Origin of the sequence: Buchnera aphidicola (Aphis craccivora), assembly GCF_005082145.1 — a bacterium.
Taxonomy (GTDB): domain Bacteria; phylum Pseudomonadota; class Gammaproteobacteria; order Enterobacterales; family Enterobacteriaceae; genus Buchnera; species Buchnera aphidicola_U.
In genome coordinates this window covers 346,029-461,371 of sequence record NZ_CP034897.1, presented here as the reverse complement: position 1 = coordinate 461,371, position 115,343 = coordinate 346,029, and the positions used below count along the sequence as shown (strand labels likewise).

Annotated in this window: 105 protein-coding genes, 9 tRNA genes and 3 pseudogenes (1 of these 117 only partly in view); 55 read left to right on the top strand and 62 right to left on the bottom strand. The window is 24.2% G+C overall.

What is annotated here, in order from left to right:
• Nucleotides 1–343 precede the first annotated feature (343 nt).
• From D9V60_RS02180 to queD, 12 genes are all read left to right on the top strand, one after another.
• Entirely contained in the window at nucleotides 344–2,158 is a 1,815-nt protein-coding gene (locus D9V60_RS02180; protein ID WP_158360709.1) for an assimilatory sulfite reductase (NADPH) flavoprotein subunit, read from the top strand.
• Nucleotides 2,158–3,861 (top strand): assimilatory sulfite reductase (NADPH) hemoprotein subunit, encoded by a 1,704-nt coding sequence (gene cysI, locus D9V60_RS02175; protein ID WP_158360708.1) that lies wholly within the window; start codon nucleotides 2,158–2,160, stop codon nucleotides 3,859–3,861. Before D9V60_RS02180 ends, cysI begins: the two co-directional genes overlap by 1 nt.
• A 12-nt stretch (nucleotides 3,862–3,873) precedes the next feature.
• Nucleotides 3,874–4,614, top strand: a complete 741-nt coding sequence (locus D9V60_RS02170) for a phosphoadenylyl-sulfate reductase (protein ID WP_158360707.1) — start codon at nucleotides 3,874–3,876, stop codon at nucleotides 4,612–4,614.
• A gap of 149 nt (nucleotides 4,615–4,763) precedes the next feature.
• Nucleotides 4,764–6,182 (top strand): siroheme synthase CysG, encoded by a 1,419-nt coding sequence (gene cysG, locus D9V60_RS02165; RefSeq protein ID WP_158360706.1) that lies wholly within the window; start codon nucleotides 4,764–4,766, stop codon nucleotides 6,180–6,182.
• A gap of 9 nt (nucleotides 6,183–6,191) precedes the next feature.
• Nucleotides 6,192–7,100: a sulfate adenylyltransferase subunit CysD gene (cysD, locus tag D9V60_RS02160; protein WP_158360705.1), complete on the top strand. Its 909-nt coding sequence runs from the start codon at nucleotides 6,192–6,194 to the stop codon at nucleotides 7,098–7,100.
• A 32-nt stretch (nucleotides 7,101–7,132) separates the two neighbouring features.
• Nucleotides 7,133–8,551, top strand: a complete 1,419-nt coding sequence (gene cysN, locus D9V60_RS02155; RefSeq protein ID WP_158360704.1) for a sulfate adenylyltransferase subunit CysN — start codon at nucleotides 7,133–7,135, stop codon at nucleotides 8,549–8,551.
• A gap of 19 nt (nucleotides 8,552–8,570) precedes the next feature.
• Nucleotides 8,571–9,191, top strand: a complete 621-nt coding sequence (gene cysC, locus D9V60_RS02150) for an adenylyl-sulfate kinase (RefSeq protein ID WP_158360703.1) — start codon at nucleotides 8,571–8,573, stop codon at nucleotides 9,189–9,191.
• Between the two features lie 40 nt (nucleotides 9,192–9,231).
• Nucleotides 9,232–9,432, top strand: coding sequence for a septum formation initiator family protein (locus tag D9V60_RS02145; protein WP_158360702.1), 201 nt, complete (start codon nucleotides 9,232–9,234; stop codon nucleotides 9,430–9,432).
• Between the two features lie 34 nt (nucleotides 9,433–9,466).
• Nucleotides 9,467–10,177, top strand: a complete 711-nt coding sequence (gene ispD / locus D9V60_RS02140) for a 2-C-methyl-D-erythritol 4-phosphate cytidylyltransferase (RefSeq protein ID WP_158360701.1) — start codon at nucleotides 9,467–9,469, stop codon at nucleotides 10,175–10,177.
• A gap of 19 nt (nucleotides 10,178–10,196) precedes the next feature.
• Complete coding sequence (gene ispF / locus D9V60_RS02135; protein WP_158360700.1) at nucleotides 10,197–10,691, top strand: 2-C-methyl-D-erythritol 2,4-cyclodiphosphate synthase; 495 nt, start codon at nucleotides 10,197–10,199, stop codon at nucleotides 10,689–10,691.
• A 696-nt stretch (nucleotides 10,692–11,387) separates the two neighbouring features.
• Nucleotides 11,388–11,738, top strand: a complete 351-nt coding sequence (locus tag D9V60_RS02125) for a murein hydrolase activator EnvC family protein (protein WP_158360699.1) — start codon at nucleotides 11,388–11,390, stop codon at nucleotides 11,736–11,738.
• A 36-nt stretch (nucleotides 11,739–11,774) separates the two neighbouring features.
• Complete coding sequence (queD, locus tag D9V60_RS02120; RefSeq protein ID WP_158360878.1) at nucleotides 11,775–12,137, top strand: 6-carboxytetrahydropterin synthase QueD; 363 nt, start codon at nucleotides 11,775–11,777, stop codon at nucleotides 12,135–12,137.
• Between the two features lie 14 nt (nucleotides 12,138–12,151).
• Here queD and queE read toward each other — a convergent pair whose 3' ends face one another.
• The 4 genes from queE to glnS form a co-directional block, all read right to left on the bottom strand.
• Entirely contained in the window at nucleotides 12,152–12,805 is a 654-nt protein-coding gene (queE, locus tag D9V60_RS02115; RefSeq protein WP_158360698.1) for a 7-carboxy-7-deazaguanine synthase QueE, read from the bottom strand.
• Nucleotides 12,806–12,895: 90 nt separating this feature from the next.
• Nucleotides 12,896–14,209, bottom strand: a complete 1,314-nt coding sequence (eno, locus tag D9V60_RS02110) for a phosphopyruvate hydratase (protein ID WP_158360697.1) — start codon at nucleotides 14,207–14,209, stop codon at nucleotides 12,896–12,898.
• Nucleotides 14,202–15,866 carry a CTP synthase gene (locus tag D9V60_RS02105; RefSeq protein ID WP_158360696.1) on the bottom strand — a complete coding sequence of 555 codons (1,665 nt, stop codon included), beginning with the start codon at nucleotides 15,864–15,866 and terminating at the stop codon, nucleotides 14,202–14,204. The genes eno and D9V60_RS02105 overlap by 8 nt, the downstream gene beginning before the upstream one ends.
• Nucleotides 15,867–15,989: 123 nt before the next feature.
• Nucleotides 15,990–17,690, bottom strand: coding sequence for a glutamine--tRNA ligase (glnS, locus tag D9V60_RS02100; protein WP_158360695.1), 1,701 nt, complete (start codon nucleotides 17,688–17,690; stop codon nucleotides 15,990–15,992).
• Between the two features lie 172 nt (nucleotides 17,691–17,862).
• Here glnS and D9V60_RS02095 point away from each other — a divergent pair.
• From D9V60_RS02095 to rpiA, 4 genes are all read left to right on the top strand, one after another.
• A tRNA-Met gene (locus D9V60_RS02095) sits at nucleotides 17,863–17,939 on the top strand.
• A 15-nt stretch (nucleotides 17,940–17,954) separates the two neighbouring features.
• Nucleotides 17,955–18,036 (top strand) — tRNA-Leu (locus tag D9V60_RS02090).
• 24 nt (nucleotides 18,037–18,060) lie between these two features.
• Nucleotides 18,061–18,135: transfer RNA gene (locus D9V60_RS02085), tRNA-Gln, on the top strand.
• A gap of 162 nt (nucleotides 18,136–18,297) precedes the next feature.
• The gene (rpiA, locus tag D9V60_RS02080) at nucleotides 18,298–18,960 is read left to right on the top strand and encodes a ribose-5-phosphate isomerase RpiA (protein WP_158360694.1); all 663 of its coding nucleotides are present in this window, start codon (nucleotides 18,298–18,300) and stop codon (nucleotides 18,958–18,960) included.
• 54 nt (nucleotides 18,961–19,014) lie between these two features.
• On the opposite strand, the gene D9V60_RS02075 is transcribed toward rpiA, so the two are convergent.
• The gene (locus D9V60_RS02075) at nucleotides 19,015–19,752 is read right to left on the bottom strand and encodes a 16S rRNA (uracil(1498)-N(3))-methyltransferase (protein ID WP_158360693.1); all 738 of its coding nucleotides are present in this window, start codon (nucleotides 19,750–19,752) and stop codon (nucleotides 19,015–19,017) included.
• The gene (locus D9V60_RS02070; RefSeq protein WP_158360692.1) at nucleotides 19,749–20,444 is read right to left on the bottom strand and encodes an endonuclease; all 696 of its coding nucleotides are present in this window, start codon (nucleotides 20,442–20,444) and stop codon (nucleotides 19,749–19,751) included. Before D9V60_RS02070 ends, D9V60_RS02075 begins: the two co-directional genes overlap by 4 nt.
• Nucleotides 20,445–20,674: 230 nt before the next feature.
• Here D9V60_RS02070 and metK point away from each other — a divergent pair, with 230 nt between their 5' ends.
• Complete coding sequence (metK, locus tag D9V60_RS02065; protein ID WP_158360691.1) at nucleotides 20,675–21,811, top strand: methionine adenosyltransferase; 1,137 nt, start codon at nucleotides 20,675–20,677, stop codon at nucleotides 21,809–21,811.
• Nucleotides 21,812–21,939: 128 nt separating this feature from the next.
• On the opposite strand, the gene gshA is transcribed toward metK, so the two are convergent.
• From gshA to D9V60_RS02035, 6 genes are all read right to left on the bottom strand, one after another.
• Complete coding sequence (gene gshA, locus D9V60_RS02060; RefSeq protein ID WP_158360690.1) at nucleotides 21,940–23,463, bottom strand: glutamate--cysteine ligase; 1,524 nt, start codon at nucleotides 23,461–23,463, stop codon at nucleotides 21,940–21,942.
• Nucleotides 23,464–23,547: 84 nt separating this feature from the next.
• Nucleotides 23,548–23,621 (bottom strand) — tRNA-Arg (locus D9V60_RS02055).
• 10 nt (nucleotides 23,622–23,631) lie between these two features.
• Nucleotides 23,632–23,721, bottom strand: a tRNA-Ser gene (locus D9V60_RS02050).
• A gap of 137 nt (nucleotides 23,722–23,858) precedes the next feature.
• Complete coding sequence (csrA, locus tag D9V60_RS02045; protein ID WP_158360689.1) at nucleotides 23,859–24,044, bottom strand: carbon storage regulator CsrA; 186 nt, start codon at nucleotides 24,042–24,044, stop codon at nucleotides 23,859–23,861.
• A 184-nt stretch (nucleotides 24,045–24,228) separates the two neighbouring features.
• Entirely contained in the window at nucleotides 24,229–26,880 is a 2,652-nt protein-coding gene (alaS, locus tag D9V60_RS02040) for an alanine--tRNA ligase (RefSeq protein ID WP_158360688.1), read from the bottom strand.
• Between the two features lie 103 nt (nucleotides 26,881–26,983).
• Nucleotides 26,984–27,715 (bottom strand): outer membrane protein assembly factor BamD, encoded by a 732-nt coding sequence (locus D9V60_RS02035; RefSeq protein ID WP_158360687.1) that lies wholly within the window; start codon nucleotides 27,713–27,715, stop codon nucleotides 26,984–26,986.
• A gap of 134 nt (nucleotides 27,716–27,849) precedes the next feature.
• Here D9V60_RS02035 and rluD point away from each other — a divergent pair, with 134 nt between their 5' ends.
• On the top strand, nucleotides 27,850–28,800 hold the full coding sequence (rluD, locus tag D9V60_RS02030) for a 23S rRNA pseudouridine(1911/1915/1917) synthase RluD (protein WP_158360686.1): 951 nt from the start codon (nucleotides 27,850–27,852) through the stop codon (nucleotides 28,798–28,800).
• Nucleotides 28,801–28,884: 84 nt separating this feature from the next.
• Nucleotides 28,885–29,184, top strand: a complete 300-nt coding sequence (gene fis, locus D9V60_RS02025) for a DNA-binding transcriptional regulator Fis (RefSeq protein WP_158360685.1) — start codon at nucleotides 28,885–28,887, stop codon at nucleotides 29,182–29,184.
• Between the two features lie 84 nt (nucleotides 29,185–29,268).
• Here fis and aroQ read toward each other — a convergent pair whose 3' ends face one another.
• Complete coding sequence (gene aroQ / locus D9V60_RS02020) at nucleotides 29,269–29,724, bottom strand: type II 3-dehydroquinate dehydratase (RefSeq protein WP_158360684.1); 456 nt, start codon at nucleotides 29,722–29,724, stop codon at nucleotides 29,269–29,271.
• 165 nt (nucleotides 29,725–29,889) lie between these two features.
• Here aroQ and tldD point away from each other — a divergent pair, with 165 nt between their 5' ends.
• A complete protein-coding gene (tldD, locus tag D9V60_RS02015) occupies nucleotides 29,890–31,344 on the top strand; it encodes a metalloprotease TldD (protein ID WP_158360683.1) in 1,455 nt (484 codons plus the stop codon).
• An 85-nt stretch (nucleotides 31,345–31,429) separates the two neighbouring features.
• Here tldD and rplS read toward each other — a convergent pair whose 3' ends face one another.
• The 6 genes from rplS to D9V60_RS01985 all read right to left on the bottom strand — a co-directional run bounded on the left by rplS (nucleotide 31,430) and on the right by D9V60_RS01985 (nucleotide 36,051).
• Nucleotides 31,430–31,777 carry a 50S ribosomal protein L19 gene (rplS, locus tag D9V60_RS02010; protein ID WP_158360682.1) on the bottom strand — a complete coding sequence of 116 codons (348 nt, stop codon included), beginning with the start codon at nucleotides 31,775–31,777 and terminating at the stop codon, nucleotides 31,430–31,432.
• A 43-nt stretch (nucleotides 31,778–31,820) separates the two neighbouring features.
• The gene (trmD, locus tag D9V60_RS02005; protein ID WP_158360877.1) at nucleotides 31,821–32,582 is read right to left on the bottom strand and encodes a tRNA (guanosine(37)-N1)-methyltransferase TrmD; all 762 of its coding nucleotides are present in this window, start codon (nucleotides 32,580–32,582) and stop codon (nucleotides 31,821–31,823) included.
• Nucleotides 32,583–32,596: 14 nt separating this feature from the next.
• Nucleotides 32,597–33,079 (bottom strand): ribosome maturation factor RimM, encoded by a 483-nt coding sequence (gene rimM / locus D9V60_RS02000; RefSeq protein ID WP_258013343.1) that lies wholly within the window; start codon nucleotides 33,077–33,079, stop codon nucleotides 32,597–32,599.
• 44 nt (nucleotides 33,080–33,123) lie between these two features.
• A complete protein-coding gene (rpsP, locus tag D9V60_RS01995) occupies nucleotides 33,124–33,381 on the bottom strand; it encodes a 30S ribosomal protein S16 (protein WP_158360681.1) in 258 nt (85 codons plus the stop codon).
• Nucleotides 33,382–33,426: 45 nt separating this feature from the next.
• Nucleotides 33,427–34,779 carry a signal recognition particle protein gene (gene ffh / locus D9V60_RS01990; protein WP_158360680.1) on the bottom strand — a complete coding sequence of 451 codons (1,353 nt, stop codon included), beginning with the start codon at nucleotides 34,777–34,779 and terminating at the stop codon, nucleotides 33,427–33,429.
• 111 nt (nucleotides 34,780–34,890) lie between these two features.
• A complete protein-coding gene (locus tag D9V60_RS01985) occupies nucleotides 34,891–36,051 on the bottom strand; it encodes a chorismate mutase (protein ID WP_258013292.1) in 1,161 nt (386 codons plus the stop codon).
• A gap of 306 nt (nucleotides 36,052–36,357) precedes the next feature.
• On the opposite strand from D9V60_RS01985, the gene rplM reads away from it, so the two are divergent.
• Both rplM and rpsI read left to right on the top strand, forming a co-directional pair.
• Nucleotides 36,358–36,786 (top strand): 50S ribosomal protein L13, encoded by a 429-nt coding sequence (rplM, locus tag D9V60_RS01980; RefSeq protein ID WP_158360679.1) that lies wholly within the window; start codon nucleotides 36,358–36,360, stop codon nucleotides 36,784–36,786.
• Nucleotides 36,787–36,809: 23 nt separating this feature from the next.
• Nucleotides 36,810–37,199, top strand: coding sequence for a 30S ribosomal protein S9 (gene rpsI / locus D9V60_RS01975; protein ID WP_374705008.1), 390 nt, complete (start codon nucleotides 36,810–36,812; stop codon nucleotides 37,197–37,199).
• A 125-nt stretch (nucleotides 37,200–37,324) separates the two neighbouring features.
• Here rpsI and cgtA read toward each other — a convergent pair whose 3' ends face one another.
• The 5 genes from cgtA to D9V60_RS01950 form a co-directional block, all read right to left on the bottom strand.
• Nucleotides 37,325–38,326 carry an Obg family GTPase CgtA gene (gene cgtA, locus D9V60_RS01970; RefSeq protein WP_158360677.1) on the bottom strand — a complete coding sequence of 334 codons (1,002 nt, stop codon included), beginning with the start codon at nucleotides 38,324–38,326 and terminating at the stop codon, nucleotides 37,325–37,327.
• A gap of 112 nt (nucleotides 38,327–38,438) precedes the next feature.
• A complete protein-coding gene (gene rpmA / locus D9V60_RS01965) occupies nucleotides 38,439–38,693 on the bottom strand; it encodes a 50S ribosomal protein L27 (protein ID WP_158360676.1) in 255 nt (84 codons plus the stop codon).
• Nucleotide 38,694: 1 nt separating this feature from the next.
• Nucleotides 38,695–39,015, bottom strand: a complete 321-nt coding sequence (gene rplU / locus D9V60_RS01960; protein ID WP_158360675.1) for a 50S ribosomal protein L21 — start codon at nucleotides 39,013–39,015, stop codon at nucleotides 38,695–38,697.
• 83 nt (nucleotides 39,016–39,098) lie between these two features.
• A complete protein-coding gene (gene murA, locus D9V60_RS01955) occupies nucleotides 39,099–40,352 on the bottom strand; it encodes a UDP-N-acetylglucosamine 1-carboxyvinyltransferase (protein WP_158360674.1) in 1,254 nt (417 codons plus the stop codon).
• 33 nt (nucleotides 40,353–40,385) lie between these two features.
• Nucleotides 40,386–40,640 (bottom strand): BolA family protein, encoded by a 255-nt coding sequence (locus D9V60_RS01950; protein ID WP_158360673.1) that lies wholly within the window; start codon nucleotides 40,638–40,640, stop codon nucleotides 40,386–40,388.
• A gap of 515 nt (nucleotides 40,641–41,155) precedes the next feature.
• Here D9V60_RS01950 and greA point away from each other — a divergent pair.
• From greA to D9V60_RS01885, 14 genes and pseudogenes are all read left to right on the top strand, one after another.
• On the top strand, nucleotides 41,156–41,635 hold the full coding sequence (gene greA, locus D9V60_RS01945) for a transcription elongation factor GreA (RefSeq protein WP_158360672.1): 480 nt from the start codon (nucleotides 41,156–41,158) through the stop codon (nucleotides 41,633–41,635).
• Between the two features lie 66 nt (nucleotides 41,636–41,701).
• Nucleotides 41,702–42,322 carry a 23S rRNA (uridine(2552)-2'-O)-methyltransferase RlmE gene (rlmE, locus tag D9V60_RS01940; RefSeq protein ID WP_158360671.1) on the top strand — a complete coding sequence of 207 codons (621 nt, stop codon included), beginning with the start codon at nucleotides 41,702–41,704 and terminating at the stop codon, nucleotides 42,320–42,322.
• Between the two features lie 80 nt (nucleotides 42,323–42,402).
• Nucleotides 42,403–44,235 (top strand): ATP-dependent zinc metalloprotease FtsH, encoded by a 1,833-nt coding sequence (ftsH, locus tag D9V60_RS01935; protein WP_158360670.1) that lies wholly within the window; start codon nucleotides 42,403–42,405, stop codon nucleotides 44,233–44,235.
• 238 nt (nucleotides 44,236–44,473) lie between these two features.
• Nucleotides 44,474–45,807, top strand: a pseudogene (gene glmM / locus D9V60_RS01930) (phosphoglucosamine mutase).
• Between the two features lie 121 nt (nucleotides 45,808–45,928).
• Nucleotides 45,929–46,249 carry a preprotein translocase subunit SecG gene (gene secG / locus D9V60_RS01925; protein ID WP_158360669.1) on the top strand — a complete coding sequence of 107 codons (321 nt, stop codon included), beginning with the start codon at nucleotides 45,929–45,931 and terminating at the stop codon, nucleotides 46,247–46,249.
• Nucleotides 46,250–46,305: 56 nt separating this feature from the next.
• Nucleotides 46,306–46,387: transfer RNA gene (locus tag D9V60_RS01920), tRNA-Leu, on the top strand.
• A gap of 151 nt (nucleotides 46,388–46,538) precedes the next feature.
• The gene (gene nusA / locus D9V60_RS01915; RefSeq protein WP_158360668.1) at nucleotides 46,539–48,026 is read left to right on the top strand and encodes a transcription termination factor NusA; all 1,488 of its coding nucleotides are present in this window, start codon (nucleotides 46,539–46,541) and stop codon (nucleotides 48,024–48,026) included.
• A gap of 15 nt (nucleotides 48,027–48,041) precedes the next feature.
• Nucleotides 48,042–48,324: pseudogene (locus tag D9V60_RS03170) on the top strand (IF-2-associated domain-containing protein); the annotation flags it as partial.
• 131 nt (nucleotides 48,325–48,455) lie between these two features.
• Nucleotides 48,456–50,651 (top strand): annotated as a pseudogene (gene infB / locus D9V60_RS01910) (translation initiation factor IF-2); the annotation flags it as partial.
• A 53-nt stretch (nucleotides 50,652–50,704) separates the two neighbouring features.
• On the top strand, nucleotides 50,705–51,067 hold the full coding sequence (gene rbfA, locus D9V60_RS01905) for a 30S ribosome-binding factor RbfA (protein WP_158360666.1): 363 nt from the start codon (nucleotides 50,705–50,707) through the stop codon (nucleotides 51,065–51,067).
• Nucleotides 51,068–51,086: 19 nt separating this feature from the next.
• Nucleotides 51,087–52,007 carry a tRNA pseudouridine(55) synthase TruB gene (gene truB, locus D9V60_RS01900; RefSeq protein WP_158360665.1) on the top strand — a complete coding sequence of 307 codons (921 nt, stop codon included), beginning with the start codon at nucleotides 51,087–51,089 and terminating at the stop codon, nucleotides 52,005–52,007.
• A 97-nt stretch (nucleotides 52,008–52,104) separates the two neighbouring features.
• Nucleotides 52,105–52,374: a 30S ribosomal protein S15 gene (gene rpsO, locus D9V60_RS01895; protein WP_158360664.1), complete on the top strand. Its 270-nt coding sequence runs from the start codon at nucleotides 52,105–52,107 to the stop codon at nucleotides 52,372–52,374.
• A gap of 268 nt (nucleotides 52,375–52,642) precedes the next feature.
• Nucleotides 52,643–54,766, top strand: a complete 2,124-nt coding sequence (gene pnp, locus D9V60_RS01890) for a polyribonucleotide nucleotidyltransferase (protein ID WP_158360663.1) — start codon at nucleotides 52,643–52,645, stop codon at nucleotides 54,764–54,766.
• A 352-nt stretch (nucleotides 54,767–55,118) separates the two neighbouring features.
• Entirely contained in the window at nucleotides 55,119–56,918 is a 1,800-nt protein-coding gene (locus D9V60_RS01885; RefSeq protein ID WP_158360662.1) for a DEAD/DEAH family ATP-dependent RNA helicase, read from the top strand.
• 49 nt (nucleotides 56,919–56,967) lie between these two features.
• Here the strand turns inward: D9V60_RS01885 and D9V60_RS01880 are convergent, their stop codons facing one another.
• The 4 genes from D9V60_RS01880 to argF all read right to left on the bottom strand — a co-directional run bounded on the left by D9V60_RS01880 (nucleotide 56,968) and on the right by argF (nucleotide 59,924).
• Nucleotides 56,968–57,360 carry a Rid family detoxifying hydrolase gene (locus tag D9V60_RS01880; RefSeq protein ID WP_158360661.1) on the bottom strand — a complete coding sequence of 131 codons (393 nt, stop codon included), beginning with the start codon at nucleotides 57,358–57,360 and terminating at the stop codon, nucleotides 56,968–56,970.
• 39 nt (nucleotides 57,361–57,399) lie between these two features.
• Nucleotides 57,400–57,858: an aspartate carbamoyltransferase regulatory subunit gene (gene pyrI / locus D9V60_RS01875; protein WP_158360660.1), complete on the bottom strand. Its 459-nt coding sequence runs from the start codon at nucleotides 57,856–57,858 to the stop codon at nucleotides 57,400–57,402.
• Nucleotides 57,859–57,868: 10 nt separating this feature from the next.
• Entirely contained in the window at nucleotides 57,869–58,801 is a 933-nt protein-coding gene (gene pyrB / locus D9V60_RS01870) for an aspartate carbamoyltransferase (protein WP_158360659.1), read from the bottom strand.
• 106 nt (nucleotides 58,802–58,907) lie between these two features.
• Nucleotides 58,908–59,924: an ornithine carbamoyltransferase gene (argF, locus tag D9V60_RS01865; protein WP_158360658.1), complete on the bottom strand. Its 1,017-nt coding sequence runs from the start codon at nucleotides 59,922–59,924 to the stop codon at nucleotides 58,908–58,910.
• 198 nt (nucleotides 59,925–60,122) lie between these two features.
• Between argF and D9V60_RS01860 the strand changes: the two genes are divergently transcribed.
• From D9V60_RS01860 to D9V60_RS01850, 3 genes are all read left to right on the top strand, one after another.
• Entirely contained in the window at nucleotides 60,123–61,616 is a 1,494-nt protein-coding gene (locus tag D9V60_RS01860; RefSeq protein ID WP_158360657.1) for a leucyl aminopeptidase, read from the top strand.
• Nucleotides 61,617–61,681: 65 nt separating this feature from the next.
• Complete coding sequence (locus D9V60_RS01855; protein ID WP_158360656.1) at nucleotides 61,682–64,555, top strand: valine--tRNA ligase; 2,874 nt, start codon at nucleotides 61,682–61,684, stop codon at nucleotides 64,553–64,555.
• Nucleotides 64,556–64,609: 54 nt separating this feature from the next.
• Entirely contained in the window at nucleotides 64,610–65,548 is a 939-nt protein-coding gene (locus tag D9V60_RS01850) for a rhodanese-related sulfurtransferase (protein ID WP_158360655.1), read from the top strand.
• Between the two features lie 33 nt (nucleotides 65,549–65,581).
• Here D9V60_RS01850 and D9V60_RS01845 read toward each other — a convergent pair whose 3' ends face one another.
• Genes D9V60_RS01845 through pyrD form a run of 3 tightly spaced genes read right to left on the bottom strand, consistent with a single transcriptional unit; the run spans nucleotide 65,582 to nucleotide 70,539 of the window.
• Entirely contained in the window at nucleotides 65,582–67,357 is a 1,776-nt protein-coding gene (locus D9V60_RS01845) for an ATP-binding cassette domain-containing protein (protein ID WP_158360654.1), read from the bottom strand.
• 21 nt (nucleotides 67,358–67,378) lie between these two features.
• Nucleotides 67,379–69,469 carry a bifunctional 23S rRNA (guanine(2069)-N(7))-methyltransferase RlmK/23S rRNA (guanine(2445)-N(2))-methyltransferase RlmL gene (rlmKL, locus tag D9V60_RS01840; protein WP_158360653.1) on the bottom strand — a complete coding sequence of 697 codons (2,091 nt, stop codon included), beginning with the start codon at nucleotides 69,467–69,469 and terminating at the stop codon, nucleotides 67,379–67,381.
• Between the two features lie 59 nt (nucleotides 69,470–69,528).
• Entirely contained in the window at nucleotides 69,529–70,539 is a 1,011-nt protein-coding gene (pyrD, locus tag D9V60_RS01835) for a quinone-dependent dihydroorotate dehydrogenase (RefSeq protein WP_158360652.1), read from the bottom strand.
• Nucleotides 70,540–70,808: 269 nt separating this feature from the next.
• Between pyrD and pncB the strand changes: the two genes are divergently transcribed.
• From pncB to D9V60_RS01820, 3 genes are all read left to right on the top strand, one after another.
• A complete protein-coding gene (gene pncB, locus D9V60_RS01830) occupies nucleotides 70,809–72,011 on the top strand; it encodes a nicotinate phosphoribosyltransferase (protein WP_158360651.1) in 1,203 nt (400 codons plus the stop codon).
• A 70-nt stretch (nucleotides 72,012–72,081) separates the two neighbouring features.
• A complete protein-coding gene (asnS, locus tag D9V60_RS01825) occupies nucleotides 72,082–73,482 on the top strand; it encodes an asparagine--tRNA ligase (RefSeq protein ID WP_158360650.1) in 1,401 nt (466 codons plus the stop codon).
• A gap of 75 nt (nucleotides 73,483–73,557) precedes the next feature.
• Complete coding sequence (locus D9V60_RS01820; protein WP_158360649.1) at nucleotides 73,558–74,664, top strand: porin; 1,107 nt, start codon at nucleotides 73,558–73,560, stop codon at nucleotides 74,662–74,664.
• A gap of 200 nt (nucleotides 74,665–74,864) precedes the next feature.
• On the opposite strand, the gene D9V60_RS01815 is transcribed toward D9V60_RS01820, so the two are convergent.
• From D9V60_RS01815 to rluC, 11 genes are all read right to left on the bottom strand, one after another.
• On the bottom strand, nucleotides 74,865–75,410 hold the full coding sequence (locus D9V60_RS01815; RefSeq protein WP_158360648.1) for a hypothetical protein: 546 nt from the start codon (nucleotides 75,408–75,410) through the stop codon (nucleotides 74,865–74,867).
• A gap of 28 nt (nucleotides 75,411–75,438) precedes the next feature.
• Complete coding sequence (locus D9V60_RS01810; protein WP_158360647.1) at nucleotides 75,439–75,783, bottom strand: histidine triad nucleotide-binding protein; 345 nt, start codon at nucleotides 75,781–75,783, stop codon at nucleotides 75,439–75,441.
• Nucleotides 75,784–75,862: 79 nt separating this feature from the next.
• Nucleotides 75,863–77,296 carry a PTS glucose transporter subunit IIBC gene (gene ptsG / locus D9V60_RS01805; protein ID WP_158360646.1) on the bottom strand — a complete coding sequence of 478 codons (1,434 nt, stop codon included), beginning with the start codon at nucleotides 77,294–77,296 and terminating at the stop codon, nucleotides 75,863–75,865.
• Between the two features lie 57 nt (nucleotides 77,297–77,353).
• Nucleotides 77,354–78,130: a TatD family hydrolase gene (locus tag D9V60_RS01800; protein ID WP_158360645.1), complete on the bottom strand. Its 777-nt coding sequence runs from the start codon at nucleotides 78,128–78,130 to the stop codon at nucleotides 77,354–77,356.
• 42 nt (nucleotides 78,131–78,172) lie between these two features.
• The gene (locus D9V60_RS01795) at nucleotides 78,173–79,156 is read right to left on the bottom strand and encodes a DNA polymerase III subunit delta' C-terminal domain-containing protein (protein ID WP_158360644.1); all 984 of its coding nucleotides are present in this window, start codon (nucleotides 79,154–79,156) and stop codon (nucleotides 78,173–78,175) included.
• On the bottom strand, nucleotides 79,153–79,788 hold the full coding sequence (gene tmk, locus D9V60_RS01790; RefSeq protein WP_158360643.1) for a dTMP kinase: 636 nt from the start codon (nucleotides 79,786–79,788) through the stop codon (nucleotides 79,153–79,155). The genes D9V60_RS01795 and tmk overlap by 4 nt, the downstream gene beginning before the upstream one ends.
• Before the next feature lie 49 nt (nucleotides 79,789–79,837).
• Entirely contained in the window at nucleotides 79,838–80,077 is a 240-nt protein-coding gene (gene acpP, locus D9V60_RS01785; RefSeq protein ID WP_158360642.1) for an acyl carrier protein, read from the bottom strand.
• Between the two features lie 66 nt (nucleotides 80,078–80,143).
• The gene (gene fabG / locus D9V60_RS01780; RefSeq protein WP_158360641.1) at nucleotides 80,144–80,875 is read right to left on the bottom strand and encodes a 3-oxoacyl-[acyl-carrier-protein] reductase; all 732 of its coding nucleotides are present in this window, start codon (nucleotides 80,873–80,875) and stop codon (nucleotides 80,144–80,146) included.
• 5 nt (nucleotides 80,876–80,880) lie between these two features.
• Nucleotides 80,881–81,810, bottom strand: a complete 930-nt coding sequence (fabD, locus tag D9V60_RS01775; protein WP_158360640.1) for an ACP S-malonyltransferase — start codon at nucleotides 81,808–81,810, stop codon at nucleotides 80,881–80,883.
• Nucleotides 81,811–81,901: 91 nt separating this feature from the next.
• Nucleotides 81,902–82,066: a 50S ribosomal protein L32 gene (gene rpmF / locus D9V60_RS01770; RefSeq protein WP_158347707.1), complete on the bottom strand. Its 165-nt coding sequence runs from the start codon at nucleotides 82,064–82,066 to the stop codon at nucleotides 81,902–81,904.
• Nucleotides 82,067–82,123: 57 nt separating this feature from the next.
• Entirely contained in the window at nucleotides 82,124–83,068 is a 945-nt protein-coding gene (gene rluC, locus D9V60_RS01765) for a 23S rRNA pseudouridine(955/2504/2580) synthase RluC (RefSeq protein ID WP_158360639.1), read from the bottom strand.
• Nucleotides 83,069–83,354: 286 nt separating this feature from the next.
• Between rluC and rne the strand changes: the two genes are divergently transcribed.
• On the top strand, nucleotides 83,355–86,093 hold the full coding sequence (gene rne / locus D9V60_RS01760; protein ID WP_158360638.1) for a ribonuclease E: 2,739 nt from the start codon (nucleotides 83,355–83,357) through the stop codon (nucleotides 86,091–86,093).
• 128 nt (nucleotides 86,094–86,221) lie between these two features.
• Here the strand turns inward: rne and D9V60_RS01755 are convergent, their stop codons facing one another.
• The 10 genes from D9V60_RS01755 to flgB all read right to left on the bottom strand — a co-directional run bounded on the left by D9V60_RS01755 (nucleotide 86,222) and on the right by flgB (nucleotide 94,617).
• Nucleotides 86,222–87,853 (bottom strand): FlgK family flagellar hook-associated protein, encoded by a 1,632-nt coding sequence (locus tag D9V60_RS01755; protein WP_158360637.1) that lies wholly within the window; start codon nucleotides 87,851–87,853, stop codon nucleotides 86,222–86,224.
• 21 nt (nucleotides 87,854–87,874) lie between these two features.
• Complete coding sequence (locus tag D9V60_RS01750; protein WP_158360636.1) at nucleotides 87,875–88,189, bottom strand: rod-binding protein; 315 nt, start codon at nucleotides 88,187–88,189, stop codon at nucleotides 87,875–87,877.
• Nucleotides 88,189–89,298 (bottom strand): flagellar basal body P-ring protein FlgI, encoded by a 1,110-nt coding sequence (locus tag D9V60_RS01745; RefSeq protein WP_158360635.1) that lies wholly within the window; start codon nucleotides 89,296–89,298, stop codon nucleotides 88,189–88,191. Before D9V60_RS01745 ends, D9V60_RS01750 begins: the two co-directional genes overlap by 1 nt.
• 169 nt (nucleotides 89,299–89,467) lie before the next feature.
• Nucleotides 89,468–90,184 carry a flagellar basal body L-ring protein FlgH gene (locus D9V60_RS01740; protein ID WP_158360634.1) on the bottom strand — a complete coding sequence of 239 codons (717 nt, stop codon included), beginning with the start codon at nucleotides 90,182–90,184 and terminating at the stop codon, nucleotides 89,468–89,470.
• A 72-nt stretch (nucleotides 90,185–90,256) separates the two neighbouring features.
• Nucleotides 90,257–91,039: a flagellar basal-body rod protein FlgG gene (flgG, locus tag D9V60_RS01735; RefSeq protein ID WP_158360633.1), complete on the bottom strand. Its 783-nt coding sequence runs from the start codon at nucleotides 91,037–91,039 to the stop codon at nucleotides 90,257–90,259.
• A gap of 12 nt (nucleotides 91,040–91,051) precedes the next feature.
• Nucleotides 91,052–91,792: a flagellar basal-body rod protein FlgF gene (gene flgF, locus D9V60_RS01730; protein WP_158360632.1), complete on the bottom strand. Its 741-nt coding sequence runs from the start codon at nucleotides 91,790–91,792 to the stop codon at nucleotides 91,052–91,054.
• Nucleotides 91,793–91,813: 21 nt separating this feature from the next.
• The gene (locus tag D9V60_RS01725) at nucleotides 91,814–93,025 is read right to left on the bottom strand and encodes a flagellar hook protein FlgE (RefSeq protein ID WP_158360631.1); all 1,212 of its coding nucleotides are present in this window, start codon (nucleotides 93,023–93,025) and stop codon (nucleotides 91,814–91,816) included.
• A gap of 51 nt (nucleotides 93,026–93,076) precedes the next feature.
• On the bottom strand, nucleotides 93,077–93,775 hold the full coding sequence (locus tag D9V60_RS01720; RefSeq protein ID WP_158360630.1) for a flagellar hook assembly protein FlgD: 699 nt from the start codon (nucleotides 93,773–93,775) through the stop codon (nucleotides 93,077–93,079).
• 9 nt (nucleotides 93,776–93,784) lie between these two features.
• Nucleotides 93,785–94,195 carry a flagellar basal body rod protein FlgC gene (gene flgC, locus D9V60_RS01715; RefSeq protein WP_158360629.1) on the bottom strand — a complete coding sequence of 137 codons (411 nt, stop codon included), beginning with the start codon at nucleotides 94,193–94,195 and terminating at the stop codon, nucleotides 93,785–93,787.
• Between the two features lie 5 nt (nucleotides 94,196–94,200).
• Nucleotides 94,201–94,617 (bottom strand): flagellar basal body rod protein FlgB, encoded by a 417-nt coding sequence (gene flgB, locus D9V60_RS01710; protein ID WP_158360628.1) that lies wholly within the window; start codon nucleotides 94,615–94,617, stop codon nucleotides 94,201–94,203.
• 259 nt (nucleotides 94,618–94,876) lie between these two features.
• Here flgB and flgA point away from each other — a divergent pair, with 259 nt between their 5' ends.
• Nucleotides 94,877–95,533 carry a flagellar basal body P-ring formation chaperone FlgA gene (gene flgA / locus D9V60_RS01705; protein ID WP_158360627.1) on the top strand — a complete coding sequence of 219 codons (657 nt, stop codon included), beginning with the start codon at nucleotides 94,877–94,879 and terminating at the stop codon, nucleotides 95,531–95,533.
• Nucleotides 95,534–95,586: 53 nt separating this feature from the next.
• Nucleotides 95,587–95,994 carry a flagellar biosynthesis protein FlgN gene (locus tag D9V60_RS01700; protein ID WP_158360626.1) on the top strand — a complete coding sequence of 136 codons (408 nt, stop codon included), beginning with the start codon at nucleotides 95,587–95,589 and terminating at the stop codon, nucleotides 95,992–95,994.
• Between the two features lie 35 nt (nucleotides 95,995–96,029).
• On the opposite strand, the gene pyrC is transcribed toward D9V60_RS01700, so the two are convergent.
• Nucleotides 96,030–97,076 (bottom strand): dihydroorotase, encoded by a 1,047-nt coding sequence (gene pyrC, locus D9V60_RS01695; protein ID WP_158360625.1) that lies wholly within the window; start codon nucleotides 97,074–97,076, stop codon nucleotides 96,030–96,032.
• Nucleotides 97,077–97,231: 155 nt separating this feature from the next.
• Between pyrC and murJ the strand changes: the two genes are divergently transcribed.
• Entirely contained in the window at nucleotides 97,232–98,749 is a 1,518-nt protein-coding gene (gene murJ, locus D9V60_RS01690; RefSeq protein WP_158360624.1) for a murein biosynthesis integral membrane protein MurJ, read from the top strand.
• A gap of 201 nt (nucleotides 98,750–98,950) precedes the next feature.
• A complete protein-coding gene (locus D9V60_RS01685; RefSeq protein WP_158360623.1) occupies nucleotides 98,951–99,976 on the top strand; it encodes an OmpA family protein in 1,026 nt (341 codons plus the stop codon).
• A 60-nt stretch (nucleotides 99,977–100,036) separates the two neighbouring features.
• Here the strand turns inward: D9V60_RS01685 and D9V60_RS01680 are convergent.
• A tRNA-Ser gene (locus D9V60_RS01680) sits at nucleotides 100,037–100,121 on the bottom strand.
• 158 nt (nucleotides 100,122–100,279) lie between these two features.
• Between D9V60_RS01680 and D9V60_RS01675 the strand changes: the two genes are divergently transcribed.
• A tRNA-Cys gene (locus D9V60_RS01675) sits at nucleotides 100,280–100,350 on the top strand.
• Nucleotides 100,351–100,362: 12 nt separating this feature from the next.
• Nucleotides 100,363–100,447: transfer RNA gene (locus D9V60_RS01670), tRNA-Leu, on the top strand.
• An 11-nt stretch (nucleotides 100,448–100,458) separates the two neighbouring features.
• Here the strand turns inward: D9V60_RS01670 and rsmC are convergent.
• On the bottom strand, nucleotides 100,459–101,475 hold the full coding sequence (gene rsmC / locus D9V60_RS01665; protein WP_158360622.1) for a 16S rRNA (guanine(1207)-N(2))-methyltransferase RsmC: 1,017 nt from the start codon (nucleotides 101,473–101,475) through the stop codon (nucleotides 100,459–100,461).
• Nucleotides 101,476–101,725: 250 nt separating this feature from the next.
• Here rsmC and minC point away from each other — a divergent pair, with 250 nt between their 5' ends.
• From minC to minE, 3 genes are read left to right on the top strand one after another with little or no spacing between them, the layout of a single operon-like run.
• Nucleotides 101,726–102,475, top strand: a complete 750-nt coding sequence (minC, locus tag D9V60_RS01660) for a septum site-determining protein MinC (protein WP_158360621.1) — start codon at nucleotides 101,726–101,728, stop codon at nucleotides 102,473–102,475.
• Nucleotides 102,476–102,498: 23 nt separating this feature from the next.
• Nucleotides 102,499–103,311: a septum site-determining protein MinD gene (gene minD / locus D9V60_RS01655; protein ID WP_158360620.1), complete on the top strand. Its 813-nt coding sequence runs from the start codon at nucleotides 102,499–102,501 to the stop codon at nucleotides 103,309–103,311.
• Nucleotides 103,312–103,313: 2 nt separating this feature from the next.
• Nucleotides 103,314–103,565 (top strand): cell division topological specificity factor MinE, encoded by a 252-nt coding sequence (gene minE / locus D9V60_RS01650; RefSeq protein WP_158360619.1) that lies wholly within the window; start codon nucleotides 103,314–103,316, stop codon nucleotides 103,563–103,565.
• A gap of 129 nt (nucleotides 103,566–103,694) precedes the next feature.
• On the opposite strand, the gene tsaB is transcribed toward minE, so the two are convergent.
• From tsaB to zwf, 5 genes are all read right to left on the bottom strand, one after another.
• Entirely contained in the window at nucleotides 103,695–104,234 is a 540-nt protein-coding gene (tsaB, locus tag D9V60_RS01645) for a tRNA (adenosine(37)-N6)-threonylcarbamoyltransferase complex dimerization subunit type 1 TsaB (protein WP_258013291.1), read from the bottom strand.
• A 194-nt stretch (nucleotides 104,235–104,428) separates the two neighbouring features.
• Complete coding sequence (locus tag D9V60_RS01640; RefSeq protein ID WP_158360618.1) at nucleotides 104,429–105,976, bottom strand: TerC family protein; 1,548 nt, start codon at nucleotides 105,974–105,976, stop codon at nucleotides 104,429–104,431.
• Nucleotides 105,977–106,269: 293 nt separating this feature from the next.
• Nucleotides 106,270–106,479, bottom strand: a complete 210-nt coding sequence (gene cspC / locus D9V60_RS01635) for a cold shock-like protein CspC (protein WP_158340076.1) — start codon at nucleotides 106,477–106,479, stop codon at nucleotides 106,270–106,272.
• Nucleotides 106,480–106,785: 306 nt separating this feature from the next.
• Nucleotides 106,786–107,664, bottom strand: coding sequence for a protease HtpX (gene htpX / locus D9V60_RS01630; protein WP_158360617.1), 879 nt, complete (start codon nucleotides 107,662–107,664; stop codon nucleotides 106,786–106,788).
• Between the two features lie 174 nt (nucleotides 107,665–107,838).
• The gene (zwf, locus tag D9V60_RS01625) at nucleotides 107,839–109,320 is read right to left on the bottom strand and encodes a glucose-6-phosphate dehydrogenase (RefSeq protein WP_158360616.1); all 1,482 of its coding nucleotides are present in this window, start codon (nucleotides 109,318–109,320) and stop codon (nucleotides 107,839–107,841) included.
• A gap of 285 nt (nucleotides 109,321–109,605) precedes the next feature.
• Here zwf and pyk point away from each other — a divergent pair, with 285 nt between their 5' ends.
• A complete protein-coding gene (pyk, locus tag D9V60_RS01620; RefSeq protein WP_158360615.1) occupies nucleotides 109,606–111,051 on the top strand; it encodes a pyruvate kinase in 1,446 nt (481 codons plus the stop codon).
• A 38-nt stretch (nucleotides 111,052–111,089) separates the two neighbouring features.
• Here pyk and D9V60_RS01615 read toward each other — a convergent pair whose 3' ends face one another.
• Nucleotides 111,090–112,085, bottom strand: coding sequence for a peptidoglycan DD-metalloendopeptidase family protein (locus D9V60_RS01615; protein ID WP_158360614.1), 996 nt, complete (start codon nucleotides 112,083–112,085; stop codon nucleotides 111,090–111,092).
• Nucleotides 112,086–112,666: 581 nt separating this feature from the next.
• On the opposite strand from D9V60_RS01615, the gene znuC reads away from it, so the two are divergent.
• Together znuC and znuB are read left to right on the top strand one after the other, a co-directional pair.
• Nucleotides 112,667–113,383 (top strand): zinc ABC transporter ATP-binding protein ZnuC, encoded by a 717-nt coding sequence (gene znuC, locus D9V60_RS01610; protein ID WP_158360613.1) that lies wholly within the window; start codon nucleotides 112,667–112,669, stop codon nucleotides 113,381–113,383.
• Between the two features lie 35 nt (nucleotides 113,384–113,418).
• Nucleotides 113,419–114,216, top strand: coding sequence for a zinc ABC transporter permease subunit ZnuB (gene znuB, locus D9V60_RS01605; protein ID WP_158360612.1), 798 nt, complete (start codon nucleotides 113,419–113,421; stop codon nucleotides 114,214–114,216).
• Nucleotides 114,217–114,223: 7 nt separating this feature from the next.
• Here znuB and aspS read toward each other — a convergent pair whose 3' ends face one another.
• On the bottom strand, nucleotides 114,224–115,343 hold the 3' portion of the coding sequence (gene aspS / locus D9V60_RS01600) for an aspartate--tRNA ligase (protein ID WP_158360611.1). The gene runs 641 nt beyond the window's last position; 1,120 of the gene's 1,761 nt are visible here — the last part of the coding sequence; its start codon lies off the right edge, out of view; it ends in the stop codon at nucleotides 114,224–114,226.

Here is a 115,343-nt window from a genome sequence, read left to right as displayed (position 1 = left end):
ATATACAAAATATTTATTTTTATATCATCGAATATCAAAATAATATAGTTTTTATATCAAATTGAACATGGAATATCAAACAAACTATTTGTGTTAGTACCTTCATTATCTAGAATTCCAATATGAAGTAATAAAAACATAAATAAAATTAATTGAATAAAAAAGTAAATAGATTATTATTTTATATTTTCTAATATATTAAACAATAATAAATAATATAATTTTATTTTTTATATACAAATTTTGATTTTTTTATTAGTAGCTAAAAATTAATAATTTCTGTAAATTATATTAAATTAGTTATATTTAATTTTAATTTAATGAAATTTAGGTATTTAGTATAATGAATAATAAAAATCCTTTTGATTCTATGTTTCCATTAAGCTTAGAGCAAATAGATCTTTTAAAAAAATTTGAAAAAAATTGCTCTAATATTCAATTTGCTTGGCTTTCGGGTTATTTTTGGCATTTATCTAATCAAGATTATTCTAATTTTAAAAAAAATAAAAATATTTTATCTTCAGAGCAAAAAAAAATAGATAGCCCAACTATTACAATTATATCAGCTTCTCAAACTGGTAATGCGCGATCACTTGCAGAACGTCTTAACAAATATTTAAATGATAATAATAAACAAAGTTATTTAATTAGTGCTTCTGATTATAATTTTAAAAAAATAAAAGATGAAAAATTTTTAATATTAATAATTTCTACTCAAGGTGAAGGCGAGCCTCCTGAAGAAGCTTTGTCTTTATATAAATTTATTATGTCAAAAAGAGCTCCTAAATTAAATGATCTTAAATACAGTGTTTTTTCATTAGGAGATAGTTCTTATGATTTATTTTGTCAAGCTGGAAAAGATTTTGATAAAAGATTTAATGAATTAGGAGGCAAAAAACTACTTAATCGATTAGATGTTGATATTGAATATGAAGATGATTATATTAAATGGTCTAAAGAATTATTAGTATTAATTAATAAAATAGATATATCCTGTTCTACGTCTAACTTTTCAAAAAAAGATTTTTTTTCTGATAATATTAATATATATACGAAATATAATCCTGCTACAGCAACTATATTAACTAATCAAAAAATTACTGGTCGAAATTCAATTAAAGATGTTCGTCATATTGAGTTAAATATTAGTGATTTAAATCTTAAATACACACCTGGTGATGCACTTGGTGTATGGTATCAAAATAGTGAAGATTTAGTAAAAAAGATATTAAAATTATTATCTATAAATACATCTGATATAATTAAAATTAAAAATAAAAATATAAATATTTCTGATGCTTTAAAAAATCATTTTGAGTTAACTAATAATACTAAGAATCTTGTAAAGAAATATGCTGATATTACAAAAAATAAATTTTTAAAAGAAATAATATTGAATGATGAAGAATTATCAAATTATGTAAAAAATACTCCTTTAGTTAATATGATTAGTGATTATCCTAAAAAAATTTCTTCTCAAGCATTTATTGATATTTTACGTCCTTTAACTCCTAGATTATATTCTATCTCTTCATCTCAATCCGAAACTAATGATGAAGTTCACATTACAGTTGGTGTTGTTAAAAAAATTATATCTAATTGTTTACATTTAGGCGGAGCATCAGGTTATTTATCAGAGTTATTAAATATTAATGATCCAGTAAAAATTTTTATTGAGAAAAATAATAATTTTCGATTACCGAAAAATACAAAAACACCAATTATTATGATTGGATCAGGAACTGGTATAGCTCCATATCGATCATTTATGCAACAACGAGACAATGATGGTGCTACTGGGAAAAATTGGATTTTTTTTGGTAATCCTAATTTTACTGAAGACTTCTTATATCAAATAGAATGGCAAAACTATTTAAAAAACGGGCTTCTTACTAAAATGACTTTAGCATGGTCAAGAGATCAAGAAAAAAAAATATATATACAAGATAAAATAAGAGAAAATGGACAAGAAATATGGGATTGGATAGAAGAAAATGCACACATATATATATGTGGAAATGCTTCTAAAATGGCAAAAGATGTTGAAGAAGCTTTATTATGTATTATAAGCAAAAATGGAAATATGAGTATAGAAAATTCAAATGAATTTTTAAATAATTTACGTTTAAATAAACGTTATCAAAGGGATGTATATTAATGACAAAAAATTTTAATAAATCGTCTTTGACTCTTACTAAAGAAGAACATATTAAAGAAAATAGCAACTATCTTCGAGGAACTATTTCTGATGATTTAAAAAATGAAATTACTAATGGTTTTACTGGAGATAATTTTTCGCTAATTCGATTTCATGGTATGTATCAACAAGATGATCGCGATCTTCGTATAGAACGTAATGAACAAAAGTTAGAACCTCGTCATGCTATGATGCTACGCTGTAGATTACCTGGTGGAGTTATATCGTCTGAACAATGGTTAAAAATTGATTCATTTGTTAGCAAAAATACATTATATAAAACTATTCGATTAACTAATCGTCAAACTTTTCAAATACATGGTATTTTAAAAAAAAACTTAAAAAATATTCATCAAATATTGCATAAAATAGGTTTAGATTCTTTAGGCACTGCAAACGATGTTAATAGAAATGTGCTTTGTACATCTGATCCTATGGAGTCTAAAATTCATCAAGAATGTTATGAGTGGGCTCAAAAAATTTCTAATCATTTATTACCTCATACGAAAGCATACGCAGAAATTTGGTTAGATCAAAAAAAAGTTTTTAGTACTGATCATGAACCTATTCTTGGGAAAACGTATCTACCAAGAAAATTTAAAACAACAGTGGTTATACCTCCTCATAATGATGTAGATTTATATGCAAATGACATGAATTTTATAGCTATTATAGAAAATAAGAAAGTAATAGGTTTTAATGTATTAATAGGAGGAGGATTATCAATTACTCATGGAAATAAACAAACTTGGCCTTTTCTTGCATTAGAATTAGGTTATATTACTCTTGATAAAACTTTATCCGTTGCTCAAGCTATAGTTACAATACAACGAGATTGGGGTAATCGTACTAATCGTAAAAATGCAAAAACTAGATATACTATACAAAATGTAGGTTTAAAAATATTTAAAAAAGAAGTTGAAAAAAGAGCAAATATAACTTTTGAACCGATTCGTTCTTATTTATTTACCACTAGAGGAGATTCAATAGGATGGAAAAAAGATATTAATAACAATTGGAGTTTAACGATATTTGTAGAGAATGGACGTATATGTGATAATAATAATCAATTATTAAAATCAGGATTGCTTAAAATTGCAACTGTTCATAAAGGTAATTTTAGATTAACATCCAATCAAAATATAATTATTTCAGAAATATCAAATGAAAATAAAAATAAAATTGAAAATATTGCTATATCTTATGGATTAATTAAAACAAATAGCAAATTACGTGAAAATTCTATGGCTTGTGTTTCTTTTCCAACTTGTCCTTTAGCAATGGCAGAAGCAGAACGTATGTTGCCTGTTTTTATTACTAAAGTAGAAAATATCATGTTAAAATATAGCATGGAAAAAGAAATAATTATTTTACGTGTCTCAGGATGTCCAAATGGTTGTGGAAGATCTTTATTATCTGAAGTTGGTTTAATTGGGAAATCTATAGGTAGATATAATTTATATATAGGTGGTAACAGAATAGGTACTAGAATTCCGAAAATATACAAAGAAAATATTACAGAAAAAGAAATTTTAGTACATTTAGAATTTTTAATAAAAGATTGGTCTATTTATCGGAAAGAAAATGAACATTTTGGCGACTTTATTATTAGAAAAAAAATTGTGAAAGAAGTAATCAATCCTATTCATGACTTTTGGAATTAACAGTGAGAAAAAATGTCTTATTTTGATTATAAAAATATAAATATTCTAGATTTGACAAAAAAAAAAGAACTTTTATCTGAATGTAATATGCTAATATCAAAGTATTCAGCTGAAGAGCGTATATCTTGGGCTTTAAGGAAGCTACCTGGTATACATGTAATGTCATCTAGTTTTGGGGTTCAATCAATTGTATTATTGCATCTTATAGTCAAACAAGAACCTAATATTCCAATTATATTAATTGACACCGGATATTTATTTCCTCAAACATATCATTTTATTGATACAATTAAAAAAAAATTAAATTTAAATTTAAAAATTTTTCGATCAGAAATATCGCCAGCATGGCAAGAAGCAAGATATGGAAAATTATGGGAACAAGGGTTAAAAGGGATTGATTTATATAATAAAATAAACAAAATAGAACCAATGAATTTAGCTTTAAAAACATTATCAGTACAAACATGGTTCGCCGGACTACGTCATCAGCAATCTCAAAGTAGAAGTAATTTACCATATATTTCTATTCAAAAAGGAGTATTTAAAATACTTCCAATCTTAGATTGGTCTAATCATGAAATTTACCAATATATAAAAAATAACAATTTAGATAATCATCCTTTAATAAAAGAAGGTTATATATCTGTAGGAGACGTTCATACTACTAAGAAACATACACCTGGCATGCTTGAAGAAGAAACACGTTTTTTTGGTTTAAAACGTGAATGCGGACTACATAATACTAAAGAATAAAATTTAAAATATTTAAATTTTACACATTAATATTTCAATTACTTTTGATAAGTATTTATGAAATATTAATGTTAGTAATTTAAATTATTCAGTTAATTCTTGTTTTTAAAAATTTATATAAATTTTTTATTATATTTTATGGGTTTAACGTGGATTATCTACCTATTTTTTTAGATTTAAAACATAAAAACGTATTAGTAGTAGGCGCTGGCGATATTGCTTTAAATAAAATTAAATTATTATTACGTTCTAATGCCATTATTAATATTATTGCAAAAAATATATGTTCAGAAATTAAATGTTTATTAGCTCAAAACAAAGTATTTTGGATTTCTCAGGAATTTAAAATAGTTTATTTAGAAAATATTTTTTTAGTGATAGCAGCTACTAATAATACTCAATTAAATCAAATAATTTTTGAAGAATGCAATAAATTAAAAATATTAGTCAATGTAGTAGATGATCAATCAAAATGCTCTTTTATTTTTCCTTCTATTATCGATCGTTCTCCTATAGTAGTGGCTATTTCATCAAGCGGAAAAGCGCCAGTTTTACTTCGTTTATTACGTGAAAAAATTGAAGCACTATTGCCAACAAGATTAGGTGATATTGCTAATATTGCTGGAAAATGGAGAAAAATAGTTAAAAAAAAATTTGTTAATTTTTTAGAAAGAAAACGTTTTTGGGAAAAGTTATTTAGTAGTATTTTTGTTCAACATATTATTAATGGTAGAGAGAAACAAGCAATTTCTACTATAGAAAAAATGATTAAAAAACCGAATATATTAATAGGAGAAGTTATTTTAGTTGGCGCCGGTCCTGGAAATAGTGATTTGTTAACTTTAAGAGCATTGCAAGTATTGCAAGAAGCGGATGTGGTTTTGTATGATAATTTAGTTTCTCAAGATGTATTAAATCTTATTCGTAGAGATGCAAAATGTATTTATGTTGGAAAACGTGCTGGATTAAAAAGTATTACTCAAAAAAAAATTATCAAGTTATTGATTTTTTTAGCTAAACAAGGCAAAAGAGTAGTTCGTTTAAAAGGAGGAGATGCTTTTATATTTGGTCGAGGAGGTGAAGAATTAGAAGCTGCAAAAAATGCAAATATTAATGTTCAAGTTATTCCTGGTATTACAGCTGGGATTGGTGTTTCTGCTTATGCTGGTATACCATTAACACACCGTGATTACGCTCAAGGAGTGATATTTATTACGGGGCATAAATGTATAAATAATATTTCAAACAATTGGTCTATTTTATCTGATCCTTCTTATACTTTAGTGGTTTATATGGGAAGTTTAAAAGCTTTAGAAATTTCTCAACAACTGATTTTACACGGTCGTTTAAAATCTACTCCAATAGCGATTATTAGTCAAGGTACTACTATAAATCAAAAAGTAATTATAGGACGTTTAGATGAAATTGATAAAATATTTAAACTTACTGTAGGTCCAACTTTACTAATTATTGGGCAAGTAGTTCTGTTGCATAAAAAACTAGAATGGTTTAAAAATCTTACTAATTTTAACAATATTGAGACTGCCTCTTCAATAATAAACGTATAAGGAAATATAATGTTTAAAAAGAACACTACTCATCTACGTCAATTAGAATCAGAAAGTATTTATATAATGAGAGAAGTGATGGCGGAGTTTGAAAATCCTGTCATGCTTTATTCTATTGGTAAAGATTCTTCTGTTATGTTGCATCTTGCAAAAAAATCTTTTTATCCTGGACGTGTTCCCTTTCCACTATTGCATGTAGATACTGGTTGGAAATTTAAAGAAATGTATACTTTTAGAGATCATGTTGCTAAAAATGATAAATTAGAATTAATTGTACATTACAACATTCAAGGAAAATTATTAGGTCTTGATCCTTTTAAAGATAATAATTCAAAATATACTGATGTAATGAAAACGGAAGGATTAAAAGAAGCAATAAATAAATATAAGTTTGATGCAGCATTTGGCGGAGCTAGAAGAGATGAGGAAAAATCTCGTTCTAAAGAACGAATTTATTCATTTCGTGATTCCTTTCATCAATGGGATCCAAAAAAACAACGCCCAGAATTATGGTGGAATTATAATAGTCAAATAAATAAAGGAGAAAATATTCGTGTTTTTCCATTATCAAATTGGACTGAACTAGATATTTGGCAATATATTTTTTTAGAACAAATTGAAATTGTTCCTTTATATTTTGCTGCTATACGCCCGGTTTTAGAAAGAAATGGTGTTCTTTTAGTCATTAACGATGATCGTATTAATATCAATAAAAATGAAAAAATTACTTATAAAATGGTTCGATTTAGAACATTAGGTTGTTGGCCTTTAACTAGCGCTATTGAATCAACCGCTCAAACTCTTGAAGATGTTATTAAAGAAACACTAATAACTAAAACTAGTGAGCGAACAGGCCGATCCATTGATTATGATCAAAAAAATTCAATGGAATTTAAAAAAAGACAAGGTTATTTTTAAAAATACGCTTAATATAGGTTAAATCTAAAAAAATGAATACTAATGTTAATACAAAAAACATCGATTTTTATAATCATTTTCAAAATTGGATATATTTAAATGAAAAAAAGACTTTATTAAAATTTTTAACATGTGGCAGTGTAGATGATGGAAAAAGCACGTTAATTGGGCGCTTATTGCATGATACTAAGCAGATTTATGATGATCAATTGTCTTCTTTAAAAAAAGATAGTAAACGTCATGGAACACAAGGGGAAAATATTGATCTTGCTCTTATAGTTGACGGATTACAATCAGAACGCGAACAGGGTATTACAATTGATGTAGCATATCGTTATTTTTCAACTGATAAACGAAAATTTATTATAGCAGATACACCAGGTCACGAACAGTATACACGTAATATGGTTACAGGAGCTTCTACTTGTGATTTATCTATTATTTTAATTGATGCAAAAAAAGGATTGTCAGAACAAACTTATCGACATAGTTTTATATCTGCTTTACTTGGAATAAAATATTTAGTAGTTGCAGTAAATAAAATGGATTTAGTTGATTATAATGAAGCAATTTTTTTAAATATAAAAAAAAATTTTCTTTTATTTTCCGAAAAACTTCCTAAAAATTTAAAAATTTTTTTTGTTCCTATATCTGCATTAACAGGTGAAAATATTGTTTTCTCAAATCAATTAATGACGTGGTATAAAAGTAGTACATTATTAAATCTTTTAGAAACAATTGAAATTGAAGATAATATCAATTCAAAAGAAATGCGATTTCCAGTTCAATATGTAAATAGACCAAATTCAAATTTTCGTGGTTATTCAGGTACTTTGTTTTCTGGAACAATTCAAGTAGGTCAATTAATAAAAATATTACCTATTGATATTACTTCATGTGTTTCTCGAATTTTAATATTTAATAAAGATTTAAAAATAGCACATGTTGGGCAAGCAATTACAATAGTTTTAAAAGATGAAATAGATATCAGTCGTGGTGATTTTTTTGTAAATGTTAATTCTGATTTAGCACCGTCTCAAGAAGCTATTGTTGATATTGTTTGGATGTCTGATGATCCTTTAAAAATAGGTAAATCATACAATGTAAAACTATCAGGTAAAAAAACACGTGCTTATATTAAAGAAATTTTATTTAAAATGAATATTAACACTTTAGTTGAAAATAAATCTAATTCATTAGAATTAAATAGTATTGGTAGAGTTAAAGTTATATTTAGTGAAGCTATGTTATTTGATGATTATAAAAAAAATAAATTTACAGGCAATTTAATTTTTATTGATTTTTTAAAAAACACCACGGTTGGAGCAGGTATGATAAATAAATCTTTAAAAAATAAAAATATTATTTTTAAAAATAGTGTAAAAGATTTTGAATCAGATTTATATAATTTAATTCTAAAACATTTTCCACATTGGAAGATAAAAAAATAAAGTGTAGGTTTTTATTAAAATGAACAGTAACTTTAAAAAAAATATTATTTTTCAAAAATATGAAGTAACTCGTATAAAACGAGAAAATAAAAATCATTATAAATCTAAAGTGATATGGTTTACAGGACTATCAGGATCAGGAAAATCCACTATTTCTAATATTTTAGAAAAAATATTATTTAAAAATAATATTAATACTTATGTATTAGATGGGGATAATATTAGATCTGGATTATGTTCAGATTTAACTTTTTGCGCTGTTGATCGCGATGAAAATATTCGACGTATTTCGGAAGTTGCTAAATTAATGTTAGATGCAGGTATTATGGTTTTAGTTTCTGTTATTTCTCCGTATAAAAAACAAAGATTAATGGCTTCTAATATTTTAGGAAAAAACAATTTTTTAGAAGTTTTTGTTGATACTCCTCTTAATATATGTGAAAAACGTGATTCTAAAGGGTTATATAAAAAATCTCGTTGTAATGAAATATCAGATTTTACTGGTGTAGATTCTTTATATGAAGCTCCAGAAACACCTGATATTCATTTAGATGGTACAATTTCTATAAAAGAAAATATTAAAAAATTAATAAAAAAATTATATGAAAATAATGTTATATTTTTTTCTACATATTCATAAATTATTTTAATACTAAAATAAAATTATTTAGAGTCATTATATGGGAATATTGAAAGTATTTTTATTTTTGTTGTTTTTTTGGTTGCAATATTCTCTTTGGGTTGGAAAAAACGGTATCTTAGATTATATAAAAATTTATAAAAAAATTATAATTCAAAAAAAAATAAATCAAGATCTTGAAATAAAAAATAACAAATTACTACTAGAAATTCAAGAGTTAAATAATAAAATTAAAGATTAAAATTATATTTTAAATACATAATGTTAGGTATAAAATGATATTTCGGAATAGTTTACAACCCAAAATTGTAGCTGTTGTTCCGGCTGCAGGAATCGGTAAAAGAATGTTATTAGATATTCCAAAGCAATATATAAAAATTAAAAATCGTACTATTCTTGAATATACTCTAATGAGATTGTTATCACATCCTAGTATAGTTCGTATTATTGTAAGTTTACATAAAAAAGATAAATATTTTCATAAATTGTCTATAGCATCTAATATACGAGTTACATCTGTAATTGGTGGTAAAAAAAGAATTCATTCAGTTTTATCAGGATTAATTGTACCAACAAATGCAAATTGGGTCATAGTTCATGATGCTGTTCGGCCTTGTTTAAGCTATACAGATTTAGAAAAATTAATTGCTATTGTTAAAAAAAGTAAAATAGGTGGTATTTTAGCTCGACCAACATCTGATACTATTAAATATATTGTTCATAAAACTAAAAGAATATCACACACTATTTCTCGTGAAAAATTATGGCATGCTTTAACTCCTCAATTATTTCCAATAAATTTACTACGATTTTGTTTAGAAAAAATTATTCGCGATGATATTGATATCACAGATGAATCTTCAGCTTTAGAATACTGTGGATATAGTCCGTTAATAGTTTTAGGAAGCTATAAAAATATTAAAATTACTTTTCCTGAAGATCTTATTTTTGCTAAAATTTATCTTAAAGAATTATTTAATACTTAAAATAAGGTATATTAACAATATGAGAATTGGATATGGTTTTGATTTGCATGCGTTTGGCAGTTCAAAACCATTAGTTATTGGAGGAGTAAATATCCCTAATCATCAAGGGTTAATTGCTCACTCTAATGGTGATGTATTAATACACTCTTTAATAGATGCATTATTAGGAGCTTTAGCATTAGGAGATATTGGAACTTTTTTCCCAAGTACAAGAAAAAAATATAAAAATATTGATAGCAGAATTTTATTAAAAATCATTTGGAAAAAAATTTGCTTAAAAAATTATTATATATCTAACATAGATAGTACTATTATTGCTGAAACTCCTAAGATGTTATCTTATATTTTTTTAATGAGATCGAATTTAGCAATTGATTTAAATACTAAAATAGATAATATTAGTATTAAATCCACAAGCTCAAAAGAAATAGGTTGTATTGGAAGAAAAGAAGGGATTGCGTGTCAATCTATTGTAATGTTATTAAAATATAAAAATAAAATTTATTTAAAATAATTTTATTAAATATAATATTTTTAGTAATATTGATTATATTAATAAATGGTGTAATTTAATGCAATTTAATTTTTTTGGAAAAAAGTTATTTTTATCAATATTTATATTATTTTTTTATAATAACTATATATTTGCAAACAATTTATTTAAAAAACAAGAAAATATCTCTTTAAATTGCAAAAAGTTTTTATACATTAAAAATAATTTAAAAAAAAAAATATAAAAACAGAATGTTTTTCATTTTTAAAAAAAAATAAAAAATTTTCTAAAAAATACTCAGTTATTATTAAAAATAAAAATTATATTGGTTTTTTAAAAGATAATATTTTTAGTATATTTTATGTTGTTAAAAAAAACGATACTTTATATTCTATCTCAAAACGCCTTCATTATAATTTTAGTCAATTATTAAAATATAATAATTTTCGTAAGCCTGATAAAATATTTATCGGTCAAAAAATATTAGTAAATAACATTTCAATAATTGATACTAAAAAAATAAACTATACTATTTATAGTGATAAATATAAAAAACATGTTTTATATACAAGTTTTTTTAATAAAAAATTAAATATTGAAAATATTTTTAATAAAAACAAACTATTAACTGAAATATGTTTTATTTATAACAAAAACTATAATGAAGAAAAAAATGTTTTTTCTGAACGTTGGTATTGGCCTTTAAAAAATTCAAATATGAAATTTTTTTATAATTATTCTATTAAAAACGATGGTATTGAAATATCAGGTACTCAAGGACAATCTATTTTTGCATCTTCTAAGGGGAAAGTGGTTTATATTGGTGATATTTTTAAAATTTATGGAAAATTAATTATTATTAAACATGATAATAATTATTTAAGTATATATGGATTTAACAAAAATATTTTTGTAAAATTAAACGATCAGGTATATGAAAATCAAAAAATATCTACTATGGGATATTCTAATAATAATTTAGCAAAATTGTATTTTGAAATAAGGTTTCAAGGAAATCCGATTAACTTATTAAATCTTTTTCCTAATATAAGATTAAAAAAATATTAAAAACTTAATTAATTTTTATAAGATATATAAAAAATGATTCATACTACTATATTTAAAGATTTTCAATTTGAAGCAGCACATTATTTACCAAACCTTCCTAAAGAGCACAAATGTAATAGATTACATGGTCATTCTTTTTTTGTTCGATTAGAGATTAAAGGAGAAGTTAAAAAAGATAAAGGTTGGATAATGGATTACAATGATATAAAATTGTTGTTTCAACCTATTTATGATCAGTTGGATCATTATTTACTTAATGACATTTCAGGATTAGAAAATCCTACTAGTGAAGTTTTAGCAAAATGGATCTGGGATCGTTTAAAACCTAATTTATTAGCATTAAGTGCTGTTATGATTAAAGAAACATGCACTTCTGGATGTATTTATAAAGAAATTTAAAAAATAATAAAATTTTATTGAATATTAATATATTTATGCAATTGTACTGATAATTTCCAATTCTTTTTCATACAGATATTCATACATATATTTAATGCTTTTTTATTTTGACTAATAGGCTGCAAATAAATAATACGTTTTTTTTTATCTTTTATGTTTGATAAAATATCATATACATATAATAAATCTTCTTTTTTTAAAATAGGGAATTTTATTTCATTAGAACGTATTATAGATTCATTTAATGGTCTTATGTTTTTTTTTGGAGAAAGAGTCACCCAAGTATTTAAAGAACATATAATATTTTTTATACCACTAGTTTCTATTTGACATTGATAACCTTTTTTTTCTAATATTTTTGTTATATATAAAAGATTATATAAACATGGTTCACCTCCGCTAATAACTACATGTTTAGCAGTCCATTTTTTTAATGTTTCTAATATATCGTTTATAGTTAAATAGCTCCATTTCTTACTAACTTGGTTTTTATTTATTACTTCTTTTATAGAAACGTTTTCTTTATCAGAACAAACCCATGTATATTTAGTATCGCACCAATGACAGTGCACTGGACATCCTTGTAATCGAATAAAAATTGATGGTGTACCAGTATAATAACCTTCACCTTGTATGGTTTGAAAAATTTCGTTAATTGGATAATGCATTATATTAATATCCGTAAATTAATTACTGAGGTTGAATTTAATGAGAAACAGGTATATTGATTATAAAATACCTGATTCTCTTTAAAAATTTTATAATCTTGAAAAAGATGATTTTACTTCTTTTAAACCATAAAAAGGAGCATTTTTTATACCTAAATTTTCTTCAATTCTAATAAGTTGATTGTATTTTGCTGTTCTATCAGAACGACATATAGATCCTGTTTTAATTTGCCCAGATGCTGTTCCTACTGCTAAATCAGCTATTGTAGCATCTTCAGTTTCACCAGAGCGATGAGAAATAATAGTGCTATAATTAGCTTCTTTTGCAATTTTGATAGTGTTAATTGTTTCAGTTAACGTTCCAATTTGATTTAATTTTATTAAAATAGCATTTCCAATTTCTTTTTTAATTCCTTTTTTTAAAAGTTCCGGGTTTGTAGCAAAAAGATCATCTCCTACTAATTGAATAGTATTTCCTAATATTTTTGTTTGATATATAAATCCTTCCCAATCAGATTCGCTTTGACCATCTTCAATCGAAATAATAGGATATCTATTACATAATTTTTTTAAATAATGAGTTAATTCCATTGAATTAAATTTTATTTTTTCTCCTTTAAATTGATATTTTTTGTTATTTATATCATATAATTCAGAAGCTGCGCAATCTATAGCTAACGTAATATCTTTACCTAGCTTATATTTAGTTCTATTTATTGCATCTTGAATTAAATTTAAAGCTTCTTCATTAGATTGTAAATTAGGAGCGTATCCACCTTCATCACCTACTGTTGTACTGATACCTTTATCTCTAAGTAAACTTCCTAATGAATGAAATATTTCTGATCCCATGCGTATTGCTTCTTTAATTGATTTTGCACTAATAGGTTGTATCATAAATTCTTGCAGATCAATATTATTATTTGCATGTGCTCCACCATTAATAATGTTAATCATTGGAAGAGGCATTGAAAAAATACCTGATGAATTATTTAATTCTGCTATATATTGATATAATGGAATTCGCTTTGAAGATGCAGCTGCTTTTGCTACACTTAAGGATATAGATAAAATTGAGTTAGAACCTAATTTAGATTTGTTTTTAGTACCATCTAGATTTATCATAATTTGATCAATATGATTTTGATCATAAGCGTTTTTATTTATTAAAGCATGACGAATATTATTATTAATTAATTCAACTGATTTAAGTACACCTTTTCCCATAAAACGATTTTTATCTTCGTCACGTAACTCTAATGCTTCTAAAGATCCAGTAGAAGCACCAGAAGGTACTGATGCCAAACCAATAGATCCATCTTCAAGATGAACTTCGGCTTCTACTGTAGGATTTCCTCGAGAATCTAAAATTTCACGACCTATTATATTTATTATTTTAGTCATTTTTTACCTTTATATATTTATTAGTTTTATTTTTATATTGTTCTGCTGATTTAATAAATCCTATAAATAATGGATGTCCATCCCGTGGTGTAGAAGTGAACTCAGGATGAAATTGACAACCAAGAAACCATGGATGATTTGATATTTCTATAATCTCAACTACATTGTTGTTTTTCGATCGTCCCGTAATTTTAAATCCAAATTTTTCAATTTTTTTTAATAAAATATTATTTACTTCATAGCGATGCCGATGTCTTTCTAAGATAATATCTTTTTTATATAGTTTCCTAGATAAACTGTTATGACTTAATTTACAAGGTTGACTACCCAGTCTCATCGTCCCTCCTAAATTAGAATTTTTTCTTTTTTTATTATTAACAATATATTTTATATTTTGGTTTTGTTTTTTAATTAATTGAATCAGAGGAAATTTACATTTAGGATCGAATTCTGTAGAATTAGCATCTTTAATCCCTATTACATTTTGTGCAAATTCTATGATGGCTATTTGCATGCCTAAACATATTCCAAAATATGGAATGTTGTTTTCTCGAGCATATTTTACTGATAATATTTTTCCCGTTACACCACGATCTCCAAAGCCTCCAGGTATTAAAATACCATTAAGATTTTTCAAAGATTGAAAATTTTTATTTTCTATTTCTTGAGAATTAATTAGTTTTATATTAACTTTGATTTTATTTTTTAGTCCTGCATGTTTTAGTGCTTCTATCACGGACTTATATGCATCAGGTAATTTGACGTACTTACCAATAATACCAACAACAATGGTGTCCTTAGAATTTTTTTCTTCATAAATAACTTTTTCCCATTCCGTTAAATTAGCTTCAGGAACGTTTAATTTAAAATATTTACAAATATAATTATCTAATTTTTGATCTTTTAATAATTTTGGAATCGTATATATTGAATCAACATCTTTCAAAGATATAACAGCATTAACTGGAACATTACAAAAAAGTGCTATTTTCTTTCTTTCATTGATTGGTATATTTTTTTGGGATCGACAGATTAAAATATCTGGTTGTATTCCAATAGATAACAACTCTTTAACAGAATGCTGTGTTGGTTTAGTTTTAATTTCTCCAGCTGTTTCAATATAAGGCACGAGAGTTAAATGTATATAAATTACATTTTTTCGACCAATATCAACTGCTATTTGTCGAATTGCTTCTAAAAATGGTAAAGATTCAATATCTCCAACTGTTCCACCTATTTCTACAAGGATAACATCACTTTTTTTAGAACATAATATAATTCTTTCTTTGATAGCATTAGTAATATGAGGTATTACTTGAATAGTAGCACCTAAATAATCCCCTCTTCTTTCTTTCTTTAATACTTCTGAATAAATACTTCCTGTTGTAAAATTATTTAAACATGTCATTTTTGTTCGAATAAATCGTTCATAGTGTCCTAAATCTAAATCAGTTTCAGCTCCATCTTCAGTTACAAATACTTCTCCATGTTGAATAGGGCTCATAGTGCCTGGATCAACATTAATATATGGATCCAATTTCATAATAGTTATTTTAAGATCTCTTGCTTCTAATATAGCCCCTAAAGAAGCTGCTGCAATACCTTTTCCTAAAGAAGAAACAACACCACCAGTGATGAAAATATAATTTTTAGTCATGCTAAATATAAAACATTAGTTAAAATAGATAAGTAATTTAAAGATTAAAATCTTTAATTGAATTGTATTAATAAGCAAAATTAGTTTGTTAATTAAATTGTATATATAATTTTAAAAATTATATTAATTATTTTTTTTATTCCATGTATCTCGTAAACTAACAGTTCTATTAAAAATTAATTTATTTTTTTTTGAATCAACTAAATCTATACAAAAATATCCAATTCTTTCAAATTGAAAAAATAAATTTATATTTTTTATTTTAATATCATTAATCTTTTTTTGTATTTCTTGACTTATTTTTTTTTCAATAAAACCATTTTTAATAATCATTGAATTAGGATTTAAAAAAGATAAAAAATTTTTTTCTTGTTCTGGATTATGTATATTAAATAACTTTTCATATAATCTAAATTCTGATGAAAATGAATTTTTTACTGAAATCCAATGTATTACTGCTGGGTTTTTTTTATTATTCGATTTTTTTCCTAATGTATTAAGATCACAAAAGCATATTATTTGTATAATTTTTCCATTTTTATCTTTTTCTATTTTTTCTGCTTTAATTATATATGAATATCTTAAACGTATTTCTTCGCCAATTTTTAATCTTTTATAATTTTTTTCATATTTTTCTTTAAAATCTTCTTTTTCAATATATATTGTATTAGTAAAAATAATTTCATGAGTACCTAATTCTGGTTTTTTAGGATGATTTGGAACAGTAAGTACTTCTTCATATTTATCGTCAAGGTTATATAAATACAATTTTATTGGTTCTAAAATAGCCATAGTACGTATAGCTTTTTCATTTAATTCGTTTCTAATACAATATTCTAACATAGAAAACTCTATTAAATTATTTTGTTTAGTGACACCAATTTTTTCACAAAATTTTCGAATAGAAGACGCTGTATATCCTTTTCTTCTTAATCCAGAAATAGTTTGTATTCTAGGATCATCCCAACTATTGACTATTTTTTTTTCAATAAGTGTTTTTATTTTTCTTTTTGATAAAATTGAATATTTTAAATTTAATCTGGCAAATTCATATTGTTTAGGGCGATTTAAAACGCTAGTATTTTTTAAAATCCAATCGTATAAACGTTTGTTATCTTGAAATTCTAAAGTACAAAAAGAATGCGTAATACCTTCTATTGAATCAGAAATGCAATGAGCAAAATCATACATAGGATAGATACACCATTGATCTTTTGTTTGATGATGTTCAGTATAAATAATACGATATAATACAGGATCGCGCATTATAATATATGAAGAACTCATATCAATTTTAGCACGTAAACAAGCTTCTCCTTCATTAAAACGTCCTTTTTTCATATCTTTAAATAATTTTAAATTTTCTTCAATATTTCTATTTCTATAAGGACTATTTTTTCCAGAAGTAATTAATGTTCCTCTATATTCGCGTATTTGTTCTTTTGTTAATTGATCTACGTATGCTAAACCTTTTTTAATTAATTCTTTTGCATATTTATATAGTTGTGGAAAGTAATCTGAAGAATAATAAATTTTTTTATTCCATTTATAACCGAGCCATTTAATATCATTTTTAATTGAATGAATATATTTAATATTTTCTTCAAGAGGATTGGTGTCATCAAAACGAAGATTACAATATCCATTGTATAAATTTGCAAGTTCAAAATTTAAGCATATTGATTTAGCATGACCAATATGTAGATAGCCATTTGGTTCTGGAGGGAAACGAGTATGTAATAACGAAAATTTATTGTTTTTTAAATCTTCTTTAATAATATTATAAATAAAATTATTACTATATTTTTCAATTTTATTTTTCATTTTTTCCTTCAATTTAATTTATTTGAGAATATGTCAAAAACATAAAGATTTTTTATTAAAAAGTATTTTTTTAAATTAATAATTATATTGATAATCTATTTTATTTATTATAGAATAAAAAAAATAATTAATTCAAAAATGTTGAATAAAATAATTTATTTATTGTTAATATGGCTACGTAGCTCAGTTGGTTAGAGCACAGCACTCATAACGCTGGGGTCATGGGTTCAAATCCCGTCGTAGCTACCAAATAAAAGTTTTTTTGCGGGAGTGGCGAAATAGGTAGACGCACCAGATTTAGGTTCTGGCGCCGTAAGGTGTGCGAGTTCAAATCTCGCCTCCCGTATATGTGTTTTTTCACTTTTTATTTTGGGGTATAGCCAAGCGGTTAAGGCACCGGTTTTTGATACCGGCATCCCTGGTTCGAATCCAGGTACCCCAGCCATCTAATTTATTCTTTTTCTAGTTTTCTAATAAAAATAATATTTTATAGATAAAATATAAACTATTTTAATTTTATATAGTATTATTGTATTTATTTTTACATTAAAAATTTTGCTATTTTTATTTTAGAATATTTATATAAAATAAAATAGGTTTTTATATTATGAATTTAAATGAATTTAAAAAAAAAGCAGCTTGGGCTGCGCTAGATTATATTTCCCCTGGAACCGTCATTGGAGTGGGGACAGGAAGTACTGTTTTTTATTTTATTGAAGCTTTAAGTACAGTAAAACATTTAATATCTGGAGTGGTTTCTAGTTCAAATTCTTCAACAATTTTGTTAAAAAAAAACGGGATTAATAATATTTTAAATTTGAATACTTTTAATACATTAGAAATTTATATTGATAGCGCTGATGAAATAAATAATAATATGCAGATGATTAAAGGTGGAGGTGCAGCGTTAACTAAGGAAAAAATTATTGCAGCTATTTCTAAAAAATTTATTTGTATTATAGATCAAACAAAAAAAGTAAATATATTAGGTTCTTTTCCACTACCTATTGAAATTATTCCTATAGCTGAATCATTTATTTCAAATGAAATAATTAAATTAGGAGGGCAGCCAAAAGTTAGAAAAAATGTTATCACGGATAATGGCAATATAATTTTAGACATACATAATTTATATATATATGATCCTATTTATATAGAAAAAAAAATTAGTCTATTACCAGGAGTTGTTACTGTTGGTTTATTTGCTTTAAGAGGTGCAGATATAATACTAATGGGTACAAAAAACAGTGTAAAAATTATAGAAAAATAGATTTTTTAAATTATAAATCATTTATTATTAAAATCTATTTTTATATGATTAAATTTATAAATCACCAAATCTAATCTGTAAAGCAGTTACTGCTGCAATTGCAGCTGTTTCTGTTCTTAAAATTCTTGGTCCTAATTTAACTGGAATAAATTCATGCTTGATTGCTTTTTGTACTTCTGATAGTGAAAATCCACCTTCACAACCAACTAATAATCGAATATAATTAATATTTTTTGGTAATTGGTTAATATTAATTATAGATTTTGGATCTAAAATAATTTTTGTTTCATTTTTATTTGATATTTCACACCATGTATTAATATTTTCTATATGATTAATTTTTGGAATAATATTACGTCGACATTGTTGGCATGCAGCAATTATTATATTTTTCCAATCAACGTTTTTTTTTAAAATATTTTTTTTATTTTTATTAAAATTACAATATTGTGAAAATATTGGAGTGATTGTATGTACGCCTAATTCAATAGATTTTTGAATAGCAAAATTCATTTTTTTATTTTTTGATATAACTAATCCCAGATGAATTAGCAATGGGGATTCAATATTTTTTTTTTCTTGTTCTAAAATTAAAATAGTTACTATTTTTTTTTTAATTTCAATGATTTTAGATAAAAAAATATAATTTGTATCATTAAATATTTCTAATTTATTTTGAGTATTCATACGTAATACTTTGATTATATAATGTGTATTAGATGAGTTCAAAATTATTTTTTCATTGATTTTTAAATTTTTATCAATATAAATGCGTGGAATACGATTTTTCATTTTTTAAAAAAGTAATTTTTATTTAGACATTCTTTATATACATAATGATTATGATTACCTTGAATTTTAAATATTAGATGTTCTCTTATACATTCCCATTTAGTAACTGGAAAACTAAGATTCCATTTGTTAAATAATTTTTTTTCTCGTATAGATAATTTAAGATTATATATTGTATTCATATAAAAATAAGTTCTAGCTATAGCTCCCCGAGCTATTTTAGGCGGTTCTACTAATTTTTTTTTAAAGTCTATTTTCATGCTGCATTTACCATATTGTTTTACATTGCTATTTAATTCGCTATACATGAAATTAGAACGATCTCCATTTATCTCTCCAATAGAAGGTTGCAAATTATGTAAATCAAATTCAAAATTTTGATAATTTCGATTTTTCATGCATTTTTTCCTTCCTCCTTTTTTCCAACATTTTTTTTGATGTCCAAATTGCCATGCTGGAACAACATGTTCCCATTCAATTCTTTGTGCTCGATTCTTATTTTTACGGATTTTGTATCCGCATGATGATAAATTAGGAATTCCTTTTTTATTATACCAAGTAATTTTACATCCACAATAAAATGTTCCAGGCGCATTTTTATGTATTTTAATCGCTAAAATTTTAGCTTGTTGAAAACTTTTTATATGATTTTTTTTTACATTATCTTTTTTTATAATAATTAAAAAAAAAATGCACTAATTAAGATAAGAAATATTTTTTTAATCATGTTTTATACTAAACAATTATTATTATTTTTTTATTTTAAAAAAAATTATTTAAATGTTCTTTTAAATAAAAATATTTAATATGATATATATATTAACATATATTCTAGCAAAAATATTTTGTTTAATAAAATATTAAATTAAGTATATTTTTCTAGTTTTAATAAATCATTTAATTAAAAGGAATATGCAATATAATGAATGAATATCTTTTCACATCAGAATCAGTTTCAGAAGGTCATCCAGATAAAATTGCTGATCAAATTTCTGATGCTTTATTAGATGAAATTATTAAACAAGATATCAAAGCACGAGTTGCTTGTGAAACTTATGTAAAAACAGGAATGGTTTTAATTGGCGGTGAAATTACTACTACTGCTTGGGTTGATGTTGAGGAAATTACTCGAAATACTATTAAAAATATTGGTTATATTAATTCAGAAACAGGTTTTGATGCAAATTCTTGCGCTATATTAAGTGCAATAGGAAAACAATCACCTGACATTACTCAAGGAGTTGATCGTTCTGATCCTTTAGAACAAGGTGCTGGTGATCAAGGTATTATTTTTGGCTATGCTACGAACGAAACAGAAGTTTTAATGCCTGCACCTATTACTTACGCTCATTTATTAGTAAAAAAACAATCTGAATTAAGAAAAAAAAATATTTTATCTTGGTTAAGACCTGATGCTAAGAGTCAAGTAACATTTAAATATAAAAATGGAAATATAGTGGGAATTGATACAGTTGTTTTTTCAACTCAACATAAAGAAAATATTAATCAACGTATTTTAAAAGAAGCTATTATGGAGGAAATTATAAAACCAGTTTTACCAAAGAAATGGATAACGAAAAATACTAAATTTTTTGTGAATCCTACTGGAAGATTTGTTATTGGGGGTCCAATGGGAGATTGCGGTTTAACGGGTCGAAAAATTATTGTGGATACTTATGGAGGAATGTCTAGACATGGTGGAGGAGCTTTTTCTGGAAAAGATCCATCTAAAGTAGATAGATCTGCAGCATATGCTGCTAGGTATGTAGCAAAAAATATTGTAGCAGCAGGTTTAGCAGATCGTTGTGAAATTCAGTTATCATACGCTATTGGAATAGCCGAACCTACTTCTATTATGATTGAAACTTTTCGCACTGGAAAACTTAGTAATAAAGCATTAATTGATTTAGTTAGAGATATTTTTGATTTACGTCCATACGGATTAATTAAAATGCTTAATTTACTACAGCCTATTTATTTTAAAACATCTGTATATGGACATTTTGGAAGAGAAGAATTTCCATGGGAAAAAATAGATAAAGTAGATGAATTATCTTAATAAAAAATTATAATATTGCATATATATATTTCTTAAAAAATAATTTATGTAGATATCTTACATTAATATGAATAATTATATCAAATTATTCATGATTTCCCCATGTTAATTTAGCATGGGAGAATAATTTATTTTTTTAGATAATCTTTTAAAGATAATATTTCGTTTTTTTCTATTTCTTTTTCTTTTTTATGAGAGCGAATAGTTTCATCTTCAAGAATTTTTTTATGTGAATTATAATAAAATCGCTTAATAAATTGATTATGATATGTATTAGCTAAATTTAATCCTGTTTTTTTTATGCTGCTATTTTCAATAAATATATTTAAAAATTTAGCTGAATAAGTTAATTTTGGATCTTCAAAGAAAAGTATTTTTTTATCGCATACTTTTTGATATTCTGAATTTTTTAATTCATTATCAAGAATAATAGCTATTTTTTTTAAATCTTGGAATATTCGTTTACCAATTTTTTTTAGTTTATACTTTTTGTTTTCATTAATATAAATTTTTTGATTTGGTTTTCGTCCTTCAAAAATAATTTTATTCCAATTTTTAGTAATAAATAAAAAATCTGTTTTGTTTATTTTAGGAGAGTGCATTAAAGAGCACCAGATTAAAAATAAATCTAAAAAAAGTATTTGATTTTTATTAATTCCAATAGATGAAAATGGATTTATATCTAAAGAACGTATTTCTACATATTCAATACCTCTATTTTGTATAGCATCTAAAAGTGATTCTCCAAAATTAGTGTTTCTTTTAGGTCTAATCTGTGTATATAATTCATTTTCTAATTGTAATATGTTAGTATTTAATTGCTGAAACTCTCCAAATTGATTTATTAATCCTAAATCAGAAAATTTTTTGGATGGTGTATTTATTGCTTTTTTTAAAGAATCAACATATGAACCTAGATTGTTAAATGTAATATTTAGATCTTGAATCGAAGTGCTTGTATATCCCATATCACTCAATCTTAATGAAGTTGACCATGGTAAATATAGTATACCTTCTTTATTTTTTTGAAATTTATACTTTTTATTTGTTAAGAAGTTTTCTAATATTGCAGGTGATGATCCAAATAAATATGGAATGATCCAACCAAATCGATAATAATTCCGAATTAAATTTAAATAACCAGAAGATGCATTATCTATTTTGTTTTTTTTCCAAAATGCTGTTGGTAATGAAAAATTATAGTGTATTCCTGAAATAGTATTTTTTAAATCACCATATCTTATTTTTAAACCTTTTCTGTAAAGAGTTTTAAACGCTCCATAATTAGAACTGCCATATTTTGCAATTTGAATTTTTGTTGATTTTTTATATATATATGGAATACTAAAAGGCCACATTAACTCTTTTGGATTTTTATATGCGACAAAAGAATGAAGATTTTTTAAAAAATTTAATAAATCATCTATACTATTAGTTTTTGGAGTGATAAATTCTAATAAATTTTCAGAAAAATCAGTTGTAATCCATCGATGTGTTAATGAAGAACCAATTTTATATGGGTGTTGAGTATTTGAAAAATCTCCATTTTTTTTAATTCTTAGAGTTTCTCTTTCAATACCTCGATAAATATTTTTTAATATTGATGAGTTTTTTTCTAGCCAAGTAATTTTTTCTGAGATATCCTCTATCAACTTTTTCTCCCAAGTAAGTTAAATTTTTAATTATTTTTAAAAAACTTTTTTATTATAGGATAATAAATTCTTGGTTAGAATTTGTGCATCCGGAAGGATTCGAACCTCCGACCGCTCGGTTCGTAGCCGAGTACTCTATCCAACTGAGCTACGGATGCAATTTTTTGCCGGTGAAAGAGGGATTCGAACCCTCGATGCAGAGTTTTTCTACATACTCCCTTAGCAGGGGAGCGCCTTAAGCCTCTCGGCCATTTCACCGATTTTTTATTATTTTAATTTTACTTTTTTTTAAATATAAGTCAATTTTTTTTTAAAAATAAATGATAAACGACAACAAATTATTTAATAAAAATATAAAATGCATCTTACTTATGAAGAGTAAGATGCAATACTTATTATTTATTTTTTTTACTGTTTTTTTCCGCTTGAATACGTTGATATATTTCTTCACGATGCACTGAAACTTCTTTAGGAGCGTTTACACCAATACGAACTTGATTTCCTTTTACCCCTAGCACTGTTACAGTTATTTCATCGCCAATTATCAATGTTTCGCCAACTCGACGAGTTAGAATAAGCATTCTTTGTTCCTTGAAATAAAAGAGTTCATCCAATCTGATTCCTGGAATTAAAATAATACAGTGCTAATTATAAACTGTAAAATATTTCAATATTTATTTACATAGTATATTATTATACTATATTGATATATTACATTATAAATTAATGTAGTTTGAAACTAAGTATATTTATTTTATATGTTTTTTATAAAAAATCGTCTTTTTTATTTTTTAGTTTTAAATTAATCCATAATTTAATAATTTTTAAAATTTTAGATAAGTTTGTCGTATTTAGACTTGCGCCTTCAGCGATTTCTTCTTTTCCACCTCCTTTTCCATTGGAATTTTTAATAAAAATTTTCATAATTTCCAATGCAGTTAAATAACTAGTCAAATTTTTTGTAATTCCTGCAATTATTTTAAAATGATTATTGTTTTTATTTATAAATATAATAATTGCGCTTTTAAAATCGTTTTTTAATTGATCAATAATTAACTTTAATGATTTATAATCATAATTGTGAAATATGTGAATTAATAATTTCACTCCTTTTATGTTTTCAATATTTTTAGATATTTTATTAATTTGATGTATATTTTCTTTATTTTGCAAAATATTTACTTTTTTTTCTAAATTTTTGATTTGTATTATTAGTTTTTCTACTTTTTCTTTAAAATTAATACTTTTAGTTTTTAAAGCAGTGGATATATTTTCGATTTCATTTTCTTTAATATGTAAAAATTTTATTGCTTCGGATTCTGTTATAGCTTCTATTCTTTTAACACCGGATGAAATGCTTGATTGTTCTATTATCTTAAATAACCCAATGTTTCCAGTTCTAGTCGTATGTGTTCCGCCACAAAGTTCTATAGAAAAATTTTTAATAAATACAACGCGAACAATCGAATCATATTTATTTTCAAATAGTGCTATTGCTTTTTTCTTTTTTGCTTCTTCTAAACTACAATATTGAATTTTAATTAAATTATTTTTATATATTTCTTCGTTTACAATTCTTTCGATTTTTTGTATATCAGATAAACTTATAATTTTAGGAGAAGAAAAGTCAAATCTTAAACGTGTATTCGTTACTAAAGATCCTTTTTGGGTGACCATATCTCCTAATACTTTACGTAATGCGGCATGAAGCAAATGAGTAGCAGAATGATTTATTTGAATTTTTTTTCTATAAAATTTATCAATTTTAGTATATAAAAAATTATTGATTTCAAATTTTCCTACAATTACTTTTCCAATATGCCCGATTGTATTTCCATATTTTTTTGTATTTTCAACTATGAAACGTGACTTTTTATAATGCAATTCACCTATATCACCTATCTGACCACCAGATTCTGGATAAAAACATGTTTTATCAAGGAAAATAATTCCATTTTGGCCTTCAGAAATTAATGAAACTGATTCCTTATTTACATAAATATGTTTTATTAATGCTTTAATTGTGTTTTTTTTATAACCTTCAAAAGTGCAATGATCATTAATATTTATTATTTGATTGTAATTTAAAGAAAATTTATTTCCTATATTTGATAGTTTTTTTTGTTTTTCTTTTTCTAAATAATAACTACTAATATCTATTTCGATTCCTTGTTCACGACAAATATCTATTGTTAAATCAGCAGGGAATCCAAATGTATCATAAAGATAAAAAACAGTTTTTCCAGAAATTTTTTGATTGTATGTTTTTTTAATTTCTATATTTAATATTTTTAATCCTTTTTCAAGAGTTTCAGAAAATTGAATTTCTTCTAATTTTAATATTTCTTGAATTTTTTTTTCCTTTTCTTTTAAAAAATTAAAATTTTCACTTATGTTTTCAATAAAATAAGGAATAATTTTATAAAAGCAATTTTTCTTTATTCCAATTTTATATGCGTGTCTTAACATTCTTCTAATAATTCTTCTTAAAATATATCCTCGATGTTCATTCGATGGAATTATGTTTTCATAAATAAGAAATATGCAAGATCTAATATGATCTGAAATTATTTTTAAAGATATATTATTTAAATTTTCTATATTACTGAAGCGGGAAATGTTGTGAATTAATTTTTGAAAAACATCGATTTTATAATTTGATTTTACATTTTGTAAAACAGCAGCAATTCTTTCTAAACCCATTCCTGTATCTATAGATTTATATTTTAAAGGAATTATTTTATTTGAAGAAATACGATTATATTCTATAAAAACAATATTCCAGATTTCGATAAAATATTCATTTTTATTCTTTAAAAATTCAGAAAAATCATGATTTTTTTTTGCGTCATAATTATAAAATATTTCAGTACATGGCCCGCATGGTCCAGTATCCCCCATTTGCCAAAAGTTTTCAGAATGATATTTGCAATTATCTTTATCACCTATTTTAATTATATGTTCAGGAGGAATTTTAATAATATCAATCCATATTTTATATGTTTCTTCATCATTTTTATATACTGAAATCCATAATTTATTTTTATTAATGTTAAACCATTGTTTAGATGTTAATAATTCCCATGCATATAAAATGGCATCTTTTTTAAAATAATCATTAAAACTAAAATTTCCAAGCATTTCAAATAATGTATGATGTCTTTCTGTGTATCCTACGTTTTCTAAATCATTATGTTTTCCTCCTGTTCTTAAGCAACGTTGTGCAGTAGTTATGCGAGAATATTTTTTTTTTTTCGGATTTAAAAAAAAATCTTTAAACTGATTCATTCCTGCATTAGTAAATAGTAGTGTAGAGTCATTTGTTGGAATTAAAGAACTGCTTGGAAGAATAGTATGTCCTTTTTTTTGAAAAAATTGTAAAAATTTTTTTCGTATTTCATTTGTTGTATTTTTCATATTTTTTAATTTTTTTAAAAATAACGTTTATGCTATTAAAGTGTTTAAAAATATAATTTAACATTTAAATTTGTTACGAATTAAAACTATTTAATTAAAAAATTTAAAATTTATTTAGTGAAATAATTTTAGATATTTTTTTAGCAGTATCAAATATTTTTAATTGAATAAAAGATTGTTGCATATAATTTAATGTTTCTATTACATATGAAGTTTCTGGATACTTTTGAAGTATTTCCTCACCCCGGTTAATAACTGCTATATATTTTTTATGATTAAAATAATATTTTAATATTTCAAAATCATATTTTGATAAACGTTGTTTTAAATAAAATAAATCTTTTTTTACATTTGTAATATAAATACTTTTAGGATAACTATATAAAAAATTTTTTAATTCAAAAAAAGCTTTTCTTGCATAAACAGGATCGCTTTTATAAGTTTTTATAGTTAATATTTTGAAAAAAATATTTTTATCAAGCGATATATCTATTAAACTTTTTATGTAAAAAATATAGTCAATATTTGGATGTTTTGGGTATAGTTCTATAAATTCTTTTATATTTTTTTGCGCCATATGAAAATTTTCAATTTTATAATATGCATAAATTAAATTAATTTGAATTTTATCGGAATAAGCATTAGAAATATTTTTTTTTTTCATGCTTTCTAAATGAAATATTGCGCTATCAAATTTATTTTCTTTTAGTTCTTTTTTGCAATATTCATAAAATATTTTTTCTTGAATAATTTTTTTTTGTTGCGTATTTTGAGAACACGCTGAAGAATGTATAAGCAGTAGTATAAAAATAATTAAAATATTTTTTTTTAGCATAATATATATTTTCTATAATTTAATGAAATTTTGTATTAATAGTATTTATTATATTAATATGTATTAGAATATCATATTCTGTGAAAATAAAGATTTAGATTAAACAAATATATTTTAAAAATAAGGATTTTGTATTGAAAAAAAAAAAAATAAGTATATTAGCTCCTTATAACACAATTTCAGGAAAAAGATTAGATTTAACTATTTCTCAAATTTTTCGGAAGTATTCGCGTTCCTGTATTAAAAATTGGATTCTTACCAATCATGTATATGTTAATGATAAAATAGAAAACAAACCTAATAAAAAAATATTAGGAGGTGAAAAAATTACTATTTACCCAATTTTTAAAAAGATAATATCTGATTTACCGGAAAATATTTCTTTAAATATTGTATATGAAGATAATGACTTATTAGTTATAAATAAATCTCCTGGTGTCGTTGTTCACCCTGGAGCTGGAAACAATAGTAATACAATTTTAAATGGATTATTATATCATTATGAAAATAGTAAATATTTACCTCGTTGCGGAATTGTTCATCGTTTAGATAAAAATACGAGCGGTTTAATGGTGATAGCTAAAACAATTTTTGCGTATTATTATTTAGTAGAATTATTAAAATCTAAAAAAGTTATTCGAGAATATCAAGCTATTGTAAAAGGAAATATGATTTCTGGTGGTACAATTAACTGCCCTATAATGCGTCATCCTACTAAAAGAATATGTATGATAGCACATGAATCAGGAAAACCTGCTATTACACATTATAGAATAATTAAACGATTTAAATTTTATACACATATCTTATTAAAATTAGAAACAGGTCGAACTCATCAAATTCGCGCTCATATGTTACATATTAAATACCCTTTATTAGGTGATCCTTTATACGGTGGGATCAATTATTCTTTTAACTATTTACAAAAAAAGTGTTTTTTTAAAAATGAAGTTTTTTTTCGTCAAGCATTACATGCGCATTATATTGAATTTTTAAATCCTACTACTAAAAAATTAATTAGTTTTAGAACTGATTTACCTAATGATATGAAAGATCTTATTCTCAATTTAGAGCAACAACTATAAAATATATTATTTTTTTATATAATATGTTTTAATTTTTAATAATATTAATTTTATTATACAAAAAATTAAAGAGTTGATAATTTTATGCCAGAAAATTTAATAGATAAAAAATTTTTAGTAAACTTTACTAAAGATAATCAAAATAAAGTTATAAAAAAACCTTTGCGTTTATTAGTTAAAAAATCTTTAGAAAATTATTTATTAAATTTAGATAATACTAAATATATTAATAATTTATACCCATTAATATTATCTGAACTTGAACAGCCATTACTAGATGTAATCATGCAATATACACGTGGAAATCAAACAAAAGCTGCTTTAATGATGGGTATAAATCGTAGTACTTTACGAAAAAAATTAAAAAAATATGGTATGAATTAATTTTTTAAAATTTTTATAGGTTTTAGATATGATTGCACTTTCTATCAATTTATAATTAAAGAAGGTGCAAAATTATAATAAATTTTATTTTTTTATTAAACATCTTTTAGATATTGTTTTTAATGCCCAATAGTAACCTTCTAGCCCTAATCCTGTAATTACCCCTTGAGAAATATCGGAAAACCATGAATGAGAACGAAAGTTTTCTCTACTATAAATATTAGAAATATGAACTTCTATAAATGGTATAGAAGTAGCAATTAGTGCATCTCTTAAAGCTATGCTAGTATGTGTAAAAGCTGCTGGATTAATTATAATATAATCAATATTATCTTCTTTAGCAGAGTGTATTTTTTCAATTAATATATGTTCTGCATTAGACTGTATATGATTTAATAATATATTTAATTTTTCTGATTTTTTTTTTAAGTTATTTATTAGATCTTGTAAAGTATTATTTCCATATATATTCGGTTCTCTAGTTCCTAAAAGATTTAGATTAGGCCCATTTATTAGTAATACATTTATCTTTTTTTTCATTTTTAGCTCAATGTAGCAATTAAATTAATTTAAAAAATTTATCATTCTATTTTATAATAAATTTTTAAGATTATATATAATATTTTTATAAAAAATATTTTTTATTTTTTTTTTATATTTTATAATGTAAACATAATAATATTTTAAATATACAAGTGAGTTCAAATGACATTGGAATTAGTTAGTGAATCTTTATTAACTTTAAATAAATTAAATCGTCAAAATCTATCTGAAATATTAGAAGATATTTCTACTCATAATTTAGATTATGGAGATTTATATTTTCAATCACGTATTTGTGAATCTTGGGTGTTAGAAAATCGAATTATTAAAGAAGGATTTTATCATTTAGATCAAGGTGTTGGGATTAGAGCTATTTCTGGAGAAAAAACTGGGTTTGCATATGCTGATCAAATATCGATAGATGCTATTAGAAAAAGCGCTCAAATGGCAAAAAGCATAATTGATCGCAAAGAAAAAAAAATAAAACCAAAAATATTTATAGAGCAAAAGAAAAATTCTTTTTATGATTTTAAAAATCCATTAAAAAAATTCACTTCTAGTGAAAAAATTAATTTACTTTATAGAGTTGATCATATTGCTCGTAATGTTGATAGTCGTGTTGTACAAGTTAATGCTACTTTAAGTGGGTCTTATGAAAAAATTTTAGTTGCATCTACTGATGGAAATTTAGCTGCAGATATAAGACCATTAGTCGAATTTTCAGTTAGTGTTTTAGTTGAAGAGCGCGGTAAAATAGAACGAGGAAGAAGCGGAGGAGGAAGTCGTACTAATTATAATTTTTTATTAAATAAAGATGATTTTTTAGAAGAAGTTAGAATTGACTATTGGACTAAAGAAGCAGTTCGTATAGCTTTATTGAATTTATCTTCAAAAGAAGCTCCTTCTGGTACCTTTCCTGTTGTTTTAGGGTCTGGTTGGCCTGGTGTTTTGCTACATGAAGCTGTAGGGCATGGTTTAGAAGGAGATTTTAATAGAAAAGGAACATCAGTGTTTACCAATATGATCGGGAAAAAAGTTGCTTCAGAATTATGCACTATAATTGATGATGGCACAATAAAAAATCAACGTGGATCATTAAATATTGATGATGAAGGAGTTTCCGGACAATATAATATATTAATTGAAAACGGAATTTTAAAAAAATATATGCAAGATAAACTTAATGCTCGTTTAATGGGAAGTGAATCTACTGGTAATGGTCGTCGTGAATCTTACTCTCATTTACCAATGCCAAGAATGACTAATACATATATGTTATCTGGAAGTTCAAAAATAGAAGATATTATTAAAAGTATTGATTATGGGATATATGCCGTAAATTTTTCGGGTGGTCAAGTAGATATCACTTCTGGACAGTTTGTTTTTTCAACTTCAGAAGCATATTTGATAAAAAAAGGCAAAATTTCTACTCCAATTAAAAATACTACATTGATAGGATCTGGTATAGAGGTCATGCAAAAAGTATCCATGGTTGGAAATGATTTAAAAATGGATCAAGGCATGGGAATGTGTGGCAAAGAAGGTCAAAACATTCCTGTCGGAATAGGACAACCTTCTATTAAAATAGATAAATTAACTATAGGTGGTACTGTTTAATATTTTAAAAAATAATATATAAAAAGTATTAAGTGCAGTCAAGAATAACGTCGTGACTGCATATTGACTGTTTTAAACAACAAATTTATTTAATTTTTTCTTTAATTCTAGCAGATTTTCCAGTACGTTTTCTGAGAAAATATAACTTTGCTTTTCTAACTAATCCTTTTCTTTTAATAGTAATATTATCAATATTGTATGAATGAGTTTGAAAGACTCGTTCTACAGCCTCTCCATTTGAAATTTTACGAATAGTAAAAGATGAATTTAAAAATCTATTTTTTATTGCAATTACTATTCCTTCAAAAGATTGTAGTCTTTTTTTCGCTCCTTCAATGACCCATACTTTTACTTCTACTGTATCTCCAGGTCGAAAATTAGGCACATTTTTTTTGAGTTGTTCTTCTTCTATTTTTCGAATTATATTGATCATTTTTACCTCTACTAAATAAAATAATTATCAATTAATGATATTTTTATTTTTTGTTTTTTTTAAATTCGTTTAAAATTATTTTTTCTTCTTTTTTTAAAATTTTTTTTTCTAATAAATCTGGTCTTTTTTTAAGAGTTTCTTCTAAAGATTTTTTTAAACGCCATAAACGAATTTTATTGTGATTACCAGACAGCAACACATCTGGAACTATCATATCATAAATTTTTTTAGGTCTGGTATAATGTGGACAATCAAGCAAATTATTATAAAAAGATTCTTTTTCTATTGATTTTTTTGTATGAATAACACCGGGAATAAATCTAGCAATAGAATCTATTATAACCATAGCTGCTAGTTCTCCACCAGTAAGTATATAATCTCCTATTGACCATTCTTCATCTACTAAAGAATCGATGATTCTTTGATCTATTCCTTCATATCTACCGCATATAAAAATGATTTTTTTTTTCTTAATTAATTTAAAAATATTATTTTGATTTAATTTTTTCCCTTGTGGAGACAAATAAATAACTGTCGCATTTTTTAATAAAGATTTTGCATATTTAATTGATAAATATAATGGTTCAACGCTCATCAACATTCCTGGTCCTCCTCCATAAGGACGATCATCTATAGATTTATATTTATTTTTAGCAAAATCTCTTGGGTTTAAACAATTAAGATCAATAATCTTTTTTTGAATTGCTTTTCCGGTTACTCCATAATTTGAAACTGAATGGAACATGTCTGGAAATATAGTGATAATATAAAATGATATTAATGTTTGATTATCTTTTTTTTTAATTGAGATATCATATTTTAATTCCATTTGACTGTTATAATTTTGTTTTTAATATCTACATTTGTTACTATTTTTTTATTAATAAACGGAATCATTGTTTTTTTTGTGTGATTTTTTTTGAATTCATTTTTTATAACAAGAATATCATTATATTTGTTACTTATTAAATTAATTACTATACCTAAATATTTATTTGTAATATTAAATACTTTACATTGGATAATATCATTCCAATAGTATTCATTTTGATCAAGTTTTGGAAGTTGATTGCTACTAATAAAAACTTCAGTGTTAGTCCATTTACTAGCAAGAGATCGATTTGTAATATTATTGATTTGAATAATAAAATGGTTATTATGTTGTTTCCAATTTTTTAGTTTAATAATTTCCCATTTTTTATTTTTTAAGATAAACCATGGAAAATAACTAAATATTGTTTCTTGATTTTCTGTAAAAGAAAAAAAATTTAGCCAACCTAATATTCCGTAAACTCTTCCTATTTTTCCTACTAGAATAGGATCAATTAAAGTATTTAATATAATATTTATAATATTCCCTCATTTTTTTTAAATAACTTAATTAATTTTTTTGATCGCTCTGAAAGTTTAGCTCCATTTTTTTGCCAATACATAATACGTGTAATATTTAATTTAATAGAAGTGGTAATATCTTTGGATGATGGATTAAAATAACCTAATCTTTCAATAAAACGACCATCTCTAGAAAAGCGGCTATCTGCTGCTACTATTTTATAAAACGGGCGTTTTTTGTTTCCATATCGAGCTAATCGAATTTTTACCATTTTTTTTCCTTTGATTGTTAAGTGTTAAAATTATTTTGATATATTTTAAAAATTTTTAGGTAATATATTTTTTATATTACGAATCATTTTTCCAATTCCATTGTTTTTAATTTTTTTCATGATTTTTTTTATATCATCAAAATTTTTTAATAATTTATTTATATCTTGAATTTGCGTTCCAGATCCTAAAGCAATTCTACGTTTACGAGAACCTTTTATAATTATCGGATTATTTCTTTCTTTAGGTGTCATTGAATATATTATTGCCTCGATTTTATTTAAAGTATTTTCATCATTTTCTAACAATGAACTATTATGCATCATTTTATTGTTTGAAAATTTATCTATAAAATAGTTTAAACCTCCCATTTTTTTCATTTCTTTTATTTGAATTAAAAAATCATTTAAATTAAAATCATGGCCTTTTTTAAGTTTTTTAGTTAAATTTTGTAAATTAGATTGATTAATTTTTTCTTCAATATCTTTAATCATCGATACAACTTTGTTCATTCCCAAAATTTTATCAGCCATACGTTCTGGATGAAATATTTCTAAATTTGTTAGTTTTTCACCTGTACCTATGAATTTAATAGGTTTTCCAGTAATATAGCGCATTGATAATGCAATTCCACTTCTAGAGTCACTATCAGTTTTACTTAATATAATACCTGATATAGATAAATATTGATTGAAACTCTTAGCCATATTAATTGCATCTTGACCCATCATTGAATCGACTACTAATAGTGTTTCAATAGGTTTAGAAAAATTTTGTATTTGTTGTATTTCATTCATCATTATTTCATCGACATGTAAACGTCCTGCTGTATCTATTAGTAAAACATCACATAATTTTAATTGAGCATATTTAATAGCCTCTTCTATTATATTGATTGGTTTTTGGTTGATATTAGATGAATAAAAATCTGTATTAATTTGATTAGATAAAATTTCAAGTTGTTTTATTGCAGCAGCACGATAAATATCAGTAGATGTAATAAGTATTTTTTTTTTGTATTTATTTTGTATCCATTTAGCTATTTTAGCTACAGTGGTAGTTTTTCCTGTTCCTTGTAAACCAACTATTAATATTATTGCGGGTGGACGAGCAGATAGATTTAAATCATTATTTTTTTCACCCATAGCTAAAATTAATTCATTTCGTACAATTTTTATAAATTCTTGACCAGGGGTAAGACTTTTATTGATTTCATAACCAATTGATTTTTTGGTAACATTTTTTATAAATGTTTTTATTACTGATAATGTAACATCAGCTTCTAATAATGCTTTTCTTACTTCTCTTATAGTATCCTTAATGTTATCTTCCGTAAGCCTTCCTTTGTTAATAATATTACGTAAACTTTTTGAAAGGCGTTCAGTTAAGCTGCTAAACATGTTTCTTACTCTTTTATAAATTAATATTGAATTATTTAAAACACGAGAATTAATAATGTTTTAGTTTATTTTAAAATATTTTTAATATCTAAACATCTAATGAATTTATAACTAAAACAATTTTTTACTTTCAATGGGATAACAACCTAATATTTTTATAAATTTAGTAATTTTTTGAATTTTATTCAGAATGTTCTGTATCGTATTAGATGATAAATTTTCTTCAATATCAAGATAAAATATTTTTTCTTCATTTTTAGTATTATAAAAAGTTAACATTTTTACGATTATTTTTTCTTTTTCTAGGATTAAAATTATTTCAGAAAGTTTTTTTAATTCTTTTTCTAGAGTAAATATTATTGTAGTTTTTACTTTGTTATTTGAATAAATTTTTAAAGGTGTTTTTGATAAACAAATAAACCTTGTTATATTATTTTTTTGGTTTGATATATTTTTACATAAAACTTTTAATCCATAAATTTGATTTCCTATTTCACTTCCTAAAACAGCATTCGTAATTTTATTATATTTAATAACTTTTTTAATTGCATCAGTTGTGCTATTAGTATATTCAAGTTTCCAATTTGGAAATTGACTAATAAAATTGCTACATTGTTTAAATGGTTGAGAATGACTATATATTTTTTTAATTATATTTAGTTCAACTTTTTCTATTGCTAATAAGCAGTGATCTATATAAACATTAACTTCTCCAACAATAAATAAATTTGTATTTTTTAAAATATAAAATATTTCATCAATAGGTCCTGAACAACTATTTTCTACTGGTAAAATAGCATAATTTGACTCATTATTTTCAACTGATTGAATAACTTCTGAAAAATTCAAACATTCTTTAATAATAAAGTTTTTTAAATTTTGTTTTTCATATTTAGACGCAGCAATATGTGAATAAGATCCTTTAGGACCAAGAAATGAAATAATAGATTCATTCGTATTTTTGTTTTTTTGATGTTTTTTCAATAATATTTTTTGAGTAAGTATAGATTCTTCAATTATTAGTTGGAATAATCGTATTATATAATTAGGATCTAAATTTTTTTTCTTCCCTAAACTAGTTAGTTTAGATAATAAATTTTTTTCACGATTAACATCACGGATTGGTTGATTATTTTGTATTTTAGATTGAGCTATATCTAATACTAATTTTTTTCTTTTCGCGAGCAACATAACTATTTTTTCATCAATATTGTTAATTTCATTACGAAAATTTAATAAATCATTTTTAGACAGCATAGTTTGTTTATCCATCAAATATCTAATATGTTTTATATCAATATAAAATATTTTTATTTAATTAGTATTAATTTTTTAATATAAAAAATAATAATAGATTATATAATATACTATTTTTTATATGAAAAAATGTGTTGTGTTTTAAAAAAATATTAATTTTTTTAAAAAATATTATTATAAAATTTTTATTTAATTAGATTCATTATTAATTTTTAAAAGAATTTTAATAAGTATGATAGATGATAATATATTTACTATATCTTATTAATTCTAATCATAGTATTCTTTTCTACATATATTATTTTTAAAGTGAGTTATATAATGAAAACTTTTTCAATTAAAGAAAAAAATATCAAAAGAGATTGGTTTTATGTTGATGCTACTAACAAAGTATTGGGTAGATTTGCTAGTTCTTTATCCTTACGTCTTAGAGGTAAACATAAAGTTGAATATACACCGCATCTTGATGTTGGAGATTATATTATAGTTTTAAATGCTGCTAAAATTTTAGTTACTGGAAAAAAGAAAAATAATAAAATTTATTATCATCATACAGGTTATATTGGTGGGATAAAACAATTTAAATTCGAAGAAATTATGGCAAAAAATCCAGAAAAAATTATTGAAATAGCTGTTAAAGGCATGCTTCCAAAAGGTCCTTTAGGTCGTTTAATGTTTAAAAAATTAAAAGTTTTTTCAGGTGAAAAACATAACCATATAGCACAATGTCCTAAATTTTTAAATATTTAATAAGGGTATATTAAAAATATATTATGAAAATTCAAAATTATGGAACTGGTCGTCGAAAAAGTTCTTCTGCTAGAGTTTTTCTTAGACCTGGTAAGGGTCAAATAGTAGTAAATAAACGTTTATTGAATGATTATTTTGGTCGAGAAACTTCTTGTATGATTGTTTGTCAACCATTGATTTTAACAGATATGATGAATAATTTTGACATTTATATTACAGTTAAAGGAGGTGGAATTTCTGGTCAAGCTGGAGCAATTAGACAAGGAATTACTCGTGCTTTGATTGATTACAATCAATTATTTCGTAGCGAATTAAGAAAGTCTGGATTTGTTACACGTGATTCACGACAAGTAGAGCGAAAAAAAGTAGGTTTTCGTAAATCCAGAAAACGTATACAGTTTTCTAAACGTTAAAACTAAATAGAAAAACTTATTTTAAAGAACTTGGTTTTTGTAACAAACCGAGTTCTTTTATTAATTTTCATGATTTTTATATTTTAAAAAACTAAAAATCAAATAAATAAAATAAGAAAAAAATTTTATTTTTTTAGATGATATAATATATCGGAACATAATTTTTTTATTCCTATTTTTTTAAGAGAAGAAATTAAATAAAATGGTTCTTTGAAATTTAAATTATTTTTGATTTCTTTAATATATTTATTTATTTTTTCAGTTGTTATTAAATCAATCTTATTTAAGATTAAGAATCTTGGTTTATTATATAATTTTATATTATATTGTTTTAATTCATTCAATACAGTCTTAATATTTTCTATTGGATTAGAATAGTCTGTAGGACATAAATCAACAATATGTAGTAATATTTTACATCTTTCTAAATGTTTTAAAAAATTAATACCTAATCCTTTACCATGTGATGCACCTTGAATTATACCTGGAATATCTGCTATAATGAACTTTTTATCTTCAATTTCAACACTTCCTAAAACAGGATTTAATGTAGTAAAAGGATAATCTGAAGTTTTTGTTTTAGCTCCAGATATATTTTTTACTAATGTTGATTTTCCAGCATTTGGCATTCCTAATGTTCCTACATCTGCTATTAATAATAATTCTAATTGTACATATCTGCTTTCTCCTATCGATCCTAAGGTTCTTTTTCTTGGTGCTCTATTAATGGAAGATTTAAATCTAGTATTACCTAATCCATGCCAACCTCCTTTCGCAATAAGTATTCTTTGTTTGTCTTTTATTAAATCATCGATTATTTCACGTGTTTGATAATTGATTATTTTAGTTCCAACAGGAACATATATTGTAATATCACGTCCTTTTTTACCAGAGCAATTTCTTTTTAATCCATTAGTTCCATGTTCCGCTTGAAATACTTTTTTAAATCTAAAATCTATAAGAGTATTTAAATTATTGCTTGATTCTATCCAAATGTTTCCACCATCTCCTCCATCCCCACCATCTGGACCTCCTTTAGGAATGTATTTTTCTCTTCTAAAATTAACACAGCCATTTCCTCCATTTCCTGCAATAACTTGAATAACAGTTTGATCAATAAATTTCATATGCATTCCTTATTTTTTAAAACAAATACAATTTTAAAAATGTATTATTTATAAAAAAATAATACCCCTCAAAAAAGGGGTTTTTAAAAATATTAACTTTTTTAATTTTTTATTAGTTAATAATGTTAATATATGTTCTTTTTTTTATTCCTTTTTTTTTAAATTCTATTTTTCCTTTAACAGTAGCAAAAATAGTGTGATCTTTTCCGCAACCTACATTTTTCCCTGGATGAAATTTAGTTCCTCTCTGTCTTACAATAATGCTACCTGCGGATACTAATTCACCTCCAAAACGCTTTACACCTAATCTTTGAGCATTAGAATCTCTTCCGTTCCTTGTGGAACCACCAGCTTTTTTATGTGCCATTTTAGTTCTCTATATGATTAATATCTATAATTTTTACATTAGTAAAATATTGACGATGACCTTGTTGTTTTCTATAATGTTTACGACGATTAAACTTTAGTACTTTAATTTTTTTAGATCTACCATGATTTTCAACATAAGCTTTAACTTTAATTCCATTTAAAAAAGGATTTCCTATTTTTGTTTTTTCTTTATTTGAAATCATTAAAATATTTTTTAATTCAATTATTGAGCCTTTTGGGTAATTTAATTTTTCTAACTGTATTACTTGATTTTTTTTAACTCGATATTGTTTGCCACCACTTAAAAAAACTGCATACATATAATACTCCAATTCTTTCTGTTTGTTTTGAAAATAAAATATTAATAATTCTTTATAAGTTATTTTAAATAATTAAAAAGTTATTATATATTTTGAATATTTGCACCTAATTTGTTCAATTTTTTTGGAAATGATTCATACCCTCTTTTAAAATGATGAATATTATTAACTACTGTAATTCCTTTTGCAATACAACCCGCTAAAATTAATGTAGCTGAACTTCTTAAATCAGTAGAGAAAAGAGTTTTTGAAAATAAATTTTTAACACCTTTACAAAAAATACAATTATTTTTAATCTTTATTTTGGCGCCCATTTTAATTAATTCTTTAGCATAAGCAAAACGATTCTCAAATATATTTTCAATAATAATACTTTTACCTTTAGAAATACTATTTAATAAAGCAAATTGTGGTTGCATATCAGTTGGAAAACCTGGGTATGGAGCAGTTGTAATATTTACAGCTTTGGGTATTTTTTCTTGCATATCTAATTTAATCCAATTTTTCCCAGTTTTTATATATGCACCAGTTTCAGATAATTTTTTTAATACACTTGTTAAATGTTTTGGTTCAGTATTATTGCATATAATAAATCCTTTAGAAATTGCAGCGGCTATTAAAAAAGTTCCTGTTTCAATTCTATCTGGTATTACTTTATGACGGCCACCTCTTAGTTTTAATACTCCTTTTATATATATTTTATTACTTCCTGCTCCAGTAATATTAGCCCCTAAAGTATTTAAGAATTTTGCAACATCAACAATTTCTGGTTCTTGAGCAGCATTATCTATAATGGTAATACCTTCTGCTAAAGTTGCAGCGCTCATAATAGTAATAGTTGCTCCAACACTAATTTTTTCTAAATAAATATATTTTCCCTTAAGAGGTTTTATAATAGATGCAGTAATATAATTGTTTTCTTGAATAATTTGAGCTCCTAGTTCTTCCAAACCTTTTAAATGAAGGTCAATAGGTCTGCAACCTATCTTACAACCTCCTGGAAAAAATATTTTAGCTTTACCAAATCGCATTAAAAGAGGACTTAACATCCATATAGATGCTCTTATTTTTTGAATTAAATTATATGGAGGACTAGAAATGTTAATTTTACTTGGGTCAATATATAATATTTTTTTTTTATTTACTATTTTTGCTCCTAAAGATTTAAGTAGTTTAATTGCTACTTTAATATCTGTTAATTTTGGAATATTACTAATTTCAATTTTTTCTTTTGTTAATATTGTCATAAATAATATAGGCAAAGCAGCATTTTTAGAACCAGAAATTAATACATTGCCATTTAATTTTTTATTACCTTCTATATTTAACTTATTCATTCATTATTAAATCTCTATATTATTTTTAAATATTTAACTAATATTATTTTTATTATTTTTTTTCCATTCTTCCTTTGTGTATGTTGTGATAGATAAAGCGTGAATTTTTTTTTCTAGAATCATATCAATTAAAGGTTTATAAATTATTTGCTGTCTTTTTACTTGATTAACACCTTTAAATATATCTCCTATTGCAATTATTTTGATATGATTATTATCTCCTGTAACATATATTTGTTCTAAATTTAGTTTTTGGTTTAGTATCGATATTATTTTTTTATTATCCATGTTAAATATACTTAAAATTAATTTTGTTAAAATGTAAATATTTTAAATATTATACACATAAATATATTTTTAAATTTATATTAAATATTAATAAGAACTTTTGCTTCATAAAATTGAAATTTTTGATAAATTTTATTTTTTACATTAATATAGATACGTTTATTTTTGTTTAATATTATGGTGCATATATTAATATTTTTAAAAAATTAAAATTTTTGATAAATTTTTACATACTAAAATAATTTAATAGTAGATATGAGGTAAGATCTAAATAAAATTAAAAATTTTAGTTTTTACTTTAATTAGATTTTATCAATGATGTATTAATATTACTATATTTTTTATTTTAATTATTTATTGAAGTATATAAATAATTTAATTTTTAAAAATATTTAATAAAAATTAAATCTTTTTTCTTAAAAATATATTTTATTTTAAAAAATCATATAAAAAATTTTTAGTATTTTTTAAATTAATAGTTTTATATTCTTTTAGAAAAAAATGAGGTATGTTATATGGTTCATTTAATTCCAATGACTGTTAGAGGTGCTGAAAAACTTCGTAAAGAACTTGAACAATTAAAAAACACAAAACGTCCCCGTATTATTATTGAAATAGCAAAAGCTAGAGAACATGGTGATTTAAAAGAGAACGCTGAATATCACTCTGCTCGTGAAGAGCAAAGTTTTTGTGAAGGACGAATAAAAGATATAGAATTAAAACTATCTAATTGTCAAATTATAGATATCACTAAAATACCTAACGATGGAAGAGTTGTATTTGGCTCTACAGTAACTATTTTAAACATACAAAGTAATGAAATATTTACTTATCAGATTGTAGGTGATGATGAATCTGATTTTAAAAAGAATTTAATCTCAATTAATTCTCCAATGTCGAGGGGTTTAATTGGAAAAACTGTTAACACTATTGCTACTATATTTACACCTTCTGGTAATATTAAATACAAAATTTTAAAGATAGATTATATTTAAATTAACAATTTATTTAAATATATAGTGATGAGATTTATTATAAATATTATAAAAGAATCAAATAATATGATTATAAAGAATAAATCAAATAGTTCTAAGCGTTGGTTATTAGAACATTTTCAAGATAAATATGTTAAAGAAGCAAAAAAAAATAAAATTCGATCTAGATCTTGGTTTAAATTAAAAGAAATTGATAAGAATAACAAGTTATTTAAACCTGGAATGAACATTATTGATTTAGGCGCTTCTCCAGGAGGTTGGTCGCAATACGCAGTTAATAAAATTGGAAAAACAGGATCTATTTTAGCATATGATATATTACCTATGAAAAAAATAACAGGAGTTAAATTTTTTCAAGGAGATTTTCGAAATGTAAATACATTAAATTTTATATTAAATAATTTATCTAATAAAACTTTTAATGTAGTTATGTCGGATATGGCGCCTAATATTACAGGTTGTTGGTCTGTTGATATGCCGCGTATTATAGAAATTTGTAAAATAGCTCTTAAAATATCTAGATTTGTATTAGCAAAAAATGGTGTTTTTTTAGTAAAATCTTTTCATGGAGAAGGTTTAAATGAATTTTTTAAAGAAATTAGAACGTTGTTTTCAAAAATTAAAATTTGTAAACCAAAAACTTCTCGATCAAGATCACGAGAAATATTCATTCTAGCGACCAGATAAAATATTATTTTATTTCTAGACTTTTAAATCTTCGTTGTTTTTTAAAATAGATGTAATGAGAGGTTGTTCCCTTGAGTGACATGGTTAAAAACCTGATATTTTGGTTAGTAATTACAGTGATTTTAATGTCTGTTTTTCAAAACTTTAATACTAGTGATTCAAATAGTCACAGAGTTGATTATTCTACTTTTTTATCAGAAGTTAATCAAGATCAGGTCCGTGAGGTATATATTAATGGACGGACGATTAGTGTTACTAAAAAAGACAGCAATAAATATACTACTTATATTCCTATAAATGATCCTAAGTTATTAGACAATCTTATAACAAAAAATGTTAAAGTTATGGGAGAAATTCCAGAAGAACCGAGTATTTTATTTTCTATATTTGTTTCTTGGTTTCCTATGTTGTTGCTAATTGGCGTATGGATTTTTTTTATGCGTCAGATGCAAATGGGTGGCGGAAAAGGAGCCATGTCTTTTGGTAAAAGTAAAGCTCGAATGTTATCAGAAGATGAAATTAAAACTACTTTTGATGATGTTGCGGGGTGCGATGAAGCTAAAGAGGAAGTAAGTGAATTAGTTGAATATTTAAAAGAACCTAGTCGATTTCAGAAATTAGGAGGTAAAATACCTAAAGGTGTACTTATGGTAGGTCCTCCTGGAACTGGGAAGACATTGCTTGCAAAAGCAATTGCAGGAGAAGCAAAAGTTCCATTCTTCACAATTTCTGGTTCTGATTTTGTTGAAATGTTTGTTGGAGTAGGTGCGTCAAGAGTAAGAGATATGTTTGAACACTCTAGAAAAAATGCACCATGTATTATATTTATTGATGAAATTGATGCAGTAGGACGGCAAAGAGGCGCTGGATTAGGCGGTGGACATGATGAAAGAGAACAAACACTTAATCAAATGTTAGTAGAAATGGACGGTTTTGATGGCAATGAGGGTGTAATTTTAATAGCTGCTACTAATAGACCAGATGTTTTAGATCCTGCTTTATTACGTCCAGGTCGATTTGATCGTCAAGTTATTGTACCACTTCCAGATATTCGTGGAAGAGAACAAATATTAAAAGTACACATGCGAAAAGTGCCTTTATCTAAAGATGTTGACCCTTTAATCATTGCTCGCGGAACACCAGGTTTTTCAGGTGCAGATTTAGCCAATCTAGTAAATGAAGCAGCATTATTTGCAGCTCGTTTAAACAACCGTGTCGTTTCTATGATTGAATTTGAAAAAGCAAAAGATAAAATTATGATGGGTTCTGAACGTAAATCAATGGTGATGAGTGATTTTCAAAAAGAATCTACGGCATATCATGAAGCTGGTCATGTGATTGTTGGAAGATTAGTACCAGATCATGATCCTGCTCATAAAGTTACGATTATCCCTAGAGGCCAAGCATTAGGTATTACTTTTTTTTTACCAGAATCAGACACATTCAGTATTAGTAGGCAAAAATTAGAGAGTCAAATATCTACTTTGTATGGCGGTCGTTTAGCAGAAGAAATTATTTATGGTTCTAAAAAAGTGTCTACTGGCGCTTTTAATGATATTAAAGTAGCTACAAATTTAGCACGAAATATGGTAACTCAATGGGGGTTTTCAGATAAATTGGGTCCTTTATTATACGCTGAAGAAGAAGGAGAAATATTTTTAGGTCGAACAGTAGCTAAAGCAAAACATATGTCTGATGAAACCGCTAGAATTATTGATGAAGAAGTTAAATTGTTAATAGAAGTAAATTATAATCGAGCTAAAAATATTTTAAATGAAAATATTGATATTTTACATGCTATGAAAAATGCTTTAATAAAATACGAAACCATTGATTCTGTTCAAATAGACGATTTAATGGAAAGAAAAGAAGTTCGAAAACCAAAAGGATGGTCTGAAATGAATCAAAATTAAAATATATTACCAATATTATAATTAAATTAACAATAATATCGCATATTAATTATTAAATACGTATTAAATTACGTAAAAGTTTAATATAATTAATATTATATTTTAACAAACACTGAAATAAGATGAAGTAATAAAATTATTATAACTTCATCTTGTTTTTAAAAAACAGATTTTTTTAAAATATTAAATATTTTATAATTTTATATTTATACATTGTTTAAAATAGAGATAAATTAACATGAAAAATTTTCAATACTTTAAAACAGATGGAATACGTGGAAAAGTAGGTAAACAACCAATAACTCCAGATTTTATGTTAAAATTAGGACAAATTATTGGAACTATTTTAGGTGAAAATAAAAAAAAATTATTATTGGAAGAGATACTCGTATTTCAGGATCTATGCTTCAGTATTCTTTAGAATTTGGTATTCTGTCAAAAGGAATTTCTACTTTATCAGCTGGGTGTATACCTACATCTGCAATTGCATATTTAACACAATCTTTAAATGCTTCAGCAGGCATTATTATTTCAGCATCTCATAATGCTTTTGATGATAATGGAATAAAAATATTTTCTAAAAACGGAACTAAAATAACTAGAGATATAGAAATTTCAATTGAAAAAGAATTAAATAATCCTCTTTATGATTTTTCTTATGTAAAAAATTTTGGATTTTCTAAAAAAATAAATAATTCTAAAAAAAAATATATTGATTTTTGTAAAAATACATTTCCTAAAAATATGAACTTATCTAAATTTACTATTGTATTAGATTGTGCTAATGGATCAGCTTATAATATAGCGCCTAAAATTTTTCAAGATTTAGGAGCAAATGTAATAACTTATTCTATTTATCCAAATGGCATTAATATTAATAAAAATTCAGGATCTACCAATACCGTTGAGTTAAAAAAATTAGTAATTGAAAATAAAGCTGATATTGGATTAGCATTTGATGGTGATGGAGATCGTGTTATTATGGTAGATCATTTAGGAAATGAAGTAAATGGAGATCAAATTATTTATATAATTGCAAAGCAATATTTAAAAAATAACAAGTTAAATGGTGGAGTAGTAGGCACTTTAATGACTAATATGGGTGTTATTCTTGGTTTGAAAAAAATTGGAATACCATTTTTTGCTGCACAAATAGGTGATCGTTATATATATAAAAAAATTAAAGAAAAAAACTGGATGCTTGGCGCGGAACAATCAGGACATGTTATTTTATTAGATAAACATTCTACTGGTGATGGAATTATAGCTAGTTTACAAGTATTATCAATTATGATTGAAAATAATGCATCTTTATACTGTTTATCTAATCAAGTAATATTATTTCCTCAAATATTATTAAATGTTTTTTTAAAAAAAGATCAAAATTTTGAAAAAAATATAAAATTTCAGTCTATTATTGAAAAATCAAAAAATATTTTAGGAGATACTGGTCGAATTTTTATTCGAAAATCTGGAACTGAATCTTGTCTTCGGGTTATGATAGAAGACCAAGATCATAATAAAATAAAAAAAATAGCTAATACAATTTCAAATACAATTAAGTTAATTTAATAAATGTATAAAATGTTAGTTTTTAAATATAATTAAGTTGAAAATATTTATATATGTTAATAGAAATTTTACCAAAATAGTAATTTTTTTACTTTTATTTAAAAAAGGAAAATTATTTTTTATGTATTTATTTTTTTTAGTTTTTTTGATTTTTATTTCTATTTGTTTAAATTTTTTAATTTTATTACAACCAGGGAAAGGAACAAGTGATATGATGCATTCAAACACCTTTTCTAATATTAAATTATTCAATAGTTTTCGAAGTAATAGTTTTGCAATAAATATTATTGGGTTATGTTCTGGTTTATTTTTAATAATTAGTCTTATTTTATGTAATATTAACGATAAAAAAATAAATTCAAGTTTATTTGAAGATCATAATAATGAAAAAGAGTTGAATTTTAAAAAAAATAAAATATTAAACACTGAAATACCTCGTTAGATTTAAATTTTTAATTTTTTAAAGTTATTTTAGAATATAATAAATATCAGATTCGAGCCGAGATGGTGAAATTGGTAGACACGCTATCTTGAGGGGATAGTGCCTTAAGGCATATGGGTTCAAGTCCCATTCTCGGTATTATTTTTTAAAATATAAAAAATTTTACATTAAATATATTAATAAAATATTATATTTTAGTTTTATAAATAGGGTAATATTACCTAAAACCCCGAATTTTCGGGGTTTTTTATTAGAATATTTAAAAATATTTATTCAGAGGTTGACTAAGATGAATAAAGAAATCTTAGCTGTTGTAGAAGCTGTTTCTAATGAAAAATCACTACCGCGTGAAAAAATTTTTGAAGCTTTAGAAGTTGCATTGGCAACAGCTACAAAAAAGAAACATGAACAAGAAATTGATGTTCGAGTTAGCATTAATCGTAAAACTGGTAATTTTAGTACTTTTAGAAGATGGATGGTAGTAGATATCGTCAATCACCCAACGAAAGAAATTACTTTGGCAGCAGCTTGTTTTGAAGGTGATAAAGTTGAAATCAATGATTATGTAGAAGATAAAATTGATTCTGTTGATTTTGATAGAATTACAACACAGACTGCTAAACAAGTAATTGTTCAAAAAGTACGTGAAGCAGAACGTGCTATGTTAGTCGATCAATTTCGAAAATATATTGGACAGATTATTACTGGTATTGTAAAAAAAATTAATAGAGATAATCTTATATTAGACTTAGGAAATAACGCTGAAGCTGTAATTTTAAAAGAAGGTATGTTACCTCGAGAAAATTTCCGTCCTGGAGATCGTATTCGTGGTATTTTATATGGTGTGCATCCTGAAGCTCGTGGCGCTCAATTATTTATGAGTCGTTCAAAAACCGAAATGCTTATAGAATTATTTCGCATAGAAGTCCCTGAAATTGGTGAAGAAATTATTGAAATTAAAGCGGCGGCACGTGATCCTGGATCTCGTGCTAAAATTGCAGTAAAAACTAATGATAAACGAATTGATCCAGTAGGTGCATGTGTAGGAATGAGAGGTGCGCGAGTACAAGCGGTATCGAGTGAATTATGTGGAGAGCGTATTGATATTATTTTATGGGATGATAATCCAGCTCAATTTGTTATTAACGCAATGGCTCCAGCAGATGTTACATCTATTATAGTTGATGAGGATCATCATACAATGGATATTGCTGTAGATTCAAACAATTTAGCTCAAGCTATTGGTAGAAATGGTCAAAATGTTCGTTTAGCTTCTCAAATTAGTGGTTGGGAATTAAATGTAATGACTACAGAAGATTTACGAATAAAACATAAAGAAGAAGCATCTGCTGCTTTTAATATTTTTAAAAAATATTTAAATGTTAATGAAAAAATTATTACTACTTTAGTTAAAGAGGGTTTTTCTTCTCTTGAAGAGCTGGCTTATATACCAATTGATGAATTATTATCAATTAATCTTTTAACTGAAGAAGAGGTAAAATTAGTTCGAGAATGTGCAAAAAAAGGATTAAATCTTATCGAATTAGATCGAAAAAAAATGATAAATAAAAAACAAATAGAACAAAAACTTTTAGATATACAAGGAATGAATGAAGTATTGGCATTAAAATTAGCTGAAAAAAATATATTTACTTTAGAAGAATTAGCTAATCAAGGAGTAGATGATTTAATTGATATCGAAAATCTTAATTCTGAAGAAGCTGGTGTATTAATTATGACTGCTCGTAATATTTGTTGGTTTGATAGTAAAGTTTAATAATAGGAAAATAGTATGATTGATATGAGTTTAAAAGTGTTATCTAGTGAAATTAAAATACCAGTAAAAGAATTAATAAAAAATTTTTCTGAAATTGGAATTGTAAAAAATGAAAATGATTTTATTAATATTTCAGAAAAGAAATTTTTATTAAAACATCTAAGAAAAAAACAAAATATTTCTGAAAATACTTTTATTCTACAAAGAAAAACTCGTAGTACTTTAAATGTTTCTTTAGCTGGAGGTAAAAATAAATCTGTTCAAGTAGAGATTAGAAAAAAAAGAACATATACTAAAAGTATTACGCCAGAAGTTCAAACTGTATTAAAAGATAAAAAATTACCTCAAAATAAAGAAAAAATTTTTTTAAAACCTTTTTCAAAAAAAATTACAAAAGAACAAATTTTTAAAGAACATGTTAGTCTGTTAGAAAAAAACAAATCTAATAAAGATTCTATAAATAAATTAAATAGATTAAAAAATTCTAGTATTCTTAAAAAAAATGAAAAAAATAAAGTTTTAAAAAGAAATATAGATTTGAATAAGAATTCTTTTAATTCAAAGAAAATAACAAAAGAAAATTTAGAACATAAAAAATTTAAAGAAGAAACAAAAGATTATCATTTAACTACATTTTTTCATACTCGTAATATAGAAAATGATGAAAACAATAATGAAAACGAAAAAAATAAAAGAAATTACAACCGAAATTTAAAAAATTATCGTCAGAAAAAAAATAACAAGCAAAGTATTAATATAAAAAATAAAAAAGAAGAAAATCGAATTTTTAAAAACAAAAAAAATATTAAACAAAAAAATAAATCTATTTTATTGCAACAAGTTTTTAAAAAACCGGAATCTTCTATTAATAGAGATGTAATTATTAATAGTACTATTATAGTATCTGATTTGGCTAATAAAATGGCAGTAAAAAGTTCTGAAGTTATTAAAACTATGATGAATATGGGTATAATAGGTAGCATTAATCATGTTCTTGATCAAGATACTGCACAATTAATTGCAGAAGAAATGGGTCATAAAGTTATTTTGCATAAAGAAAATGAATTGGAAGAATTAATCATGAAAGATCGTGATTTAGGAGGTCATTCAACTTCTATCATAAGATCTCCAGTAGTTACTATCATGGGGCATGTTGATCATGGTAAAACATCGTTATTAGATTATATTCGTTCTACAAAAATAGCATTTAATGAAGCTGGTGGTATTACTCAAAATATTGGTGCTTATCATGTAAAAACGGATTTAGGATCAATTACTTTTTTAGATACTCCAGGTCATTCAGCTTTTACTGGAATGCGTTCTCGTGGAGTAAAAATAACCGATATTGTTGTCTTAGTAGTTGCAGCTGACGATGGGGTCAAACCACAAACTATTGAAGCAATTCAACATGCAAAAGAAGCTAATGTTCCAATTATTGTTGCTATTAATAAAATTGATAAAATAGATTCAGATATAAATCAAATTAAAAATGATTTAACTAAACACAATATTATTTCAGAAGAATGGGGTGGTGAAAATATTTTTGTTTCTATATCAGCAAAAACTGGAAAAGGTATAGATGCATTATTAAATGCAATTTTATTACAATCAGAAATGTTAGAACTTAAAGCGGTATCTACTGGCATGGCAGAAGGTGTTGTAATAGAATCTTTTCTTGATAAGGGTCGAGGACCAATAGCAACTGTATTAGTTCAAAAAGGAAATTTAAAGAAAGGAGATGTAATATTATGCGGATTAGAATATGGTCGTATTAAATCATTACGTAATGAAATTGGAAAATCATTAAAACATGCAGGACCTTCTATTCCTGTAGAAGTTTTAGGTTTATCTAAAGTTCCTTATGCTGGTGATAAAGTAACTGTAGTTCGTGATGAAAAAAAAGCTAAAGAAGTTGCATATTATCGAAAAAATAAATCTCGTGAATTAAAACTAGCAAATCAAAATAGATCAAGTTTAGAAAATATGTTTAATAATATTAAAAAATCTAATTTCTCAGAGCTAAAAGTTATTATTAAATCTGATGTTCAAGGATCTTTAGAAGCTATTTCTGGAGCTTTACTTAAATTATCCACTAATGAAGTGAAAATTAATATAATAGGTTTAGGTATAGGAGGGATTACAGAAACGGATGCTTCATTAGCATTAGCATCTAATGCTATTATTTTAGGTTTTAATGTTCGAGCAGATGTTTCTGCAAAAAAAATTATCGAAATGGAACGTTTAGACCTTCGTTATTATTCTGTTATTTATGACTTAATTGATGAAGTAAAATCTGCTATGACAGGACTTTTATCCCCTGAATACAAACAAAATATTATTGGATTAGCAGAAGTAAGAAATACGTTTAAATCGCCTAAATTTGGATTAATTGCGGGATGTATGGTGATTAATGGTGTTATTAAAAAAAATAATCCAGTTCGTTTACTCAGAGATAATATAGTAGTTTATGAAGGTGAGTTAGAATCTTTACGTCGTTTTAAAGAAGACGTGAATGAAATACGAAATGGTATGGAATGTGGTATTGGGATAAAAAATTTTAACGATATAAAAATTGGAGATAATATAGAAGTATTTGAAGTTAAAGAGGTAAAAAGAATATTATAATTTATAGATAAATTTATGTTTTTAAATATATATCAAATATTGGTAATAAAAACATGGAAAAATCATTTAGTCGATCTTCTAAAATAGCTCAAGAATTAAAAAAAAATATTGCAATTATTATACAGTATTTTCTTAAAGATCCACGTTTTAAAATAATTATAACAATATCTGAAGTTATTGTATCTAAAGATTTATCTTACGCTCAGGTATTTGTTAGCTTTTTAGAAACAAATGAGAAATTAAATGTGAAAAAGTTATTAACTTTGTTAAATAAAGCATCTGGTTATATTCGAAAAATATTATGTAAAAAATTAAAATTAAGAATTATACCAAATATTATCTTTTATCATGATGATTCCTTGATAAAAGGTAATAGAATTTCATTATTACTAAATAAATTAGTAAGAAAAACGTGATTTAACAAAGGATATTTTAATGTTCTTTTATAAAAAACGTGATATTAATGGGTTTTTATTAATTGATAAACCTATAGGAATCTCTTCTAATAATACATTACAACAAGTGAAAAGTATTTTTCATGCAAAAAAAGCAGGCTATATTGGAACTTTAGATCCTTTGGCTTCAGGAATGCTGCCAGTTTGCTTTGGAGAAAGTACAAAATTTTCTTGTTATTTAAATAATTCTGATAAAAAATACAATGTCGTTGCTAAATTAGGTGAAAAAACATCTACATTTGATTCTGATGGTATTATTATAAAAAAAAGAGATATTTCATTTACACATATTGAATTAGATAAAACTTTAAAAGAATTAACTGGATTTATTAATCAAATACCTTCAATGTATTCAGCGATTAAACATAATGGTGTTCCTTTATATAAATATGCAAGACAAGGATTAAATATTCCACGTAATATAAGACAAATTAAAATATATAAATTAACCCTTGTTTCACAAAAAAATAATTTAATTGAACTAAATGTACATTGCTCAAAAGGAACATATATTAGAACACTTATTGATGATTTAGGAGAAAAGTTAGGTTGTGGTGCACATGTTATTTCATTACGTCGTACACAAGTAGGATTACTTTCTTATTCTAAATTAGTTACAATACCTTATTTAAAAGAATTATCAAATAAAAAAAATATTAATCAATTAGATAACTTATTAATGCCTGTTGATACTCCTGTTTGTTTTTTACCGAAAGTATATCTTTCTTATAAAGAATCTTTTAATTTTAAATTAGGAAAAAAAATTAGTTTTAAATCTTATATTAAAAATAGTTTAGTGCGTGTTTTAGAAAAAGAAAAAAAAATATTTCTTGGATTAGGAGAAATTTATACTGAAGAAATATTAATTCCATATCGATTAATTTCTATGTCTAATAGTTAAGTTATTTTCTATTCAATTTAAGAGTAGCATGATATTATTTTTAAATAATTTTACTAAAATATTAGTTTAATATAATTAAAAATATATGAGGTATTAAATGTCTCTTAGTATAGCCAACACAAAAGAAAAAATCTTAAAATACGGAAAAAATCACAAAGATAGTGGAAATACTGAAGTTCAAGTTGCATTATTAACACATCAAATTAATCATCTGCAATTACATTTTTCTCAACATAAAAAAGATCATTCAAGCCGTAGAGGCTTGTTAAATATGGTCTCTAAACGTCGTAAATTATTAAATTATTTAAAGAAAAAAAATATATCTCGTTATAGCACATTGATTGAAAATTTAAATTTAAGACGGTAAATATTTTTTTATATTATAAAATTACAAAAATATTTTAATTCTTTTAATTAATTTGTAAGATGTAAATTTTTTTAAAGGGCTTGATTAGCCCTTTTTTTACAGTCTTATTAAAAATATTTCCATTAATAAAACAATAAAATAAATTTTTTATAATTAAAATAAATATTTAATTTATAAATAATTTTTATAAAATATATTGATATTTTTATTTTTTAAATCAATTAATTTATAATCAACAAAAAATTAATTTTATATTAAGGATATTATTTTGCTGAATCCCATTGTACGAAAATTTCAATATGGCCAACATACAATTACATTAGAAACAGGTATAATGGCAAGACAAGCAACAGCTGCTGTAATGGCTAGTATGGATGATACTGCTGTTTTTGTTACTGTTGTGGGGGATAAAACAATTCATCCTGGACAAAAATTTTTTCCTCTTACAGTAAATTACCAAGAAAGAACATATGCTGTTGGTCGAATACCTGGAGGTTTTTTTAGAAGAGAAGGTCGTCCAAGTGAGAGTGAAATATTAACTGCTAGGTTAATTGATAGACCAATTCGCCCTTTATTTCCTAAAGGGTTTTTTAATGAAATTCAAATTATTGCTACAGTAGTGTCAGTTAATCCACAAATAAATCCTGATATAATTTCTATTATTGGTGCTTCAGCAGCATTAAGTTTATCTGGTATTCCATTTTATGGTCCAGTTGGAGCTGCTAGAGTTGGTCTAATTAATGATCAATATATTTTAAACCCTACTACTGAAGAAATGAAATCTAGTTTTTTAGATCTTGTTGTATCAGGAACTCAAAATGCTGTTTTAATGGTAGAAGCAGAATCAAAAATATTAAGTGAAGAAAAAGTTCTTGGATCAATTATTTTTGGTCATCAACAACAACAAGTAGTTATTAATAACATCCGTTCTTTATCAAATGAAGCTAGAAAATTACCTTGGACTATATCTTATCCTGAAATAAATACTGCGTTAGAATCTAAACTTATAAAATTAATTGAAAAAGATATAAGTAATGCTTATTTGATATTCAATAAACAAGAAAGACACGAAAAATTAAATTTTCTTAAAGATCATATAATTAAATTACTTTTAAATGAAAATTCAAATATTGATATAAGTGAAGTTGATGAAATTTTTCAAAAAATTGAAAAAAATATTGTAAGAAAACGTATATTAAATAATGAACATCGCATTGATGGTAGAGAAAAAGATATGATTCGTGCATTAGATATCAGAACAGGTGTTTTACCTCGGACACATGGTTCTGCTTTATTTACTCGTGGCGAAACACAATCTTTAGTTTCTGTCACCTTAGGAACATCTAGAGATGCACAAAATTTAGATGAACTATTAGGTGATAAAACGGATAATTTTTTATTTCATTATAATTTTCCACCTTATTCTGTGGGAGAAATAGGAATAGTTGGATCACCTAAAAGAAGAGAAATTGGACATGGTCGCTTAGCTAAAAGAAGTCTTTTAGCGGTAATGCCTAAAATTGATGAATTTCCATATACAATTAGAATTGTTTCTGAAATAACTGAATCAAATGGTTCTTCTTCTATGGCTTCTGTATGCGGTGCATCATTAGCTTTAATGGATGCTGGTGTTCCAATAAAATCTGCTGTAGCTGGAATATCTATGGGTTTAGTAAAAGAAGGTGATCATTATGTATTGCTTTCAGATATTTTAGGAGACGAAGATCATTTAGGAGATATGGATTTTAAAGTTTCTGGGACTAAAGACGGTATAACAGCTTTACAAATGGATATAAAAATAGAAGGTATAACTAATAAAATTATGCATATTGCTTTAAATAAAGCTAAATCTGCTAGATTACATATTTTAAATGTTATGCAGCAAGCCTTAAGTAAACCTAGAAAAGAAATTTCTGAATTTGCACCTAGAATTCATACAATTAAAATTAATCCTGAAAAAATTAAAGATGTAATAGGAAAAGGAGGTTCTGTAATTCGAATGCTTACAGAAGAAACAGGAACTATAATTGAAATTGAAGATGACGGAACAGTTAAAATATCTGCAACAATTAGAGAAAAAGCAAAAAACGCAATTCGTAGAATTGAAGAAATTACAGCAGAAATTGAAGTTGGGCGTATTTATTCAGGAAAAGTAACGCGAATTGTTGATTTTGGTGCTTTTATTACAATAGGAATTGGAAAAGAAGGATTAGTACATATTTCTCAAATTTCTGATAAAAGAGTAGAAAAAGTTTCTGATCATTTAAAACTAGATCAAATTATACCTGTAAAAGTATTAGAAATTGATCGACAAGGCCGTTTAAGACTTAGTATTAAAGAAGTAAAAAATTCTATTATATCTAATAAATCTATAAATAATATTTTTATCTGATATAATTGTTTTTTAAATGTTTTTAAATAAAAAATTTTATTTTTAATAAAATATAAATTTATTTTTTTAAAAAATACCATATATATAATATACAAATAACAATGTTATTATTCGTTTTTAGTTGATTTTTCTTATCTAACAAATATATACTTGATTTTTTTAAAATTTTTAATTAGTTGCTAATGTTATATTTCATAAATCATTAGCAATCAATATTATTTTTTTAGTATTGTATTTATTAGATCATTTAATCGTAGCCGGTTCACACTTTTCAATGAGAATAAATAATATATATATTTTCATAATGAGCTATGTAGACTGGCCACTGTAACTTAAAAGGCATATCTATTGCATGACTCATACTGAAAAAACATTTTCTTTTCTTGGTTTAAATCCTTTTATTATTCAATCATTAGATGAAATGGGATATGTCAAACCATCTCCTATTCAAGCATCTTGTATTCCATTACTTTTACAGGGCAAAGATGTACTAGGTATGGCTCAAACTGGAAGTGGAAAAACAGCTGCTTTTTCATTACCATTATTGCATAATTTAAAAATTAATTTAAAAGCACCTCAAATTTTAGTATTAGCTCCTACAAGAGAATTAGCTGTACAAGTTGCCGAAGCTTTTTCTATGTTTTCTAAATATATAGTAGGAGTTCATGTGTTACCCTTATATGGAGGTCAAAGGTACGAGTTACAATTACGCGCATTAAAACAAGGTCCTCAAATTGTTGTAGGTACTCCAGGGCGTTTATTAGATCATTTAAAAAGAGGAACTCTTAATCTTTCAAATTTACACGCATTAGTTTTAGATGAAGCAGATGAAATGTTAAGAATGGGTTTTATAGAAGATGTAGAAACAATTATGTCACAAATACCAAAAGAACATCAAACTGCTTTATTTTCAGCAACAATGCCAGAAGTAATACGACGTATTTCTAAAAGATTTATGAAAAATCCTAAGGAAATAAAAATTAAATCTAATATAACTACACGTCCTGATATTAAGCAAAGTTATTGGATGGTATATGGTAAAAAAACAGATGCTTTAATTCGTTTTTTAGAAGTAGAAGAATTTTCGGCTACAATCATTTTTGTAAAAACAAAAAATGCTACTTTAGAAGTTTCTGAAGCATTAGAACGCCATGGATATAATAGTGCAGCATTAAATGGAGATATGAATCAAGCATTACGAGAACAAACATTAGAGCGTTTAAAAAATGGTAGACTAGATATTTTGATTGCTACAGATGTTGCAGCTCGTGGTTTGGATGTTGATAGAATTAGTTTTGTAATTAACTACGATATTCCCATGGACTCTGAATCTTATGTGCATCGTATTGGACGAACAGGACGTGCAGGACGTGCAGGACGTGCATTATTATTTGTTGAAAATCGTGAACGTCGATTATTACGCAATATTGAACGTACAATTAATCAATCTATTCCAGAAGTACAATTGCCAAAAATTGAATTATTATGTGAAAAACGTCTTCAAAAATTTTCAAAAAAAGTACAACAACAGCTTGAAAGTAGAGATTTAGACGAATATATAGTTTTATTAGATAAATTACGTTTTTCTGATGATTTAGATATTAAAACTCTTGCGGCAGCTTTATTAAAAATGGCTCAAGGAGAGCGTCCTTTAATTATTAAAAAAGATGTGTTAAAACGTCCTTCTAGAGAAAATTTTTATAAAGATGATCGTAGACGTGAAGATAATCGAAATAATCGATATCGTCGCGATCGAAAAGACATCAAAGATATAGATTTGTATCGTATTGAAATTGGTCGTAATGATGGAGTAGAAGTACGTCATATAGTTGGTGCTATCGCTAACGAAGGGAATATAAATAGTCGTAATATTGGAAATATAAAACTACTTTCTTCATATTCTATTATTGAATTACCCAAAGGTTTATCTAAAGAATTATTACAACATCTTACAAAAACTAGAATTTTAAATAAACCAATAAATATAAAATTATTACGAGATTCTAAATATTATCAAAATAAATCATATAATCGATCTTTTTTAAACAAAGATATAAATATCAATCGTCGTTTTTCTGAAAATCGCCCAACTAAATCTTATTCTAATAAAAATGAAATAAAACCATCTTTTTCCCGTCGTAAAAATATTTAATTTTTTATGCCGCTTAGCGGCATATTGAATATTAATAAATAATTAAAAATTAATCGTTGTTTTTTTTATATGCAATAGCTTCCATTTCAATCTTTACATTTTTTGGTAGTTTTTGTACTTCAACGCAAGATCTTGCAGGAAAATAAGATTGATTTTTTAAAAAAAATTTTTCATATATTTCATTGATTATTTGAATTTGTTTTAAATCAATAGTAAAAATTGTTATTTTAATAATATTATTTACTTGATATTTTGATTCTTTAAGAATATATTTTATATTTTTTAATACTATATATGTTTGTTCATCAATATTTTCTGGTATATTTCCAGATTTTGCATCAATCGGTATTTGACCAGATGTAATTAAAAAATTATTGAATTGTATAGCTTGTGAATATGGTCCAATAGGTTGGGGGGCATGTTTTGTATTAATAATATTCATATAACACCATTATTTTAATAAAATTTATAATTAAATTTTTTATGATAAAACTATATTTTTAGAAAATTCTTTTTCGCAGTATTGACATTTTAAATTTATATTTTTATTTAATTTTTTTATAAAAATAAAACTAGAATTTATAAATCTATCATGACTAACACAATTACTATTTGGACAAATTAAAATACGATCTATTTTTTTAGGTAATTTTGGAAATATTTTTCCTACTAAATTATATTGATCAATATAATTAACTGTAGCACAAGGTGAATAAATAGCTAATTGATTAATTTGATCTGCGCTTAAAAAAGTATTTTCAATTTTAATAATATCCTTTTTTCCTAATTTTTGAGAAGGTAAGTTCAAACCAATCGTAATTCGTTCTTCTGTTTCTGTGAATCTAAACAAAGATAATAGTTTAAAACCTATTTGAGATGGAATGTGATCAATTACACTACCACATTTTATAGCTTCCACCTGGAGTTTGTTTATTTGCATATTTTTCTTATTAAAAATGATTTTTTATCAATACTAGTGATAGTATTGCTTGACGCGCGTAAATACCATTTGCTGCTTGTTTAAAATACCAAGCATAAGGCGTATAATCAACAGCATAATCAATTTCATCTATACGAGGAAGAGGGTGCAATATTTTTAAATTACTACGAGCGTTTTTTAAAATTTTAGTGTTTAATATAAATTTTGATTTAGCGTTTGCGTATTCAGTGGATTCAAGTCTTTCTTTTTGTACACGTGTCATATAAAGAATATCAATGTCAGAAATGATTTCTTCTATATTTTGACATCTTGTCCAGCTAATTTTTTTTTCTAAAAGCATATCATTAATATAATTTGGCATTGTTAAAGCATCAGGTGAAATAAAAAAAAACTTATTTTTTTTATATTTAGCTAATGCTTGTGTTAAAGAATGTACAGTTCTTCCATATTTTAAATCGCCTACCATTGCAATATTTAAATTATCAAGTCGATATTGTGTTTCTTTAATAGTAAATAAATCTAATAGTGTTTGAGTTGGATGTTGATTTGATCCATCTCCAGCGTTAAATACAGGTATGCTATTAGAAAATTTAGCAGCTAAACGCGCTGATCCTTCTTGAGGATGTCTTATAATGATAGCATCTACATATGAACTAATTACTGAAATAGTATCTGCTAGTGATTCTCCTTTTTTTGATAAAGATATATTATTTCCATCAGAAAAACCTATTATTGAAGCACCTAATCGATAAATTGCAGTTTCGAAAGATAGACGTGTACGAGTAGATGCTTCAAAAAAACAACTAGCAATAATTTTATTTTTTAGTAAGTTAGGTTCTGGTTTTTTTTTTAAAATCGCCGATTTTTTTAAAACTAATTCTAGTTCATCATGTTTAAGATCATTAATTGAAATTATATTTTTTTTATATAGAGAGTTTCTCAACTTTTAAATTCCTTGATTATAGATAAAAAATTAGTTAGGGTTATTTTTTATAAAAAAGATGAGAAACAATGAGTAAATAATTTTCTATAAATTACATGTTTTTATTTTAAAAATTAATATTTTCAATAAGACTAGAAATAAGAATAGCTTTTATAGTATGCAATCTGTTTTCTGCTTGTTCAAAAATAATTTCTTGATTTTTTTGAAAAACACTATCTGTAATTTCTATTCCATCTTGTAAATTATATTCTTTTAACATCGATTTGACTATAGTATTTTTTTGATCATGCAAAGCAGGAAGACAATGTAATACTTTTACATCAGGATTATTAGTCATATCTATCATATTTTGATTAACTTGATAATTTTTCAATAATGTTATTCTTTCCTTCCATATACTTTTTGGCTCTCCCATAGAAACCCAAACATCTGTATAAATAAAATCTACATTTTTTATACCTTCTTGTATATCTTCAGTGCATATTATTTGTCTTTTATTTTTTTTTGATTTTTCTTGACATAAGTGTAAAATATTTTTTTCAGGCCAACATTCTTTTGGGGATATTAAACGTAAATCTAACCCTAAAATAGATGAAGCTTCTAATAAAGTATTTGCTATATTATTATGCGAATCTCCAACGTATGCACATTTAATTTCAGAGAATTGTTTTTTTGGACAAACTTCTTTCATTGTTAATAAATCTGCAATTATTTGAGTTGGATGAAACTTTTCAGTTAATCCGTTCCATACAGGAACATTAGAATGCTTTGCTAAAGTTTCTATTACTCCATGATTGTGACCTCGATATTCAATTCCATCATATAAACGGCTAAGAACTTTTGCTGTATCTTCAATTGATTCTTTTATTCCAAGATGAGTGCTACCTGGTCCGAGATAAGTAACATGCGCACCTTGATCAAATGCAGCAATTTCAAATGAGCATCTTGTACGAGTAGATTCTTTTTCAAAAATTAAAGCAATATTTTTTTTCTTTAATAACTGAGTTTCTTGATTATTTTTTTTTATTTTTTTTAGTTTTTCAGATAACATAATAATATTTTCTAATTCTGTATTAGAAAAATCTGATAATCTTAAAAAATTACGCTGATAAAGATGATTCATAACTTAAATTCTCTTAAAATTAAATACAACTTTATATGTAAATATATGTAAAATTAAAATAAATTAAAATATAATTACAACTTAATATCAATACTATTATAGTATATAATATTTTATTATTTTAAAATTTTTTATTTTTTATTAAATTAAAATTTTATGTATTATAAATTTAAAAAAATAAAATTGTAGAGATATATTATGAAATTTTTTCTAGATAGTTTTTCTTTACATAAAGAACAAACAGATTGTGTAATTGTTGGTGTTTTTAAACCTTGTCGATTAACAAGATCAGCTAATAATTTAGATGAATATAGTAATGGTTATATCAGTCAGTTAATAAATCAAGGTGATATTAATGGCGAAATAGGACAAAGCTTATTATTATATGATGTTCCAAATATTATAGCGAAAAGATTATTATTAATAGGATGTGGAGATGAAAATAATTTTAATTCACGCTCTATTATTAAAATAACAAAAAACATTATTAAAATATTAAACAAGCGTTCTATTAAACATATTATTTTTTCTTTAACTGAATTAAACTTTTATAAGAATAATATATATTGGTTTATTCGAAAAATAATTAGTGCTCTTAAAAAAGAGTTTTTTAAAATCAATACTTTTTTAAAAAAAGACGTTTACTTAAATTCCATTTCATTTAATATAATAGATAAAAATTTAATCTCATTAGCAAAAGTTGCTTTAACGCATTCTCTAGCAATTGATTTGGGATTAACTGCTGCAAAAAAATTAAGTAATTTACCGCCTAATATTTGTAACCCACTATATTTGTCTTTGCAAGCAGAAAAATTATCTAAAAAATATAATAATATTGATGTAACAACTATCGATATAAATCAAATGAAAAGTTTAGGTATGCATGCCTATCTGGCTGTAAGTAGAGGATCTGAAAATAAACCATATATGTCTGTTGTTCAATACTCTGGAAAAAATGTTATTAATAAAAAAATTATTATATTAATAGGAAAAGGATTAACATTTGATTCTGGAGGAATTTCTATAAAACCATCACAAAATATGCATGAAATGAAGTATGACATGTGTGGTGCAGCTGCTGTTTATGGAACTTTAATTATGGCTGCAGAATTAAATTTACCGTTAAATATTATAGGAATTTTAGCTGGCTGTGAAAATATGCCAGGAGGTAGCGCTTTTAGACCTGGGGATATTCTAACTACTATGTCCGGTAAAACAGTAGAAGTATTAAATACAGATGCTGAAGGGCGTTTAGTTTTATGTGATGTTTTAAAATATATAGAACGTTTTTCACCTGATATAGTTATTGATGTTGCTACTTTAACTGGAGCATGTGTTGTAGCATTAGGAAACGATGTTACTGGATTGTTTTCAAATAATGAAGATTTAGTTAACGATTTAAAAAAAGCTTCTCAACAAACTAATGATAAAGTTTGGAGACTACCTTTATTTAAAGAATATGAAAAAGATATAAATTCTAATGTTGCTGATTTTTCAAACGTTGGAAATGGAAAAGCTGGGGCAATAACAGCTGCTTGTTTTTTGTCACAATTTACAAAAAAATATCATTGGGCACATTTAGATATCGCAGGAACTGCCTGGGAATCTGGTGTAAACAAAGGATCAACAGGACGTCCTGTAGAACTTTTATCTCAATTTTTATTAAATATGTCACATTATACTCAATGTTAAATAAATATGAATATATTGACATTCAATTAGCATATTACTTTTTAATAGAAAAATGATTAAATAAAATGGAAAAAACTTATAACCCTAAAGACATTGAAGAACCTTTGTATAATTTTTGGGAAAAAAACGGGTATTTTAAGCCTAATAATAATTTAAATCAACCATCATTTTGTATCATGATGCCTCCTCCAAACATTACTGGAAATTTACATATGGGGCATGCGTTTCAACAAACTATTATGGATATATTAATCCGTTATAATAGAATGCAGGGAAAAAATACATTATGGCAAGTTGGAACAGATCATGCTGGAATAGCAACACAAATTTTAGTTGAACGTCAAATATATCTTAAAGAACATAAAACTAAAAAAGATTATAATAGAAATGACTTTATTAAAAAGATATGGTTATGGAAAAAAAAATATAACTTAATTGTTACAAAACAAATGCGACGTTTAGGTAATTCTGTTGATTGGGATCGTGAAAAATTTACTTTAGATCCTGATATTTGTCATTCTGTTAAAGAAGCTTTTATTATTTTCTATAAAAATAATTTAATATATCAAAAAAAAAGATTAGTACATTGGGATTCAAAATTAGAAACAGTGATTTCAGATTTAGAAGTAGAACACCGTTTAATAAAAAGTAACAAGTGGTTTATTCGATATCCTATTGTTTGTAATAAAAAAAAAAATAATAACCTCATTAAGTATTTAATAGTATCTACAACTAGACCTGAAACTTTACTAGGAGATACAGCTTTAGCTGTTAATCCAGAAGACCAAAATTATAATCAATTTATTGGTCAATTTGTTATGTGTCCTTTAGTTAATAGAATTATACCTATTATTGGAGATCAACATGCAGATATAACAAAAGGAACAGGTTGTGTAAAAATTACGCCAGCACATGATTTTAATGATTATAAAATTGGGTTACGTCATAAATTACCAATGATTAATATTTTTACTTTTAATGGTAAAATTAAAACTCATTTTGATGTTTATGATCACAAAGGTGAAATATCTAAAATATATAGTTTATCAGTTCCAGCTAAATTTCAAAATTTAGATATTATTTCTGCTAGAGTAAAAATTATTAAAGAAATACAAAAAATAGGGCTTCTAGAAAAAATTGAGGAATGTGATATTCTTACACCTCATAGTGATAGAAGTGGTGTAATTATTCAGCCCATGTTAACTAATCAATGGTATTTAAAAACATCAAAATTAGCTAATTTAGCTATTTCTGCAGTTAAAGATAAAAAAGTTAATTTTATTCCATCACAATATAAAGCTATGTATTTATCTTGGATGAATAACATTGAAGATTGGTGTATTTCACGTCAATTATGGTGGGGCCATCGTATTCCAGTTTGGTATGATTACCAAAAAAATATATATGTCGGACACAGCGAAAATGAAATACGAAAAAAATATAAAATATCAAATGATATAATATTAACTCAAGATGAAGATGTTTTAGATACTTGGTTTTCTTCTGGATTATGGACTTTTTCTACATTAGGATGGCCTAAAAAAACAGAATTTTTAAAAATTTTTCATCCAACTAATGTATTGGTTAGCGGTTTTGACATTATCTTTTTCTGGATTGCTAGAATGATTATGTTAACTATGTATCTTATTAAAGATAATCTTGGTGTATCTCATATTCCTTTTAAAGATGTTTATATTACGGGTCTAATACGTGATGAAGAAGGTCAAAAAATGTCAAAATCAAAAGGAAATGTCATTGATCCTTTAGATATGATAGATGGTATTTCGTTAAATGATTTGATCAAAAAAAGAACAAATAATTTATTACAACCACAATTATTTGATCGAATTAAAAAACGTACTATAAATCAGTTTCCTAATGGAATTAGTCCAACAGGTACAGATGCACTACGTTTCACTTTTTGTGCTCTCGCTTCTAATACGCGTGATATAAAATGGGATATGAGTAGATTAAAAGGATACCGAAATTTCTGTAATAAACTTTGGAACGCTAGTCGATTTGTTTTAATACATACTAAAGATCACTGTTTTTTTCATTTTCAAATAAATAATATGCTCTTTATAAACAAATGGATATTAATAGAGTTTAATAATACAGTAAAATTATATAGAGATTCATTAGATAACTATCGGTTTGATATTTCAGCAAATGTTTTATATGATTTTACTTGGAATACGTTTTGCGATTGGTATTTAGAATTTGTTAAATTAATTATAAAATTTGGTTCGTCTGAAGATATATATTTTACTAAAAATATTTTAGTTTATATTTTAGAAGAACTTTTAAAATTACTACATCCAATTATTCCTTTTATTACTGAATCTATTTGGCAGCGTATAAAAAAAATTAAAAATATTAAAGAAAAAACAATTATGCTTCAGTCTTTTCCAAAATACAACAATTTATTTTGTAATGAAAAAGTTGTATTACATATGAACTGGATTAAAAAAATAATAATTTTTTTAAGAAATATTAGAGCTGAAATGAATATTGGTTCTAAAAAATTTTTATCATTATTTTTAAAAAATGTTTCTCTCGATCAAGAAAAAATTATTCAAGAAAATTTTTTATTGTTAAAAAATATAGGCCATTTAGATAAAATTAAAATGGTTTCTCAATCATATAAGGAACCTTTTTTATCTATAAAGAAAATCATTGATGGAGTGGAAGTTTTAATCCCTTTACTTAAAGTAGTAGATAAAAAAGTTGAGTTAAACAGATTAAATAAAGAAATAAAAAACATAAAATTAAAAATTTCATTTATAGAAAAAAAATTTTTAAATAAAGATTTTTTATATTATGCACCGCAACATATTATTGAAAAAGAAAAAGAAAAATTAAAAAATTTAAATGAAATATATTCAAAATTATCTTATCAAATAGAAATTTTTAATGGTTCATTTTATGACAATCAATAATAATGTTTCTTTAATTAAATGTAATATTATTTTTTAAAATAATGTGAGTCTATCATGTCAATTTTACATAATTATATTTCTAAAAAAGAATTAAAAAATAATATACTTTTAAAAAATGAACCGCGTTTAGTTCTTTCTTTTTATAAGTATTTTTATATTAAAGAACTTGAAAGTTTTAGAGACGAAATTTATAAAAATTTTTTTGAATACAAGATATTAGGTAGAGTATACATATCTCATGAAGGAATAAATGCTCAAATTAGTATTCCTATTTATATATATTCAATGTTTAAAAAATTTTTATATCAATTTAATCCAGTATTAAATGGTTTACGTATTAATAAAACATTCCATACTAATAATGTAAACGCATTTTGGTTGCTTTCTGTAAAAATTAAAAAACGTATTGTTAACGATGGGATTAAAAATCCCTTATTTTTATTTAAAAATGTTGGTACATATATTAATGCGGAAAAAGTTAATTTGATGTTAAATGATAAAAATACAATATTTGTTGATATGAGAAATTCTTATGAATATAAAATAGGTCATTTCCCTAATGCATTAGAAATTAAAAGTAATACTTTTCGAGAACAATTAAAAAATGTAATAAAAGTGATGCAGTATGCTAAAAATAAAAATATAGTAATGTATTGTACAGGTGGAATTCGTTGTGAAAAAGCAACATCTTGGATGATTTTTAATGGTTTTAAGAATGTTTATCACATAGAAGGTGGAATCATTGGATATGTAAATCAAGCAAAGAAAAAAAGATTACCTATTTTATTCAAAGGTAGTAATTTTGTATTTGATAACCGAATGATTGAAAAAATATCAGAAGATATAATATCTGTTTGTAAACAATGCAATAAACCTTCAGATAATTATGTAAATTGTGCTTTTAATTTATGTCATTTATTATTTATTCAATGTTTTAATTGTTCAATTAATTTTAAAAATTGTTGTTCTTTTAATTGCATGAAATCTATATAATACCTTATGAAAAAATAATATATTAAATTTAAATTAATTTTTTAAACTGTTTTGTATATTTTTTTCTAAATTTTCCCAAGATATTAATTTTTTTTCTAATTTTTTTTCTTCTAAATTTAATTTTTTCAATATAGGTATTTGATTAACAATGTTTTTTTTAAAAAATTCAGGTTTATTAATTTGATTTTGTAAAATGTTGATATTTTTTTCTATCTGTTCAATTTCTTTTAATGTTTTTTCTATTTCTTTTTTAAGTTGATTTTTATTTGATAAATTTAATTTTTTATTTAAAGTACATACATTTTTTTTGTTTTTATTTTTTTTTATTTCTTTTTCTACTAATTTTTGATATGCACCGATATGTGTGGTAATTACTCCATTTCCTTTAAACAACCAACATTTGTTTACAGTATTTTGAATAAAATGTCTATCATGGCTTACTATTAATACAGTTCCAGAATATTGAATAATGATTTTTTCTAATAATTTTAATGTTTCTAAATCTAAATCGTTTGTTGGTTCGTCTAAAATTAACACATTATTTTCTTTTAAAAATAATTTAGCTAAAAGTAATCTATTACATTCTCCTCCAGACAAAGTTTTTACTAATCTTGTTAGCTCATATGGTTTAAATAAAAATTTTTTTAAATATCCAATTAAATGTTGTTCTTTTCCGTTAATTAATATTTTATCTTTTCCTTCATTTATATTATCTAAAATAGATTTTTTATAATCTAAAATAGATCGATTTTGATCAAAATATGCTATTTTTAACTTTTTTCCTGAATAAAAATCGCCTGTTTGAACTTTGTTTTCTCCTGTTAGGATTTTGATCATAGTACTTTTACCAGAACCATTGTTACCAATTAATCCTATTTTATCACCGTATTGTATTATTGAAGAAAAATTTTGAATAATAACTTTGTTTTGTATACTAAAATTTATATTTTTTAATTTAAAAGCTATTTTACCAGAATATTCTTTAATTTCATTAATTTGGATACTATTAAATTTTTCTACTTTTTTATAATTTTCATTTTCTTTTCTTAATATTTCTAAATTTTTTACTCTACCTTCATTTCTTGTAGTACGTGCTTTAATTCCTTTTTTAATCCAAATTTCTTCTTTTTCTAATTTTTGATCAAATAATTTTTTTTGAACTTTTTCAATATAATTATTTTTATATTTTAATTTAACGAATTTTTTGTAATCTCCTGGAAAGGATATTAATTTTCCTCGATCAAGGTCAATAATTCTTGTGCATATATTTTCAATAAACCATCTATCATGTGATATAAAAACAACGCTACCAGAAAATGTTATTAAAAAATGCTCTAACCATTTTATTGTATTTATATCTAAATGATTAGTGGGCTCATCAAGTAATAATATATCAGGTTCATTCACTAAAGTTGCACCTAATGCAATTTTTCTTAAAAATCCACCAGATACCTCGGAAAGCAAAGTATTTTTATTTAGCTTTAATAAATCAATTATTTTTTCTATTTTGATAATGTTATTAGTATTGATTTTATTAAATTTTTTTTTAATAAATTCAAAAATAGAAAGATTTAAATGATTTAAATTTTCTTGTTCTAAATATGAAGTTTTAATATTTTTTCTGTATGCGATAACACCTTTATCTAAATCTTGTGTTTTATTAATTACTTTTAATAAAGTTGATTTTCCAGCTCCATTTTTACCAGTTAAACAAATTCGTTCATTTTTATTTATATAAAAAGAAGCGTTTTTTAGTATTTCTAAATTACTAAATGATAAATAAGCATCTTTGATACTAATTAAATTCATAGTTTTCTCGTTTAAAATTTATTACATATGTTTTATTAACCAAGAATAATATTTTTTGTTTAAAAAATCTTTTGATTGTACCAAATGAGTAATATTTTTAATATGCAATTTCATTTTATTAATTTCATTGAAATTAATTTTAAAATTATTTGTAGAACTTGAAAAAACAATATAACCATTTTTTCTTAAATTTTTTTTTAAACTTTTTATTAAATTAAGATAATCTTTTTTTAATTCAAAAATTTTTTTCATTCTTTTTGAATTGGAGAAATTTGGTGGATTAAGAAATATTAAATCAAATGTTCGATAATTTGAATTAATCCACTCTAAACAATCTGACTGAATGAAAGAATGTTGACTTCCGATTAAATTATTAATTGACATATTTTTTATTGACCATTTTATATATGTTTTAGATATGTCTACAGTCGTAGTTGTTTTAGCGCCTCCTAATCCAGCATAAACACTAGCACTACCAGTATACGCAAATAAGTTTAAAAAATCTTTTTCATAAGACATTGTATTGATTAGTTTTCTTACACATCTATGTTCTAAAAACAATCCAGTATCTAAATAATCAATTAAATTTACTAAAAGTTTTGCGCTATATTCTTGAATTATAAAAAATTTATTACTATTAAAAAATTTTTGATACTGTAATTTATTTATTTGTTTTTTTCTGGTTTTAAATACTATATTATCTATTGGAATAGATAGTATTTTTTTAGTGAAATAAATAGCATGACATAATCTTTTATAAGCACTATGTATATTTATTATTTTTGGTGCTTGATATTCTTGGATGACTAGCCATTCTTTATAAATATCTATAACAATATTATAATTAGGTATATCTCTATCATATATACGAAAACATTCTATTTTTTTAAAGTCATTCCATTTTTTTAATTTTTGAATGTTTTTTTTTAATCTATTTTCATATTCTTCATTTTTTTGATTTAGTTTTTCTGAAAATATTTTATAATTTTTTAAAACACAGTTTAATGGGTCATTTTTAAAAAATATTTTTTCATAAGGTTTCATTTGTAAAAAATTCGATAAAAATTCCGATGCTGTAAATATTGATAATCTCCAATTTTTAAAATGCTTTTTAAGTATATATCCCATATGAACATACAATGCTACCAGTGTATTTTCTGTGTTTTGTTTTTCTTTATATTGTAGATCGGTTAATACTGTTCCAATCTCTTTTTTATATGGATTATTGAAGTTATTTAAATTAGAGGTAGAAAATTGAATAATATTTAATACATTTGCATTAAATGCGTTTTCTTTAGCTTTTTCTATAACTTTACTATTGCAATCATATCCTATAAATAAATTTTTTTTACATTTTTTTATTTGATTTTCAAATTTTTTGTTTGCTTCATTAAGAACTATATTCCACAAAAATTTATTATATTTTTTCCAAGATTGGAAACCCCATTTTATTCTTTTTAGTCCTGGTGCTCTATTAGCATAAATCATTGCAGCTTCGATTAAAAATATTCCTGAACCACACATGGGATCAATTAAAGGAGTGTTTTTTGTCCAATTTGAACTTAATATAATTGCTGTACTTAAGTTATTTTTAATTGGTGAAATATTAGAAATTTCTTTATACCCCCTTTGATGTAAAGATTGACCGCTTAAATCTAACATAATATTTATTGTGTCATTATTTAATATCGCTTGAATTCGAATATCAGGAGCAATCAGATTAACATTAGGATTGATAGAATATTTTTTATAAAATTGATCAAAAATCGCATCTTTTATAATTAACGCCCCAAATAGATTATTTTGAATAAAATTATTGCTTCCTTTAAATTTTACTAAAAAAGTTTTATTTAAATATAAAATTTTATCCCAATTAATTTGGTAAGTATTGATATATAGATCGTTATTATTTTTTATGATGAATTTTTTAATGCATATAAAAATTCTTGAAGCAATACGACTCCATATTAAACTTTTATATACTAGAAGATCTTCGGCTTCGTAATAAATGCCGCCTTTAGTAATATTTAAGTTTTTTGCTCCTAAAAAAATAAGTTCGTTTTCTAACAATTTTTCACATCCTAAATTTGTACTAGCATATAAATAGTTCATTTATTTTGTATCTTTATAGAGTAAAATTATTTTTTTAAAAAATATAATTTTTAAAAGTTTTATAATTGTTTGATTATTTGTCTAATTAATTTTGGACCATGATATATTAACCCAGAATATATTTGTATTAATTCAGCTCCTAATTTAATTTTTTCTTTTGCTGAACTTAAAGAATTAATTCCTCCAACACCGATGATAGGAATTGTTTTTTTAAGTTGTTTATATAACATAGACACTACATCATTACTTTTTTTTTGCAAAGGAAAACCACTTAACCCTCCTTTCATTTGATTTTTTTTTATTTTATATATTGAGGAATGATCTAAAGTGGTATTAGTAGCAATAACTGCATCTATTTTAAATTTAATTAACTGGTTAGAGATATAAATTATCTCATTTTTTGATAAATCTGGTGAAATTTTAATTGCAATTGGTACGTATTTTGAATATTTTTGATGCATTTCTTTTTGTTTTATTTTGATTTTTTTTAATAAATTATTAAATAATACTCCAAATTGTAAATTTCTTAAATTTTTTGTATTAGGAGAAGAAATATTAATTGTAATATAATGAGTATAACAATATATTTTTTCTATACATATTAAATAATCATTTATTGCATTTTCAATAGAAGTATGTTTGTTTTTTCCTATATTTACTCCAATGATACCTTTAAATTTTGATTTCTGAATATTATAAATAAGATTTTCTATACCAAGATTATTAAATCCCATTTTGTTGATAATGGCTTCTTTTGAAATAATTCTAAACATTCTTGGTTTTGAATTTCCTATTTGAGGCAATGGTGTAACTGTACCTAATTCAATAAAACCAAATCCTAATTTAGAAAAAAAATTTATGTATTCTCCATTTTTATCCATGCCAGCTGCTAAACCAATTTTATTAGGAAATGTTAACCCCATACATTTAATTGGTTTTGATGGAATAGGTTTTAAAAATAAATTCATTAGTGTTTGAATATATCGAGAATTCAGACATTTTAATGTCAATATATGTGATTTTTCAGGATCTATTAAAAATAAAAGTTTACGTATTAAATAGTAAAACATTATAATTCCTTTTTTAATTTTAAAATAAAATATATATTTTCACTATTTTTTTATTGATGTATAAGAAAATATAATTGTTTTTGTTATAATTTTAATAAACATTAAAATTTAATATTATTATTAAGTTATAATAAATATATATTTTTTTTCAAAAATTGATAACTTTTTTATTTATGTTATATTTTTATATAAATTTTATAGATAATTTTATATATAAAATATTATATTAATTATCATAATATAAAAAAATACTATAAAAATAGATACATATGAAAAAATATAATTATCCAATAGTAAAAACATTACTAGATACTGATGCATACAAACTTCATATGCAACAAGCTGTATTTTTTTGTTATAAGAATGTTGATGTTGTTGCAGAATTTATTTGTAGAGGTCCTAATATTTTAGGATCTTATTCACATGTTTTATTAGATCAAATTAATATGATGCAATCTTTATCTTTAAGTCATGAAGAATATATATATATGAATTCTTTTCCATTTTTTAAAAAAGAATATTTACATTGGTTAAAAAATTTTCGTTATAATATGACACAAATAAAAGTAAAGAATTATTATGGTCAATTACATATTCGGATTACTGGGCTATGGAAAGAAGTAATTTTATGGGAAGTTCCTATTTTATCTTTAATTAGCGAAATTTTTCATAAAAATCATTATCCTGAAGTTACTCCAGATATTGCAGTAGATTATTTAAACTTAAAGTTAAAAAATTTTTTTAATTATACTAAAAATTTAGATTTATCTCGTTTAAAAATTATCGATTTTGGAACAAGACGTAGATTTTCATATGATGTGCAATATTCTATTGTTAAAAGATTAAAAAAACAATTTCCTTTTTTAATTGGATCAAGTAATTATCATATTTCTCGTATTTTGAAATTATCCCCAGTGGGAACTCAAGCGCATGAATGGTTTCAAGCACATCAACAAATTAGCTCTAATTTGAAATATAGTCAATCTTTAGCTTTAAAAATATGGTTATGTCAATATAACAAACACTTAAGCATTGCATTAACAGATTGTATTACAATGGATTCATTCTTACGTGACTTTAACTTATATTTATCTAAATCATATCAAGGCATTAGACATGATTCAGGTGATCCAATACAGTGGGCTGAAAAAGCTTTAAAACATTATAAAAATTTAGGAATTGATCCTTCTACTAAAACGTTATTATTTTCAGATAATTTAAATTTTAAAAAAATTATAACTTTATATAAAAAATTTAATAAAAAAATTAATGTTATATTTGGTATTGGAACACAGTTAACTTGTGATATTCCAAATGTGAAACCACTCAATATTGTAATTAAATTAGTTAAATGCAATGGAAAACCAGTAGCAAAAATATCTGATAGTCCTGGTAAAACATTTTGTTTGGATAAAGAATTTATGAAGTCTTTATTTAAAGCATTTGATTTGCCTTTAAAAAATATAAAATAATATTGTTAATTTTGATAAAACTTATTTTCTGTAGATATTCTTATAGAAATAAGGTATAAGGGAAAAAATTATGAATACAGTATCGATATCAAAAATATATCAAAATAACATTATGTTAAATAATTTAATTACTGTATATGGATGGGTTCGAAGTCGTAGAAGTTCAAAATCTGGATTTTCTTTTATCACAGTGTATGATGGATCATGTTTTCATTCTATACAAGTTGTTGCTAATAATACTTTATACAATTATTATAAAGAAATACTTCGTTTAACTATTGGATGTTCTGTATTAATCAAAGGGAATCTTGTTTTATCTTTAGGTGGAAAACAAAAATATGAGATTCAAGCAACAGAAGTGCAAGTATTAGGATGGATTGAAAATCCAGATACTTATCCAATTTCTGCAAAAAAACACAGCTTAGAATATTTACGAGAAGTAGCACATTTACGTGGAAGAACAAATTTAATTGGAGTGATAGTAAGAATACGAAATTATGTATTCCAATTATTACATAAATTTTTACATGAAAAAGGTTATTATTGGATTCCAACACCTATTATTACTAATCTTAATACTGAAGGTGCTGGAGAAATGTTTAATGTTTCAACATTAAATATGAAAAACATTCCTAAAAAAGATAATGGTTCCGTTGATTTTAAAAAGGATTTTTTTGGAAAAGAGTCTTTTTTAACTGTTTCGGGACAACTTAATTTAGAAACATATGCTTGCTCTGTATCTAAAGTATACACCTTTGGACCAACTTTTCGAGCTGAAAATTCAAATACTATTCGTCATTTAGCAGAATTTTGGATGTTAGAAGTTGAATCATCTTTTTTGAATTTATATGAAATATCTAAATTTTCAGAAGAGATGTTAAAGTATGTTTGTAAATATGTTTTAAAAAATTGTATTGAAGATATTAAATTTCTTAAAAATTATGTTGATAGTGATATAATTAATCGTCTTAAAAAGTTTTTATTATTAGATTTTATTCGTATAAAGTATATTGATGCTATAAATATTTTAATAAATTCTTGTAATAAATTTGATAACGGTATTTTTCCAGGAATGGACTTAAATTCTGAGCATGAACGCTATCTTGTTGAAAGACATTTTAAAAGACCTTTAATAATAACCGATTATCCTAAAGAATTAAAAGCATTTTACATGAGATTAAACGATGATAAAAAAACTGTTGCAGCAATGGATCTTTTAGTTCCAGGTATCGGTGAATTAATAGGTGGATCTCAACGTGAAGAACGTATTTCTATATTAGATTTGCGTTTATCTGAGTTAGGTTTAAAAAAAGAAGAATACTGGTGGTATCGAGATCTTAGACGTTATGGTACAGTTCAACATTCAGGTTTTGGAATGGGTTTTGAGCGATTTATTTCTTATATTACTGGAGTTTCTAATATAAGAGATATTATTCCATTTCCTCGTACTGTTAAAAGCTCTCATTTTTAAATAAATTTTTTATATCAAATTATTTTTATAATTTTTGATTTATATTAAATTTACTAATAAGGTAATCTAAAAATTATGAACAAAAAAAAATCTTTATCAATGTTAATACCAATATTATTTGCTACTAGTAGCGCAGTTACAGCTGCTGAAATTTTTAATAAAAATGGTAACAAGTTAGAATTATATGGTAGTATAAATCCTAATCATTCGTTTTCTAATCGTTTTTTATCTACTAAAATTACTTCAAAAGAAGATAATACAAATGCTATTTTAGGATTTTCAGGAAAAATTAATATTACTAATAAACTTTCTAGTTATGCAAAAATTGAATACAAAACTGATTTTTTTATGCCTGAAGAATTAATGAATGAACAACAACCTAGCTCTATACGTTTAGGATATGCTGGTTTGAAATATGGTAATTTAGGATCTATAGATTACGGTAGAAATTATGGTGTTATTCATGATGTAGAATCTTTAACTAATCATATTCCATATATTACAAATAATAGTGTTTTTGCATATAATGATAATTATATGGTAAACAGAAATAGTAGTTTACTTACTTATAGAAATGATAATTTTTTTGGTTTAGTTAATGGAGTTAGTTTTGCTTTACAATATCAAGATGAAACTAAAAATAGAAGTGAAAACCAAAAAAATCATTCAGGTTGGGGTGCGTCTTTAAAATATGAAAGTGATTCAGGATTGACTGCTATTGGTTCTTGTTTTACATCTAAAAGACCTCAACTTACAACAGATAAGCATGGAAAAAATGAAGCTGTAAATGCATATGGATTAGGTTTTAAATATGATACTGATAAAGTATATATTGCTGCTTTTTATGGTGCAGCAAGAAATCTAACACCTCATAATATTCATAGCGATAGTTATATAAATGAAACACAAAATATTGAAGCAGTTGCAGAATATCGTTTTAAATCTGGATTTCGTCCTTCTTTAAGCTATTTAGATTCTAAAGGTTATAATATTAATAGTCCTGAAAAAAGTGAATTAGGTTTAGCAAAACAAATTAATATTTCAACTCGTTATGAATTCAATAAAAATATTTCAACTTATATGAATTATCAAATTAATTTGTTGAAAGAAAACGATTTTATTAAAACACATAAAATTTCTACAGATAATATTATTGGTGCTGGACTAGTTTATAAATTTTAATTTTTATAGTCAGTTATTTTTTAATTAATTTTTTTAAAAAATTTTAATATAAGAAATTAAGAGTTAGAACTTTCTACTATTTATAATCGTAAAATATATCTTTGATTTAAATATTTAAAATATATATTTTATAATATAAATTTTAGTAGAAAGATCTGCTCTATTAAATGTTTTAATAAAATTTATAATTAATATATTTTTTATAAAAAACAAAGATTTTTTGTTTTATAAAATATAATTTCTCCTGTTTTTACAAGTATTAGTTTAATTTTTAATTTTAGCGATTTATTATCAACAACAACGCTACTATCAAGATAGTATGTTGCATTATTATTTCGAGCTAATAACATTGCAATGCTTGCATTCAAAAAATTATTATCTTTAGATATTCCTAATTCTTTTTTGCTTTGATTAATTTGATTAGTATTGATGATATTAAATACATTTATTTTTTTTAAAATTTGGTTTTTTATAACATTTGTTAATTTTTTATTTTCTAAAAAAATATTGCTTTCATTTCTCAACATATTAACGTATAATGATATTTTTTTAGAAAAAAATATATTCTTATCATTAGACATTTCTAAAGTAATATTTTCAATAGCATTTTTAAAATTTAAAAAAATAATATTTGTATTTTCTGTAGAGGTATTACTTTCTTTTAAAGAACTTTTTTTTATTTTTAATAGTGAACAGCTATTAATACATAATAAAAAAATAAAAAAAAATATTAAATTTTTACTCAAATTATTACCTTTTCAAAGAATTATATTTTTAATATAATGTTTTTAGTTTAGTTCCGCCTAATAAATGCATATGTAAATAGTGTATTTCTTGCCCTCCGTTTTCATTACAATTAACAATTATTTTATATCCATCTTCGCTAATTTTTTTTTCTTTTGCAATTTGTATTGCAATATAAAACATATGTGCAATAACATTTTTATTTTTTTTATTTATATCGTTCGCTGTTTTTATAAAACAGTTTGGTACAATTAATATATGTATAGGCGCTTTTGGGTTTATATCATCAAAAGCAGTTACGATTTTATCTTGATATATAATATTTGATGAAATTTCTTTTCTTATGATTTTTTGAAAAATTAAATGATTATTCATAATAAAATGTTTTTACTCATATATTTTTAAAACATATTATATTAATTATTGGGCGAGTGAAGCTTTACTCACCCCTGTTTTATACTTTTTTTATATATTCATCCATTGCTGTTTTGATATTTTCAGATCTAGTACCAAAAACAGCTTGTATTCCTGACCCTGATATTACTATTCCAGCTGCCCCGAGGTCTTTTAAAGCAATTTTATTTACTTTTGATATTTCTAATACTGTAATCCGCAATCTTGTAATACAAGCATCTAAATTTTTAATATTTTCTTTTCCTCCTAAAGCGTTAATAATATAAGGTGCTATTTCAATATTATTTTTTATAATAGTATTATTGTGATCATATTCTCTTCCTGGAGTTTGTAAGTTTAATGTAACTATTAAAAAATAAAATATAATATAATATAGAGTACCATATAAAATACCAACAATTGGGAAAAGAAAAAGTTGATTACTATGCCCACTTAATACTATAAAATCTATAAACCCATGAGAAAAACTTGTTCCAGCACGCATATTTAAAAAGATACATAATGGAAAAGATAAACCTGCTAAAAAGGCATGAACAATATATAATATTGGAGCAACTAATATAAATGAAAATTCGATTGGTTCTGTAATTCCAGTTAAGAAAGCTGTTAAGGCAGCAGAAACCATAATACTACCTATTTTATTTTTATTTTCTTTTTTTGCTGTATGCCAAATTGCTAGTGCAGCTCCTGGAAGACCATACATTTTAAAAATAAATCCACCTGATAAATTTCCAGCCGTAGTGTCTCCAGCCATATATCTTGCAATATCACCATGAAACACTTGTCCAACAGAATTTGTATATTCTCCAATTTGCATTTGAAATGGAACATTCCATATGTGATGCAAACCAAATGGGACTAATGCTCTTTCTACTAAGCCATATAAAGAAAACGCAAAAATTGGATTTTGGTAAGCTGCCCATTGAGAAAATATTTGAATTTTTTTTGCAACTGACGGCCAAATAAAAGATAAAATTAATCCTATAAATATTGCAGATAAACCTGAAATGATAGGAACAAATCTTTTTCCTGCAAAAAATCCTAAATATTCAGGTAATTGAATTTTATAAAATTTATTAAACATATATGCAGAAATAGCTCCTGCTATCACTCCTCCTAATATTCCTATATCAGAAAAATTTTTATTTTGTATTATCTCAATATTTTTTTGTAATATACTTGGTTCAAGTACAGATAATGTTTTAATTAAAATACTATATGCAACAACCGCGGCTAACGCTGCTACACCATCGTTATTACTAAACCCTAAGGCTACTCCAATTGCAAAAATTAATGGCATATTTGAAAAAACAGAACCTCCTGTTTGAGCCATAATTTCAGAAATAGTATCTGGTATTAAGCTAAAATGAGCAGACCCTATACCAAGTAATATTCCTGCAATCGGCAATACCGAAACAGGCAACATAAGTGATTTTCCAATTTTTTGAAGGTTTGAAAATACATTTTTAAACATATTAAAAACTCCTAAGTATATATAAAATATAAAATTAATTAAATAATATATTTTATTTTAAAATTTAAATAATGTATAAAAATTGTTTTTTATAATTTTAGCAAATTCTTCTAAATGTATTTTTTTTATTAAACAAATATGTTTTGCTATATCAAGTAAATATGCTGGTTGATTTTCCTTGCCTCTATATGGGACAGGTGATAAATATGGAGAATCTGTTTCAATTAACAAACTTTTTAATGGTATTTTGTTTAATGTTTTTCTTAATAAAATTGAATTTTTAAAAGTAATAATTCCAGAAAAGGAAATATAGAATCCTAGATCTAAAAATTGAAATGCTGTTGTATCATTTTCAGTAAAAGAATGTATTATACCTCCGCATTTTTCTGCATTCTCTTCTTTTAATATTCTTATTGTATCGTGTATAGCATTTCTTGTATGTACTATAATAGGTTTATTCAATTGTATTGCAATTTGTATATGTTTTCGAAAAAAATATTGTTGTATTTTTTTTGTTTCAAGTGAGTAATGATAATCTAAACCTGTTTCACCTAGAGCAATAACACGTGGGTTTGTTGATGATTTTTTCAATTGTTGTTCAAAATTTTTTGTTTCTTTTTGACAATATAAAGGATGTACACCACAGGAATAAAAAATATTATTATATATATCAAATAATTTTTTTATATTATAAAAATTGCTAATAGAAGTAGATACTGTTAAAAATTTTTTCACATAATTTTCATTTGATTTTTTTAACATATCTTCTATACTTTTATTAAATTTATTATAATTTAATTGGTCGAGATGACAATGAGAGTCAATTAAAAACATAATTTTTATCTCTTTAATATAACAATTATGTAGATATTAAAATTAAACAATAAAACCTAAAACTTTTTCCCATTTAAGCAATTGTTCTAATAATAATAATTCGTTATTAATACTAGGTATATTTAATAATCTATATCGACATTTATTCCAGCTTTGTATACTTTGATTTAAAGTAAAATAATTATAATTTTGAGTAAAAAATTGAATTAATTCTGATTGATCAAAGTTAGTTAATTTTCTTTTTTCGTTAAAATATACTTGTATAGCATCAAATAATAATAAACAGATCCAATCTATTTTTAATAAAGTGTTATTTATAGATAAAATTGGTAACATTTTTAGTAGGTTTTGATTTTTAATGGATTTCGAAAAACATATAAATAAATTTTTTCTCTCCTCCCAAAGTCCATTATTAATAAATTCTTTAGCAGATATTGGAGAGCCTTGATTAATACGCAATGAAATTACATTAAATGTTTTATTGAATAAATTTTGATTTTTTAACCAAATTAAACTGTTTTTTTCTTGGGGAGGAAACAATCTGTATATTAAACAACGACTATGCAGTGTAGAATTAATTATTATATTATTGTAATCTATTAAAAAAAACCAAGTTTTTTTTGGCGGTTCTTCTAAAGTTTTTAATAGTGCATTTTTTGCAGATTCTGTTAGTTTTTGAATATTAGACAAAAATATTATTTTATTTTTCCCTTGTTGCGGATATTTAAATATTTTTTCATTAATTTCGCGAACGTTATCAATAGTAACTAGTTCATTTTTATTTTTAATATATTGATGCCAATCTGGATGATTTCCTGATGTCATTAATTGACAGCTATGACATTTTTCGCAACATTTTATTCCATTTACTTTATTGCATAATAACCATTTGCTAATATTCCAAATTAATGTAAATACTTTCAATCCTTTTATAGTTTTTATTAAAAATGCATGATGTGTTTTTTTTGCTTGATGTTTTTGAATAATTATTTTATATGGATTTATTAGCCAAGGATAGTGTTTCATATAAATTGTTTATGAAGCCATTGTAATAGTTGCTTTGTAATATTTTGAGTAACATTATCAATATCTAAGTTAGCATTAATTTTAATAATTTTTTTGTCTGATTTTATATTATTTAAATAACTTTTTCTTGTTTTTCTAAAAAATTTCAAAGATCTTTTTTCTATTCTATCTAATGCACTTCGTTTTAATGCTCTTCGCAAACCAATTTCAGGTATCACATCTAAATATAGAGTTAAATCTGGCGCAAAATCTCCTAATAACAAATTTTTTAATTTATTAATAATATTTTTGTTAATACCTAGCCCTCCACCTTGATATGCTAAAGAAGAGAGATCATGACGATCTGAAATAACCCAATCTCCTCGATTTAATGCTGGTTTAATAATTGTTTTTACTAATTGTATTCTTGCTGCATATACTAATAAAAGCTCTGTTTCTTTTGTGATTTTTTCAGTATGATATGTTGTAATTAATTTTCTTATTTCTTCTGCTATAGGTGTACTTCCAGGTTGTCGAACTAATATAACATTTTTAATATTATTTTTTTTTAGAATTTTTTTTATACAAGTACATGCATGTGTTTTTCCTGCACCTTCTAATCCTTCAATTACAATAAATTTATTTTTTATCATTTTTTTAGATATCTAATATAAATTCATTTTTAAGTAGAATTTAATCATTTTAATTTTTAATTTTACTGTTAATAAAATTTATAGCACTTTGTACTGTTTTAATTTTTTCTGCTTCATTATCAGATATTTCTATATTAAAATCTTCTTCTAAAGTCATAATTAATTCTACAATATCCAATGAATCTGCTCCAAGATCTTCTAAAAATGAAGAATTATTAGTAATATGTTCTATTTTTATATCTAGTTTTTTTGAAATAATTTTTTTTATTTTGTTTTCAATATCTTTCATATTATTTTATTCACTTTTAAATGTTTTTATTGTTTATATTAATATATTTTTAGATTAAATGTATATTTACATATACATACCACCATTTACATGTAATGTTTGACCAGTAATATAAGATGCTTGATTAGAAGATAAGAACATTACAGCATCTGCTATTTCTTCTACACTTCCTAATCGTTTCATTGGAATATTAGATAAATGCTTTTTATATTGAAATGCATTTAAATCTTTAATAAAATCTGTTTGAATAAGTCCTGGCGCAACCATATTAACTGTTATTCCTTTTGAAGCCACTTCAAGTGCTAAAGATTTATGAAATCCAATAAGACCTGATTTTGCAGCGCTATAATTAGTTTGACCTTTATTTCCTGTATAACCAATTATAGAATTAATCGTGATTATACGACCTTCTTTTTTTTTAATCATAGAACGAATGACAGCTTTAGAGGTATAGAATATAGATATTAAATTAATTTTTATTATATCTTCCCAATCTGTGTTGTTCATATGAACTAATAGTTTATCTGATTTAATTCCAGCATTGTTAACCAATATATCAATAGAATAATTATGCTTATAAATTTCTTTAATTTTTTCTGTAATAGAATTAGTATCTTTTAAATCTAAAACAACACCAAAACCATTTTTTTTTAAATATTTATTAATTATTTTTACTCCATATTGAGTCGTAGATGTGCCGATGACTCTTATTCCTTTTTTTAATAATTTTATAGCTATTGCTTTTCCAATTCCTTTATTTGCTCCTGTTATTAGAGCTGTTTTTTTTTCAGTTTTCATTAGTTTTAATTTATTTTTTTAAAAGCTTTCAAAAAAAATTTTTTATTACTTGTATTAAGAGAAATTAAATTAATATTTTTTTTATTTAAATTAGTTAAAATACTATTTGGTCCAATTTCTAACATAGTAAAAATATTTTTAGATTGTATAAAATCTATTATTTCTTTCCATCTTACAGTTTTATATACTTGTTTTATTAATGCTATTTTAATATTTTTACTATTATTTTCACATTTTACATCTACATTATTAATAACTGGTATTTTGGGTTTTTTTATTTCGATATTTTTTAATATACATTCAATTTTTTTAGCAACTGGTTTCATTAAGTAACTATGTACTGGCATGCTAAGATTCATATCAAATATAAATTTAGCTCCATTTTTTTTACAATCTAAACTCGCTTGATATACATCTATTTTGTTTCCTGAAATAATTATTTGATTATCGGAGTTAATACTTGCAATGGAAACAGTCTTTGATTTGTATTTTTCGCAAATTTTTTTAATAATATTTTTATTTAAACCAATTATAGCTTTTACTAAATATGATTGATTTAAAGTGATTTTTTGCATATATTGTCCACGCAATGAAACAATTTTTACTGCATCACTAAATTTTAAAGCACCAGAACAAACTAGTGCAGAATATTCTCCTAAACTATGCCCAGACATAAATGATGGATTTTTTCCATTACATGCTTTCCAGAATTTATATATCGCAATTGATGAAGTCAATATTATTGGTTGTGTATATTTGCTGTCATTTATTTTTTCTAATGGTCCTTCTTTTATTAATTTTAATAAATTACAACTTATATACTCTGATGCTTCTTTAAAAATATTCTGAAAAATTTTTTCTTTTTGTAAAAAACAAGATAACATGTTTATATATTGAACACCTTGACCAGGGAATAACATAGCAAATCCACGCATCAAAATAACCTTTTGATTAAGTAAAAATTTTTAAAGATAAATTTTATTTAATGATAAAACGGTATTTTTTAAATACCGTTTTTCTGTTTTTTTAAATAACTTTTTTACCTTTATAAAATCCTTTTTGAGTTATATGGTGCCGTATATGTGTTTCCCCAGAAAACTTATCTATAGATAATGATATATTTTTTAAAGCGTCATGTGAACGACGCATACCTCTTTTAGAACGAGTAGGTTTATTCTTTTGTACGGCCATATAGTTTTTTCTCTGCAAATATTATTAGATAAAAAATTAATTATTTTTTAATATATATCATACAAGAGTTTGTAAAAAATTTCTAATATTCATATCTAACGGCGCTTCTATATGTAATATATTACCATTGTTTGGATGTATAAAATCAATTGAAACAGCATGTAATAAAAGTCTATTAGAACTCATTTTTTGTTTAATTCGTTTATCTAAGTTTGAATCTCCATAACGTTTATCAAACAATATTGGATATCCTGCATGTGATACATGTGCTCGAATTTGATGTGTTCTACCTGTTTTAGGAAAAATAGAAAGTAATGTTGCAAAAGAATACTGTTTTTTTATTTGAAAACAAGTTTCTGAAATTTTTCCATTATTATTAATTAACATTTTTTTTTGTTTGTTTTTTAAATTAACCTTTAATAAAGGTTCGGATATTTTTTTTAAACTATCAGGCCATAAACCATGAACTAATGCAATATATTCTTTTTTTATTTTTTTTTCTCTTATTTGTTTATGCATAGATATAAGAGATGTTCTTTTTTTTGCTAAAATTAATATACCTGATGTTTCTCGATCAATACGATGTACAAGTTCAAGAAATTTCTCTAATGGACGAATATTTCGAAAATACTCTATAATGCCAAAATTAATACCGCTTCCACCATGTACTGCAATACCTGAGGGTTTATTTATTATTAATAAATAGTTATCTTCATAGAGTATATTATTTAATAGATTTTTTTCATAATTATTAACATGAAAATATTTTTTTTCTTCGATTAAAATCTTTATCGAAGGAACTTTTAGATGATCTCCAATTTTCAATTTATAATTTGGTTTGATTCTTTTTTTATTAATTCGAATTTTTCCAGTTCTAATAATACGATAAATCATACTTTTTGGTATATTTTTAAATTTTTTTTTCAAAAAATTATCTATTCGTTGATTTATCATATCTTCATTAATATATATAATAGATGCAGATAATATTTTATATGTCATTAAAAAAATCTCTATAATTAAGTAATTTTTTTAATTTTTATTAATTATAATATAATTAAATATATAAATATATTAGTATCAATAATTAAATTATTTGTGATTTTCAATTATAAAAAATAATATTTATTAATTTTTAAGTTATTTGTATAGTATTTTAAAACAACTTATTTTTATATATATTTTAAATAAAAATCATAGTTAGATAATAAAATATTAATTTTTAAAAAGTATATATTTCCTGTTGATGTATTTACTTATTTATAAAAATAAGAGAGAAAATGTTACAATGAAAAGAATGTTAATTAACGCAACTCAGCAGGAAGAGTTACGTGTCGCTCTTGTTGATGGTCAGCGATTATATGATCTTGATATAGAAAATTCTGGATCAGAACAAAAAAAATCAAATATTTATAAAGGAAAAATCACTCGTATAGAACCTAGTTTAGAAGCTGCTTTTGTAGATTATGGAATAGAAAAACATGGTTTTTTACCTTTAAAAGAAATTTCTGAAAAATATTTTCCGAAAAATTATAATAGTAATGTACGTGTAAATATTAAAAATATTTTAAAAGAAGGAAAAGAGCTTATAGTTCAAATTAATAAAGAAGAAAGGGGAACCAAAGGAGCAGCTTTAACAACTTTTATTACCCTAGCAGGAAGTTATTTAGTTTTAATGCCTAATAGCCCTAATATTACCGGGGTATCTAGAAGAGTTGAAGGTAACGATCGAATTGAATTAAAAGAATTATTATTATCTTTAAAACTACCTAAAAATATGGGTTTAATTATTAGAACTGCAGGAGTTGGAAAATCTATAAAATCATTACAATGGGATTTATCTCTTAGACTAAAACATTGGAATGCTATCCAAAAAGCTTCAGAAAGTAGATCTGCACCATTTTTAATTCATCAAGAAAATAATATAATTTTTCGTGCATTTAGAGACTATTTACGCCAGGATATTGGTGAAATTTTAATTGATAACCCTAAAATACTTCATATAGCTCGAGAACATATTTCCGCTTTAGGTCGACCAGATTTTATTAATAAAATAAAACTTTATACTGGAGAAGTTCCTTTATTTAGTTATTATCAAATTGAATCTCAAATAAATTCTGCTTTTCAAAGAAAGGTACGACTCCCTTCCGGTGGTTCAATTACAGTAGATAGCACAGAAGCCTTAACAGCTATTGACATTAATTCATCTCGTTCTACACGTAATATAGATATTGAAGCGACTGCATTTAATACAAATATAGAAGCAGTTGAAGAAATTTCAAGACAATTAAGATTGCGAGACTTAGGTGGTTTAATAGTTATTGATTTTATAGATATGACATCTATAAGCAATCAAAAAGCTGTTGAAAATAAACTTCGTGAAATTGTACGAGAAGATCGCGCACGTGTTCAAATTGGAAATATTTCTAGATTTGGATTATTAGAAATGTCTAGACAAAGATTGAGTTCATCTTTAGGTGAATCTAGTCATCATGTTTGTCCTAGATGTACAGGAACAGGTACTATTAGAGATAATGAATCTTTATCTTTATCAATTTTGCGTTTAATTGAAGAAGAAGCATTAAAAGAAAATACATATGAAGTACATGCTATTGTACCGATAGAAATTGCTTGTTATTTATTAAACGAAAAACGAGATGCAGTACACGCGATTGAAAAACGACAAGCTGGTGGAAAAACAATTATTGTTCCTAATAAAAATATGAAAACTCCTCATTATCTTGTTTCTAGAATCAGAAAAGGAGAACGTATACCATCGATTAGTTATTATCTTTCTAGTGTTTTAAAGAATAAAAACTTAAAAAATATTAAAAAGAACGTTATAGAAAAAAAAAATAAAACCAAACCATTTTTAAAAAATAGTACATTTTTCAATTATTCTATTAATCCCAAAAACATCATTGAAAAAAAAACATCTAAAAAAAATATTTATAATAATTTTTTGATAAATTTCATATCTTGGATAAAGGAATCTTTTTTTATAAGAAATATTTTTCATAAAAGTGAAATATTAAAAAAAAATATTTTTCAATATAAAAATAATATTTTTTTTAAAAAAGCAAATAATATTCCAATTAATGATATTAAAAAAAATATAAATATTATCTCTAAAAATCATAAAATTGAAAAAGATAATAAACTTAATTTGCGTCAAAAGCAAAAATATAATTCATCTTTTCATAACAACTATTTAAAAAAAATAAATCTTATTTATTATATAAAACAATTGAACTTTTTTAAATTAAATTTAAATAATACAAAAAACAATATTTTTTTAAATAAAGAAGTGTTATTCAAAAATATTATTATTCATAAACAAAATATTTTAAAAAATCAAGAAAAATATATTAATACAATTAAAAATAAAAATTCTATTATTTTTCAAGCCCAGAATACATCTAATATTACAAATTTAAAACATTTAAAAAACGAATTTATGAGCCCATGTGTTGTTAATTCTTCGAAATCAATTGGTATTAGTATTATTTTTTCATTAGAATTAGCATTAGGACGAGTTTTATTCAAAAATTCATTAACAAAAATTAATATAAATCCAATAAAAAAAGATGATAATTTAGATATTAAAAAAAAAATAAATATTTCATCTATTAATGAAAACAATAATATTCTTAAAAAAAATATATTATTGAAAAAAATTAATAATTTTAAAGAAAATAAAAAAAATCGTTTTTATAAAACTAAAAAAAGTTTTAAAGATCAAAATATAATTCAAGAAAGAAAAAAAATTAAGTTATCTTTTAAAAGAAATCGTATATTCACATCAAGTCAAAAAAAAGTTTTAAGTAATCAAAATGTAAAAAAAGAAAAAAATAAAAATCAAGCTTATGCACCTATTACTAAAATTTTTAATAACTCATTTTCTAATAAACACAAAAAAACAATAAAATCTTCAATTTTTTTGATCGAATCAAATAAAAAAAAGAATTCTGCTGGAGCACATTCTGCTACTGATTTTTCTACTTCACCTATTACTAAAACTGAATAAAATTATTTTTATAAATTAATGTATTTTATATAAAATATTTAAAAATAAATTAATTGAAAAAATTAAGTATAAAAAATAAAAACTTACTTTAAAAAGTAAGTTTTTATTTTAAAAGGATTTTTCAAAAATTAACTATAACAATCAATAATATCATTGAAAATACTTTCAGCCATTTTTAAAATTTTCACATTTGCAATATAACATTTTTGCTCATAACTAAGATTTTGATAATCTTCATTTATATCATCAGATACTGATAATTTTTTATTTTCTAATATTTTAATCATTTGACGTTTGAAAGGTACTTTTTCTTCAAGATCATTACATTTATAAGATATAGATTTTAAAAATTTCAGATAAGACATACCTAATGTATCTTTTTTATTTACTAATTTATCTTTATTTAAATTATGTATAATAATTGCATTATTTCTATTTTGCTGACTCATATCATTTGTTGAAGATGATGCGAACAAGTTATTTTCTACAATTAATAACTCCAGTTCATCTAATGTTTTAGCATATGGCTGAATCATATACATATTACCTTCGTTATGATTTCCTTCAATTTTTAACTCCATTCCATCAAAAGTCAGGTATGTATTATTATTATTTTGATATATTTCTGGTTCAAATATTGTTTGGTCACGTAATCTTTGAACTACCCACTGGTGATTTTTCATAGAAACTATATAATCTGTATCTTGCGCATCACTAGTAGCCATCCATTTAATAGAAACAAAAGGATTTGACGGGTTATGTGAACTGGATATAATTTTAGGTGTACTAATATTAAATACTTGTCTTCCAAGATTACCAAGTATATCATAACCTAATGTATGATTTTCGTTAATACTATCAGCAAAATTAACAGTTAGTTGCCCAAGCTTATTTTTAGCATTTTTTAATTCTTCTCTTCGAAATGAAAAGAGTCCGCCTAAAGATCCACTTGGAATCATATGTTCCATTTTTTTAAGTGTTTTTTCATGTTCATCCCAATAACCTACACTAACATATTTTTCATCAGTATTAGATGTTAAGATCATTAAATTTTTCTTTTTGTCGTTTTTAATAAGACACATACCGCTATTTAAACGTACTTCAAAATTGTCATCATCTTTAATTACTGTAACACCAATAATATCATTTAACTCATTAACTAATTGATCTCTTTCATCAATATATTTATATACACCATTAGGAACTTGTTCTACTGGGAAGTAATGAATGTCAATATTGAGATCACAAATTTTATTGATTAAGATATTTGCTTTTTTTATTTTTTCTAATATATCATTCTTAACATCGTTTTCTAAAGTATTTAATTTATCATCAAAGTTTTTTAGTTCTGCTACAACATTTTTTAAATTACTTTCAATTTCTTTATTAAATACATTTTCATTTCTATTAACAATGTTTTCTTGTATAGAAGAGTAAAGTTTGTTGATTAAGTCATTAAATACATGTATTTTTTTAACAAATAAATCTTCTAACTTTAAATATTCTTCAATGCGTGTTTGTTCATCTTGTACTCGTTCACTTGTTTTTCGTTTTTCTTCATCAATAAAATTATTATATTCATCATATACTTTTTGTATTCTTACACCTGCATTAGCATTAGATTCATCTATATTATTTTCTATTGAAATGCGTTCTGATGAATTTCTATAATGTGGATTTAAAACTTTTTTTGATGTATTATCGATTAATATTTTTATAGCATTAATACTAGAAATAGTAGAAGTTAATATGGAACTCATATAGCTCCCCTTAAGAAATTGTTATATATATATTTTTTTTTGTTCGATTTGTTTTAGAATCATATCTGCTAATCCAATACCTTTCTTAGTTAATTCTTTTGAAATTTGTTCATCATATACTTCCGTATATAAACGACTTTGATTATTATCCAATAAACTATCTTTTATTAATGAATTTCTCATGCTTTTTAATAGCATATAAATAAAAACACCTTCAACTTGTTTAGCTGTTTCTGATGAATATTTTTTAGGATTAACTTTTACTTGATATTTTAAATCATTAACTAATTTAGCATGGTAATTTGTGATATTAAATAAAGATAAATAATTTTGCATTAAATAATTTCCAATTTTGCGTGAAGACAGCCTGCACTTTTCATTGACTGAAGAATAGATATTAACTCATCAGGTTTAGTTCCTAAAGAATTTAATGCTCGTAATATATTATTTAAACTTTCATTATTCAGTGTTTCATTTTCAAGATAATTTTTATCGTTAATACTTGTTAATAAATTTGATTTATCATGCGAAATTGAATGTAAAAAATTTGAACGATTATTTTTATTAATTATTTTATTAATTATTACAGATAAATTTTTATGCGTAACGATACATGTGCCTAATCTTACTTCTTTATTAATAACGATTGAGCCAGTTCGAGGGTTAACTATTACTTTAGCTTCTTCTGAAGGCAAAGAAACATCTATATCTTGAATATTAGAAAGCATATGAACTTGTATTGTATTATTAGCATATGTATTTAATTGTACTGTTTTAGAATTTATTGCTATAGCTGTATCTGGATACTTTATGTTAATCATATCACTTATTTTTTGTGCAATACTAAAATCTTCTTGATTTAATTGTAAGTTAATTATTTCTTTTTTTCCAAAATCAGTATTTATTTCTTTCTCAATTGTTGCTCCATGATGAATTCTTCCTGAATTTACTTGATTAAATATAATAGGGTTATTTCTTTTTTGCGAACTATTTCTTTCAGATACTAATATGTTACCTTGGGCAATCGCATAAATTTGATTGTCAGCTCCTTTTAAAGGAGTCATTAGTAGTGTTCCTCCTTTAAGACTTCTTGCATTACCCATCGAAGAAACTACTACATCTATTTTTTCGCCTGTATGACTAAATGGAGGTAATTTTGCCGTAACTATTACAGCTGCTACATTTTTTAAATGCATATTAGTATCTGGCGGTATAGTAACACCTAATTGAGAAAGCATATTATATAATGATTGATTGGTAAATGGAACTTGTGTTGATTGATCACCAGTTCCATCTAAACCTACTATTAAACCATAACCAATTAGTTGATTATCTCTTATACCTTCAATACTAGTTAAATCACGTATTTTTTCGGCATGAGTAAAAGAATAAAAACTTATTAAAATACAAATAATAAATTTTAATAACGATATTATCTTGAACATAAAATACCTTATACATTTACTTTATTAATTCTTTTTTAAATATATATTATATACAAAATATATAATATGTCATTTATGAATCTTTATATAAATTTTTTCTCATAAAGGATTATTTTTATCCTTTATGAGTTTAAATGATATTAAGAATTTTGTTTTTTAATCTTTAATATTAAACAGGAGAAATTTTTAACAATAATCGTTGTAACCAACCCATTTTTTGAGCTTCATTAATACGACTATTACTTACATATTCAATACGAGTATCTGCAATTTGAGTTGAAGCAACTAAATTGTTTTTATTAATATTATGAGGATTAATTACTCCTGAAAATCGAATAAATTCTATCCCCTCATTAATGGCGACTTGTTTTTCACCAATTACTTGTAAATTCCCATTCGGAAGAACTCTTTTTACAGTTACAGTAATAAGACCTGTAAACGTATTTTTAGCTGAATGACTACCCTTTCCATAAAAATCGTTTTTTCCTATACTATCAAATCCTGTTTTATTTTCATTGATATTAAATCCTAACATAGGATTTAGTTGTCCAGGGGTAATTGTCATTCCTAAATTTGCTGTGCCATTTCGACTCAAATTAGAAGATGAGCTATTACTCGCACTTATATTTTCTTGTAATACAACAGTTATTGTATCTCCGATATTATGAGATCGATGGTCTTCAAATAGTGGTTGATAGCCATAATTGATAGGTGTTATTTCTTGAAATAAAGAACCATTTGTATTTTTAGGAAAAACATTTGGAGCTATAGATGTAGTAATCCCACTAACTAAAGGTTGATGTTCAATAGAAGCGCAACTTTGAATTGCTAATAAAGCAAGAATAGTTAAATAATATTTAATTTTATAACTAAATAACTTTACCACAGAAAAATCATCCTTAATAACAAAATTTTAATATATAAATTTTTAAATTTGTTCTAGCATAAAAATCAATTGTTATAATTGATATAATTTTTGTAACATTTGATCTGAAGTATTTATAGATTTACTATTAATTTCATAGGCTCGTTGAGTTTGAATCATATTTACCAATTCTTCAGCAACATTAACATTGGATGTTTCAACATACCCTTGATATAATAAACCGGTTCCGTTTAAACCTGGTGTCGTATCTACTGGACTACCAGATGCTTGCGTTTCTTGGTATAAGTTTTCTCCTAAACTTTCTAGTCCGGAATCATTAGAAAATTTAATTAAATTTAATTGACCAACAGCAATTGATTGCGTTTGACCTTGTGTAGTAACACTTATAATCCCATCTCTTGCTATATTAATATTTGTTGAATTAGGTGGAATATTTATTTCAGGAACTATTGTAAATCCGCTATTTGTTACTAGCTGACCATTTTGGTCTAATTGAAATGAACCATCTCTTGTATATGCTGTATTACCATCAGGCAATTGTACTTGAAAGAAACCTGGTCCATTAATAGCCACATCCTTTGAAGAATCTGTTTTGGATAGATTTCCTTGGGTATGAATTCGCTCAGTAGCTACAGGTCTAACTCCTGTACCTATTTGTAATCCTGAAGGTAAAGTTGTATCAATAGAGGAATTTGTACCTGCTGGTCGTATTGTTTGATACATTAAATCTTCAAAAACTGCTCTAGATCTTTTAAACCCGTTTGTACTAACATTGGCTAAGTTATTAGAAATAACATTCATATTAATTTGTTGTGCATCAAGACCTGTTTTAGAAATCCATAAAGAAGGAATCATGTTTTTATCCTTTTAATTGTTAACATTAAATAGTTGATTTGCGCGTTCTGTGTTTTGATCATACATTGATATCATTTTCATATTCATTTCAAATTGTCGCGCGTTCGATATCATATCAACCATATTTTTAGTTGGATTTACATTACTTGCTTCTAATACTTCTGATTGTATACGTACAGTGTTATCATGCGGTACGTTTAAATTTTGATTTAATATATTTTTTTTCAAATAAAACAATCCATTATTTTTTTGAATAAGATTGTTTTTTGAAAAACGAACTAATTTTAATGATCCTATTTTTTTTTCAAAAATTTTATTTTCTTTTTCTTCTATTTTTTTAATCGTACCATCAGATAAAATTTTTACATTCATATTATTTGGTATTTTTATATCGCCTTTATTTGTAACTACTTTGTAGTTTTGTATAGTTAACTGTCCATGTGCATTTATTTTTAAATGACCATTTTTTGTATAGGCTTCTTTTCCATTCATATCTTTTATAACTAACCAGCCGCTATCTTTAACAATTACATCTAGTTTTCTTTGTGTATTAGTGAGTATGCCCTCTGAAAAATTATAATATTTTTGTGTTTGAATTTTATATAAATTATTAACATTTTCATCTTTTATTATCAAATTAAATGTTTCTTTAAAGCCATTAGTAGATATATTTGCTAAATTATTTGCAATAATATTTTGATTTTCTAATAATCTAATAGCTGCTTGCATTGATTGATAAATTGCATTTTCCATTACAATACCTGATATTTGATATTATCTTAAATTAATTAATGTATTAATTATTTTATCTTCTGTTTTAAAAGCTTGTGCACTAGACTGATAATTACGTTGAGCTACGATCATGTTAATTAATTCTTTATTTAAATCAACATTAGATGATTCTAAAGTTTTTGAAATCATAATCCCAAATCCTTTATCTCCTGCTATTCCAACAGTTTCATTTCCAGCTTCTTGAGTTGCAGACCAAACATTTCCACTTTCAGGTTTTAATTTTTCTGGGTTGACAAATTTTGATAAAAATATTTGTCCAATTTTTTCTACCCTTTGGTTTGTGTATTGTCCAATAATTTCGCCATTATTTAAAATTTCAAAGGATTGTAAATTACCTTCTGGATAACCATTTTGAGAAAGTTGTATTGTATGATTATCATGTTCTGATTTTCTAAGTTTACACTCTATATCTAAAGTAAGATTTTTAAAATTTTTTGATTCAATTTGTATAGTTGAATCGGAAATTAATTCACCTTGAGAATCGAATTTTAAATAGATAGTATTATCAATTTTATCATCATTTGAATCATTTAAATTATTTGACTGAACTTTTAAAATCCATTCGTTTTTATTTTTTTCAATAGAAATATTTATAGTTTGAGCTTTTCCATTTTTATCGTAAACAGTAATATTATTTGTTTCTAAATTTGATATGTCATCATCAGAACCTGTTATAGTATTAGTCGAATTAGCATTTTCAATTAAATCTGCATTTAACTTTATTACATTTGTTTGTTTTGATTTAAGGATATCAGATTTTTTTAAATTAATAGGTTCTAATTTAGATATATTGTTTAGATCATTATTTAAATCAAATTGATTTTGACCAGTAAGATACATTCCTTCCATATTGACAATATTTTTGTCTTTATCTAATAAAAATTGCCCGTTTCTTGTATAATATGCATGTCCTTTGGAATTTAATACTCTAAAAAAACCATCTTGTACAATACCTAAATCTAAATCTCTTCCTGTTTGAACTAAGATTCCATTACTAAAATTTTGTCTCATATTAGAAACACCAACACCAGATCTTATTAATCTGTTGGAGTAAAATGAATTAGATACTATATCGAAAAAAGAAAGAGTGCTAGATTTAAATCCAATAGTAGAAGAATTGGCTATATTATTAGATACAACATCTATATTATTACTATTTGCCATTAATCCACTAATTGCTTCCATAGTTGACATGTTTTTATTCCTTGATAATTGATGTTTAAATTTTTTAAATATATATAATATTTATTTAAAAATTTTACGAATTTCTGATAATGTTGTATTCCCCATGACACCCAAATCTATTATAGGATTTCTAGAAGAAGTAATAATACTCTGTACTAATGCTTCACATAAAATTGTTGCAGGAATATCTTTATTTTGATTTTTCGCTGTTAAACTAACATTGTATTTTCCAGTAGGAATAGTATTTTTATCTAAATCTAAACCATCCCATATAAAACTATATACTCCAGGTTTTACATCTTTCATTTTTTCTACATGTATAACTTTTTTATTTTCATCTAATATTTTAATTTCAACGGATGTTGCATAGCTAATTAAATCTATTCCAAATTCTGTATTTATATCCTTAGTATGCACAATTTGTGAGCTAGGTATAAAAACTCGATGACCAATTAACGAAGATATTTGAATATTTTGATTTTGATTTATTTTATCAGAAAATTTTCCTACAGTATTATTTAATTTTTCGACTCCAGTTGCTGTGTTAATTTGAGCTAATTGAGATGTTAGTTCAGTATTTTTAATAGGATCAGTAGGATCTTGATTTTTAATTTGAGCAATTAATAACTTTAAAAAATTATTTTGTAAATCTAATGGATTAGAAGGATGATTTAAACCATCAGTGCTTTTATCAAGAGTATTATTTTTTTCATCAAGAACATTATTCTGTATAGAAGAATCAAGACTAATATTGCTCATTTTTTTTCCTTATTCTCCAATAGACAGTGTTTTTAATATTATATTTTTTGCAGTTTTTAAGACTTCTATATTAGCTTGATAAGCTCTTGAAGCAGAAATATGATCTATTGTTTCTGTGATTGGATTAATATTAGATTTTAAAACATATCCTTTTGTATTAGATAGAGGATTGTTAGGGTCGTATATCATTTGTACTGGGTTTTTATCATTAATTATTGCTGCTACTTTTACACCTCCTACTCCTGATTGATTTGAATTAGATGGTTGGAAAATAACTTTTTTTGCAATATATGGATAATATTTTCCATTTTTGTATATTATACTTTCTGCGTTTGCTAAATTTGTAGCGATAATATTTATTTTTTCTGATTGTGCGGTCATTGCTGAACCTGCAATATTAAGTATATTAAACAAAGACATATTTTTTATCCTTTTAGTACATGTATTATATTTTTAATTTCATTTTTTATGAATATTATATTTTCTTCATATTTTAAAGTATTTTTTATAAATTCGATTCGTTCACGATTCATATCAACTGTATTTCCATCAATTTTAATATTTTTGGTTTTTACAGGTTCAATTGAAAACAAAGAAATATCATTTTTTTTTAATTTTGGAGTTAAATGATTTTTTGAGGTTCGTTGCAAAGTTATTTTAAAAGAATTGAAATGATTTTTGTTTAATAGCTTTTTAAAAGTATCTTTAAAGTTAATATCCATTGCTTTATAGTTAGGTGTTTCAGAATTGGCTATATTAGATGATAGAATTTCTTCTCTTTTAGCATATAAATTTAATAGCTTTTCATTTAAATTAAACATGTTATTTATTTTTTCAAACATATTTATATCCTTAGTTTATTTTAAAAAAATATTGTTACATATTACTTTATTCATAATGAGTGTTTTAATATATAAAATATATTTTAAATTAATTTTTAAATTTAAACTCATAAATTATGATTATATTATAAATTTCTAAAAATTTTAAATTTTAAAATAAATTTATATTAAACTTCGACTTAATAAAAAAATTTAAAATATATTATATTTATTAGCGAATTTTATTAAATAAATAATGTTTTAGTTAATAAGGAAAAAAATGAAATTAATAAAAATTTTTTTTATTTTGTTATTTTTTTTATCTTTTAAACTTAATGCTAATGATTTAATAAATCATTTAAATGAATTTTTTAAGCAAGAGTATTCTCTTAATAGTAATTATTTTAAAATAATAGTGCATACTCCGTTTAAAAAAAAACAAATTTGTAAAAAACCATATTTGTTATTAGCTAATAATTTTTATAATTTTGGTGTATTTGATGTTTTGTATATTTGTAATCAACAACATCAATTTTTAAAAATAGAATTACAAGTTAAGGGAAAATATATTATAGCAAAGAAAAAAATTTTTCGGGGAACAAAAATAAGTGAATCTGATTTACAAGTTACAATAGGACGTTTAGATAAATTACCTAGAGGAACTTATATAAATATAAAAGATGTTGTAAATAGAGTAAATTTACGTGATATTCTACCTTTTCAACCAATTACCTCTTTTATAACGCGTGTATTTTGGACAATTCTATCAAATCAAGAAGTTACTGTGAAACTAAAGGGAAAAAATTTTGAAATTATTACTTTTGGAAAAGCATTAGATAATGGTGGTTTTAATGAAAAAGTTCGTGTAAAAATTAGAGATGGAAAAATTGTAACCGGGATAATCAACGAAAATAAAGAAGTAATAGTTGTTTTATAAAATTAATAATATTATATTCTAGATATAATATATTTCTAAAAGATGGAAAATTCATGAAAAAATTAATCGATATTTTTCAAAAAATAGATAATATTCTTATTTTATTAGATAAAACAATGCATGAAGAATATAAAAATTTATTAAATCCTCACACTGATATAAAAAAATTATCTTTTATTATAGAAAAAAAACATGATTTGTTAAATCAGTTAACTGATGCAAAAAAAATACAGAAATCTCTTGAAAAGAGTTATAATATTTTTCCTCCTTATTTAAAATTTAAGAAATTAAATTATTTTTCAAATAAAATAATAAATAAATGTTTATTTTTAAATAAAATGAGCTTTAAAAATAAAAAACTAACAAAAAATAAATTTTATTTAAATCAAAATTTTTTAAATTTGTATAAATCTTATAATAATAACGGAATTTACGATATTAATGAAAACTTAGAAAATTAATATTTTAAAATTTTTAAAAATATTAGATAGTTTTATTACTTAACAATAGACCAATTAACTGTTTCGCCAGATAAAAAAGGCATGATAAAATCTTTTTCAATATTAACTTTTTTAATAATTTTATGAGGTTTTTTTATTAATGTAATACTTTCTTTATTTATTGGTATATTATAAAAATTTGGTCCATTTTTTGAGCAAAAAGATTCAAAATGTTTCAATGCTTTCATTTTTTCAAAAATAGTAATATAACATAACAAAGATGATGGAGCATTAAATATTCCTGCACATCCAACTACATTGATTTTATTTTTATGTAAATGTGGTGCGCTATCACTTCCTAAAAAAAATCTTGTGCTTCCATTAGATATAGCTTTTCTTAAAGCATTTTGATGTATCTTTCTTTTTAAAATAGGTAAACAATAAAGATTAGGTTGAATTCCATTAATAAACATATTATTTCTATTGAACATTAAATGGTGAGGTGTAATTGTTCCTGCTAAATACAATGAATTATTTTCTTCAATATAAGAAACAGCTTCTTTAGTAGTAATATGTTCTAGTATTATTTTTAATTCTGGAAATAATTTACGTAATGGTACTAGCGTTTTTTCAATAAATATAGCTTCTCGATCATAAATATCAATATTAAAGTTACTTTCTTCACCGTGAATTAGTAATGGCATTTTAATTTTTTGCATAAGTTCTAATATATGAAAAATTTCACTAATCTTAGTTATTCCTGTTTTTGAATTTGTTGTAGATTGATTTGGATATAATTTTGCTCCTATAAATATTTTTTTTAAAAAACCGTATTGTAGTTCTTGTAAAGAAGTTTCTTTTGTTAAATAACAGGTCATTAATGGTTCAAATTTAGTATTTAATTTAGATGCATTTATAATGCTTCGCTTATAAGCAATAGCTTTCTTACAATTTACAATAGGATTTTTAAGATTAGGCATAATTATTGCACGTTGATAAAATATTTGAGTATATTTTAGAACTTTTTTTAAAATTTTTCCATCTCTGAGATGAAGGTGCCAATCATCAGGTTTGATTATTTTTATTTTTTTTAAAGAAGACATGTTTAAATTAGTTAGTTTAAGAATAAGAAGTATTATTTAATAATATTTTTTATAGTACGTTAAATATTTTATAAGTAATAAAATTTTATTAATGTTTAAAACAAAATATTTTTTAATTAGAATTATAATATTTAAATTGTTTAGGTTAGTTTAATATGAATCTTTTAAAATCTCTATTTTCTCTTAGTTTTATGACATTAATATCACGTGTATTAGGTTTTTTTAGAGATCTCACAATTGCTCATATTTTTGGTGTTTCTATTTATACTGATGCTTTTTTTATAGCTTTTAAAATTCCAAATTTATTACGTAGATTATTTTTCGAGGGCGCTTTTTCTCAATCTTTTGTTCCTATTTTAATATACTATAAATCAAATAAAAAAATAAAGCATACAAAAGATTTTATTGCATCTTTATCAGGTCTAACTATTATTTTATTATCTATTATAATACTTTTAGGAATAATATTTTCTAATTATTTAATTGCATTGAGCGCACCAGGTTTTAATAAGTCATTTCAAAAATTTAAAATATCTTGTACTTTATTAGAAATTATGTTTCCTTATATTTTATTAGTTTCTTTGTCTTCATTATATTCTTCTATTTTAAATAGTTGGAATTATTTTGCTATTCCTGCGCTTTCACCAAGTATTTTAAATATTACTATTATTATTTGTGCTATTTTTTTTAATGATTTTTTCGAACCTTCAATTTTAATATTATCTTGGTCTGTTATTATAGGAGGATTTATTCAATTAATATATCAATTTCCATATTTGTCAAAAATAAATATGTTAATAACACCAAAGTTAAATTTTAAAAATATTGGTCTTATAAAAGTAATAAAAAAAATAGGACCATCTCTTATTGGGTCTTCCGCAAATCAAATTTCTTTGATTTTTAATACCATTTTTAGTTCATTATTAAATTCAGGCTCTATATCTTGGATGTATTATGCTGATAGATTGATTGAATTTCCAATAGGAATTCTTGGTGTTTCTTTAAGTACAATTTTATTTACATCTTTATCTAAAAGTTATTCAAAAAACCGATTAAAAGAATATAAAAATTTACTTAATCGAGGATTTCGAATTGCTTTGATTTTATCTTTACCTACTTCTATTGTATTATTTGTTCTTGCTAAACCATTAATTATTATATTATTTCAATATGGAAAATTTACAGATTTTGATGTTTTAATGACACAAAAAGCATTAGAATTATATTCTTTTGGTTTAGTTGCTTTTATTTTAGTTAAAATTTTATCTGCAGCTTTTTATGCATCCCAAGAAATAAATATTCCAACACGAATTTCACTTTTTTCTTTATTTATAACACAGATATTAAATCCATGTTTAATTTTTTATTTTCAACATGCAGGTTTAGCTTTATCTTTTAGTATATCTGGATGGATAAATTTTTTTTTATTATATTGGAAATTATATCAAAAAAAACTCATTAATTTTAATTTCAATGAATTAATTTTTATTTTTCGTTTATTCATTGCAATATTTTCTATGACATTTGTTTTAATTTTTATGTTATATTTTATACCTCTATATAGTATTCATTCTTTTTTTATTAAAATAATATGTGTATTTACAATTTTATTTGTTACTGGAATAATTTATTTAATTAGTTTATATTTTTTAGGAATATCTTTTTTTAAATAATTTTAATAAATAAAAAATAAAACTTAAATTTCGATATGTATTATACTAATAGTATAGATATATAATAAATGATATAAACATATTGATTTATATTATTAATATAATATTTATTATATAATAAACAATGCATTATAATTTATTTTAAAAAAATCATTTATGTTTTTTAATTGTTTGTCATTTATCTCAAAACGGAGTTTTCAAATGAAAAAAAGAGCTCTTACTATTCTAGTTTTATTGGTAAGCTTAGTCAGTAGTGTGCAGTCAAAAAGTAGTGATGGATGGTATTTAGGTGCTAAAGTTGGATGGTCTAATTTTAATCTTTTAAAATATAAAGAAATCCAATCTTTAACTAATGATCAAAATACAAATGCTCCTGTTTTTGGGTTATTTTTAGGATATGAATTTAATCCGTATTTTGGTTTGGAAATAGAAAGTGACACAACTGGAGTTTCCCCTCATTTAATGTTTCAAAAATCTAAAGAAAATATGCAAGCTAATCACGTGCAAATTTCAACAAAATTATCATATCCTATTACAGATGATTTCCGACTATATACTCGATTAGGAGGAATGATGTTTTGGGAAAATTTAACTTCTAAATCAAACTTAAAAGATATTTTAAGTAAGCGTAGTTTATTATTTCCTAGTGTGTCCTTAGGTGCTGAATATATTTTTAATGATGAATTTATCACTCGATTTGATTATACATGGAAAAGTAGCATAGAAAAAATTATGAATTTATCAAAACCTACTTTAGGAGATGCAGTTGTTTCTTTTGCATGGAAATTTGGAAAATCTAATATCAACGATATGTTCACATCATATTCACCAGAAACATCTAATAAACAATATGTCGCACTGAATGAAAATATTAATTTTCCTTTTAATAGTACAGAATTAAGACCTATATCTTACGATAAATTAAAAAAAATTGATAATGAAATAAATAATATTAAATCAAAAAATATTTATATTACACTTTCAGGTCATACAGATAGAATAGGTAATAAAGAATACAATCAAAAATTATCTGAAGATCGTGCGTATAGTATTAAAAATTATTTTACTTCGCATGGAATATCTGAAAATCAAATAAATGTTCAAGGAATGGGAAATCAATATCCTTTAACTGATCAAGTATGTAAAAATATAGAAAGTCGACCTTTGTTAATTAGTTGTTTAGCACCTGATCGTCGTGTAGAAATTGAGGTTTCTGCTGATCAATAATTTTAATTTTGTATTTTGATGTTTTTGAGGAGATATTATTAATTATATTGAATAGTTTTTCGGAGAGAGAGAGATTCGAACTCTCGGATGATTACTCATCGGCGGTTTTCAAGACCGCTGCCTTAAACCACTCGGCCACCTCTCCAGAAATCTTATAAATATTTAATCAAATTAATTCTAAAACATTCTATTACAGAATGCAAAGATAATTTTATTCTAATAAAACTTTTTATATAAATATTTTTATATTCATAAAATTTTGTTTGTAATTTTATTATTTTTTTTCTATAATAAAAACAATAAGGCGTGTTGACAGATTGGCTATGTAGCGGATTGCAAATCCGTATAACCCGGTTCGATTCCGGGATACGCCTATAATTTAAAAAGCCCGGATGGTGAAATTGGTAGACACAAGGGACTTAAAATCCCTCGGCTTTAAAAGCTTTGCGGGTTCAAGTCCCGCTCCGGGTAAAATAATTAAACTAGTTTAATAAAGCTTGATACACTGTATACAAGTTGGTTTTATTAATAATATTAAATTTTTTAAAATTTTTCTTTAAGATATAATCATAATTAAAGCAGCTATTAACCACAAATCTTAGTTCACCTCTTTTTTTTAAATATTTTACAGCATTAATGATAATGCCTTTTACTGTATTAAAATTTACTTTTAAATCATTGTGAAATGGTGGATTTGATATAATCAAATCAAATTTTTTAAATACACTAGAGTACATATTACTAGAAAAAACTTGTGCTTTTAATTGGTTAGAAATAAGAGTTTCTTTACTTGATATTATTGCAGATTCTTTGTTATCTATCATAGTTACAAGAGCATTTGGTGATTTTTTAAGTAAACATGCTGATAAAAATCCAGATCCACATCCTACATCTAATATTTCACCATTAATACTTTTAGAAAAAGTACAAGCAAGTAGTTTACTTCCTAAATCTATTTTTTTATAACCAAAAACTCCTGGTAAACATTTTATATATAAATTTTTCCAAATATGTGTTTTAAAAAAATTTTCTAATGTGAACTTTGTTTTGCTTTTAAGAATACCTGTATATAAAATAGAATGTTTTGCATTTTCTAGTTTATTTAGTTTTATCCATTTTTCTAATATTTTTATTGAACTTTTTACACCGCTTGAATTATTTCCTACAATAAAAATTGTAGTTCCAATAGAAAAACAAGATAATAAGTTATATAATTGAAATTTTGCTTCTGATTTACTTTTAGGCCAATAGTAAATAAGTGTATTATAATTTTTTACAACTTTTTCTGATACAAGTAAATTATAATATATATGAATCTTATTGATATTTTTTGTATTATTTATATAAAGATCATTTTTTACGCTAAGGTGTAAAATTGTTTTTATACTAAATAAATATTTTGGTAATTCATCTTGTATATTTCCTGAAAAAAAAATTTTTTTATTTTTAAAAATGTTTTGATAACGTAATATAAGTTGACTATTTTGAGAGAATAACAAGATTTTAATTTTCCTTATAAATTTTATATTAAAATATTTAATATTTTTATTAATTATACATTTAATATAAATTTTATATGATATTAATTGCATTTAAACATTTTAAATTATCCTAAAACTCTAAAAAATAGAAATTGTTATCAAATGATATTTATATTATAATTTAATTAAATTTATTATTAATTAGTTGTTAAAAGATAATACATGTACATTTAATATGCATATAAATATAAATTATTGAGCAAGATATATGCAAAAAACGTCTATCGAAATAAAAGGTAGTAATTTCACATTATTAGTATTATACCTAAAAAGCAATAATATAGACTTAATTAATAAGTCATTATATAAGAAAATTCAAGAATATCCCCAATTTTTTAAAAATGCACCTATTATTCTTAACGTATCACATTTGTCATTGAATCAAACAAATTGGAGAAAAATAAAAGAAGTTATTATTTCACATAGTTTTTTTATTGTAGGTGTTACTGGTTGTAAAGATGACTATCTTAAAAAAATTATTATTGATTCAGGTTTACCTATTTTATTAGAAGGAAAAAAAACAGAAAAAACAGAAAACACAGAAAATAATATAAATCAAAATATTAGTTTTTTTTATAAAAAACATAATTTTAAAAATATAATTAGTAAAAAAGTAACAAAAAAAACAGAAAAAACACATATTATAAATACACCTGTTCGTTCAGGCCAAAAAATATATGCTAAATATTCTGATTTAATAGTCACAAATAATGTTAGTGCTGGAGCAGAATTAGTTGCTGATGGGAACATTCATATTTATGGATCAGTACGAGGCAGAGTACTTGCAGGTGCTAATGGTGACATTACAAGCAATATATTTTGTACAGCATTATTTGCTGAGCTATTATCAATATCTGGTGAATATTGGTTATCAGATCAAATACCATTAAAATTTATTGGAAAATCAGCTCAAATTTATTTAAGTAATAAAGTTTTAACTATAAATTCTCTTAGTTAAGTGTATTTTTAGGAACTTTTTATATGACACGGATTATTGTAGTTACCTCAGGGAAAGGAGGTGTAGGTAAAACTACTTCAAGTGCTGCTATTGCAACTGGTTTGGCAAAAAAAGGAAAAAAAACTGTTGTTATAGATTTTGATATAGGTTTAAGAAATTTAGATTTAATTATGGGATGCGAACGTAGAGTAGTATATGATTTTATTAATGTTATTCAAGATGAAGCAAAAATCCATCAAGCTTTGATTAAAGATAAAAAAACAAAAAATTTATTTATTTTACCAGCATCTCAGACTCGAGATAAAGATGCTTTGACACATTTAGGAGTTGAAAAAGTTTTAAATGAATTAATTAAAATGAATTTTGATTTTATTATTTGCGACTCACCTGCTGGTATTGAGAAAGGAGCTATTTTATCATTATATTTTGCAGATGAAGCTATTATTACTGCAAATCCAGAAGTTTCTTCAGTTCGAGATTCCGATCGAATATTAGGAATTATATCATCTAAATCAAAAAGATCCGAACAGAACAATACTCCTATTAAGGAGTATCTTTTATTAACACGTTATAATCCAACACGAGTTAAAAACGGTGAAATGCTAAGTATGAATGATGTTTTAGATATACTTCGAATACCAATTATTGGTGTAATTCCTGAAGATACTTCTGTGTTAAGAGCATCAAATCAAGGAGAATCTGTAATTTTAGATAAAAATTCTAATGCAGGACATGCGTATTTTGATACAGTAAATCGATTACTAGGTGAAAATCATAAATTTCGTTTTATTGAAGAAGAAAAAAAAAGTTTTTTACGACGTTTATTCGGGAGATAGACATGGCTTTATTAGATTTTTTTTTATCCCGGAACAAAAACACTGCTCATATAGCTAAAGAAAGATTGCAAATTATTGTTGCAGAACGAAGAAAATTTCAAAATGAACCAGATTATTTTCCACAATTAAAACGTGAAATACTTTCTGTAATTTGTAAACATGTGAATATAGATCCTAACATGGTTACTATACAGTTAGAACAAAAAAATGAAGAAATTTCTATATTAGAATTAAATGTTGTTTTGCCAGATTAATAATTTAGAATAATTATATAAAAGTTAAAATCATTTATCAAATTTAATCTATAAAACATAATAATAAGATCAATACTGAAGTATATTTAGTATTTCAGTATTGACATATTTATATTAAAATATATATATTTAAAAAATATTATTCAAATAATTAGGAATTACTTCTATAGCATGTAAGAAATTTTTATTTTTTATATTAAACAAAGAAAATGGAATTATATCTTTTGCATTAGGCGATATAATTTTTATTTTTTTAAAATTTAAAATATTTTTATAATTAACTTTTTCCCATGAATTACCAACAAGTAACCAATCATTATTAAAATACTGTATTTTTTTTTTAACTTCATAAAAATTCAGTAAAGATTCTGTTTTTTCTCCAATCCATAATAATTTATTATCTTTAATATATTCAGCCCAATATACTTTATTATTACTACAATACACAGCAACTAATATTTTTTTTTGATTATATTTTCGCCATGCTTTTTCAGCTATAATAGCTAAAGTTGAAACGCTTAAAATAGGAATTTTTAAACTTAAAGATAAACTTTGTGCAATTCCTATTGCAATTCGTATTCCAGTAAAATTACCTGGTCCTGTTGAAAAAGCTATGTAATTCAGTTCTTTGAGTTTTATATTCGCAAGTAATAGTACTTTATGAATCATAGGTAATATTTTTTTAGTATGTTCTTTATTACACTGATCTGATAATACATATATGTTTTTTTTTTATATATAGCTACTGAACAATAATTCATTGAAGTATCAATTGCTAAAATTATATTAGACATACTTTTCTCAACATTTAAAATTAATTTATTTTATAATATAAAATTGACTTTTTAAAAAATTCAATTATTTTAATTTTTAATAATTCGAACTAAATCAATACGATATTCTGTTGCTTTTACAATATGAAAAGAAAAAGAATTAATATTAATTATTTCTCCTGGAATAGGTAGTTGACCATTTTGAGCTATGAGCAACCCTCCTAAAGAAGCGCAATCATCTTCTTTAATAAGTTCTTTTGTATTTAGTAATTGTTGTAATGAATGTAAATCCGTTTCTCCTTTAACTAACCAGCTATTCTGTTCTTTTATAATATCTGGTGTTTCATCAGCATCTGGAAATTCTCCAGCTATAGCTTCTAAAACATCTAATGGGGTGATTAAACCTTGTACTACACCAAATTCATTACTAACAATTACAAAGCTCCCTTGAGCACGGCGAAGAACACCTAAAAGATTTATAGGATCGAGAGTGTCAGGTATAATGATAGGTGGTATTTGAGCAGAAAACTTATAAACGTCTATATTTTTTTCAATAGCTACTAATAATTCTTTAGCACGTACAATACCAATAATTTCGTCTAATTCACCTTTACAAACTGGAAATAAACTGTGAGGTGTATCTAATAGTTGAGCTCGAATTTCGTTAGTACTTTTTTCTGTATTAACCCAAGATATATTACTTCTTGGTGTCATAATGCTTTTAATTGAGCGTCCTGCTAGTGTAAGAACTCCATTAATCATATATTTTTCTTCATCTTTAAATGTTTCTGTTTCCAATGAAGGGATAATAGATGTTTTTTCATTGTTATCTAATTGTGTTTGTTTCGTACTTTTATTTTTTTCTCTTATCATTAATCGTAAAATTGCTTCAGCTGCTCTTTGTCTCATAGGTTTCCTAGATTGATTTTTCATAAAATTATGTCGAGCTATTTGATTAAATATTTCAATTAGAATTGAAAACCCTATGGCTGCATATAAATATCCTTTTGGAATATAAAATTTTAATGCTTCTGCAACTAAACTAAAACCAATCATTAATAAAAAACTAAGACATAAAACTACCACAGTTTGATGTAAATTAATAAAATTAGTTAATGCTTTTGAAGCTAATAACATAAATATCGCAGCTAATATAACCGCAATCATCATAATTAATAATTGATTAACTATTCCAACTGCTGTGATAATTGCATCTAATGAAAAAACTGCATCTAATATAACAATTTGAATAACTACAGCCCAAAAACTAGCATAGTTTTTATTTTCTGTATTTTCATGATCTTCATTTTCTAGGCGTTCATGAAGTTCAATTGTAGCTTTAAACAATAAAAACAATCCGCCGATGAGTAAAATTAAATCACGTACTGACAAAACAAAAAATCTATTATTAATAATAGGAGAAGTTAAAGTTACAACCCAAGATATTAGAGACAATAATCCTAATCTCATGATCAAAGCAAATCCTAAACCAATTAAACGCGCTTTATCTCTTTGATTAGGAGGTAATTTTTCTGATAAAATTGCCACAAAAATTAAATTATCAATTCCTAGTACTACTTCTAAAACAACTAGTGTTAATAAGCCGGCCCAAGTTGACGGTTCTAAAAAAAAATCCATCAGAAAAACTCCGTAGAAAAAAATAGGACAGCGTAGTATTTAACATGTTAATATTACATGTTTTTATTTTTAAGAAGATTAAAAAATAATTAGATATATCTAGATCATATGTTTGAATAAACAGATTTTGAGAGAATTTATCTGTAAAGTTAAAATATTATATACTTAAATATATTTAATTTACGGACTATTGATTATTTGATAGTTGTTTAATTATTAGAAAATTTATATTATAGAAAATAAGCCCTCTGATTTTTAACAGAGGTCTTTTTATAAAAGATTTTATTTATTTTTTATATAGAACATACGTTGATTGCAGAAGGACCTTTTTGTCCATCTTGAATTTCAAATTCAACATTTTGTCCTTCGGATAATGTTTTGAAACCATTTCCTTGAATAGATGAAAAATGCACAAAAACATCTTTACTTCCATTTGATGGCGTAATAAAACCAAAACCTTTAGATTCGTTAAACCACTTAACTTGACCTTTAATCTTACTCATCTTTTTTCCTTTAAAATTATTAATTTTTTGATTATGTTCAGAAATTAGAAACATTACTGCATGAGGCATGAATTTAAGATTTTTTAAGAAAAGTTTTTAACGTCTTCTACTCTAAAATTTTTTAATTTTAAAATGCCATGCATAAACAGAATTGTTGCTTTTTTCAACTAATATTTTTTCTTAATGATTATAAACGTTTTTATATAAAAAAACAAGCTTAAAAAATTTAATCCAAATAAATTTTATTTGATATTTTTCTCTTAATAGATATCTTTCTACTAAGAGAAATGTTTTATGCGATTTATTTTACATGTATTTTTTATTATTCAAAGCTTCTATTCTTTTGTCTAAAGAAGGGTGAGAAGCAAATAATTCTACAGTTGATTTAGCTTTTCCATTAATACAAAACGCAATAATGCTATCAGATTCTTGTAATTCATAACTTGATTTTAATTTATTTAATGCAGCAATCATTTTTTCACGACCGACTAATTTTGCAGAACTAGCATCAGCGTAGAATTCTCGATGCCTAGAAAACCACATAGTTATAATACTTGCAAGGATACCAAATGTTATTTCTAATATTGTTGAAATTATAAAAAAAATAAATGAATGTTTTTCGTTTTCATTATTTTCATCATTATTACTTAAGAATATACTATTTAATATCTGTGAAATAATACGAGATATAAAAATAACAAAAGTATTTACTACTCCCTGTATTAAACTCATTGTAATCATATCACCATTAGCGATATGACTAATTTCATGACCGAGAACTGCTTCTGCTTCATTTCGAGTCATTTTCTCTAATAATCCTGAAGATACTGCAATTAATGCTGAATTTCGACGAGCTCCTGTTGCAAACGCATTAATCCCAACAGCATCGTATGTAGCGATTTGAGGTGTTTTTATTCCTTTTTTTATTGATTGTTTTTGTATAGTTTCAAATAGCCATTTTTCTACATCGTTGCTAGGAGATTTAATAATTCTACCATTTACTGAGCGTAATGCGATCCATTTAGATATAAGAAGTGATACAAGCGAGCCACTAAAACCAAATAAACTAGAAATAATTAATATCCCATAAATACTCTCAGAATCAATTCCTGTTAAAGCTAGAATTAAAGCAAATGTTGATGTAACTGCTAAGTTAGTTAATAAGAAAAGAATAATACGTATCATAAGATATTATCTTCCTCGATCCATACAAAATAGTATTTTTTAAAATTAATTTTAAAAATAATAGTTGTTTAAAATAATTCAAGTTTTAATGTTAATTTAAATTAAATATTTAAAAATATTTTTAAACTAACATAGTTCTCTAAAAAAAGTCAAGATAGATGAATTAATCATATTTTAATCAAATTTATGCCAATGTCTTCCATCTTTTGTAATTATTTCATCTGAATTTTTTGGTCCCCATGTACCTGCTGCATATAATTGAAGAATATTTTTTTTATTTTGTTTCCAAGCATCTATAATGGGGTCAATCCATTTCCATGCTTCTTCTGCTTCTTTACGACATACAAATAAAGATTGCGATCCTTTCATGGTTTCTAATAAAAGTCGTTCATAAGCATCAATAGTATCAATTTGATTTTGATCTGTTTTAACAGAAATATTTGATTGAATTCTATTATCCGTTAATTCATAAATTTCATTCAATCCTGATATTTTTTTTAAAAAATCTATTTTAATGCTTTCATTAGGATCCAATCGTATAATTAATTTATTTTGAGATACATGATTATTATATTTCTTAAATAAGTTAATTGGCATATTTTTAAAAACAATTACTATTTCTGAGTATTTATGTGCTAATCTTTTACCTGTTCTTAAGTAAAAAGGTACATTCAACCATTTATCATTTTTAAGCTCAACTTTTATACATACAAATGTTTCAGTTTGACTTTTGGGGTTTGCACCATTTTCTTCTAAATATGCAGGTACTTTTTTACCATGAATATTTCCAGCGGTATATTGGCCTCGTACAGTTTTAGTATTTATATTGTTTAAATCAATAGTTTTCAAAGCGCGTAAAATGTTTATTTTTTCATTTTGAATATGTTTTGATGAAATATCTTTTGGTTGATCCATTGCAATTATACTTAATATTTGCAAAAGATGATTTTGCACCATATCTCTTGTTTGTCCCATTTCATCAAAATAGTTCCATCTATTTTCAATACCAACTTCTTCAGATACAGTAATTTGAACATGATCAATAATTTTATTATTCCAATTATTAAAAAACATTAAATTAGCAAAACGTAGAGAAAAAAGATTTAATATTGATTCTTTTCCTAAATAATGATCAATTCTAAAAATTTGCGATTCTAAAAAATATTTAGATATTTGATCATTAATTTTTTTACATGTTTTTAAACATATACCTAAAGGTTTTTCTATTATTATCCTTGCAGGAAACAAATTTAAACTAACTTTTCCCAACCCTTTAAAAATAGCATTAAAAGCACTTGGAGGGACAGCGCAATAATAAATAATTATATTTTTTGTTTGAGTTAACATTTTTTTTAATTTTATAAAATGAAGTTCTTTATAAACATCAAGATTAAAAAAATGTAAACGCGAACTTAATTTGCTCCAAATTTTTTCATTTATTTCTTCTTTTAAAAAATTTTTAATTGCTATTTTTACTATTTCTATATATTCTTCTTTGGTCCAATTTGCACGACCTGCTCCAATTATACGGGTATTAGGATGCATTTTTTCAAATTTTTCTAACTTATACAAAGCAGGGAGTAACTTTCTTCTAGCTAAATCTCCTTTTGCTCCAAAAATAACAAAATCGCAAGCTTGAGTGGTTTTTGTAATCATAAATTTTCTCTTTATTTTTGAAATATAATATTTTTTTACATTTTTAAAAAATTTAAAAACATTAACAAAATATTTTTAAAAATAATTATTATTAAAATAAATATTGTTTAAGATTTTTTATTTGATATCAGGTATTATTAATATTAAATCTAAACTATTTTATTAATTTTATTAAATAAGTAAATATAAATAAATATTTAATACTTTTCATATTTTTTAAAAAAGTTAGTTTTATAAAAAATGTATTTAATAATATTAAGATTAAATCAATTTACAGAGGTTTTTATGTTAACTCGTTTAAGAAGAACTAAAATTGTTGCTACTTTAGGACCTTCTACAGATAAAGATAATAATCTTAGAAAGATTATTAAATCTGGAGCAAATGTTCTTCGTTTAAATTTTTCTCATGGTTCTCCTGATGAACATATAGAAAGAGCAAAAAATGCAAGAAATCTAATGTTAGATTTGAATTGTAATATCGCTTTACTTGGTGATTTACAAGGCCCTAAAATCAGAATATCTAAATTTAAAAAAAATAGTATTTTACTTTGTAAAAATGAAATTTTTATATTAGATGCAAATTTAAAAGACGGTGATGGAAACCAAGAAAGAGTGGGTATTGATTATAAGAGACTACCATATGATTTAAATATTAATGATATTTTACTCTTAGATGATGGTAAAATACAACTAAAAGTATTTAAAGTAACAAATTTTGAAATATTTACTAAAGTAATTATAGGAGGTGTTTTATCAAATAACAAAGGTATTAATAAATTAGGTGGTGGATTATCAGCGGATGCTTTAACAGAAAAAGATAAAAAAGATATAATACTTGCCTCTAAGATAGATGTAGATTATTTAGCTATATCTTTTCCTAGAAGTGGAGAAGATTTAAAAAAAGCAAGATTTTTATTAAATAAATCTGGTAGTCAAGCTAAAATTATCGCAAAAATAGAACGTGCAGAAGCTGTAAGTACTCAATCTGTTATAGAAGAAATAATATTATCTTCAGATGCGATTATGATCGCTAGAGGGGATTTAGGAGTAGAAATTGGAGATGCAGAACTTGTAGGTATTCAAAAGAATTTAATTAGAAGCGCTAGAAAATTAAATAAAGTAGTCATTACTGCTACTCAGATGATGGAATCTATGATTTTAAATCCATTACCTACTCGTGCAGAAGTTATGGATGTTGCAAATGCTGTATTAGATGGAAGTGATGCAGTTATGTTATCTGCTGAAACTGCTTCAGGAAAATATCCAGCTGAAACTGTTTTAAATATGGCAAAAGTTTGTATGGGCGCTGAGAAAGTACCGAGTATTAATGTATCTCGACATCGTATTGATATAAAATTTAACGATATAGAAGAAGCTATTGCTATGTCATCTATGTATGCAGCAAATCATTTAAATGGTATTGCAGCAATTATCACTATGACGGAATCTGGAAAAACAGCTTTAATGACTTCTCGAATTACATCTGGACTTCCTATTTTTGCGTTGTCAAAACACACAAAAACTTTAAATTTATCCACTTTATATCGAGGAGTAATTCCTATTTATTTTAATAGCAAACAAGATGGAGTAAAAGCAGCTAATGAAGCTATAATGTTATTATGTAAAAAAGGTTTTTTGTTCAATAATGATTTAGTCATTGTAACCCAAGGTGATATAATGGGAAAAACAGGAAAAACTAATACTAGTAGAATTTTAAAAGTAGTTTATTAATTTTTAACTTATACTAATTAAGCATATTTTAAGATATATTATTTTAATTTTGATAAAATTATTTTAGATATTTTAAAATATGAACTTAACTCTTTTTTTGTCAATGGTTCTATGAAGTTAGATCGAGCGTGTACTGGATTAATTGCATGTTTGTTTATCCAGATTTCATAGTGTAAGTGTGGTCCAGTTGTTCTTCCAGTATTTCCAGATAATGCAATTTTTTGATTTATTTTTATTTTTTGACCTACTTTGACTAAAATTTTTTTAAGATGCATATATTTAGTAGTGTATTGATTTTGATTATTTAAAACTATATAAAAACCTGATATTTGATCAAATGCTGTTTTCGTTATTTTACCATCACTAGTAGCTAAAACTATTGTGCCTTCAGGCATAGCTAAGTCAACTCCTAAATGACGAATTATATGATGTGTAATCGGATGAAGACGATGCAAATTGAAATGTGAAGAAATTCGATATTTTTTAAAAAATGAAAAATTCATAATCATTTTTGATTTATTAAGACCATTGATATCATAAAAATTTCCATTATTTGCTCGTATGGCATAGTATATTTTTCCTAAATTATTTATTTTTATACCTAATAACATATTTTTATTTTTTTTTGGAGTTATTTTTTTTTTCATAAAAATTAAACTAAATGTGCTATTAGTATTTAATTGATGAAAATTTATTTGCCATTCTGTCGCTTTGATAATAGTTTTAATATCAGATAAATTTAATCCTGATTCGTATGCGCTTCTAAAGAAATTAGAATTTTTTTTAATATAAATTATTTTTTTAATAAATATACTGTTTGGTGAATATGAAAATAAATTAGGTGTATTTTGAATATTTTTATAATATTTAAAAATTTTAATATTAATATTTTTATTTTTTTTAGTATTTTTTACTTGATTATTTTGTTTAATAAATTCAGATTGATTAAAAAATATTTTTTTTTCTTTTGTTAAAATACTACAACTTGACAATATTAAAGAAATAATAATAGTTCTGATGAGTAACTTAAACATTTTATAATAATCAAATATACAATTGAAATATAAATAAAACTTTTTACAAATATGCGACACTTTTTTGTCCTTAAATATTTTAAGTAGTTAACATATTAAGTAAAAAGTTGTTAAATAAATTTAATATTAATTTTAAAGATAAAAAATACAGGTAATTTAAAATACTTTTTTAGATTTTTTATATATTATCAATAATTTTTAAATTAAATTGTATTTATCTAAAATGAAGTAACTTTTTCTAATAGCCGCTACTTTATTTAATGATTATAAAAATATAATTTATATATATTACGAATTTTCTTATTATTTTGTAAAGCGTTTTATTTAATTAATATTTATACATTAAAATCATATATGTTTAAAATAAATATTCTATATTTTCATAAAAACTAAAATATAATATTTTTATTGATAATATTAAATTATATCTATTTATTTTTTTTTAAATAGGCTATAATTAATCTTAATAATTTAAATATTATAAATATATAAAAATAATTTTTAATAAAATTTATATTCATTTTTAAAAAAATATTTTATAATAAAAAAATTAAAAGATGGTATAAAAAGTTTATTTAGTTATGTCAGAATTTGTTGTTTTAAAAAACATTTATGTTAATTTTTCCGATCGTTCTATTCTTCATGATATATCATTATCTTTAAATTCTAATTGTATAATTACATTAATTGGTCCTAATGGAGCAGGTAAATCTACTTTAATACGTGTTATTTTAGGGTTAATTAAACCTACATCTGGAACGGTTATTCGTTCTTCATATCTATCTATTGGTTATGTTCCTCAAAAATTACATCTTAATAGTTTACTACCTATTACAGTAGAACGATTTTTACAATTATCTCGACATAAAAAAACTACAAATATTTTAAAAATATTAGAACGCGTAAAAGCAGAATCATTTAGATATTTATCATTAAAAAAATTATCTGGTGGTGAAATGCAACGTGTTTTGTTAGCTAGAGCTTTGTTAAATAATCCTAATTTGCTTGTTTTAGATGAACCAGTGCAAGGAGTTGATGTAATGGGTCAATTAGATTTGTATAATTTAATTCATTGTATACGCAATGAATTAAATTGTACTATCTTGATAGTTTCTCATGATTTAAACTTTGTTATGGCTCGCACTGATCACGTAATTTGTCTAAACAAACATATTTGTTGTTCAGGCAGTCCAAAAACAGTATTTAAAAATTTAGAATTTATTTCAATATTTGGTTTAGAACGAATTCAAGAAATAGCAATTTACCAGCATCATCATGATCATATCCATCAATATTAAAGTGATAAAATAAAATTTTAGAGTAACTTTATATTATGTTTAAATTAATTTTCCCAGGATGGTTATCTGGAGTTTTTCTTTCTTTTGCTACAGGACCTCTAGGTTCTTTTATAGTTTGGCGTCGTATGTCATCATTTGGTGATACATTATCACATTCATCTTTACTTGCATTAGCTATATCTATAGTAGTTCAAACTAATTCATTTTATATTATTTTAGGTTTTATAAGTTTACTTGCGATTTTTTTAGCATGGTTAGAAAAAATATTACCAATTTCATTAGAAACTATATTAACTATAATATCACATAGCTCACTATCCTTAGGAATGATATTAGTTAGTTTTATTTCTAATTCGGAAAAAATAGATTTTAATAGTTATTTATTTGGCGATCTGTTATCTATAAAAATATCTGATTTAATTACTATTTTTTTAGGAAGTATTATAGTTTTAATTGTTTTAATTATTCGTTGGAATTCAATTTTATTAGTAACAATTAATCCAGAGTTAGCTCAAATTGATGGTATAAATATTTTTTATACACGTTTAACTTTAATGTTAACAACAGCTTTAACTATCTCTATTGCAATTAAATTTGTAGGTGCATTATTAATCACTTCTTTATTAGTGATCCCTCCTGCTACTGCACAATATTTTTCTAATTCTCCAGAAAAAATGGCAATGATTGGGATTTTAGTTAGCGTTTTTTCTATTACAGGAGGAATAATTTTATCTATATTTTTTAAGTTTCCTACAAGTCCATCTATTGTGTTATTTTCTTCTTTTTTATACTTTTTAAGTACCATAAAAAATTTTTTTTACAAAAAACGATAAAATGTTTTTATTTTTCAATGATATTTATACCTAATTCATGTAAATCTTGATTCTTTAACATACTAGGAGCATTAGTCATAAGACATGATGCAGAAGTAGTTTTAGGAAAAGCAATTACATCTCTAATATTATTTGTTTGTCTTAATAACATGATTATTCTATCTAATCCTAAAGCTATACCTGCATGAGGTGGTGCGCCATATTTTAATGCTTCTATTAAAAACCCAAATTTTTCTTTTTGATCTTTTTTACTTAAACCAATAATATTAAAAATTTTATTTTGTATTTTTACATCATGAATTCTAACTGAACCTCCACCAATTTCATAGCCATTCATTACTAAATCATAGCTATCTGATATGACATTATCTAAATCATTGAAAAGTTTTTTTTCATGATTTTTTTTACACGCAGTAAAAGGATGATGAATAGAAGAAAAATTACCAACGCTATCTTTTTTAAACATAGGAAAGTTTATAATCCAGACTGGTTTCCAAACATTTTTTTTATAAATTTTAAAATCATTGCCTAATTTAATACGCAACATTCCAAGAGATTTGTTTACTATATCTTCTGTATCAGCTATTATAAATAAAATATCTCCATTTTTAGCACTAGTTTTATTTATGATTTTATTTAATATTGTTTCATTTAAAATGCTTTTTATTGAACTTTCAATACCTTCTATTCCTATTTCATATTTTTTAATTTTTATATAAAATAATTTTTTTGCACCAAATTGATTTACATAATCAGAATATTTTTCAAGTTTTTTTCGACTGATTTTTTCACCTTCAGAAAAACATAATAAAGCTATTCTATTTTTTTTAGATAAATTTATTTTAAAAAACTCGAGAAATTTTTTTTGATTAAAAATATTAAATATATCAATTATTTCCATAGAATTTCGTAAGTCAGGTTTATCTGATCCATATCTTTTTATTGCTTCATGAAAAGACATTGTAGGAAATTTATTTAAATTATAATTAAGTATTTTAAACCAAATTTTTTTTATTAGTTGTTCTATAATTTTTCGAATTTTTAAGGAATTCATGAAGGAAACTTCAATATCGACTTGTGTAAATTCTGGTTGTCGGTCAGATCTTAAATCTTCATCACGAAAACAT

What these genes read in the sequence shown, in the direction of transcription:
- rplS (WP_158360682.1), bottom strand. Translation starts at nt 31,777, where the DNA reads ATGATCAATATAATTCGAAAAATAGAAGAAGAACAACTCAAAAAAAAT.
- flgB (WP_158360628.1), bottom strand. Translation starts at nt 94,617, where the DNA reads ATGTTTGAAAAAATAAATAACATGTTTAATTTAAATGAAAAGCTATTA.
- queE (WP_158360698.1), bottom strand. Translation starts at nt 12,805, where the DNA reads ATGCATTATCCAATTAACGAAATTTTTCAAACCATACAAGGTGAAGGT.
- flgA (WP_158360627.1), top strand. Translation starts at nt 94,877, where the DNA reads ATGAAATTAATAAAAATTTTTTTTATTTTGTTATTTTTTTTATCTTTT.
- truB (WP_158360665.1), top strand. Translation starts at nt 51,087, where the DNA reads ATGTTCTTTTATAAAAAACGTGATATTAATGGGTTTTTATTAATTGAT.
- rpmF (WP_158347707.1), bottom strand. Translation starts at nt 82,066, where the DNA reads ATGGCCGTACAAAAGAATAAACCTACTCGTTCTAAAAGAGGTATGCGT.
- rpiA (WP_158360694.1), top strand. Translation starts at nt 18,298, where the DNA reads ATGAATTTAAATGAATTTAAAAAAAAAGCAGCTTGGGCTGCGCTAGAT.
- glnS (WP_158360695.1), bottom strand. Translation starts at nt 17,690, where the DNA reads ATGAAAAATAAAATTGAAAAATATAGTAATAATTTTATTTATAATATT.
- D9V60_RS01725 (WP_158360631.1), bottom strand. Translation starts at nt 93,025, where the DNA reads ATGTCAACTATGGAAGCAATTAGTGGATTAATGGCAAATAGTAATAAT.
- acpP (WP_158360642.1), bottom strand. Translation starts at nt 80,077, where the DNA reads ATGAAAGATATTGAAAACAAAATAAAAAAAATTATTTCAAAAAAACTA.
- cspC (WP_158340076.1), bottom strand. Translation starts at nt 106,479, where the DNA reads ATGAGTAAGATTAAAGGTCAAGTTAAGTGGTTTAACGAATCTAAAGGT.
- D9V60_RS01880 (WP_158360661.1), bottom strand. Translation starts at nt 57,360, where the DNA reads ATGAATATTATTAATACAAAACATGCCCCCCAACCTATTGGACCATAT.
- D9V60_RS01795 (WP_158360644.1), bottom strand. Translation starts at nt 79,156, where the DNA reads ATGAAACACTATCCTTGGCTAATAAATCCATATAAAATAATTATTCAA.
- greA (WP_158360672.1), top strand. Translation starts at nt 41,156, where the DNA reads ATGGTTCATTTAATTCCAATGACTGTTAGAGGTGCTGAAAAACTTCGT.
- fis (WP_158360685.1), top strand. Translation starts at nt 28,885, where the DNA reads ATGCCAGAAAATTTAATAGATAAAAAATTTTTAGTAAACTTTACTAAA.
- flgC (WP_158360629.1), bottom strand. Translation starts at nt 94,195, where the DNA reads ATGTCTTTGTTTAATATACTTAATATTGCAGGTTCAGCAATGACCGCA.
- D9V60_RS01750 (WP_158360636.1), bottom strand. Translation starts at nt 88,189, where the DNA reads ATGCAAAATTATTTATCTTTATTTAATATCACAAATTACCATGCTAAA.
- ispD (WP_158360701.1), top strand. Translation starts at nt 9,467, where the DNA reads ATGATATTTCGGAATAGTTTACAACCCAAAATTGTAGCTGTTGTTCCG.
- rluC (WP_158360639.1), bottom strand. Translation starts at nt 83,068, where the DNA reads ATGACATATAAAATATTATCTGCATCTATTATATATATTAATGAAGAT.
- D9V60_RS02125 (WP_158360699.1), top strand. Translation starts at nt 11,388, where the DNA reads ATGAAATTTTTTTATAATTATTCTATTAAAAACGATGGTATTGAAATA.
- tmk (WP_158360643.1), bottom strand. Translation starts at nt 79,788, where the DNA reads ATGATAAAAAATAAATTTATTGTAATTGAAGGATTAGAAGGTGCAGGA.
- csrA (WP_158360689.1), bottom strand. Translation starts at nt 24,044, where the DNA reads ATGCTTATTCTAACTCGTCGAGTTGGCGAAACATTGATAATTGGCGAT.
- cysI (WP_158360708.1), top strand. Translation starts at nt 2,158, where the DNA reads ATGACAAAAAATTTTAATAAATCGTCTTTGACTCTTACTAAAGAAGAA.
- D9V60_RS02075 (WP_158360693.1), bottom strand. Translation starts at nt 19,752, where the DNA reads ATGAAAAATCGTATTCCACGCATTTATATTGATAAAAATTTAAAAATC.
- murA (WP_158360674.1), bottom strand. Translation starts at nt 40,352, where the DNA reads ATGAATAAGTTAAATATAGAAGGTAATAAAAAATTAAATGGCAATGTA.
- fabD (WP_158360640.1), bottom strand. Translation starts at nt 81,810, where the DNA reads ATGCGTGGATTTGCTATGTTATTCCCTGGTCAAGGTGTTCAATATATA.
- fabG (WP_158360641.1), bottom strand. Translation starts at nt 80,875, where the DNA reads ATGAAAACTGAAAAAAAAACAGCTCTAATAACAGGAGCAAATAAAGGA.
- rpsO (WP_158360664.1), top strand. Translation starts at nt 52,105, where the DNA reads ATGTCTCTTAGTATAGCCAACACAAAAGAAAAAATCTTAAAATACGGA.
- D9V60_RS02105 (WP_158360696.1), bottom strand. Translation starts at nt 15,866, where the DNA reads ATGACTAAAAATTATATTTTCATCACTGGTGGTGTTGTTTCTTCTTTA.
- D9V60_RS01720 (WP_158360630.1), bottom strand. Translation starts at nt 93,775, where the DNA reads ATGAGCAATATTAGTCTTGATTCTTCTATACAGAATAATGTTCTTGAT.
- D9V60_RS01755 (WP_158360637.1), bottom strand. Translation starts at nt 87,853, where the DNA reads ATGAGTTCCATATTAACTTCTACTATTTCTAGTATTAATGCTATAAAA.
- ispF (WP_158360700.1), top strand. Translation starts at nt 10,197, where the DNA reads ATGAGAATTGGATATGGTTTTGATTTGCATGCGTTTGGCAGTTCAAAA.
- rlmKL (WP_158360653.1), bottom strand. Translation starts at nt 69,469, where the DNA reads ATGAACTATTTATATGCTAGTACAAATTTAGGATGTGAAAAATTGTTA.
- rbfA (WP_158360666.1), top strand. Translation starts at nt 50,705, where the DNA reads ATGGAAAAATCATTTAGTCGATCTTCTAAAATAGCTCAAGAATTAAAA.
- rpsI (WP_374705008.1), top strand. Translation starts at nt 36,810, where the DNA reads ATGAAAATTCAAAATTATGGAACTGGTCGTCGAAAAAGTTCTTCTGCT.
- pncB (WP_158360651.1), top strand. Translation starts at nt 70,809, where the DNA reads ATGAAAAAATATAATTATCCAATAGTAAAAACATTACTAGATACTGAT.
- metK (WP_158360691.1), top strand. Translation starts at nt 20,675, where the DNA reads ATGAATGAATATCTTTTCACATCAGAATCAGTTTCAGAAGGTCATCCA.
- D9V60_RS02145 (WP_158360702.1), top strand. Translation starts at nt 9,232, where the DNA reads ATGGGAATATTGAAAGTATTTTTATTTTTGTTGTTTTTTTGGTTGCAA.
- eno (WP_158360697.1), bottom strand. Translation starts at nt 14,209, where the DNA reads ATGACTAAAATAATAAATATAATAGGTCGTGAAATTTTAGATTCTCGA.
- D9V60_RS02035 (WP_158360687.1), bottom strand. Translation starts at nt 27,715, where the DNA reads ATGCTAAAAAAAAATATTTTAATTATTTTTATACTACTGCTTATACAT.
- flgF (WP_158360632.1), bottom strand. Translation starts at nt 91,792, where the DNA reads ATGGAAAATGCAATTTATCAATCAATGCAAGCAGCTATTAGATTATTA.
- tsaB (WP_258013291.1), bottom strand. Translation starts at nt 104,234, where the DNA reads ATGATTCATAAAGTACTATTACTTGCGAATATAAAACTCAAAGAACTG.
- pyk (WP_158360615.1), top strand. Translation starts at nt 109,606, where the DNA reads ATGTTAACTCGTTTAAGAAGAACTAAAATTGTTGCTACTTTAGGACCT.
- minD (WP_158360620.1), top strand. Translation starts at nt 102,499, where the DNA reads ATGACACGGATTATTGTAGTTACCTCAGGGAAAGGAGGTGTAGGTAAA.
- D9V60_RS01640 (WP_158360618.1), bottom strand. Translation starts at nt 105,976, where the DNA reads ATGGATTTTTTTTTAGAACCGTCAACTTGGGCCGGCTTATTAACACTA.
- D9V60_RS01810 (WP_158360647.1), bottom strand. Translation starts at nt 75,783, where the DNA reads ATGAATAATCATTTAATTTTTCAAAAAATCATAAGAAAAGAAATTTCA.
- ftsH (WP_158360670.1), top strand. Translation starts at nt 42,403, where the DNA reads ATGGTTAAAAACCTGATATTTTGGTTAGTAATTACAGTGATTTTAATG.
- ptsG (WP_158360646.1), bottom strand. Translation starts at nt 77,296, where the DNA reads ATGTTTAAAAATGTATTTTCAAACCTTCAAAAAATTGGAAAATCACTT.
- D9V60_RS01615 (WP_158360614.1), bottom strand. Translation starts at nt 112,085, where the DNA reads ATGTTTAAGTTACTCATCAGAACTATTATTATTTCTTTAATATTGTCA.
- rlmE (WP_158360671.1), top strand. Translation starts at nt 41,702, where the DNA reads ATGATTATAAAGAATAAATCAAATAGTTCTAAGCGTTGGTTATTAGAA.
- flgG (WP_158360633.1), bottom strand. Translation starts at nt 91,039, where the DNA reads ATGATTCCTTCTTTATGGATTTCTAAAACAGGTCTTGATGCACAACAA.
- ffh (WP_158360680.1), bottom strand. Translation starts at nt 34,779, where the DNA reads ATGTTTAGCAGCTTAACTGAACGCCTTTCAAAAAGTTTACGTAATATT.
- cysD (WP_158360705.1), top strand. Translation starts at nt 6,192, where the DNA reads ATGTTTAAAAAGAACACTACTCATCTACGTCAATTAGAATCAGAAAGT.
- minE (WP_158360619.1), top strand. Translation starts at nt 103,314, where the DNA reads ATGGCTTTATTAGATTTTTTTTTATCCCGGAACAAAAACACTGCTCAT.
- cysN (WP_158360704.1), top strand. Translation starts at nt 7,133, where the DNA reads ATGAATACTAATGTTAATACAAAAAACATCGATTTTTATAATCATTTT.
- D9V60_RS01850 (WP_158360655.1), top strand. Translation starts at nt 64,610, where the DNA reads ATGTCAATTTTACATAATTATATTTCTAAAAAAGAATTAAAAAATAAT.
- htpX (WP_158360617.1), bottom strand. Translation starts at nt 107,664, where the DNA reads ATGATACGTATTATTCTTTTCTTATTAACTAACTTAGCAGTTACATCA.
- D9V60_RS01985 (WP_258013292.1), bottom strand. Translation starts at nt 36,051, where the DNA reads ATGGATAAACAAACTATGCTGTCTAAAAATGATTTATTAAATTTTCGT.
- alaS (WP_158360688.1), bottom strand. Translation starts at nt 26,880, where the DNA reads ATGAAAAATACAACAAATGAAATACGAAAAAAATTTTTACAATTTTTT.
- rpmA (WP_158360676.1), bottom strand. Translation starts at nt 38,693, where the DNA reads ATGGCACATAAAAAAGCTGGTGGTTCCACAAGGAACGGAAGAGATTCT.
- argF (WP_158360658.1), bottom strand. Translation starts at nt 59,924, where the DNA reads ATGAATCATCTTTATCAGCGTAATTTTTTAAGATTATCAGATTTTTCT.
- zwf (WP_158360616.1), bottom strand. Translation starts at nt 109,320, where the DNA reads ATGATTACAAAAACCACTCAAGCTTGCGATTTTGTTATTTTTGGAGCA.
- pyrI (WP_158360660.1), bottom strand. Translation starts at nt 57,858, where the DNA reads ATGCAAATAAACAAACTCCAGGTGGAAGCTATAAAATGTGGTAGTGTA.
- D9V60_RS01845 (WP_158360654.1), bottom strand. Translation starts at nt 67,357, where the DNA reads ATGAATTTAATTAGTATCAAAGATGCTTATTTATCATTTAGTAATTTA.
- cgtA (WP_158360677.1), bottom strand. Translation starts at nt 38,326, where the DNA reads ATGAAATTTATTGATCAAACTGTTATTCAAGTTATTGCAGGAAATGGA.
- nusA (WP_158360668.1), top strand. Translation starts at nt 46,539, where the DNA reads ATGAATAAAGAAATCTTAGCTGTTGTAGAAGCTGTTTCTAATGAAAAA.
- znuC (WP_158360613.1), top strand. Translation starts at nt 112,667, where the DNA reads ATGTCAGAATTTGTTGTTTTAAAAAACATTTATGTTAATTTTTCCGAT.
- asnS (WP_158360650.1), top strand. Translation starts at nt 72,082, where the DNA reads ATGAATACAGTATCGATATCAAAAATATATCAAAATAACATTATGTTA.
- minC (WP_158360621.1), top strand. Translation starts at nt 101,726, where the DNA reads ATGCAAAAAACGTCTATCGAAATAAAAGGTAGTAATTTCACATTATTA.
- D9V60_RS01950 (WP_158360673.1), bottom strand. Translation starts at nt 40,640, where the DNA reads ATGGATAATAAAAAAATAATATCGATACTAAACCAAAAACTAAATTTA.
- D9V60_RS01745 (WP_158360635.1), bottom strand. Translation starts at nt 89,298, where the DNA reads ATGTTCAAGATAATATCGTTATTAAAATTTATTATTTGTATTTTAATA.
- pyrD (WP_158360652.1), bottom strand. Translation starts at nt 70,539, where the DNA reads ATGTTTTACTATTTAATACGTAAACTTTTATTTTTAATAGATCCTGAA.
- D9V60_RS01800 (WP_158360645.1), bottom strand. Translation starts at nt 78,130, where the DNA reads ATGTTTTTAATTGACTCTCATTGTCATCTCGACCAATTAAATTATAAT.
- D9V60_RS01860 (WP_158360657.1), top strand. Translation starts at nt 60,123, where the DNA reads ATGAAATTTTTTCTAGATAGTTTTTCTTTACATAAAGAACAAACAGAT.
- pyrC (WP_158360625.1), bottom strand. Translation starts at nt 97,076, where the DNA reads ATGTCTTCTTTAAAAAAAATAAAAATAATCAAACCTGATGATTGGCAC.
- D9V60_RS02180 (WP_158360709.1), top strand. Translation starts at nt 344, where the DNA reads ATGAATAATAAAAATCCTTTTGATTCTATGTTTCCATTAAGCTTAGAG.
- tldD (WP_158360683.1), top strand. Translation starts at nt 29,890, where the DNA reads ATGACATTGGAATTAGTTAGTGAATCTTTATTAACTTTAAATAAATTA.
- rplM (WP_158360679.1), top strand. Translation starts at nt 36,358, where the DNA reads ATGAAAACTTTTTCAATTAAAGAAAAAAATATCAAAAGAGATTGGTTT.
- znuB (WP_158360612.1), top strand. Translation starts at nt 113,419, where the DNA reads ATGTTTAAATTAATTTTCCCAGGATGGTTATCTGGAGTTTTTCTTTCT.
- D9V60_RS01885 (WP_158360662.1), top strand. Translation starts at nt 55,119, where the DNA reads ATGACTCATACTGAAAAAACATTTTCTTTTCTTGGTTTAAATCCTTTT.
- cysC (WP_158360703.1), top strand. Translation starts at nt 8,571, where the DNA reads ATGAACAGTAACTTTAAAAAAAATATTATTTTTCAAAAATATGAAGTA.
- murJ (WP_158360624.1), top strand. Translation starts at nt 97,232, where the DNA reads ATGAATCTTTTAAAATCTCTATTTTCTCTTAGTTTTATGACATTAATA.
- rne (WP_158360638.1), top strand. Translation starts at nt 83,355, where the DNA reads ATGAAAAGAATGTTAATTAACGCAACTCAGCAGGAAGAGTTACGTGTC.
- rplU (WP_158360675.1), bottom strand. Translation starts at nt 39,015, where the DNA reads ATGTATGCAGTTTTTTTAAGTGGTGGCAAACAATATCGAGTTAAAAAA.
- rpsP (WP_158360681.1), bottom strand. Translation starts at nt 33,381, where the DNA reads ATGGTAAAAATTCGATTAGCTCGATATGGAAACAAAAAACGCCCGTTT.
- D9V60_RS01700 (WP_158360626.1), top strand. Translation starts at nt 95,587, where the DNA reads ATGAAAAAATTAATCGATATTTTTCAAAAAATAGATAATATTCTTATT.
- secG (WP_158360669.1), top strand. Translation starts at nt 45,929, where the DNA reads ATGTATTTATTTTTTTTAGTTTTTTTGATTTTTATTTCTATTTGTTTA.
- D9V60_RS01855 (WP_158360656.1), top strand. Translation starts at nt 61,682, where the DNA reads ATGGAAAAAACTTATAACCCTAAAGACATTGAAGAACCTTTGTATAAT.
- D9V60_RS01820 (WP_158360649.1), top strand. Translation starts at nt 73,558, where the DNA reads ATGAACAAAAAAAAATCTTTATCAATGTTAATACCAATATTATTTGCT.
- aroQ (WP_158360684.1), bottom strand. Translation starts at nt 29,724, where the DNA reads ATGAAAAAAAAGATAAATGTATTACTAATAAATGGGCCTAATCTAAAT.
- D9V60_RS01685 (WP_158360623.1), top strand. Translation starts at nt 98,951, where the DNA reads ATGAAAAAAAGAGCTCTTACTATTCTAGTTTTATTGGTAAGCTTAGTC.
- D9V60_RS02170 (WP_158360707.1), top strand. Translation starts at nt 3,874, where the DNA reads ATGTCTTATTTTGATTATAAAAATATAAATATTCTAGATTTGACAAAA.